The sequence below is a fragment of the Nocardia sp. NPDC051052 genome, assembly GCF_044456045.1.
Taxonomy (GTDB): Bacteria; Actinomycetota; Actinomycetes; order Mycobacteriales; family Mycobacteriaceae; genus Nocardia.
On the sequence record NZ_JBITFL010000009.1, the window covers coordinates 216,307 to 331,649 of the forward strand.

Sequence of the window (115,343 nt, forward strand, 5' to 3'; positions counted from 1 at the left end):
TCGCGGCCGCGGTGATATCGGCGTCGGTGATCGTCGGGCGCTCGCCGAGCTGTTCGACATACGCGGCGGCGCCGAGTCCGGCCCGGCGGCCGAACACCAGCAGGTCCGACAGCGAGTTGCCGCCGAGCCGGTTGGAGCCGTGCATGCCGCCGGAACACTCGCCCGCGGCGAACAAGCCTGGCACCGTCGCCGCCCCGGTGTCGGGATCGACCTCGACACCGCCCATCACGTAGTGACAGGTCGGCCCGACCTCCATCGGCTCCGCCGTAATGTCCACGTCCGCGAGCTCTTTGAACTGGTGGTGCATGGATGGCAGGCGGCGCTTGATCTCCTCGGCGGGCATCCGCGAGGCGATATCGAGGAAGACGCCGCCGTGCGGGGTACCCCGGCCGGCCTTGACCTCCTCGTTGATCGCGCGTGCCACCTCGTCGCGGGGCAGCAGGTCAGGGGTGCGGCGCGCGGAGTCGTTGTCGCGCAACCACTGATCGGCCTCCTCCTCGGTCTCGGCGTACTGCCCCTTGAAGACCGGCGGGATGTAGTCGAACATGAACCGCTTGCCGTCGGTGTTCTTCAGGACACCGCCGTCGCCGCGCACCCCCTCGGTGACCAGGATGCCCTTGACGCTGGGCGGCCAGACCATGCCGGTCGGATGGAACTGCAGGAACTCCATGTTGATCAGCGTCGCCCCGGCGCGCAGTGCGAGCGCGTGCCCGTCGCCGGTGTACTCCCACGAATTCGAGGTCACCTTGTACGACTTGCCGATGCCGCCGGTCGCCAAAACCACTGCGGGCGTTTCGAAGAGGATGAATCGGCCGGATTCGCGCCAGTAGCCGAACGCGCCGGAGATCCGGTCGCCGTCCTTCAGCAGTTCGGTGATGGTGCATTCGGAAAAGACCTTGATGCGCGACTCGTAGTCGCCGGTCGCCGCGAAATCCTCCTGCTGCAGCGAGACGATTTTCTGCTGCATGGTGCGGATGATTTCCAGGCCGGTGCGGTCACCGACATGGGCGAGCCGCGGGTAGGTGTGGCCGCCGAAGTTGCGCTGGCTGATCCGGCCGTCGGCGGTCCGATCGAACAGTGCCCCATAGGTTTCCAGCTCCCACACCCGGTCGGGCGCCTCCTGGGCATGCAGTTCGGCCATGCGCCAGTTGTTCAGGAACTTGCCCCCACGCATCGTGTCCTTGAAATGCGTTTGCCAGTTGTCCTTTTCGTTGGCATTGCCCATCGACGCGGCGCAGCCGCCTTCGGCCATCACGGTGTGCGCCTTGCCGAACAAGGATTTGCACACCACCGCGACGGAGTGGCCGTGTTCTCTGGCCTCGATCACCGCGCGCAATCCTGCGCCACCGGCCCCGATGACGACGACGTCGTACTTGTGTCGTTCCACTTCTGGCATGGCCGCGAATACTCCTGGGGTTGGGCGGATCAGTTGATGAACCGCAAGTCCGAAATCGTCTTGCTGGCAACCAACATGACGTAGAAGTCGGTCAGCACGAGGGTGCCGAGGGTGGTCCAGGCCAGCGCCATATGCCGGGTGTTCAGTTTGGAGACCTGGGTCCAGAACCAGTAGCGCACCGGATGTGCGGAGAAGTGCTTGAGCCGCCCGCCCGCGATGTGCCTGCAGGAATGGCAGGACAGCGTGTACGCCCACAGCAGGATCACGTTGAGCCACAGCACGAAGTTGCCGAGGCCGAGCCCGAATCCGCCGTCCTTACCGTGGAACGCGACGACCGCGTCGTAGGTGTTGATCAGCGAAACCACAATGGCCACATAGAAGAAGTAGCGGTGTGCGTTCTGGATGATCAGCGGCAGCTTGGTCTCGCCGGTGTATTTGGCGTGCGGCTCGGCGACCGCGCAGGCCGGCGGCGAGAACCACACGGCCCGGTAGTAGGCCTTGCGGTAGTAGTAGCAGGTGAGCCGAAAGCCGAGCAGGAATGGCAGCACCACGAAGCCCAGCGGCAGGATCACCGGCAGGTCGCCGAACGGCGTGCCGAAGTGGCTGGCGCCCTCGACACACGAGGTGCTCAGGCATGGTGAATAGAACGGCGTCAGGTAGTGGTAGTCCGGAACCCAATATGCCGTTCGCACATAGGATCTGATCGTCGCGTAGATAACGAACGCGCCGAGTCCGAGCACCGTGATCGCCGGTGGCACCCACCATCGATCGGTGCGCAGCGTGCGTTCGGAGATTCGAGCCCTGGTCTTGCTGAAGACACCGGTCCCCGTTTCCGGGGTGGTGGTCGGGAGGGCACTCACAGGTGGATGCCTCGCTGATCTGCTGTGCGGGTGGTCATCGATACCTCCGCAAATCGAATGTGATGCCCAGCACCATACGACACCCCCGCTATCGCTCGAGCGGGGTCCTGGCATTCCAGACCCGCCCGGATGCCCGTGATTTGCGCCACATTCGATGTCGCTTCATCTGACTGGTCGCGTGGTGAACCGACCGCAACCTCTTCGAACTCGACTAAACCGGAACGGCATTCGAGGACTGTCCGGCTAAACGAAACCTGAAGTCGAAATACTGACGCGCCGATTGTCACACGGAGGCAACATATTTGTGGTCCTCTTTCCTCGAGATGTGCCCGCTGACGTGCGCCGATACCTACACCGCCCGCGGCGTGCGAGGTCGGCCCGGCGGCCTGCGTAACTACGGCGGAACCCGCGAGCCCCGCTGATCCGAGGCGGTGCTCGGCCGGGGGAAGGAGCCCCACGATGAGAAGAGCCGCGATCGTCGCGCCGGTGCGTACGCCGAGTGGGATCGAGGGGGGTGCGCTGTCCGGCATGCCGCCGGAATGGCTGGCTTCGACGGTGTTGTCGGCGGTGATCGACCGGTCCGGAATCGACCCGATGCGCATCGAGGATGTCGCGATGGCCTACATCGGCGCCGGACTCCCCCTCGCTGTGCCCGGATTTCTGACCGATCGACGCTGCGGCAGCGGTCTGCAGGCGGTGATCACCGCGGCCATGATGGTGCAGACCGGCGCGGCCGACGTGGTGGTGGCCGGCGGCGTGGAGTCCGCGGCGAATGCCGCTGCCCGCCATGCGGAATCGGCTGGGGAGTCCGATCTGCGGAACGCCGAGGAGCTGGCCCGCCGCTACGGCATCAGCCGGACCGAAGCCGACGAGTTCGCGGTGGCCAGCCATCGCAAGGCCGCGCGCGCCTGGCGGCAGGGCGCCTTCGCCGCCGAGGTGATTTCGGTCGGCGTACTGGACGAACCGGGCTCGGCCGATCCGGGTCTAGAAGACACCGGGGGGCACCGGATTCTGCGGGATGAGGGTCTGCGCGACGATGTCTCCACCTACACCCTCGCCGCGCTGCGCCCGCTGCTGGTGAACGGGGTGGTCACCGCGGGCAATATGACTGCCCACCGGCACGGCGCGGCGGCCTGCCTCGTCGTCGCCGAGGACCGCCTGGCCGATCTGGGTGTGACGCCGATGGCGTATCTGGTGGGCTGGGCCGCGGCCGGATGTGATTCGGGGACCGCGACTCTCGGCGCCGCTCCGGCCGTGGCCAAGCTGCTCGGCCGGACCGGCACCACGCTCGACGACATCGATCTGGTCGAGGTGAACGAGGGTTTCGCGGTGGAAGTGCTCGCGCTGGCCCGGGAATGGGGTTTCGACCCGACCGACCGGCTCAACGTGAACGGCTCGGCCATCGCCCTCGGGCATCCGGTCGGCGCTACCGGCCTGCGGATCATGACCACGATGCTGCACGAACTGTCCCGCACCGGCGGTAATTACGGCCTGGAGGCGATCGCCCTCGGCCATGACCACGGCATCGCGGCGTTGTTCGAATCGGCCGGGTCCGCGCCGATCGCCGAGACCCCGCGCGGTGCCCGCTTCCACGGCGCTCGGCCGAACCGTCGTTTCGGCAGGCACCGCGCCTGACCTCGGACAGCACTTCGCGGGCCCGCCGGCACGGAGCGGGCCCGCGAAGTCGGTCTGACGTTATTCGGTCCGCGGGCGGGAGTGGAAGCCGAGACCTTCGTCCTGCGCACCCATCCAGGCCGCCTCGTCGGACTTGCTGTCCGGGACGTAGATGGTGTCTTGCGGGCGGCGGCGCACCTCCGGCGGCGGCGACTGCTCGAGCTCGTCGGCGTCGATGACGAGCCGCTCGAGGTCGTTCTCCAACCGCCGCACCATATTGGCGTCACCGTAATGCGACCGCAGTGCGCCGATGGATTGCCGGAGCTGGCCGACCGTGTAGCGGAGCTCCGCGATTTCGCTGCGTGTCATCGATACCTCCTGTGTTCCTGACAGACCTGCGAACTCGGTGGGTAACGGGTACTTCCATGGTCTGCCTGGAAGCGCGCTGCACCAAGCCGTGTGACTCACCACACAACGTGATCTTTAACACAGTACAGAAAGAATTCAGATCTGGCTCGTCAGCTGCGAATCTTCGGCAGTTCGCCCAAGTGTTGCTCGGAGTCGGCCACCGCGCTTGGTGTGAACCACTGATTGGTCAACTTCGGTCATCCCGAGCCGCCCAGCATTCATCCGGCGACGGCGTACTCCGGCCCCTGTCCGCGCATCCCGGCGACCACCTGATCGACCAGTCCGACGATGGACAGCGCGACCTCCTCGGCCCGTTCGAAGATCACGCTGTGCCCGGCCCCCTCCAGCGGCACCAGCTGCGAGCCGGCCAGCTGCGAGGCGAGCACCACCGAATGCGCGAACGGCACCACGATGTCCGCCGTGCCCGCCAGCACCAGCGCCGGGATGGTGCCGAGCCGGTGCAGCGTCGCGGTCTCGTCGAAGGCGATCAGCGAGGCGAGGAAGCTCGACATGGTCAGCAGTGGCGTGTCGTTCAGCATGGCGGTGGCCACCGCGACCATCCGCGGATTCACCCGCCTGGTGCCGGAATTCGCCGCGCGCATGATCGGCTCGAAGATCCTGCGGGACAGCCGCTTCGAGCCCTGCATGACCCGCGGCGCGCGGACGACGGCCACCTGCAGCGAGTGCACCGCGCGACGCTTGAGGAACCGGCCGAGGCCCACCTCGGTGAGACCGTTAGCGGCGCCCGCGATCAGGCCGACGCCGACGACCCGGGTGCCGATCGTCTCGGGGAACTGTCGCGAGTAGGCGAGGACTACCATCGCGCCCATCGAATGCCCGATCAGGATCACCGGGCCGGTCGGCGCGACCGTCCGCAGCACGGTGTCGAGATCGCGGCCGAGCTGGTCGATGGTGTACGTCGACGGGTGGGCCTGGCCCGATTCGCCGTGGCCGCGGTGGTCGTAGAAGACCATCCTGGTCTCGGCGCCCCACTGCCGCAGCAGTTCGTCACGCAGGAAGAACCAGGATTCGGTGCGCAGGCAGTGCCCGTGCACGAACACCACGGTGACGGACGCGGACTCGGTGCCGAACGTGCGCACCGAGATCGGGACACCGTCCTCGGCCGGCACCGTGACACGGTGACCGTCGTAATCGGCGGCGCGGCGGGCGATCGTCGTGGACATGACGTCCTCCTAGGAGGGTGCATCCTCGCGGAGCGTTCTTGCCCGGTTGTCGATATACATTTCCGCTGCGTTACCAGCCCATACCCGGCGTTATGCACAAGTTGTCCAACCGATGCATGGGATGTATCCGCAAGGCAGATGGCCGTCGGTAATCGGCGAATCTACGAATCACTAGGTCGACCACTAGATTCCGGTAGCGGGGCATGATCGACCCGTCGCTTGCCGATTATCGGGCCATCGACCGAATCTTCTAGAGTCCACTAGATTTGGCTACGAAGCAGCCATCTTCCCTGTCATGAATATCTACGGCTATCTAGCGCTTTGCCGATACGGCAGAATATTGGGCTGATGACGGCACCCGCCGGACGCCACGTCTGTCGACAACGTGACGCCCGGTGAGCGGCCGACCGTATTTGGTCAGGGTGTGGAGTGACTGCGGGTGGACGGCAAGAACGGGCGGAGGAGGTTTTGTTCGGTTGAGGGGCCGAGTTGCCATTCGGCGATCCACGGCCCAGTTCCCTCGCTCGGATCGAACACACCATCCTCCAGCCAGGTGTAGCGGCCGGTGAGCACGCCGCGGGAGAGAGTGCGGTCGTCGTCATCGGTGTTGTCCCAGAGCGCGTCGAACAGCCTGCGCACCCGGACCTTGGATTGCTTGCAGAACACGTCGGCGAGTTCGGTGGCCGCGGTGGCTTCCGGCGCGTTCGCGGTCCGCAGCGACTGTGCCCGCATGCAGGCCGCCGACATCGCGAACAGCTCGGCGCCGATGTCGACGATCCGGCCGAGGAAGTTCTGCTTGTATTCCAGCCCGGCCTGCCAGCGGCCCATCGCGTACATCAGCGACCTGGCCTGCTTGCGCGCGCTGCGCTCGACGAAACGCAGATGCTTTGCCAGCGTGCCGAATTCGGTGTAGGTCGCGGGCACGGTGCCCGAGCCGACCGCGAGCTGCGGGAACCACTTGGCATAGAAGCCGGTCGCGCCGACCGCCGCCTTCGCCTTGTCCTTGAACTCGGCGTTGCGGTCCACCAGCGCGCCCGCCGCGGACATGTGCGCGTCGGCCATCTCCCTGGCGATCAGCAGCCGCATGATCTCGCTGGAACCCTCGAAGATGCGGTTGATGCGCAGATCGCGGACCAGCTGTTCGGCGCCGACCGCGCGTTCGCCACGGGCCGCAAGCGAGGCCGCCGTCTCGTAGCCGCGCCCGCCGCGGATCTGCACCAGCTCATCGGCGATGGCGCAGCTCATTTCGCTGGCCCACAGCTTGGCGAGCGCCGCCTCGATCCGAATGTCGTTGCGCGCCTCGTCGCACATGGCGGCGGACAGGTCGAGCGCCGCCTCCAGCGCGTACGTGGTTGCCGCGATAAAGGAGATCTTCTGGCCGACCGCCTCGTGCTCGCCGACCGGCCTGCCCCACTGCACCCGCTCGGTGCTCCACTCCCTGGCGATCTTCAGCGACCACTTCGCCGACGCGGTGCACAGCGCCGGGATGGCGAGCCTGCCCGCGTTGAGGGTGGTGAGCGCGATCTTCAGGCCATCGCCCTCGCGGCCGATGAGATTGGCCCTCGGCACTCGCACGTTGTACATCCTGGTGACGCCGTTCTCGATGCCGCGCAGACCCATGAAGGCGTTGCGCCGCTCCACCGTGATGCCCGGCGAATCGGCCTCGACGACGAACGCGGAGATACCGCCGCGATGCCCCTCGCTCTTGGGCACCCTGGCCATCACCACCAGCAGCTCGGCGACCACACCGTTGGTGGTCCACAGTTTGACGCCGTTGAGCTCGTAGGCCGTGCCGTCCTCGATCGGCGTGGCGGTGCTCGCCATCCTGGCCGGGTCGGAACCGACGTCTGGCTCGGTGAGCAGGAAAGCGCTGATCGCGCCCGCGGCGCAGCGCGGCAGGAACTCGGCCTTCTGCTCGTCGGTGCCCGCCAGCTTCAGCGGCTCGGGCACGCCGATGGACTGGTGCGCCGAGAGCAGCACGCCGAGGCTCGGGTGGGCCGAGCCGACCAGCATCAGCGCGCGGTTGTAGCCGAACTGGGAAAGGCCCTGTCCGCCATAGGATTCCGGAATCTTCAGGCCGAAGCAGCCGAGCTCGGCAAGCCCCTTGACGTACTCGTCCGGAATCCGGCCCGCCGCTTCGATCACCTGGCCGTCGATGGATTCGCAGAACGGGCGCAGCTTGGCCAGGTATGCCTCGGTGCGGGCGGCGTCTTCGGTCCCCGGCTGGGGGTACGGGTGGATCAGATCGAGCCGGAACCTACCGAGGAACATCTCCTTCGCGAACGATGGTTTGGCCCAGGTGGTTTCGCGAGATTCCTCGACAAGTGCACGGGCCTGTTCTTCGGTGGCGTCGACTTTCGCGGCTGTCGCCATGATGTCCTCCTCGGACGTGATCAGGATCACATTCGAGTGTAAGAACTTTAGTTACCGGCCGGTAGGGCTGCAGGTCGATTGATTTCTATCGATCTCTAATGATCTTGGTAGACAAGCTAATATGGGGTTATCTACCGATGTTCGTATTGTCTGTTTCCCAACTCAGACGCTGCGTAGGTAGCGACCGAAGTGCGGGACGGTGAATCCGATGGTGCCGCGCTCGGCCGAATAGATCAGGCCCTTCTTGATCAGTCCGTCGCGCGCCGGCGAGAGCGAGGCGGGCTTGCGGCCGAGTTCGCTGGCCACCGCCGAGGTGGCCACCGGGCCGTCGTCGCCGGCCAGATCGGCCATGGCACGCATGTACTCTCGCTCAGCCGGCGTTGCCCGTTCGTAGCGGGAGCCGAAGAAGCCGACCGCCAATTCCTCCTCCGCGGTCGGCGCGGCCACCTCGACGTCCTCGGCCGAGATCGGGCTCTCCGGTGCTTGATCCCAGGCCGCTTTGCCGTAGGCCTGCACAAAGTACGGATAACCATCCGCCTTGTGGTACAGCGCATCCAGCGCCTCATCGGTGAACTTCACCTCCTCACGCTCGGCGGGCGCGATCAGCGCGAGGTCGGCCGATTCCCGGTCGAGTCGATCGATGCGGTGATAACTGAACAGCCGCTCGGAGTAACTCTTCGACGCGGACAGCACCGCGGGCAGGTGCGGCAGGCCGGCGCCGACGACGATGAGCGGCGCGGCGTCCTGGCTCAACTCGTGGCAGGCGCCGCAGATCGCGGAGATGTCGGCGGGACCGAGATCCTGCATCTCGTCGATGAAAATCGCGATGCCGACGCCGATTTCGCTGGCCAGCGCCGCCGCCTCGACCAGAAGCTCGACCAGATCGATCTCGATATCGCCGGAATCCGCGCGGCCGGTGACCGCGGGCACGTCGATGCCGGGTTGCCAGCGTTCCCGCATCCCCCTGTCCGCGGTGGCGCGCAGCGCGAAAGCCTTGAGGATGCCGAGGAAGTCGTCGACCCGCTCCGAACTGGGGTGTGCCATCGCGATCGCGCGGACCGCCATGTGCAGCGCGGAGGACAGCGGCCTGCGCAGTTCCTGATCGGGTCGTGCCTCGATCTTGCCGGTGCCCCAGCCGCGCGAGATGGCGGTGGAGCGAAGTTGATTGAGCAGCACCGTTTTTCCGACGCCACGCAGGCCGGTGAGCATGACGCTGCGTTCGGGGCGGCCGCGCGCGATGCGCTCCAGCACGATGTCGAAAGCGGTGAGTTGCTTGTCGCGCCCGGCTAATTCGGGTGGGCGCTGTCCGGCTCCGGGAGCATACGGATTCCGCACGGGGTCCATGCCCGAACACCGTAGCGCGTGCGGTCCGCGAAATCTGTCCATATCTACGGCGTGTCCTAGATATTGCTAGCGGTCGGTATTGCACGATGGCTCTCGCACGGTTGAGATCGGCACGGAAGTCATTACGCTGGTGGCGTTTCCAGCGAGTATCGGAGGGTCATGTCCGACGAACCCACCCCGACCACCGCCGAGGTGGTCGAATCCTGGAACGTGCCACCGGGGGCGATGGTGGCGCGACGTATCCGCGACAACATCCTGGTCGCGATAGAGCGCGGCTATGACGATCCGCAGCTGGTCGCCGACCTCGCGGTCGGGCCGTTGGTGATGGCGCTCGGTCAGCTCGAAGTCGGGCTCGCCGATGCGCGGCGCCGGATCGGCGACCTCGAGCAAGCGCTCGCCGAACGCGACGGCGAAGCCTCGAACGGCCGCGAATCCTGAATTCCCGGCGGACGATTCGGACATTTGCCGCCTATTGGTAACAGACACTTATTCGCCGATATCGTGTCGTGACCCGGTGGGCGTGTCGGGATTCCGGGCGATCGTCCAGGGAGTTTGTCGGGACCGGAAAACTACCAGGTCTGTGCGCTGGACAACACCGCGTCGGCATCGTAATCTCTTCGTGACTTAGTGGAGTCCTGTCGTTTCGAAAGAGAAGCGGCGCCACACAGTTACCGCCTTAGCGGCCGTCGGGGCCATCTTCCCGCCTGCCGTGCCGGGAACACCCACAGTGTTCGACTGGGTGATTCCTTGCGGCCATTTACTGGTCGCTCACCGGTCGGCGGGAGAGTACGAAGATCGGAGACGTAGCTCGGTGGGTAAACACAGCATGCAGCGGGATTCGCGCTTGCCGAATTCCGTCAAGGGTGCCCTCGTCATGGGCGCGGTGGCCGCGACAACCGGCGCGATGCCCGCGATCCCCGCGATGGCGGCAACCATCAACCTCCCCGGACTGGGTAACTTCGATGTTCCTGTGCCGCAGGAATACGAGGCGCCCGTCCAGCAACTCAATCAGCAGATCCAGCAGGCCGTGTCGGCCATGCCGAACGCGCAGCTTCCCGGCGCACCGCAGCAGGCGGCGCCCGGCGTCCCGAATTTCGCGCCGAACATGCCCGGCCTGTTCAACCCCGCGCCCAGTGCCAGCGATATCGCGCTCGACGCCGCCAAGACCAAGGTCGGCGCGATGTACTCCTGGGGTGCCGCAGGGCCCTCCAACTTCGACTGCTCGGGTCTGGTCCAGTGGGCCTACCGGCAGGCCGGCGTCGAACTCCCCCGCACCAGCTTCGAGCAGTCGCACGTCGGCGCTCCGGTGGCCTTCCAGAACCTGCAGCCCGGCGACATCGTCGTGACCAACGGTGGCGGCCACGTCGGCATCTACGCGGGTGACGGCAAGCTGCTCAACGCCGTTCAGTCCGGCTCGCCCGTCTCCTACACCCCGCTCCGCCAGGGCGATATCGTCACCGCACGCCGTATCGTCTAACGAGTGACCCCCGCCGAAAACGGCATCCGTGCGAACGGAAACAAGAGCACCGCGACGCAGGCCCGAGTCGATTCATGGACTTGGGCCGTGCGCCTGTTCAAAACCAGATCGGCTGCCGCCGAGGCCTGCCGGGGCGGCCACGTTCGCGTCAACGGCGTAGCCGCCAAGCCCGCGCAGTCGGTGAAGCCCGGCGACGAGGTGCGCGTCCGCATCAGCGGCATCGAACGCATCGTGATCGTCGAGCAGATCGTCACCAAGCGCGTCAGCGCTCCCCTCGCCGCGCAGTGCCTGATCGACCGCAGCCCGCCGCCACCCTCCCGCGAGATCCTCGCCACCTTGCCGCGCCGCGACCGCGGGTCGGGACGCCCCACCAAACGCGAACGGCGCGAGACCGATCGGCTCCTCGGTCGCACCGACGAGTGAGCGCGGCGTCGAGAGTTATCCTGCGTTGGCGAGCTACGGCGTTCGCGGGTCCGTCGGCACGGCGGACTTGCCGTCGGCACCCTCGCTCGACGCCCGCGCCGCCAGCCGGTTCGCCGCAACCGCGGCCACGGCGATCGTGCACAGCGCGCCGAGCATCAGCGCCGCCGCCTCCCCTGGAATCAGCACGTGCAGTTCGGTACCGACGGTGACGGCGGCGACCGGAACGCCGATCTGCGCTGCGGCCAGCGCACCGTAGCGGAGGGGCTGACCGATCAGCCGCGGGACGAGGTGAACAAGCACCGCGCCTATCCCGAGCGCTAGGCCGAGGGCGATGAGGCGCGGGTGTTCGCCGAAATCGCGCAGGTTGAGTCGAGCGCCGAGCCAGACGAAGAAGAGCGGCCCGAGGAAGCCGTCGTTGATCGCGAAGAGTTGACGGGCCACCCGGCGGGGTTCGCCGATCGCGGCGACCGCGAGCCCGGCGGCGAAGCCCGCCAACATGATCGATACTCGGGTCTGGGTGGCCACCGCGCACAGTGCGAAGAGCACGGCGAGGCTCACGCGGAGCTCGAGCGCGAGCTTGCGGTCCTCGGACAACCGATGCGCCCGGCGGCGCACACCCGACACCGCCAGCCAGCGCAGCAGCACGAAGAGGACGATTCCACAGGCGGCGACCGCCAAGGCGCCGAGCGCAGCGTGGCCCGCATGATCCAGATCGATCGCCAACGGCAGCGCCACCACGCAGGCGATATCGGCGATCGCGACCTGCGCGGTCAGCGCGAGTACCGGCTTGCCGGCCAGCCCGAGCGAGTCGATGATCGGCAACACCAGCGCCGCCGACGAGGAAGCGAGCAGCACCGCGTACATGGCGCCGTGCCCGGTATCGAACCAGTGTGCAACGCCGAAACCCCCAGCGACAGCGAGCAATCCGACCAGTGCCGCGCGCACCGCGCCGACGCCGAGCGCGGACCGGACCGACGGATCCCGCACCGGCACATGGGTTCCCGCGACGAACATGACCACCGCGAACCCCATATCCGCGAGGAACGTGAAGATCGGATCGGCGCTGTACAGCACGCCGAACCCGGTGGCGCCGAAGACAATTCCGGCGATCACCTCGCCGAGGATCACCGGCACGTGCCACGAGCTACGCAGCGCTAGCAGCGGACCGCACAGGCCGAGCGCGAGCACCAGCGCGAGGGTGGAGAAGGTCACGGCATGGCGGCGATCTTCGCCGGAATGGCGATGTTCTCATCCGCCCAGTGGATCGCGCAGACCCGGTGGTAGCCGTCGGCGATCACCATCGGTGCGCCCACCCGGAAATCGCCGCGCACCAGCAGGATCGGCGAAAGCGCCTTGCCATTATTGATCTTGATCAAGTCCCGCCGGACATGCGGATTCTCCGGCGGCAGCAGCTCGAGCCCGGCGGCCCGCAGGATGTCCTTGGCCTTCTTGTGCACGATGGGGCCCGCCCGCAGGTCGTCCACCACGGTCCTGACCACCTTCGGCCCGGCCAGCAACTCCAGGTAGTCGGCGGCTGCCGGATAGTCGTGGTCCTCGGGCTCGTCTTTCCATTTCACGGTGATGATGTCGGTCGCCATGCGCCTCATCATCGCGGTCGACGGCCCGGATCAGCGGGATCTCGACGGTGTTTTGGGCGAGATCAGATCATCGCCACCGGGTCGAGCTGCCCGGCGATATACCGGGCCCGGCATTCGCCGCGGCGCAGCTTCCCGCTGGTGGTCTTGGGGATGCGGCCCGGCTCGACCAGCATGACCGAGCCCGGTATCACCTCGTGGATGGCCGCGACCGCGGCGCGGATCCGGCGGGCGAGCACCGAGAGTTCGGCGGGCTCGATGGCCTCGACGATTCTCAGTTCGGCGACGATGACCAGGTCTTCGCGGCGACCGTCGTCGTGCCCGAACGCCGTCACATGCCCCGGCCGGATCTCGGCGGCGCAGGCTTCGACCGTCGCCTCGATGTCGCCGGGAAAGTGATTGCGGCCGTCGACGACGATCACATCTTTGCGCCGTCCCGCGATGAAAAGCTGGTCGTCGCACCAGAAACCGAGGTCCCCGGTGCGCAGCCAGCGGGCATCGCTGCCGCGCAGGGTGGCGTGGAAAGCCTCGGCGGTGGCATCGGGTCTGCCGTAGTAGCCGTCGCACACATTCGCGCCCGCGACCCAGATCTCGCCGACCCGGCCGGTGGGCAGCTCGGCGCAGGACACCGGGTGCACGATGCGCACGTCCTGGCCGACCGGTGCGCCGCAGCCGACGAGCGTGCTGCCGCCGAGTGGCTGCTCCTCGGCAGGCGGCACCGCCCGGCCTTCGGCGAGCGCGCCGCGATCGAAGTGCCGCACCACGGGTTCGGCGCGCCAATCGCAGATGGTCACGGTGAGCGTCGCCTCGGCCAGGCCGAAGCCCGGCGTGTGTGCGCGGTGCCGGAAGCCGTATGCGGCGAAGGTCTCGGTGAATTCGGTGAGCGCCTCGGGCCGGATCGGTTCGGAGCCGTTGAGCAGCATGTCGAGCCCGGACAGGTCGAGCCCGGCTCGCTCCTCCGGCGTTGTCGCCGAAACCGAGAGGGCCAAACCGAAATTGGGCCCGCCGGTAATGCCCGCGCGGTAGTCGCTCACGGCGCGCAACCATCGGATCGGCCGCTTCGCGAATTCCGCGGGCGACATGGTCAAGCCGTGCACGCCGCAGTAGAGCGGCAGCGACATGCCGAGGATGAGGCCCATGTCGTGGAAGAACGGCAGCCAGGTCAGGATGGGTTTGCCCGGCTCGAGTGCCTGCCGCAGTTGCTCCAGCGCCGTCGTCAGGTTCGCGTGGGTGACCCGGACGCCCGCGGGCGACTGGGTCGAGCCCGAGGTGTACTGCAGATAGGCGAGCTCGGCGCGGAGCGGATCGATGACCGGTTCGGTCGAATCCGCCGACGGGGCGGTGACATCCGCGGCGAGCTCGGCGACCTGACCGAGCGTGGGGCCGAGCACGGACGCACTGGCGGAGTCGCCGTACGACAACAAAGCGAGGGTCGGTCGCGCGTCGGCGAGCACCGCGAGCAGCCGTTCCTTGTTGCGGCTGCCGGCCGCCGGAAACAGCGGCACCGCAATGCGATTGCTGTACAGGCAGGCGAGAAACGCGACGGCGTAATCGAGTCCGTGTGCACAGAGAATGGCAACCCGGTCGCCGGGGGAGCTTCCGTCGCGCACGCGCTCGGCGAGTTCGCCCGCGGCGGCATGCAACCGGGAGTAGGTGATGGAGACGGGTAGTTGCTCGTGCATGCGGTAGCGCAGCTCGGTGTAGGCGATGTCGTCGGGCCGGGCCGCGGCCAACTCGGCGATCCGGGTGGCGAGACTGTTACCGGATGTCATGTGGCCTCGCTGGTGTGTGCGACGACGAGCGGGCCTGTCGTATCGAGCGGCCGTATCGAGAAGTTCGGCGCCGGGTCGGCGCCGGGTGGTGGCCGCTTGGGCAGCTGTCCGCTGTCGAACGAAGTACTCACGGGGGCAAGGAGATTCGACAGCCGCGTCGCCATCGGGGAACTGTCGGCCGTCGGGGTGTAGTCCACTGCCGAGAGGTAGGCCCCGGCATATCGCAGTACCTCCGACAGCAGCGCGGCGCCGTCGCGAGTGTCGAACGCGGCGATACCCGACTGTCGAACAGGTGTGCCCGCAACCGAACCCGTTGCCCACCGGCCCCAGCCGATGCTGAGCACGCCGCGTCCCGGATACGCCGATGCGAGGGAGTCCATCGCGGCATTGGCGGCGGCCTCGGCGGCGTGGCCTGGGCCGCCGAGCGCGCCGGTGGCGGCGGAGAACAGCAGGATGAAGTCGGTCGGATCGGCCGATGTGAGTTCGATCAGGTTGCCCGCCGCGGTCAGTTTGGGCGCGAACAGCGTGGTCAGCTGCCCCGGCGTGATGGCATCGAAGGCGGCGTCCGCCGTGCTGCCCGCCGCGTGCACGAGGCCGCGAATGGTCGAGCCGCAGGCGCGGATGTCGTTGAGCGCGTTGGCCAGATCGCGCCGGTCGGCGGCATCGCAGCGGACCACGACGATCCGATCCTCCCATCCGTCGAGCAGCGGCGGCACCGGGCGTGGCGCGCGGGTGAGCACCACCACGTCGCGGGCACCGCTGTCGAGCAGCCAGCGCACCGCGACCGCGCCGACCGTGCCCAATCCGCCGGTGACCACGTAGGTTCCGGTGGCGTCGATGGTGGCCTGGGTCGACCGGAGCCGCGCGGGGATAAAACGGCGGACGGCGAGATCGCCTGCGGAGATGCGCAATTCGTCGGGGAACGTGGACGTCGGCCCCGGTACCTTCGCAATGAGCCGACCGAGGGGTGCGAGGCTCCTGCTGTCCGCGTCCACCCAGATCAGGCGGACCGCGCGGCGGGATTCGAGCTGCAGTGACCGCACCAGACCGGCGATCGCGTGCGGGGCGGCGACGATATCGGGATCACGGCGCTGCGGCTCAGGCACGGCGGGGGCAGGCAGCACCATGGTCAAGGAGGCGGTGCCGTCGTCGGCGTGCACCCGCTGGAGCAGGTCGAGGACGCGGCCCGCCGTCGCGGCGGCACTGCGGCCCGGCCCGATGGGGCCGGACTTCGTTGCCACCGAGTCTATTTCGGTGGGCCACACGAGAACGAACGCAATGTGTGCGCTGCCGCTGTGCCCGATGGGCAAGGCGGTGATGAGGGGGCGCGCGGCGTCGGGTTCGCGAGCCAGCCGGTCGGTGGGCAGGATGACCGCGAGCGCGTCGGACAACCGGATGGCCAGCTCGGATTCGCCGATCACCAAGGCACGTTCGGCAATTCGGCCGCCCGGCCCGTCGAAGAACCCGGGTTCTGGTGTTTGCCAGCTTTCCTGGCGGAAGGGCACGGGCCGATCGGCAGCTTGCGGCGCCGTGACGATGCGAACGGGCGGATTAGGTCCGGCGAAGCGAATGCGTACGCCGGACAGCGCGAGACAGGGCACGCCGTGCTGGTCGGTACCGATGACATCGCCGGTGAGCCCGGTGGCCGTGCGCTCGCGCAGAAACGCGTGTGCCTCGAGCACGGTCCGATTCGGTTCGGCGGACAGCCAGGCCGATTCGATGCCGGTCGGCAGCGGGATCACCTCGCTGGGCAGGTCGTCGAGGATCGTCGCGGCGAGTAGCTGCAGGCAGCCGGTCAGCGTTGCGGTGCGGTGCAATTCGGCGACATCGAACTGACCGATCGCGCTGTCCGGGCCGGTCGCGATGCCGCGCAGCACCTGGAAACGCGGACCGTAGGCCAACCGCAGCCCGCGCAGTTCGGCGTAGCAGGCGGCGGGTGCGATCATCCGCATGCGGTGCCGCCCAGCCCGATTGGCATCCACGACCCGCATCCATGCGACGATATCCGCGGGGGTGGGGTCACCGACCGGCCGGGCCGAAGCCAGCGCCGCGGCCTCCGTGACCTGCGCCCGTAGACTTCCGTCGCCGTGCCTGCGATAGCTCACCTCCGGCAACGCCGACAGCTCGGTGCGTTCGTGCACCACGAAATCGGTGAGCATTGTCGCTCCCCCGGTCCCCGAGCGGGCCAGATGCAGCAGCCTGCGCAGCCAGAACGTCGCCGGCACGGTCGGCACGCCGTCGATCACGTGATCGGTGAGATCCTCAGGGGGGAAGTCGGATTCGGCGTCATCCGATTTCGCGGTGGCGGTGATCGAGGGGAACCGGCGCTTGCGCCACGCTCGCCGTGGCGGGGAGCGGAACGGGCCTTGCGCGGACCAGTCGACCGGTCGTCCTTCCAGCTGGAGCCGAGCCAGGCAGGTGAGGAACCCGCCTGCCTCGTCGTCGCGAGTTGCCACCGGGTGGGTGGCGTCGCGGAACTCGGGATACTGCCGCACGGCGTCGGCCAGCAGCGGATGCGGCGCGATCTCCAGCACGGTCGTCAGCCCGTCCGCAGCGGCGTGTTCCAGTGCGGCAGCGAGTTCGACTGCTCCCGAGGCGTTCTCGACCCAGTAGGTGCCGTCCATGGCCGCCGTGGTGATCAATTCGGCCTGGCGGGCAGTGGAATACACGGGTGTGTGCGGCGGCATCGGCTGCAGATCCGCGAGCGCTTCGACGAATTCCGTTGGCACGCTGGTGACCAGCGGACTGTACGCGGTGGCGTCGTCGGCGATCCGCAACGCGGGCATAGCGCGGCGCTTGGCCCGCCGGACCAACGTATCGATGTAGCGCGGTGTCCCGGAGACGAGCACCGACCGCGGCCCATTGACCGCCGCGATGGCCACCTGCGTGCGCATCGGTTCCACCAGCTTCGCCGCCTCGTGTGGTGCCGCGTCCAGCAGTGCCATCGCCTGCCTGCCATCCGCTGCGGTCGGTATCTTGCCGCGCCACACCACGATCAGCGCCGCGTCGGACAGCGACAGCGCACCGCCGACGACGGCGGCGGCGATCTCGCCGAGTCCGTGCCCGGCCACCGCGTCGGGCCGAATGCCCCACGCCGCCAGCAACTCCGCCATCGCCACCTGGAACGCGAAGATCGCGGGATAGGCGAATGTCCTAGCGTGCGAGCCGTTTCCGGAGCTGCCATCGGCAGCCAGCGCGAAGCCGTGCCGCGGCGTCCAGATCCGCGGGCCGCCGGCCGTCACGATCGCGTCGGCGGCCTTGGCCACGGTGCTCGCGAAGGCGCTGTGTCGCGCCGCGAGCGCCCGCCCCATCGCGAGATGCTGTCCGCCTTGCCCGGCGAACAGGAACAACACGCCACCGCGCCGCCGCGTCGCGGACGGACCGATCGCCGTGCTCGAATCGTCCTCGGCGAGCGCCCGCAGCTGCCGCACCGCGTCAGCACGGTCACCCGTCAGTACGCATGCCCGAGTGCGCTCAGGCATCAATCGGGCTGCGGCGGAAGCGAATTCGCGCAGCGACTCAGCGCGGAGGGTGAGCCGGTCGGCGAACCGAAGGGCCTGGGCGGCGAGATCCGCGGCGTCGCGGCCGCTGACCGGGATCAACAGCGGCGGGTCGTCCCCGCGGCCGACCCGGGGGATATCGACACCGCGCAGCACCGCGTGCGCGTTGGTGCCGCCGAAGCCGAACGAGCTGACACCCGCGCGGCGTTCATCGAGCGGCACCGTGCTCCAGTCGACGGGTGCGATCGGCACCCGCAGGCCGCGTTCGGCCAGCTGCACAAGCGGGCTCTCGGTGCGGCATCCGGGGGTGGGCGCGATGACGCCGTGGTGAATGGTCAGCGCCGCCTTGATCAGGCCGGTGACGCCCGATGCGGCCTCCAGCTGGCCGATGTTGGACTGCACCGAGCCGATCCAGATCGGTTCCGTACTCGCCGAAGTGTCATGTGCGACAACGGCAGCCAGCGCACCGACCTCGACCGCATCGCCCGCCGGCGTTCCGGTGCCGTGGCATTCGAAATATCCGGCGGTCCGCGGCTCGAGCTCGGCGCGCGCCCAGGCGGCGCGCATCGTGTCCTGCTGTGCGCGACCGTTCGGCGCGTGCAGCCCGTTGGAACGTCCATCCGAACCGACCGCTGTCCCGGCGATCTCCGCGTACACCCGATTGCCCTCGCGCACCGCGTCTTCGGTGCGCTGCAGAATCACTACGGCACAGCCTTCGCCGCGCGCGTAGCCGTCCGCGGTGGCGTCGGACGGTTCGACGCGTCCATCCGGCGCCAGAAATCCGGCTGCCGTCAGGTAGTTCGAGGCGTGCGGCAGCTGTGTGAGATGCACACCGCCGACGATCGCGAAAGGCACCGCGGCGTCGGCGAGCAGCCGCACCGCCAGGTCGACGGCGGCCAGCGACGACGAGCACGCACTGTCCAGCACCAGGCTCGGCCCGCGCAGATCGAGCACGTAGGACAGGCGGTTGGCGATGAGGCTGAGCGCGGAACCGGCGACCGCGTAGTGCGCGTCGAAGCCGTCGCGCCCGAGCACGGCGATGCCGTGGTCGTAGCTGCCCGCGCCGAAGACCACGGCCGCACCCGAACTCTTTGCGCGGTAACCGATCCCGGCGTCATCGAGAGCCTCGACCGAGACCTCCATGGCCAGCCGCTGTTGCGGATCGAGCAGCGCGGCCTCCCGGTCGGCAATCGCGAACCACTCGTTGTCGAACGCGTCGAGGCCGTCCAGATATCCGCCGCGCCTGGTGCCGAGGCGCCCGGCCGGTGGCGGTCCGGTGGCGTCGCGGCCCGCGAGTAGGAGCCGCCAGAATTCGTCGCCGCCCTCGGCTCCCGGTACCCGGCAGCCGATCCCGACGATGGATATCCCGGTCATCGCATCGCGAGATACTCGACCAATTGGTTTATGTCGGGGTAGTCGTAAATCGCGGTCAGCGAGACCTCGACACCCATGGCATCCTCGAGCCGCGCCGTCAGCCGGGCCAGCTGGGTGGAGCTCAGGCCCAGATCGGAAAACGGCGCGTCGGTGCAGACGGCGGTCGCGTCGACGCCGAGCAGCTCGGCCACGGCCGTTACCGCCGTGGTCGTCAGCGCCGCACGACTGCGCACCATCGAGCTCCGATCCATCCCAGACGCACTACCCCCGAAGCGGCGGCTCGTCTCGACCGCCCAGGTACACCCCCCGCGATTATGCCGAGATATCGCACTATGGAGAAGAGTCTTTTGCGTGGCCTGCGTCCCGCTGCGCCGACGAGGCCCATCACCTACCGTTGCCGGGTGAGCGAAAACCCCGCACGGCTGGCCGATGGACGGCAAGGAACCCTCGGCACGCTGGTGCGCTGTTGCGCCGCACTGGCCGCGACGCCGGCCCGCCTGCTCCGGCCGCGCCGCCCCGACCAGGAGTTTCTGGCGAGCCTGGTCGCCGCGCCCGCCCCGAAGGCCACCGCGACGGTCCGGCTGACCGCGCTGCCGCAGGCCACCATGTCCGCGCCGACCATCATCGTCGCCGAGGGCGTGCGCAGTTTGCGCGAGTTGCCGATGTCGATGGGTGCGTTCTTGGTCGAGCATCCGAAGGCCAGATTTCTCGTCGATCCCGCCATCTGCGCTGACGTGCACGCGCGAGTGCTGCCGGGGCATCCCTTCCCGATCGGCAAACTGGTGTCGCCGGACAAGCCGGTGCTCGGGCTGAGCAACGCGCTCGCGGCCCGCGACCTCGCGGTCACCGATATCGACTTCACCCTGGCCACCCACCTGCACTGGGACCACGTCGCGGGCCTGCTCGAGCTGCCCGACTCGACCGAACTCCGGGTTCCGGCGGTGGAATACGACTGGGCCATGCGGGGCGCGACCGCGCCGATCGGCGTGATTCGCGAACCGTTGCGCGGCCAGTCCGTCGCGCCGGTGGAACTCGACGGTCCGCCCGTGCTCACCTTCCCGCGCAGCCACGACGTCTTCGGCGATGGCGCAGTTGTCCTCGTCGACTTGGCGGGGCACACCCCGGGCAGCATCGGTGTGCTGCTCGCGGTGGACGATGGCAGCCGGGTACTGCTGGCCGGCGACGCGGTCTGGAACACTCTGCAGGTCAAGCTGATCCGGGAGAAGGCTCCGATGCCGGGCAATCTCTTCGACGCCGACCGTGACGCCGCGTTCCGCACCATCCAGCGCTTGCACGCGCTCCCGGCCGACGTCGAGGTCATCGCCAGCCACGACTACGACGCCGTGCTGGCCCGCGCGGTCAGGTGAACCGCGGCGTCGGCACCCGCTGATCGGCGGCCGCCGGACCCTGCTGCCACTCGGGTCCGGCGGCTGATCAATACCTCAGCTGGCCCGCAGGCCGATGATCAGGCCGTCTTTGGTGCAGCTGGACGGGGTGGCGGGGTCGGGCTGGGCGCCGCATTGCCAGCCCTCGATCGTCTGGGTGTCGGTATTGCTGACCGTGGTGGCGTAGGTCGTCGCGACATTGATCGCTTCGGTGCAGCCGACGCGGCCCGCGGCGGTGCCGACTGCGATGACGGTGCGGGTGCCGCCGCCCGCGTCGGTGACCGGGCCGCAGTCGACGTCGTCCACCACGGGGGCCGGGGCTTGCTTACTCGCGTTGGCGGTGTGCAGCGGGGCCGCGGTCGCGGCGGAGGTGACGATGGCGTGCACCGAGTGGTCCTCGGTGGCGGCCTTGCCGCAGCCGGTCGCACCGGCCACTGCCGCGAGGGCGGTAGCGGCGATTATCACGAGGTTGGCGGGTTTCACCGAGTTGGCTCCTGATCTCTAGGCGAAGCGACCGAATCGGTGCGGATGCACTGAGATTCGGCCATAGCGGTCATGTTGCCAGTACCCATTCGAGCACCGCGCCACTCGCCGAACCTGGATCAGCGGCGGGTGATCGACGTCAGCGCCTGCGCCGCGGCCAGCGAACCAGCGGTGACGAGTTCGAGATTCGCCAGCGCCGCCTCGTGCGCTGCCACGCTGGCCGCGGCGGTGCAATCGGCCACCGGATGCACGGTGAAGCCGAGATCGGTCGCGTGTCTCGCGGTCTGCTCCACGGTCAGATTGGTCGCGACACCGGTGACGAACAACGTATCGATGCCCTGGCCTGCGAACCACTCGGCCAGTTTGCTGCCCGCCAGCCCGGACAGCTTCTGGTTGTCGAAGACCTCGCTCGCCTGCGCGGCCATCTCCGAGATGAGCTGACTACCAGGCGAATCCGGCCGGAACTCGGTCTGCGCCGCACCCACCGACCGCATGAAGCCGGTATTGCGCACCAGCTCACCCTCGCCCACCGGGATGGTGAACCGGGTGAAGATCAGCGGAACACCGTGTGCGGCGGCGGCTTCGTGGAAGTCCACCGCGCGCGCGACGACCCCGCTGGCCGCGACCGGTGCCGCGAGCATGGGCCCGAAGAAGCCTTCGGGCTTGATCACATTCACCTGCCAGTGCAAGGCGAGCACGGCTGCGCGGATACGAGGGATCGCCATCTCCCGACCCTACCGCCGGGCCCGCTGGTCAGGATGAATAATCTTTGCGCAGTTGCACTTTCACGACCTTGCCGCTGGCATTGCGCGGCAACTCCGCGACGAGCACCAGATCCTTGGGATGCTTGTAGCGAGCCAGGTTCTCGTTGAGGAACAGCGTCAGCTCGTCCAGCGTCAGCTCGTCCTCGGGACTGTTGAGCGCGACAACGGCGACCGGCACCTCGCCCCATTTCTCGTGCGCCCGGCCGATCACCGCGGCCTCGCGGATCTTCGGGTGCGCGAAGAGCACGTTCTCCACCTCCGCGCAGTAGATGTTCTCGCCGCCGGAGATGATCATGTCCTTCTTGCGGTCCACCACCCAGACGAAGCCCTCCTCGTCCTGGCTGACCAGGTCGCCGGAGTGGAACCAGCCGCCGGCGAACGCCTCCGCCGTCGCCTCGGGCTTGTTCCAATAGCCCTGCATGAGAGTCGGCCCCCGATAGACGATTTCGCCGATCTCACCCGGCGCGACATCGTTCATCTCGTCGTCGACGACCCTGGCCTGAATGGTCGGGATGGGCTTGCCGACCGAACCGAGCTTGCGCAGCGCGTCCTTGCCGTCGAGCACACAGGTGATCGGCGACATCTCGGTTTGCCCGAACACCGCGACGTTGAACGCGTTCGGGAAGCAGTCGGCCATCGCCCGCAGCACCGTGTCGGAGGCGGGGGCGGCACCCCAGCTGAGTGCGGTCAGCGCGAGTTTGCGCTCCTTCACCCTGGGTTCGGCGCAGATGGCCTGCCACTGGGCGGGTACGCAGAACGCGCTCGTCGCCTGCTCGCGCTCGACCGCGTCGAGGAACTCGGTGGCGTCGAACGCGCCGAGCGGATGCAGCACGGTCTTCGCGCCGAGCAGGAAACACGGTGCGAGACTGCCGAGTCCGGCGATATGGAACAGCGGTGAGGTGCAGAACCCGATCGAGCTCTGTTCGGTCGCGAGTGCCCGAATGACCGTCAGCGCTTGGGAATTCATGTTCGCGTAGGACAGGATCGCGCCCTTCGGGCTGCCCGTGGTGCCCGAGGTGTACATGATCAGCGAGGGCGTGTCCTCGGGGATGTCGAGCGGGGTATGCGGTTCGCCGCCCTCGGCGAGCACCTCCTCGAAACCGAACACCCCGTCCGCGCTCGCGCCGCCGATCACGAAACATGTTTCCAGCGTGTCGGATTGCGACTGAACGGCGGTGGCCAGCGGCAGCAGCATGGTGTCGGTGACGATCGCCTTCGCGCCGCTGTCGCCGACGATGTAGGCCACCTCGGGCGGGGTGAGGCGGAAGTTGACCGGGACCGCGATGGCACCGAGCGCGTTGATGCCGAACACGGCCTCCACGTATTCGGGGTAGTTCAGCGCGAGGATCAGCACCCGGTCGCCGAAGCCGACACCGCGGCGGGCGAGCGCGTCGGCGAACTTCAGCGAACGCTCGTGCAGCTGGCGCCAGGTGGTGTCGGTGCCGCGGAACCGCAGCGCGACCGCGTCCGGGCGCATCTGCGCGTGCACGGCGACCTGGTTGTTCCAGTGATTGCGCCGCGACCTGAGCGGCTCGTCGAGCGAAGTGCTCACCAGCCCCGCCGGCTGCCGTCCCCCATGTACACCGGTGGTCATACCACGAACTCCTCTCGGACCGGCACCCGCGTCCGCCGGGATGGCCGACCGCTGTGACGGGCTGAATGAGCGCAGAATATCAACTAACTTAACCCGTCGGCAAGAGTTTGGGAGATGAACCGTCGTTAATCCGACCGAGGCGGCATTTCGATCGGCAAATGCGGCTTCAACTGCTATTTTACCGCTGCATCGAGCCGTCCCGGCGGGGCGACGACGGCTCGATATCGGCACGGCGATGCGAATGTCGGCTTACTTATGGGTTGAACCCGAGTGGATTTTCGTGTCACCATTCAGGTCTTCGGGCGAACTGGCACGCCCGCGCGAGGCAAGAGGAGAGCGCAATGCTGCGGACCAGGTTCACCGAGACGTTCGGCGTGCAACACCCGATCGTGCAGGGCGGCATGATGTGGGTCGGCCGTGCCGAACTCGTCGCGGCCGTCGCCAACGCGGGCGGGCTCGGCTTCATCACCGCCCTCACCCAGCCGACGCCGGACGACCTGCGCCGCGAGATCGCCCGCACCAGGGAGCTGACCGACAAGCCGTTCGGCGTGAACGTCACCATCCTGCCGTCGATCAACCCGCCGCCGTACGCCGAGTACGTACAGGCGATCATCGACAGCGGCATCAAGATCGTCGAGACGGCGGGCAGCAATCCGGAGCCGTTCCTGCCGTACTACAAGGACGCGGGTATCAAGGTGCTGCACAAGTGCACCAGCGTGCGGCACGCGCTCAAGGCGCAGCGGATCGGCGTCGACGGCGTCAGCATCGACGGCTTCGAATGCGCGGGCCACCCCGGCGAAGACGACGTGCCAGGCCTGATCCTGATTCCCGCCGCCGCACGGGTGCTCGACATTCCGATGATCGCGTCCGGCGGTTTCGCCGATGCCAGCGGCCTGGTCGCCGCCCTAGCCCTAGGCGCGGACGGCGTCAACATGGGCACCCGCTTCCTGTGCACCCAGGAGTCCGCGGTGCACCAGAAGGTCAAGGAACAGATCGTCGCGCACACCGAGCGCGACACCCAGCTGATCTTCCGCACCATGCACAACACCGCCCGCGTCGCCGACAACGAGATCAGCCGCAAGGTCGTCGAGATCGAGAAAGCAGGCGGCACTTTCGAAGACGTCCGCGACCTCGTCGCCGGCGCCCGCGGCCGCCGCGTCTTCGAAGAAGGCGACCTAGACGCAGGCATCTGGAGCGCAGGCCAGGTCCAAGGCCTGATCCACGACATCCCCACCTGCGCCGAACTCATCACCCGCATAGTCACCGAAGCCGAATCCCTCATCACCGCCCGCCTAGCCCACACCGTCGTCCACTAACCCCCCGCCGACATGACGCACGAAGCATGCTGTTGACGCAGGTTGCAACATCCGTCAAGAGCACGCTTCGTACGTCAAGTGCTTCTACATGGCTAGGGAGGGAGGGGCGGGGATGGGGGTTGGGGGTGGGTTGTAGGTGTGCCAGGCGTTGGCGAGGCGGTGGGCTGCTTCGGTGAGGGTTGGTGGGGGGTGTAGGTAGTGGATGCGGATGTGGGTTTCGCTGGTGCCGGTGGGGTCCAGGCCACTGCCGGGGAGGATGGCGACGCCGTGGCGGAGGGCGGCCTGGGTGAAGGAGGTGCCGTCGCCGTGCGGCAAACGGATCCAGAGGGTTTGGCCGCCTGTGACCGCGGGGGCGTGCCAATCCGGTAGTAGCCGGGTTAGTTCGGCGCGTAGGTGGTCGTGCCTGGCTTGTCGTTCGGGGGCGCGTCGGGCGCAGATGGTGGCTAGGTGTGGTAGCAGGTCGGCGGCGGCCAGCTGGGTGGGGACGTCGCCGCCTAGGTCGTGTACCGCGCGGATGCGGGCGAGTTGGGCGATGGTGGGTGCCGCGGCGCGGACCCAGCCGATGCGGAGGCCGCCCCACACCGTCTTGCTCAGTGAGCCGACGGTGATGACCGCGTCCGAGTGGACGGCCAGCGGTGGCGGGGTGCTGAAGCCGGGGAAGCCGAGCTCGGCGAGTACCTCGTCCTCGATGAGCGGAACGCCGAGCGCGGCCGCGGTTTCCGCCAACCGCCTGCGTGCCGGCGGCGGGAGCACCGACCCGGTCGGGTTCTGGAAGGTGGGGATCACGTAGGCGAGCGCGGGACGGTGATCGTGTGCGGCCGCGGCAAATCCGGCCAGCCCAGGTGAAAGGCTTTGGATCACCGCCGCTTTCGCACGAAAAGCTTCGAGTGCGGGCGGCGAGCTCGGCGATTCCATCAGCACCCGGTCGCCCGGCTGCAGGAAACAGCGGGCCAGCAGCGAAAGCGCCTGTTGCCCACCGGTGGTGACCAGTATCTGCTCGAAAGAGGTTGGTACACCACGGTTCCGGTAGTACTCGGCCACGGCGTGCCGCAGCCGGGGATGGCCGGTCGGGTAGTACCCGATATCGCTGGTGGTCGCGGCCAGCTCGGGCAGAATCCGGGCGTAGCACTCGGCCAGCTCCGCCGGTGGGGCATCGGGCGCCGCGCAGGCCAGCGGAATGACATCCGCGCGCGGCTCGAGCAGATCGAGAAATACCGGCGCACTCGTGGTTTCGGCGGGCCTGGCGAGCGGATCCCCGGCCACCCTGGTCCCGCTGCCCTGCCGCCGGACGATCCGGCCTTCGGACTGCAGCAGGTCGTAGGCGGCGACCACGGTGCTTCGCCCCACCGCCAGGGTGCTCGCCAGCACCCGGTCCGGCGGCAGCGGGGTGCCCGCGGGCAGCTCACCGTCATCGATCAGGCGACGCAGTCGCGCGGCCAGCAGCGCGTACAACGCGCCACGGCCCGCCGACCAGCGGCCGAGGCGTTCGGCGACATTGATTGGATCCATAACCAAACCAATTCTGCCCGATTGGCCATGGCGTCGCGACGGCGGCCGTCCGACGATTACCGTCATGACAGCAGCAAGAATCACCGGTCCGGTATCGATCAAGGACGTGGTCGCCGGGCTGCCCGGCCCCTTTCAGCAGCGCGAGCTGGCCGTCGTCAACGACACCGTCGTCCGCGTCGCCCAGCTGGCGGGCGAATTCCCGTGGCACCAGCACGACGAGGACGAACTGTTCCTGTGCTGGGACGGCTCGTTCCGGATCGAGTTGGCCGGACACGACCCGGTCACCCTGCACCCGGGGGAACTCTTCGTGGTGCCCAAGGGTGTTCGGCACCGTCCCGTCGCCGAGCGGCCCGCGCACACCCTGTTGATCGAGCGCCCGGAGACCGCGCAGTACGGGAACTGAGTCAGCGTGCTCGGACCCGCCCGGACAGGCCGGGTCCGATCAGGCGTTCCAGGCGTTGGTACGCCTCGGTGGGCGCCATCGGCGGATCCGCGTCGGCGATCGCACCGAGCACGCCGACCACCCCCCAGGACAGGAAGGTCACGGTCGATTCGAATTCGGCGTCGTCCATGTCGAGCCGCGCGGCAAGGCGCTCGGCGAGGATCTCCGCGACCATTTCCCGCGTGGTCCGCAGCAACAGGGCACCGCTCTTGCGGCCGAGCAAGGCCTGGTACACCTCAGGATTCGCGGCGGCCAACTGAAACAGTGTGTGCACCGGCGCGAGTGGCGTCGTGGCGTCGGCACCGGCGTCGGTGCCCGGCGCGGTGACCGCGGCACGCAGATAGTCGGTGCTGCTCAGCAGCAGCAGGTCGTCCTTGTCCCGGAAGTGCGCGTAGAACGTGGACCGTCCGACATCGGCCCGATGCAGTATGTCCCGCACCGAGATTCGGTCGTAGCCGCGCTCGAGCATGAGTTCGATCAACGCCCGATGCAGCAGGCTTTTCGTCCGCCGTACCCGGCGATCCGTGCTGCCCGTCAGTCTTTTCACTTCCGACGACAATGTGCCTCCCGTACAAATGTCGCGAATCCGTCCCGAATGGAACGGTTTCCGTGGTTTTGCCTCTGGTCGAAGCGGCGGCCCCTCCCGACCATGAACACATGACCAAAAACGCACCCCAGTCTTCCATTCGACAAGGCCACCATGACACCGAAACCGGTGTTCTGCTTACCAAGCCACGGAGTTACCGCACATTCAAGGCCCTATTCCTACTCGGTCGCGGTGACCGGCTCAACGCTCGGCTGGTCGCACTCAGCGGGGCGAAGCCCGGTTACCGAGTTGCCGACATTGGTTGCGGCCCAGGCGATCTCGCCCGGAAATTGGCCGTGCGAGTCGGCCAGGACGGCAGCGTCATCGGTGTCGATCCGGCGGCGGAAATGATCAACTACGCGACCAAAAATTCCAATGCGGTGACAAATTGCCGATTCGAACTCGGTGCCGCGCAGACACTCACGTTGCCCGATGCTTGCTTCGATCTGGTGACCTCTACCTTCGCCATGCACCATATCCCGGAGGCACAACGCTCGGTAGCCATCGCGCAGCTGTTCCGGATACTCCGCCCCGGCGGCACGCTGCTGCTCGCCGATACCCATCCGACGGGCCGGGTATTGCCCACCGTGGTTCGCTTCATGGCACGTGTTGCCGCCCGCCGAACGCCCGACCCGGCCGGTCCCGGCCGGCCCGCGGATCCATTGGCGGCAATCGACATTCGTCGCTACCGGGACGCGCTGAACGCGGCGGGATTCCGCACGGTGGCATTCAGCACGGTCGCACCCGCGACGGGAGTGCTGCTCGCTACCAAGGAAATTGGCGGCTAGATCATGTCCTTCGAGGCCATCCAGCGCATGGTGAACCAGCCGCACAGCACCGGCAGCCAGCAGGTGAGTACCCGGTAGAGCAGTACCGACGGGACCGCGATGTCCAGCGGCACGTTGAACGCGCCGAGGCCACCGATCAGCGCGGCCTCGACGGCACCGACGCCGCCGGGTGTCGGCGCCGCCGAGGCCAGCGTGCCGCCGATCATGGTGACGATGGTGACGGTGATGAAGGTGGTGCCGCCGCCGAAGGCTTCCACGCTGGCCCACAGCGCGCCGGCCATGCCCAGGGTGATCGCGGCACAGCCGAGAATGATCACCGAGAAGCGCCGGGGGTCGCGGGCCAGATCTGCCAGCTCGCCGAGCACCTCCTGCAATTGCGGGCGCACCGAATTGTTCAGCCAGTGCCGCAATTTCGGCACGAACATGAACGTGCCGATGATGCCGACGCCGACACCCGCGATCAGATACAGCACGGTGGCGTCCGGGACGAAGTGCGACAGGTCCGCGGAGGTGCCCGCCGCCACGCTGAACACGGCAAGCAGGCAGAGGTGGGTGATCACCTGTACCGCCTGTTGCAGCGCCACCGCGGCGGTGGCGCGCACCGTGCCGACGCCGCCCTTCTGCAGGAATCGCACGCTGAGTGCGAGCCCGCCGACCCTGGCCGGGGTGGTCGTCGCGGCGAAGGTGTTGGCGATCTGCATGATCACCAGATTCTTGAAACTCACCGCGCCGGACGCGCAGGCCCACAGTGCCGCCGCCGCACCGACATAGGTCAGGCAGGAGACCGCGAGCCCGAGCAGAGCCCACCACCAGTTGGCCGTCTTCAGCTGGGAGAAGAAGGTCGGCACCGCACTGATGAACGGGTACGCGACGTAGACCAGCGCGATCAGCAGCACCAGCTGGATGATCTGGTTGCGGGTGAAGCGGGTGATCTGCTCGGCCTGGATCCGGTCCTGTCCGGTCTGCTTGCGCACCTCGTCGCGCGCGGCGGACATGGCGTCCTTCCAGTCCGGCACCGTCTTGCGGAGCCCGGCGGGCATGGCGGACTTGGTCAATCGGCTCGCGGCGGCGAGCACCGGTTGCTCGCCGAGGGATTCGATGGCCGCGCTGACCGCGGGCTCCTTGCCGAAGATCGAGGTCGTCGACACCAACAGCTGCGCGATGTCGGACTGCTGCTGCTTCAGCGAGGCACCGTACTCCGCGCTGGAGAAGCCGCCGAAAAGCGTGCTGCCGTTGTCGATTCGGATCTCGGTGGGGCGCAGGTCGCCGTGCGAGATCTGACCCTGGTGCAGACCGTCGAGCGACTTCCACACCCCGGCCAGCTGCTCGACGGGCGCCTCGCTGATCCGTGTCCCCTTGGGCATGGTGTGCGCGTGCAACATCCAGCCGCGGTCCAGCGCGGCGACGGCGACCGGCGTGCTGCTCGCCAGACCGAGCTCGCCGATGGCCAGGGCCATCAGCGCACGATGTTCGACCGCACGATGCATGGATCCGTGGATGGCCGCGGTTTCGCTCGCGCGGAAGGTGAGCCAGCGCCACAGCTGGCGCAGCGCGCCGAAGCTGCGCTGGTTCTTGCCGTACATCTCGACGACGAGTCCGCGTTCGGGCCCGTCGATGGCGGCGGCCAGCACCAGCGGTCCGCGCCCGGCCGGATGCACCACGGTGAACCGGGTGACCGTGTGTCCGCGTTTGGCGAGCACCCGCACCGCGGCGTCGAGCGGTACCTCCAATGCGGGCGTGCCGACGACGAGCATGATGACCGCGCCGACCAGCCAGCCGACGGCCAACCCGAACATCGCCCGCGCGGGCACCACGGTGCTGACCACCAGGTGGATCGGCGCGAACGCCAGCAGCAGGAACCACAGATAGCGCCGAGGACGATTGGGCAGCCATGGGCTCGACACGGTCAGCACGGCGGCGAGCATCGCGATCCAGCGGGGATCGTCCAGGAATTGCGAGAGGAAGGTATCGAGTCGATCCGGCACCTGCAGATGCCATTTAGGCGCCGAGAGGCCGGTACCGGTGATGGAGAGCAGCAGCCCGGCGGTCAGACCGGCCGCCGCGTAGCCGGCGAGCAGCTTCCACTGCCTGCCGATGATCAGCTCGAGCAGGATGGCGAACGGCAACGCCAGAATCGCCATGCCGTAGACGAGGTAGACCAGGTTCGATTGGTCTGGGTTCAGGAATCCGACGATGGTGGACACCGAACGTTCCAGCGCAAGCCATTCCGGCCGGGTGATCACCGAGGCCGCGACGACGATCGCGACCCACACCGCGGCCAGCACGACGCGGATGATGTCACTCGTCCGCCGGAGCAGCGGCTGCAGCAGGTTGCCCGTTACCGGGATTTCCCGCCCATCGACTCGCATGTCTCTCCGCCTCTCCGCCTCTCCGCCTCTCTTCCGCCTCTCCGCGCCTTTCGCCGGTCGTGGAGTGCGCCTAACGTACCGTCGCGGGCCAGCGGTTCAGGGCAGGGCTGAGTTCTGGGCGTACCCGGCGAGTCACCCATGTGCTCACGAAATCAGTTATTACGTCGGACGGGAGGAGAATACACACCGACACGCCGTATCCGGCCTGGCCGAATGTCAGCTGATCCGGCGCCCTGTGCGGTATCTCACGCCGTATGGAGGTTGAATGTGACATTGGTGTCAGGTTCGAGAATTGACGGCATGGACAATGAGCTCTACGACTACAGCCCGATCACCGAGCGCGCGCCGATCCGCTGGCCCGGCGATGCGCGGGTCGCCTTCTACGTCGGCCTCAACGTCGAGCATTACCAGGTGGATCGGCCCTCGACGAGCATCTTCCCCGGTACCGCAGGCCTCACCCCCGATCCGCTGAACTACGGCTGGCGCGACTACGGCCCGCGGGTCGGTATCTGGCGGCTGGCGCAGATCCTGGACCGGCACCGCATCCGCGCCAGTGTGCTGCTCAATTCCGATGTGGTCCAACATAATCCACAGATCATCGCGGCGGGCCTGGCCAGGGACTGGGCCTGGCTGGCGCACGGCAAGAACAACTCGATCTTCCAGGCCGACATGTCGATGCGGCCTCGCGCATTCGCGACTCGCAAGCGCTCCCGCGAGCAGGAGCGCGGCTATCTCACCGAGGTGGTCGAGACCATCGAGCGGGCCACCGGCCGCAGGCCACGCGGCTGGATGGGCCCCGCGCTCACCGAAACCTTCCACACCCCAGCACTATTGGCCGAACTCGGGCTGAACTACGTGCTCGACTGGACCAACGACGATCAGCCATACCGGCTGAATGGGCCAGGGATGCTGAGCGTTCCGTACACGGTCGAGTTGAACGACAACACGCTGTTCCTCGGCAAGGGGACCAGCGGGCCCGACTTCGTGCGGATCGTCAAGGATCAGCTCGACCAGCTCTACGCGGAGTCGGCCGACAGCGGCCGGGTGATGGCGCTCGCGCTGCACCCGTTCGTCATCGGGCAGGCGTTCCGGGCCAAATATCTGGACCAGGCGCTCGAGTACGTGGCGAATCATCCCGGCGTGTGGCTGACCACGACCGACGAGATCGCCGCGCATTTCGCGGCCGTTTAGCGCCAGTATGCGCGTCTGCTCTTGCCGAATCCGGCCGCGCCGAAGACGATCAGGTCAGTTGAACCGACGTGCGGGAGGCAGGAATGGCTGTGCAGGACCAGGATCTGACCGGGAAAACCGTGGTGGTGACCGGCGCGAGCTCCGGCATCGGCGCCGAGGCGGCCGCGACGTTGGCCGCGCGCGGCGCCACCGTCGCGGTGGTCGGTCGCTCGCCGGAACGGACGGCGGCGGTGGCGGCCAAGGCGGGTGCCGAGCCGTTCCTCGCCGACTTCGCCCGTTTCGACGAGGTGCGCAAGCTCGCGGGCCAACTGCTCGACCGCTATCCGCGGATCGACGTGCTCGCCAACAACGCGGGCGGGTCCTGGCCCAAGCGCACCGCCACCGACGACGGCAACGAGTTGACCTTCCAGGTGAACCACCTGTCCCCGTTCCTGCTCACCACCCTGCTGCTCGACCGGCTGGTGCAGTCGCAGGCCCGAGTGATCAACACGGCCAGCGTGACCTACCGGATGGCCAAGCTGAACCTCGACACCGCCAACGCGACGACGGGCTCGTTCAATCAGATGGGCGCCTATGCCGCGTCGAAGCTGGCGAACATCCTGTTCACCAGGGAGCTGGCGCGCCGCACCGAAGGCACCGGGGTGGTCACCGCCGCCTTCCACCCCGGCGCGGTCGCCACCCACGTGTACGACCACGCGCCGCTCGGCCTCGGCTGGCTCATCCGTTCCCCGCTGTCCAAGCCGTTCTTCATTCGACCGGACAAGGGCTCGGAACCGCTGGTGCACTTGGCGACCACCGCGGACGACATCAACGGGAAGTATTTCCACCGGCTCGAGCTGGAGTCGCCGAGCACCAAGCAGGCGGTGGATCCCGCTCTCGCACAACAGTTGTGGGAGATGTCCGAGCGGGTCACCGGGTCGGCCGGATAACTTACTGTTCGGCCGCGGGCTCCTCGCCGACGCCGAATACCCCGCCGGTGAAGCTGCCCGTGTCGAGTTCGACGATCGCCTGCGCGACCTGCTCGGTGGGCACAATCGCCGGAAAGCTGGTGGGCGCGATGGCATTCGCGCGCACCCCGAATTCGCCGAACTCCTCGGCGATGTTGCGGGTCAGCTGATTGAGCGCGGCTTTCGACGCCGAATACAGCGTCTGCCCCCGGTACACCTCCGAGCCGGAGATGCTGGAGACATTGACGATGTTCCGGTTCGCCGCGCGATTCTCCGCGCCCGCATGCAGCCAGCAGCGTTGCGCCAGTCGTGCCGAAAAGCGCAGCGGCACACTGACATTCAGCGTGAAATGGGGATCGAACTGCTCCAGCGCGGCATCGCCGTCGACGATGCCGCGCGGCTGCAGCTGGACGTGTGCGGCATTGTTGACCAGCAGATCGACCTTGCCGAAACGAGCAAGCGCGAGATCGACCACCCGCTCCACCTCGCCCGGCGCGGTGAGGTCGGCGCGGATCACATAGACGCTCGAATCATTCTCCGGCACCGCCTTTTCCGGCTCCAGCGGATCGACGAACCACTCCAGCTGCGACGGCACGGCGGGCGTCCGGGTGCGGCAGACCGCGACGATGTCGTAGTCGGTGTAATACGAGCGGCAGAACACGTTGCCGAGCGTGCCGCCCGCGCCGGTGATAAGGCAGACCCGGCGTTCACCAGTAGACAATCCGGTCTCCTCCCCAGCGCGCGATAGCGTCGTCCTTGGTCCGGTGCACCCACATCACCACGCTGTTGCGGTCCTTGGTGTTGCCGCCCGCGAAGGTGTGCCAGGTGCGCGGCGTGACTTCGAACATTATGAGCGAATTGTCCAGCGGCGGAACGAGCGTCAGTTCCGGCAGCTTCTCGCCCTCGGCGATGTGGTCGTAGAGCGCGGTCTCGCCGCCGTCGCCCGGTTGCCAGCCGGGGTTGCCGAGATAGAACAGCATCGCTACCGCGCGGACCGACTGGCGCGCAGGCACATCCGGCCCGCGGGTACCGAACTTGGTATCTACCGTGCTGTCCGGCAGCCGCACCTCGTCGGGCCCCGGCGCCGTGCCGGGGAACCAGGCGGGATTGAGATCGTTGTGCGGCCACCCGTACGGGGCGCCCGGCGAGTGATGGTGCACCGAGCCCTCGACATCACCGGTCGCGGTGACGCCCCCGACGCCGGCGACCAGGTCGTGCCATTCCCGGGAGGTGAACACCGCGAGCGAGGTGTCCCGCAGATCGCCGAGGCCGATCCCGTCGGCGCTGTAGTTCGCCGCCACCCGTCCGGCCAATTCGGGGCGTTCGCGCTGGACGCGGGCCAGGTCATCGGTCATCCGCTGGTAGAACTCCGGCACGAACACGTCCCTGGCGTACACGTGCGGGAACGGCTGACTGCGCCGGATCCAGCGCCGATGGGCGAACAGGTCGGCGAACCGCTCCGGCCGCGTTTGTGCCTCGAGTACCGACTCGGTTGTCACATCATCACTCCCTCCCGGTCGAACCACTCGCGATCATATTGCCCAGTTCGCGCCCCGCGCAGGTGGTGTTCGTTTTGTACGCGGAGGGCGAGGGTGGGGTGCGAATGGTCAGGCCGGGAAACGAGCCCGGATCGGCCTCACCTGTTCACGGCGCGCTTACCAGGTGCTTGCGCCGGACTCTTCGATCGGCCTGGCGCCCGTGAATCGCGCCCCGAGGAAAGCCAGGTAGGCGATGAAGCCGACCGATCCGATCGGCCTGCTCCGCCGGAAGGTGATCGCCAGGCCAAGCACCATCTCGGTGAATCCGTTCCGATAGGTCCAGCGGCGGGTGGCGCGTGGGAAGGCCCGCGCGGTCAATGGATCGAAGGCGCGCGGCGCGGTGAAGTGTGCCGCACCGGTGCCGGCGAGCCCGAGCCCGAATGCCCGCGCGCGCAAGCTGTCCGGCGTCCGCTGGGCGATCACGACCGGATGCCGCGGTGGCTTGCCCGCCGCGAGTGCCCGGCTTGCCTTGCGCCGCTTGCGACGGCCGATGATTCTGCTGCGCATGTCTCTCCTCGGTAGGGCTGCTCCGAAGGTAACACCGTCTGGGACAGTTTGGCCAGGTCCCCGTCCGGCAGCCAGCCCCGCGGGACTGCGAAGCTTCGAGCTATCGGGTCAGCCGACCGACATCTGCCGGTTGTCCGTGTCGTTTCGCCGCTTGCGCACGGCGGCCAAGTCCACCGGACGGTCCGGGTCGGGAACGTCGACGGCCCCGAGCGCCTCGGCCAGCGCCGGCATCCAGCGCAGGATCTCCTCGCGGTACGGACCCTCGGTCTCCAGCTGGCTCAGCACGCCGACCAGGGTGAGCGCGGCCCTGGCGAACGGGGTGAAGTAGGCGGGCATGGTCATCTCGCGCACCACATTCGACAGCCGGGGATTCGTGGTGCGCAGCACCTGCTTGCGCAGCCAGGGTGTGGTCATCCGATAGGTGGCGTGCTTGAAGGGCTCGCTGCACGGTTCGACGACCGCGTAGAGCGCCTCGGTATCGAACGGGCGGCCGATGGTGACGAAGCCGTGCCGCCGGGTGGCCGCCTCCAGCTTGTCCGGCCCGCCGCCCTGGAAGAAGGCCTTGCAGTAGTCCAGCGCCAGTTCCTCGAAACCGTCCGGCGGCCAGGCACAGCAGGCCCCGAAATCGACCACGCCGAGTCGTCCGTCCGGCAGCACCCGGAAGTTACCCGGATGCGGGTCGGCGTAGAGCAGCCCGTGCCGCCCCCAGCCGGAGGTCACGAAGCGGACCATCAGCATGCCGACACGGTCGCGTTCGGCCTGTGTGCCGGAGGCGACGATCCGGGTCAGCGGGGTGCCCTCGACCCACTCGGTGATCAACACGTCGCCGCGCTGCGCGACCACCTGCGCCACGTAGAAGTCCGGATCGTCGGCGTAGGCCGCGGCGAAGGTGCGCTGATGCTCGGCCTCGGCCGCGTAGTCCAGTTCCTCGCGGACGCCGTCGCAGATCGCCGCGGTGACGGCTTTGACGTCGGCGCCGGGCAGGAAAACAGTGGCCAGATGCGAGATCCGGCGCAGTTGCTCCAGGTCGGCCTCGACGGCCTGGCGGCCACCGGGGTACATCACCTTGACCGCGACCTGCCTGCCGTCGTGCCACACCGCGCGGTGCACCTGGCCGAGCGAGGCGGCGGCCGCCCGCCGATCGTCGAACTCCCGGAAATGCCGGCGCCAGTCCGCGCCCATGCTGGCCGCGATGGCCTCGTGCACGGTGTTGGGCAGCATGATCGGCGCCGAATCCTGCAGCTGGCTCAGCGCGATCCGGTACGGCTCGGCGATTTCCGGCGGCAGCCCGAGCTCGTAAATGGCAAGCAGCTGACCGAGTTTCGCGGCACAGCCCTTCAGCTCGCCGAGCACCTCGAACATGTGCTGCGCGGTGCGCAACTGGATGTCTCGATTGACTTCTTCGGACGATCTGCCGAGCGCGCGCTTGCCAACGCCCGTGGCCTGCCGTCCGGCGAAGGCGATCGGCAGCGCGGCAAGCTTGGCATTGCGAACGGCCGCGCGAACTGGGGGTTTGCCGTCGGACCTCGACGCGAACAAGCGCGAGCGCCTGCCCGTTGAACCCTCGTCAGAACTGTCGCCGCTGCGCCGGATCGCCATGACTCACCTCACACTGTGCGCGGACCAGTGTTGCACACGTGCAGTCTGGCACAGTAGGGCTTAGACTGTCTGGGACGTAATCTAACGTAGTCGAAAGGTGACTTCGATGGGAGCCCAGACGGTAGTCGCCGACGTTGCCGATGAGTTGGCACGCCGGGTTGCCGCGGGGGAGTATCAGCCGGGGGACCTCATGCCGTCCGTGCGCCAGGTAGCCGAAGAGTTCGATATGAACCGGGCGACCGCGCAGTTGACGCTGGGGCGGCTGGAGACAAACGGGTTCGTCGAGGCGCGCCGTGGCAAGGGTTTCACCATTCGTGACGTCCGCGAGGCCGGCGGCGTCGATGTGTACCGGCAGCTGTTCCGCTTCTCGATTCCGATGCCGGACATCGCGATAGAGATGTTCCGCGACATCGTCGATGTCGAGCGCGGCATCGTGATGGAGACGCTGCTCGCCTACACGGGCAGCGAGCAGGCGATCGATCAGGCCGAACTCAAGGCCGAGATCGACAAGCTCGAAGCCATTGCCCGACAGGACGATCCGGATCTGCGCCAGCTTCTGGGCATCGAGGTGGGCCTGGTTCGCCGGCTACTCACCGCGCTCGGGCTCACCATGCAGCGGGCGATTCTGAACTCGGTCGGCGAGATGGTGCTCGAGGTGCCGGAGGCGGTCGAGGCGTTTTTCGCGGGCGCGCCGGATCTGCATGTGCTCGTCTGGCGGGCGCTCGCGGCGGTGTGGGACTCCGGTTCCGGGCCGTCCGAGGCGCAGGTCGCGCTGTTCGAAGACCTGTTCGGGATGTACCACGAGCGGGTGATCCTTCGGTTCGACGAGCTGGTCGGCGCATCCGACGAGCAAACCGCCCGGGGGCACGCGGCCACCGCCTGACGGTGCGCATCGCTCAACCACGCCCGTCGGAAGTCGCTTTTTTGCGCGCCGAATTCCGGCCGCGCTGACGTATCGCCCCATTGCCTCGCTGTCTCAGACAGAATAGGGTGAGTGGTACGCACCGAAGCGAGGTAACCATGGCAGGCAGTAGGCGTAAGGGTTTGGCGCGGTCGGCGAAATTGGCCGGGCTGCCGATGGGCATCATGGCCCGCCGGGTCACCGCGACCGGTCGCGCGATGATGACCGGCATACCGCGCGGCGAACTCGACGACGAGCTCATCGACAAGGCAGCGGATCAGATGTTCGCCGTGCTCGGCGAGCTCAAGGGCGGCGCGATGAAGCTCGGTCAGGCGCTGAGCGTCGCCGAGGCCGGCATCCCGCCGCGTTTCGCGGACCGCTATCGGGACGCGCTCACCCGGCTGCAGTCGCAGGCGCCGCCCATGCCCACCGGTTCGGTGCACCGGATGCTCGCCGAACAGCTCGGCACCCGCTGGCGCGAGCGTTTCACCGAGTTCGACGACAAGCCGATCGCCGCGGCCAGCATCGGGCAGGTGCACCGTGCCGTATGGCGTGACGGCCGCGTGGTCGCGGTAAAGGTGCAGTACCCGGGTGCCGACACCGCCCTCATGTCGGACCTGAAGATGCTCCAGATGTTCTCCGGCGCTTTCGGTCTCATGATGCCGGGCGCGGACGCCAAGTCCTTGATCGCCGAGTTCATCGACCGCACGGCCGACGAGCTCGACTACCGAATCGAGGCGGATCACCAGCGCCGCTTCGCCAAAGTATTCGCGGGGGACCCGGCTTTCCAGGTACCCAAGGTCATCGCGAGCGCACCGAAAGTGCTTGTCTCCGAATGGATGCAGGCCACCCCGCTGGCCAAGATCATCGTCGACGGCACCAAGGCGCAGCGGGATCGCGCGGGCCGACTGCTCGTAGAGTTCTCGCTGTCCGCACCCGTGCGGGTCGGCTATCTGCACTGCGACCCGCATCCCGGCAACTTCCAGCTGCTCGAGGACGGTCGGCTCGGCGTCATCGACTTCGGCGCGTCGATCGCGCTGCCCGCGGGGATCCCTGCGGTGATCGGAGAGCTGGCCCGCCATGCGGTACAGGAGGACTACGAGCAGCTGGCAATCGTATTGCGGGACAACGGTTTCGTTCGTCCGGGGCACGCGCTGGAACTCGGCCCGATCGAGCGGCTGGTCGCGCCGATCGTGGCGCAGCTCAATGGCGACAGCGTGCACATCAGCCGAGAACTGTTGCAGGGGCACACCGCTCGGGCACTCGACATGAAGAATGTGTCGCTGATCAACACCAGGGCGGTGAAGGCCCCCACCGAGATTCCGGAGCTGGCGATGCTCGGCCGGGTGTTCGCGGGCGTGGTCGGGGTGTGCGCCCAGCTCGACGCCGAGGGTCCGTTCGTCGAGCTGGTCTCCCGTTGGCTGCCTGGCTTCGGTGCGGACGGAGCCGCCGCTTGACCGCTCAGATGCGAGTGGCGAGCCCGCCGAGACTCCACCGCGCGAGCGGACGGGCCAGCGGCGCGAACAGCTGATATGGCAGCAGCCAGCCGAAGCGGGGCTGCGCGGCGAGTGTCCAGGTGAGGGTTGTCGCGCCGGAACCCGTTGGGCTGAGCGCGTATTCCTCGACGATCGACTTCATGACGAACGGCACCGAGGAGGTGGTAGCGGTCAGCGCGAGCCGATCGCCCGCCGCCCTGGTGATCACCTGTTCCGCACCGGCAACCAGCAAACCGTCGAAGACACGGGTGGTGCCGACGTTGCGGGCCTGGTCGCGATAGCGCATGCCATTGATCAACGGCAACCAGGAGAACAGGCCATTGGTGTCGAGCGCCGCCCAGACGCGATCCGGTGACGCGTCGAAGGTGCGCTCGACGGTGACCACGAAGGCCGCCTTGTTCTCGACGAAGTGCCGTAGTTTGTCGGCCTCTACGGGTTTGAGTGAACTGCCGCCGCCCGCAAGCGCGGCCTTGGCCCAGCGCCGTAGTACGACGAGCATCGCCGATCCGGCAAGAACGAGGACGAGTACTACGACGGCGATGATGAGCCAGATCGGCATACTGGTTACTCCTTGTGCTGCTGCGATGGTCGGCGGCGACGGGCAGTGGGTCGGTGTACTCGTGCCGCCACGTTCCCGCGAGCAACCGCCGCAGCTCGAGCGTGATCCCTTGTGCGCTTCGGCAGGAGCGCGCCCAGAAATATACCCTGTCTGAGACAGTATGGATAGACCGCTGGCTCGGCTGGCGGGGTGGGCGTCGGCGTACCGTTTGTGCATGACCGTCTCATTCGAACCGTTGCCCGCGATTCCGCTGGAAACCTGGCGGCCGACCAAGGAGACGCTGCATCGTTTCGCCCAGATCGTGGGCAAGGTGGCGCTGGCCAAGGGGGTCCGGCGCAACCACTGGTGGCATATGACCTACCGGCTCACCGCGCGCGGCTGGACCACCGTCCCGCTCGGCTCGGCCCGCACCGGTCCGGTGTTCACCTGCGCGTTCGACTTCTTCGATCATGTGCTGCGGATCGCGACGGATCAGGGGACGCAGGTCGAGATCGATCTCGTCGACCAGTCGGTGGCCACCTTTTACGGTGACGTGATGAACGGGCTACGCGATGTGGACGTGGATGTCGTTCTCGCGCACCCGCATCCGTTCGATCTGCCGGACGTGCGGCGCCCGTTCGAGGACGACGACGAACACCGTGACTACGATCCGGCCAAGGCGCAGCACGCTTTTCGGGTGCAGAGCCAGGTCGGGCGGGTGCTGGAGGAGTTCAGCGCGACCTACTCCGGCAAGATCAGCCCGGTCCAATTGTTCTGGCACACCTTCGATATCGCGGTGCAGCGGTTCTCGCCGCGGCACATCGAGCTGCCGGGCACGGTGGATTCGGTGACCCGGGAGGCGTACTCGCGCGAGGTGATCAGCTCCGGCTTCTGGTTCGGCGACGACAAGGTGCCCGAGCCGACCTTCTACTCCTACACCGCACCCGAGCCCGCCGGCCTGGCCGAACGCCCGCTGACCCCGGCGGGCGCGCACTGGGTCACCTCCGGCGCGGGCCACTCGGCGTACTACCCGTACGACGCCGCCCGCGAGGCCGCTGACCCGGTCGGCGCCGCACTCGAGTTCTTCCAGTCCGTCTACGCGAACGGCGCCGAGCTGGCCGGGTGGGACACCGACCAGCTCACCTGCTGGGGCGGCGTCACCGACCCGGTGCTGCGCGCAAAGGGCTGGCCGGGCCCGGAGTAACTACAGACTGCCGTTGAGTTTGTTGAGCCGGTCGCAGGCCTCGACGTACTCCTGGATCAGCCGGTTCACCACGTCCGCGGAACGCTCGACCTTGGTCATCATGCCGACCACCTGGCCGACCGGGTTGAAGTTCACGTCCTTGGCGGCCTCGGGGTAGCGGTGCCCGCGTTTGACGCCGTCCAGGGCCACCATCATCTGCAGCGGCATGGGCAGCGGGTCGGGGGTGTCGGCCTGTTCCCAGGCGTCGGTCCAGTCGTTGCGCAGCATGCGGCACGGCTTGCCGGTCCACGAGCGCGAGCGCACGGTGTCGTGGCTGGACGCGTCGATGTAGGTCTGCATCTGCGCGGGCGGCACATTGGCCTCCTCGACGGTCAGCCACAGCGAGCCGGTCCACGCGCCCGCCGCGCCCATCGCCATCGCGGCGGCGACCTGGCGGCCGTTGCCGACGCCGCCCGCCGCGAGCACGGGCAGGTCGCCGACGGCGTCGATCACCTGCGGCCACAGCACCAGCGACGAGATCTCGCCGCAGTGCCCGCCACCCTCGGTGCCCTGGCAGACCACGAAGTCCAGGCCCGCGTTCTTGTGGTTGAGCGCGTGCTTCACCGAGCCGCACAGCGCGCCGATGAGCCTGCCGGAATCCTGCACCTGCTTGATCACGTCGTCGGGCGGGGTGCCGAGGGCATTGGCGACCAGCTTGGCCTTCGGATGCCGCAGGATCACCTCGACCTGCGGGGCCGCGGTGGTCGCGGTCCAGCCGAGCAGCTGGTTGTGCCGCTCGCCGTCGGGCAGCGCGGGCACGCCGTGGTCGGCCAGGATCTTCTCGGCGAAATCGCGGTGGCCGTGCGGAACCAGTTCGGCCAGTTTGGATTCCAGCTCGTCGGGGGTGAGGCCGTCGATGCCCTTGCCCTCGTACTTGCTTGGAATCACCAGGTCGACGCCGTACACGCCGTGCACATGTTCGTCGAGCCAGCTCAGCTCGACCTCTAACTCCTCGGCGGTGAAGCCGACCGCGCCGAGCACGCCGAGACCGCCGGCATTGCTGACCGCGGCCGCTACGTCGCGGCAGTGGGTGAACGCGAAGATGGGGAATTCGATCCCGAGCCGTTCGCAGATTTCGGTACGCATGGCGTGCTGGTCTCCCTCGCTGCCGCGCCGCCGCGAACGACGTACAGCAGCTTGTCCTAGAACGAGTTACATAGTTGTCCGCGGTGCCGTCCGGAGCATGCTCGGACTCCGACCCGTCGAATTCGCCGCGGGCCGTAGAGATCGCCATGACACGGCCGCGGCGTCCTCGACTGGTCGGTACACCATTCCTCGACAGTAACACGTTCTAGTTTTGCTCGGCAGACCTCTTTCAGACGGCGGCTTCCTCCAGCTCGCTCAGCGCGTTTTCCAGGTGGTCGAGCAGGCGGGGAAGTTCCGGAACGCTGCGCCGGCAGCCGACCAGCCCGAAGTCCAGATTGCCCGCGGTGGTGGTCAGTGTGATGTTCACGGCCTGGCCGTCGAACGGGATGGACATCGGGTAGGTGGCGTCGAGCCGGGCACCGTTCCAGTACATCGGTTCGCGCGGGCCGGGCACGTTCGAGATGACGATATTGAACGCCGGACTGGTCAGCGGGATGAGGCCGGGCAGCAGGCTGAGGGCGACCGGGCTGACCATGAGCGCGGACAACGCCATCGTCTGGACGCTGGACAGCGAGCTGTACACGTCCTTGCTCTTGCGCATCGATTCGCTGACCACGCGTAGTCGGTCCAGCGGATCGGCGATGTCGGTGCCGAGGTTGCACAGCACGGCGCCGACCTTCACGCCATTGGTCTCGACATCGTCGGCCGAGCGCAGCGACATCGGCACCATCGCAATCAATGGCTTGTCCGGCAAAGCATCTCGCTCTGCGAGGTAGGAGCGCAGCGCACCGGCGGACATGGTGAGCACCACGTCGTTGATGGTCGAGCCGGTGGCCTTCTTGACCTGCTTGATCCGCTCCAGCGGCCAGGAGCGGACCACGGTGCGGCGGGCTCCGCCGATGGGCACGTTGAACATGGTGCGCGGTGCCTCGAACGGCATGGTCAGCTGCTGCTGTAGCAACACCGAGCGGGCGGTCCGCAGCAGGGTCGGCCCGGATGCGGCCGCCGCCAACAGGTTTCGGGCCGCGCCGCGCAGTCCGGAGCCGGACTCGGCTGCGGGCTTGCGCGGCGTCCTCGGTAGATTCCACGGGACCTTGGTCTCGTGCGCGGTCGGTTCGCTGGTCAGCGTCCGCTGCATCACGCGTTGCGCGGAGACGCCGTCGATCAGGGCGTGATGCATCTTCGAGTAGACGGCGAAGCGGCCGTCGGCGAGGCCCTCGATGAGGTAGACCTCCCACAGCGGCCGGTGCCGGTCGAGCAGGTTGCTGTGCAATCGGGACGCCAGCTCGACCAGTTGGTCCATCCGGCCGGGGCGCGGTAGCGCGAGGCGGCGGACGTGGTATTCGAGCTCGACGTCGTCTTCCCTGGTCCACGCCATTTGCGGGGCGCCGAACAGGGTGGCCGGGCGCTTACGGAAGGTCGAGTCGATGTCTGTGCGGGCCAACAACTTTTCGAAGGTCTGCCCGGCGAAGTCGGGTCCGGCGTCGTCGGGCGCCTCGAACAGCTGGAGTGAGCCGACGTGCATCGGGTGTTCGCGGGATTCGGCAAGCAGGAAGACAGCATCAATCGGTGCGATGAGATCCATGGTGTGGTCGCCCCCTGACGACAGGTGGTGGTGTGTAATCGAATCGACCACGTTGTCGGGCGGGCCCGCGCGCAGCCATGAATCCTGCGCGACACCACTAAGTTACCTGGTCCGGACGGCCGCTGCGCTGTCTTTAGCGAAGCTTTGATACCAGTAAGTAGGCCTGCTGGAATCGTTCGCCCGGATCCGGCTCCCTGACCATTCGCGTACGCACCGTGAATCCGGCGTCCCGCAACAGTGCGGCAAGTCGCTCCGGTGACCATCGGTAGGCGCGAGTTACCTTGTGGTCGAACGCTTCTACCGTGTCGGGTGCGTCGGTCGCGAAGAAGGCAAGCAGCGCGTGCCCTTCCCCCTCGAGTACCCGATAGAACTCGGCCAACACCTCCGGCATGCGTTCGGGCGGGAGATGAATGAACGAATACCACGCGACGATCCCGCGCACGCTGGCATCGCCGAGCGCCAGCTGCTCCATCGAGCCCTCGTCGAAGGACAGCTCCGGATACTGCCGCCGGGCCAGGGCGATCATCGCCGAGGACAGATCGATGCCGAAGGCCGGTAGCCCGAGCGTGTTCAGGTGTGCGGTGATTCGTCCTTCACCACAACCGATGTCGGCGACGGCGCCGGAACCGTTGGCCTGCACCAGTTCCGCGAACACGGCAAGCATGGCGCGATCATGCGGCTGTCCGGCGAGATGGTTCTTAGCGAATTCCGCGTAGACGTCCGCGATGTCGTTGTAGGCGTTGCGGGTGATGTCCACGTCGGCGGGGGCGTTCCGATTTCCAACCACCCCAACATCATCCACAGCGCCGGAGTGGTTCAGACATTGCCCTCGAAGGTAAACGGTTCAGGCTGTCCGCGTACCGCTCTCGACGTCGTCTCCCTTCGCGGCGGCGTGCTCCTCGGTCTGGCCGCGGTCGATCACCTCGCGGGTAATGGTGGCCGCCTCGGGGGCCGCTGGTGTGGTGCACAAAGCCTCCTCGGGTATCTCGCGGCTGCGGGCGGTGCCGAGGATCGAGCCGAGGATCACCAGCGGGAAGCCGATCGCCATGCCCGCGGTGAGTGGTTCGCCGAGCGCCGCGACGCCGAGCACGATGGCCACCGCGGGATTGATGTAGGTGATGACGGTCGCGCGGGCCGGGCCGACCTCGGAGATCAGCGCGAAGAACAACAGGAACGCGGCGGCGGTGCAGATCAGCGCGAGGCCGAAGACGGACAGCGTGGCGTCGGCGGGATAACTGGCCGGTCGGCGCCAGGCCGCGAACGGCGCGTAGACCACGGCGGCGATGATCAGCGACGCGGTCACCACGCCGAGCGGCGGCAGGTCGGCCAGCGCCCGGTTGATCACGATCGGCCCGACCGCGTAACCGATGGTGGTCAAGGCGATCGCGCCGAGGGCCGCCGGATTGGACAGGTCGAAATCGAGGCCGACCAGCGCGGCCACACCCGCGAACCCGACCAGCAGTCCGGTCACGCGTCGCCGGTCGAATCGGTCCTGGCCGAGCTTGGTCACGATGACCACCGCGATCAACGGCACGGCCGCGATCAACAACCCGACGGTCGAGCTGTTCAGCGTGGTTTCCGCGAACCCGATGAACAACCACGGACCGACGATCTCCACCGCCGTGTACAACAGCAGCGGCCGCCATCGGCGGAACACCGGCGCTAATGCCTTGGTGTACAACGCGATCGGCAGCAGCACCAGTGCGCCGATCAACGTCCGGCCGAACGCGACCACCACCGGGTCGAAGTCCGTCACCGCGATGCGGATCATCGCGTACGGCACGCCCCAGATCACGCCCATCGCGAGGAACAGCAGCCATCCGCGTCGGGTCATCGCACGACCGCCCGTCGGCGCAGAACAAGGGGGGAGGTAGTAACTGGCATGCTCCACTCGCTTTCGATCAAACGGGAGCTTATACAGGAGATCCGATCATCCGACAGATCCACTTCTCGGGGCTTGGACCAGGCCACTTCCGCGGACCGGTCGAGTTACCAGCGCTTTTCGGCCGCGCGCGACGGATAAGGCTCAGACCGAATCGACCAGCGGGCGCATGCGGGCGGCGGCGCCCTGGTCGTTGTGCCAGGTGCAGGCCAGTCCGAAGGCGGCCACTCGGCCGGTGTCCACGATGTCGCGGATGGCACCGGAGACGGTGTGCAGGCTCGGGCCGCCCGGTGCGGGGAACAGTAGTCCCGGTAGGTCGCTCGGATCGACCACATCGCAGTCGAGATGCAGGTAGAGCGGGCCGCCCGGCAGGTCGCCGAGGTCGTCCACCGTGCGGTGCCGGATCCGCGCGGTGCGCAGGAACTCCGCCTCCGGCGGGTCGAGGTCGCGGCCGTCGACCAGGATGGCGCGTTCTTCGGGAATGTCGGACAAGCCGATTCGATCGGCGATCAGATGCCTGCCGTACCCGGTGAGCATCCGCAGCGGCATGCCGCCGAGGTATCCGGAGGCGGACGTCTCCAGCGTTTGCACGTCGCCGTGCGCGTCGAACCAGACGATCGACGGTTCGAATCCGGCCCGCTGCATTCCGGCCACGACACCCAGCGAGGTCGTACAGTCGCCGGACGCGACCACCACCGGATGATCGGCCCGGCGCAGGGCCCCGGCCACCCGCTCCGCGACCGTGTCGTACAGCACCGCCATCCGTGCCCACGGGTCATCGACGTCCGGCAAGTCCGGGGCGATCACCTCGTCCGGGTCTATGGGCGCGTCGAGCTCGGGCAGGTGCTCGTCGAGGTGATAGGGCACGAGAAAACGCATGAGCCTGAGACTAATTCGGCGACCGGCGGTCAGCACCCGATTATCCGGCGGCTCCGGCGCCGCACCGCAGCGTGGCGATTCGGCTATGTGGCCGAGCCGCTTTCGTTCGCGCATCGGTGCTACACACGATCGGTGATCGTGGCGCTGACCGGGCAAGATGTGGCAGGTCATGTGGCTGGATGCGCGTAGGCTCATTTGGTGAAGCAACTAACGATCGGTGTAGTAGCGACCTCCCGCAAAGAGGACGAGCACCGGTTGGCGATCCATCCGGCGCACCTGGACCGGATCGATCCGGGGCTTCGCGAGCGCGTTTTCCTCGAGCGCGGCTACGGCGACCGATTCGGCTATACCGACGAGCACCTCGCCCCGCTGGTCGCCGGACATCGCAGCCGCGAGGAGCTGTTCGCCGAGTGTGACGTGCTGTTGCTGCCCAAGCCGCTGCCCGAGGACCTGGAGCAGCTGCATGCTGGACAGATCGTCTGGGGATGGCCGCACTGTGTGCAGGACCAGCAAATGACCCAGCTGGCCGTCGACCGTGGGCTGACGCTGATCGCCTGGGAGGCGATGAATCACTGGACGAAGGAAGGCAACTTCAGCGTCCACGTCTTCCACAAGAACAATGAGCTGGCCGGCTACTGCTCGGTGCTGCACGCGCTCCAGTTGCGCGGCTCGAGCGGCGACTACGGGCGCCGGATGCGGGCGGCCGTGATCAGCTTCGGCGCTACCGCGCGCGGCGCGGTTCGCGCGCTGAACGCGCTCGGCATCAGCGACGTCACGGTGCTGACCCAGCGCAGCGTCTCCGCCGTCGCCTCGCCGTTCGCGTCGGTGCGGATGCAGCACTTCGAACGCGACCCCGCGAACCCGAGCCGGACCCTCGCACTGAAGGCGCCCGAGCCAGGACCGCTGGCCGAGGTGCTCGCCCAGTACGACGTGGTCGTCAACTGCATCCTCCAGGACACCGAGGAGCCGCTGATGTTCGTGCTGAACGAGGATCTACCGCTGTTCGCCCGCGGCACCCTGTTCGTCGATGTCTCCTGCGACGAGGGCATGGGCTTCGAATGGTCGCGCCCCACCTCGTTCACCGACCCCATGTTCACCATCGGTGACGATCTGCACTACTACGGCGTCGACCACAGCCCCTCCTTCCTGTGGAACTCCGCCACCTGGGAAAACTCCGAAGCCCTCCTCGAATACCTCCCCATCGTCATGGCAGGCCCCGACGCCTGGGACGGCAGCGAAACCGTCCGCCGCGCCATCGAAATCCGCGACGGCCGAGTCCAAAACCTCCGCATCCTCTCTTTTCAAAACCGAGCCGCCGCCTACCCCTACGCCGTCGTCTGACGCCTTGTCGCTTGCGTGCACTGAGGGAGTTGTTCGTCAATGCCGCTGAGCCGCAAGGCTGATCGAGACAAAATAAAACCGGCCCAGCGCGTGATGCGCTGGGCCGGTTTTGGATTCAGTTAACCGACGGCGGTGGTGGTTGGGGTGCCGCTGGTGGTGGTTGGGGTGGGGGAGGTTGTTGTCGGGGTGGTGGTTGGCGCTGTGGTGTCGGTCTGGGTGACCGAAGGCGCAGCGGGAGAGGTGGTTGTCTGTGGGGCCACCGTGGTGGTCGGGGTGGTACCCGGCGACGTGGTTGTCGGGGACGGCGTCGTTGCGGTGCTGCTTGTGGTGGGTGCGGCACTGGGCGTCGATGTCGCGGTCTTGGTCGGCGTTGTCGCCGGCGACGTGGTGGTGGGGGCCGCTGCCTTGTAGGCGGCGGCGAGATCGGCCTCGGTCGGCTTGGCGTCGGTGTCGACCTTCTTGCCCGCCTGGGCCTGCTGCGCCAGGTGGGTGATCCACGCGGCCGCGTATTCGGCGGAGGTCATCGGCTTACCGTTGGCCGGGTCGGCGTCGTGCCAGTAATCGAAGTGGTGACCGGTGTGGTCGGGGCCGAGGGTGAGCTTGTACGGGTCGCTCATGACCACCGGGATGGTGTTCTGGTTGGTCACGATGAGACCGATGATCTCGTTCAGGATCTTCTGCGGCAGGTAGGCCAGCGGCGACATGTTGTCGGCCGCGATCGCGTCCGCCTTCGCCACCGGCTCCTTCGGCGCCTGGCCGGGCTTGTAGGCCGGGTCCGAAACCTTCAGCAGCACCTGGAGGAAGGTCTCGTCGCTCTTGAGCCAGTTCGGCTGCGACGAGATGTCGGCGAACGCGGCGAGCGCGATACGGCCGAGCACCACGGCGACGTCTTGACCGGTCGCGGGGGTGAGCCCGTCCTGCTGGAGCGCGTCGACGTTGATCTGGCGCCCGACGTTCACCACCAGCTGCAGCAGTGAAATGTTCTGCGGCGCAGAGCAAGTGAGGTCACCGTCGGAGCAGAACGACGCGATCTTGCCGTTCAGCGCACCGAAGTCCCCGCTGGTACCCGGCAGCGCACCCTGGCCCGGCGTCGGGTTCTTACCGTTCTGGTAATTCTGGTCGAAGCCGTCGGGATGGCTCGGGTCCTTCGCGCCGGGGAACGGCCCGTCGCCCGCCGAGCGACCGGCGTCGGCGAGGATGACCACGCCCACGACCTTGGCCGGATCGACGATCCCGTACGCGCCGTCCTTGTCGGCTTCCTGATGCCCGACCTTCATCGCCACGCGGCGCACGACGTCGGCGCCCTCGCTGTAGCCGACGATCGAGAACTTGGTGTCCGGGCACGCCTGCGCGATATCCCGCATCACCTGTTCGGTATTCGCGGCACCGGCGTTGACCGCGTCCTCGTAGGTGGCCATGTTCGCCGGGTACGCGATGTATACGGCGGCGTATGACCCGGGAGCGACGGCACCGGCGGCCGGGTTGACCACCGGATCGACCCATTCGCTGCTGTGGTCACCCGACAGCGCGGCGGGCAATTCGTTGCCGTTGGCGTCGACCAGCAGCTTTGTCGTGCCCTGCTTCGGTGTGTCATTGCGCCCAGCCACCGAGATGCTGACCATGTCGTGGCACTCGGTGACCGACGAGGTGAGCTGCGTATCCCTGGTTTGCGGCGACGACGTCAGCGCGAACGTGGTCGCGACGATCGCCGCAACGCCGAGCACCGCGGGCGCGGCGACAGCCGAGGCAATACGATGTCGGGCGAAGAACCCGCGAAAATCCATGTCCTGTTCCCCATTCCAATTACCGGCATGTTGGACGGGCAGGCCCCCCGAGGCCGTGCGTCACCAAGGAAGTCGGGAAAGGGGAGGTGAGCGTTACGGTGTCGAGTCCATAAGGCGACGCGGGACACCATCGAGTCACGTTGTGGCCACAGCATTTGCCCCCACTAATAGGGGCATCGACCATTCATGGCCGCCGTCCGGTTGAGGTCGGCTACAGCTGGTGAATACCGCGGTAACGGATTTCGCGAATTTCGATCTGGGCGGTGTCGAAAACCGCTCATATGGCTGAAAAGTGACATTGCCGACTCGGGATCCCGAGTAGCCGCGCGAAAAGACGTTGACAGTGACGGTACGTCAATCACTATCGTCAGCGACCGTGACGATCACCGTGCTGGACAGCTACACCGCGACGCGCGCCATCCTGACCGCACCGCTCGCCGACCGACCCGAGCTGCTGCGCCGGATGCTGGAGCCGACCGCGGGCATGTACCGCTACTTTCCCGGCACCCCGGATCTGGTGCAACTGCACCACATGGGCAGCGGGTTCCGGGTGGACCGCGAGGTCGACGGCGCGCTGGCCGGGCTCGAAGCGCTGCACGACGCACGGGCGTGGGATCGGATCGAGGCCGCCATGAACGCGGCGCTGACGGTGCAGTTGAACGCGACACCGGATATCCAGGTCCCCGACATCAAGGTGATGATCGTGCTCGGCGACCACACCGACGCGCACTTCATCGACGTCGGCCTCGGCATGAGCGGCAATGGCGGCATCTCCGGATACGTGTGGCTGGCGTTCTGGCCGAGCCCGGAGAACCTGGCGCGGCTGGAGTCGGCGGCCGTGCACGAGCTGAACCACAATCTGCGCTACAGCAACGTGCGGTGGGACCCGAATACCGTGACGGTCGGTGAGCACGTGGTCAGCGAGGGTCTCGCCGACGCGTTCGCCAGGCACCTGTACGGCGACCTCGGCTATACCCGCATCGGCGTGCCGTCTTTGCTCGATGACGCGGTGTACGACAAGGTCATCGGCGGCCTCGGCGTGCGCGGCATGCAGAACTTCGCCGCGTACGTCTTCGGCGATGCGATCGCGACGCGTTTCGGCGGCACTCCCGTCGGGTTGCCGACCGGCGCGGGTTATGCCGCCGGAAACCGGCTCGTCGACGCCTATCTCGCGGCCACCGGAAAACAGGCGCCCGATGCCCTGCTTGTCGACGCCGCGGCCGTCATCGAAGTGGCGACCAAAGACCGGTAGCGTGAAAGATTGTCACGCAACGCTTTCGACAATGGCATCAGCCGTCTCGCGGATGTCGTGACCGCCATTCCGGGTGCAAATCTTTAGCAAAGATTTGGAATGGTCCTACTGGACTGTTGATGTTTGCCGGGAACCGCACGTGTCACCGGGTACCGCGATACGCTGCTATTGCAGGCAATAGGTGGGCTCTGGTCGACACATGACCGCGAACGGTGTTGTCCGCGTGGAGACTAACCGGATAAAGAAACTGGGCGGTCGGCTTTATTGCCGAGCGCTCCGTTCTCGTGCGAGTCCTCTGAGACGACAGAAAGGCTGCGATCAATGAGAATCCAGCCACGGCGCCAGATTTTGAATGTCTGGAGCTCACTGCTGGCTGCCTGCTATCAAGACGACACCTGGATCTGGGGTGGGCGGGACGGCTCGAACTCCATCAGCGACGCCGAACAACTGTTGTGCCTGCTATACCCGGCCACCCAAATCAGTAGCTTCGCGCTGCACAACCCCGACCGGATCGCCGACGATGTCCGGACGACGCTGAAACCGCTTGGCCGCGAACGCCGCATCGGCCTGAAGATCGTCGAGGTGATGGACGAGTATCTGCGGCGCTACGAACGCGACGATCAGCCGGTCTTCGCGGGCGGTAGTTATCTGCGCGCCACCGAGGGAGCCGAGGCGACCGATCGGCAGCGGAGTGTCGATGTGGTCGATTCCTACTCGATGTCGCTCACGGTCTGCCTGGCCGGCCTGCAATACTTGCGCTCGCTGCAGGATTCGATCAGTCCCGGCGACCAGCAGCGGCTGGAGCGGCTGATCAAACCGGTGGCGGTCCGGCTCAACAAGCGGCTCACCGCGGCCATGGTCGGGCTGGTGCGCAGTTTCGTTGTGCAGTCGGTGGATCCGGAAACCGACACCGGCGTGGCAATGCTCAGCATGTTCAATCAGACCGGCGCCGAAAACGACGTGGTGGTCGGCGGCGTCGCCAAGCGGCTCGAACGGGTCCGTGGGCGGCTGCTCCGCGATGTCACGCTGAACAAGACGCCGCAGGCCGACCTCGCAAGCCCGGCCCTGATGTTCGAATGTGGCTGGAGCTGGGGCGTGATCGAAGGCGCCGAGGTCATCGACTTCATCGACGTGCCGATCGCCAAATCGGAGGGTTTCGCGGTGGCGCGGCCCTACCTCTACTTCACCATTACCGCCCTGGACGGCATCAACGACTTGACCCAGCCGCGCACCCGTGAGCTCGACCTGCTCGACGCGGACCAGCGCCGACTCGCCGACGCGCTGCAACTGCGCTGGGATCTGGCGCAACGCTACTGGTCGGCGATGGCCCGCTTCGGCGAAGGGGATTGGCCGCTCGAGGACATTCCATGGCGCACCTCCGACGGCGAGGAATCGGACTACTTCAGCCTCTGCGTGTCCGGTCTGCTGATCCAGGACCTGATCGCCCGCGAAGCCGATGACGACGACCTCACCAGGGCCACCCGCGTTTTCGACGAACTGGCCCGCCGGGGGCGGATCACCCGCAGGCTCACCGAGGGCGATCCCGCGCGCGCACTGCACATCCCCGGGGTAATGCTGCGGTTGAACGGTACCGAGCTGATCGACGACGGACCGCTGCTGTACTGGGCGGTGTCGGATTACGCGCCGATGCTGTTGAAGCGGACGCTGCAGGCGGCGCAACTGTCGCGCACCCTGTCCACCCGCAGGCAGCTGCTGGAACTGGCGCAATCCACCATGGATCATCTGGAACTGCGTGCGTTCCAACGTGTTCCGGCCAAAGGGCTCTGGGATGACGCGGCCCGGGTCTTCGTGAATCCCGGCCCGATCGGCCAGCCGGTCCAGCCCGAGCCGGACGGACCTCAGGAACCTTCGTGGTATTTCACCGAGCGCATCATCGAATGTCTGGTCGTCGCCGAATCGAGCTACCAGAATGTGCCCTTCCGGTCGCCGACCTCGCTGACCCGTGCGCTGGAACTGCTCGACGAGGCGGACCATCTGCTCAATCAAAAATTCCTGGAGCTCAGCGAACGGGACAACACACCGAATCGCCGGGCCCTGGAGAACATTGAAAAGAATCTGGTGCGCGCCGCCAAATTGATCGACGAGCGTCCGGCCACGGCGTTCAGTCTTTGCGTCGACGCGCTGCGCGAATTGGACGGGCTCGAAGTCGCCGGCCTCGACGCTATGAGAGGTGAATAGGTTGAGCGAGCGCATACTTGTTTTCTCCACCTCGGACAAGGGCGGTACCGGTCGTTCGGTGACCAGCTGCAATATCGCCTACCGGCTGAGCGTGGACGGCAAAAGCGTCGCCTATCTCGACTTCGATTTCGGCTCACCGACTTCGGGAGCATTGTTCGAGATCGAGAAGATGGATCGCGGCGTATCGGGCAAGCAGGGGCTGCACGAATACCTGAACGGCCGGATCACGATTCCCGCCCGATGCGATATCCGGTCGGAGACCAATCGCAAAGACCTGCACGCGCTTCGGCATCCCTATCAGCTCACGTTGTTTCCGGGGGATCGCGGCGGCGGCGAGTTCCCCGCGACCACGCAGGTGGTGAAGCAGTGCGTCGAACTCTTGATGATCTGCCAGCAGGAATTCGACGTCACCTTCGTGGATCTCAGTGCGGGCCGGTCGGCGGCATTGGAGATAGTGCTGCGCGCCACGGCCGCCGAATCCTTGCGCGACGTCTCCGCGCGGTGGCTTGTCTTCCACCGGTGGACCCGCCAGCATATTCTCGCGGCGAACGGCCTGGTGCACGGCCCGAACGGCCTCCTGGAGGCGGGCCAGAAATGCGGTCACGACGTCGGCGACCTGCTCGAGTCGGTGCGCTACATCCGCACCGCGGTGCCGTCGACGAACGAAGGTTCCGGCGACAAAGACCGTGGGCCGCAATGGGCTTGGCTGCGCAAACAGAACGAGGCGTTGGAACAGCTCGCCCTGGCCAATCAATTGGGTTCCAGTGTCAAACTCGGTACGACGCCGATGGAGCCGGTGCTCCAGTGGCGCGAACAGCTGATCCTCGACGCCGACATCGACGCGAAGATCGCCAACGACGAGACGGTGACCGCCTTCAAGGAGTTGGCAGTTGAACTCATGGACGACGCGACGTGGGAGAGGCTCTTCTGACGATGAACGGTGCCACTGTGTACAGCGAGGCGGCCGAGCAGGTCCAGGTCGCCGGGGTGAACTTCGCGCATCTGTCCATCGAGACCGGGCACTTCTACATGAAGAGCCTGCTCGACGGGGAAGACAAGATTCGCGCGCATTTCCAGCGGGTGGCCAGGCTGGTCGAGCTGCACACCGCGGAGGCCAGAGCGGAATACGGACCCTCGGCGCGGGTGAGTACCTGCTTCCTGGTCGACGACTACTTCGGCTCGAACACGAATCCCACCGAGGTGCTGGACAAGGTGCTCGGCATCGCCGAGAAATGCGGACTGCGCATCGACTATCTCGCGCGGGAGGCCGGGTGCTGGGAGACGCCGCTGTATGTCGACGGCCGGCTGACCGGGCAGCAGATCCCGCTGGCCGAAATGGTCGCGTCCTGGGTGGTCGCCGAGCCGTTGAAGCAGACCACGGGACGGCGTCCGCCCGATGTCGTGTCCGGCTGGTTGTGCAACGGGCGCCGGTCCTCCGAACACGACTCGGAGCAGGCGATGCAGGTGGCGGAGTATCGCCGCCCGGAGGAGTTCGCGCGCCGGGAACACACGATTTTCCTCGACATCGAGATGTGGAACACCCAGATCAACAAGGACGGCGAGGAGCACACCCGCTGGTCCTGCCCGTTCTTGGCGTCGATCTGGCAGCTGCTGCGCTTGGGCATGGTTCGCTACGAGGGCAGGGCGGTGGTCGAGCCGCAACCCCGTGGTGACTGCTGGCCGGCGAGTTGGTGGGAAATGCCGTCGGTGATCAAGTTGAACCCGCAGGCCGCGCCGTTCGAGGCGTATCGAGCGCTGTCCATTCTGCCGCGCGAATATGTGAAGATCGAGCACGCGGTGCAGACCATCCTCGACCACATCGTCATCGATCAGGAAGTCTTGGCGAAGGCCATCAAACGCGCTGACGGCGAGGGGATCACGATGCCGCGGGAGGTCACCGGACGCCTTTCGCACATGTTCGTCGACGAGGTCGTCAAGCGTCCCCGTGTCGAAGGGGCATGACATGACCGACGTCCTCGCGGATTCCGACGAGCCGCCGCTGGTCGTGCTCGGTGAGATACATACCTGTCTGCTGCCGTCCCAGCACGTGCTGGACACGGCGGCGAGCATCGAACTGTTGAGCGCGGTGCAGCAGGGCCTCACGGTGACGTCCCGGGAACGGCCGATGCCGCTGGTGATCTCGCCGAATCGTTTCGAGGGGGTCGACTGCGATCTGATTCCGGCCTCGGGCAAGCACATTCACGTGATCGGCACCATCGCATCGCGCACCGTGGTGATCGGCGGTCGCGTCCTGCAGGGCTCGTCGCAGACCAGGGTGATGCGCTCGCAGGACCGGCAGCCCTGGTCGTATTACTTGAGCAGGCCGGGCACCGTCGACGCGGTGAGCCACCTCGGCACCGGGCCGGCCGGTCGGCTGGTGGACGGACATCTGCGGTCGCAGGGTGACGACAAGCTCGACCTGACCTCGATCAGTCAACGGATGTCGACGTTCGCCAGGGTGGATCCGCGGCTTGATCAGAAAATGCCGTTCCGTGCGGGCACCACGCGGCTGCGCTGGGCCGTCGAGGTCGACGCGGGGTCGAACGAGTTGCCCCGCTTCGCCTTTCACCTGGCAGGCAACACATTGCGGACGGTGCGGCTCACCCTGGGCGGGCAGGATATCGCCGCGGCGCAACGCTTCTGCGAGGATCTCGCGATCCACGATTGGCTGCTGACCACCATCGGTCAGGTCGCCGACCGCGCGGGGCGCAACGATCACGAGACCGATACTGTGCTGGATCAGCTGGTGCCGTTGCTGGATCAGCTTGTGCCGCTTTGGATGCCGGGCGCGCACACCGCGCCGCAGCTGCGGCCGCTGTGGGTGGACCTGGAGTCCGACCCTGGCTTCACTCGCCAATGGACCGCGCGGGTCGGGCAGTTGCGCGACCGCATGACGACCGCGACGCTCACGGCACTGCGGCATTCCAAGATCATCAGTCACGACTGGTGAATCGCTAGAGCCGAAACCAGCGACGTACCAGCAGTGCGAAGAACACCGACGCCGACAACACCCCGGCGTACGCCTCCACCACGAACACCAGCTGATCCGTCCCTTCGAGCCCCGCGGTATCCGCGGGGCCGAGGGGATTCAGATAGTTCATGGCGCAGTCGTAGACGATCGACAGGGTCGACGCGGTGGACAGCGAACGCACGACCACGATCGACAACGCGACCTGGAGAACGATCCACAGCAGCATCCGATACGGCCGATAACCGTAGCCGCACACCAGATCTGAGAAGTAGCCGACGAAGCGCCGCCACCGGACCGGCTGGGCCCACCGCTTGGCCCGCGCCAGGCTCAAGCCGCAGCGGTCCTCCGCGTCGGTATCCCCATCCTGGCGGTACAGGCTCCACGCGCGCCGGAACGACAGCGCCGCGTGCCCGGGCAGCACGAGCGCCAGTATGCCGCCGATCTGCTCGTAGACCTCGGCGAGCCGTCGATTCTGCGTGCGGCTCAACTTCAATGGGCCCCGGTATTCGACCTCGGCGGCGAACAAGGCGACCAGTACCTCCGGCGCTACCGGCGCGTCGGACGCCTTGCCGAGATCCGCGTAGCAGCGGGCGAACAGCAGACTGTCACTACGCCGTCGAATGCCGGGCGGGTCGTATCCGGCGATCACGGCTTCGACGTGCCGGTTGAACGAGTCCAGTAGGTCCTGTTCCCCGTCCCGCCTGCGGTCGACCCAGTTCTTCGCCAAGAACGGATACAGGTCCAGGTCGGCATACGCTTTCACATGCCGGTCAACCCGGGTGAACATCGAGCGGGCGAAATGCGAATCCTGTTGTTGCTCATCCACTACAGCCCCACCATCGACGTCGTTTTTCGGCGCACCGTCACGATAACGCGATACGACAATTGAGCCCGACGTTCTTTCCGAGGTGCAAGCCCACACATCGTTTGCCGTGTTCGCGGGCGGGTGCGTAGTTAGAATGTTGTTGTGCCGCACCATGCGGCGGGGTGGAACGGGGAGGCAAGCCATGGCCGACGTGTTGTTCATCGTCACGGCCGGTCCGGGGGACGCGCAGCGGCTGGATCGCCTGGCCGACGAACTGGCTGACGAGCTACGGGAAATCTCCGGGATAACGGTCGGGGCTGCGACAACGGCGGCCAGTCCCGGCACCAAATCCGGCACCGCGATCGAGATCGGTCAGCTGCTCGTGTCCGGGGGTGCGCTGAGCACCTCGGCCTGGGCGATCCGCGATATCGTCCTCCGATTCCTGGCCCGCGGCCGCGCGGAATCGGTGACGGTACGCAACGGCGACCGCGACATCACCATCGTCCGGCCGACCGATGGACAGGTCGACGGCGTCGTCGATCAGTTGCGGAGTCTATTCGCCGATGACTAGCCCGCGGGGTCGCCGGATCGCGCTGTTCGTCGCCAACGACACCTTCTACTCGACGTCGATCTCGCAGCTCTACGCGCCGGTCTCGGACGCTAGAGAGCTGCGAAACCTGTTGCACGACCCGAGCATCGGCGCGTTCCAACCCGCCGAAATTCTCGTCAACGAGTCGAAGACGGAGATCGAGCGCAGCATCGAGCGGCTGTTCCGCAATGCGGGCCCGGAGGACCTCGTGCTGTTCTATTACTCCGGTCACGGCTTCCGCACCAGTCGCAACCTGTATCTGGCCGCCTGCAATACCGATCCGAATCTGCCGAGCAGTTCGGCGGTGTCGTCCGCGTTCATCAAGGAGCTGATCCGCGAGTCGAGCGCCGCTGCCAAGATCATCCTGCTCGATTGCTGTTACAGTGGCGCGTTTCTCGGCAACGACGTGATCAAGGCGGTCGGCGGCATCGACGACGGGGTCGGCGAGCACCTGGTCACCGGGGACGGTATCTGCGTGATGACGGCCTGCACCGGCGTGCAGATCGCCGAAGACGGGAACCGCTCCGCCGCAGAGGATTCGGTGCCGCTGTCGATGTTCACCTCGGCGATCGTCAACGGCATCACCACCACCGGGCTGGCGGGCAACGGGACCGGGGAGATCAGTACGCACGATCTGTGGACGTATGTCAGTGACGAGGTTCGGCGTCGTACCGATCGTCAAACGCCTAGCCACTACGGCTTTTTGAACGACGAGGTCTACATCGCGCGCACCCGACGACGGGCCGCGGGTGCGAGTGATGGCGGTGATCGGGTGCTGCTCGGCAGCTTGCTCGGCCGGCTGGAGCAGGTTGAAGACGCTGGCCTGCGTGCGGAAAGCTGGTGGGGGACCGGCAAGTTGGCGGTGCCGATCGGCAGGCAACGGCGGCCGGACGGCACCGTCGGCGATATCGTGCAGCTCGAATTCGCCGGCCCGGACAACGGCCTGCTGGTTGTCGGTCGCGCGGGTTCCGGCAAGAGCACCCTGTTGCGCACCCTGGTGGCCGCACTGGTCCTGACGCATTCGCCGGACGAGGCGCGCGTGCATGTGCTGGAATCCAGCAACCGCCTTGGCTCGATGCGCGAGCTGCCGCACGTCGCCGACGTGGTCTGCGACGACGAGCCCGAACAGGTCGCCGCCATGCTGCAGCGCATGATCGAGGAGATCAGCAGCCGAAAGCGGTTGTACCGCAAGCACAATATCGATTCACCGGACAGCCTGCGCGCGGCCCGCGACGGATTGCCCGAGGGGCCGGTGCCGGATCTGTTCCTGGTGCTCGATCGCTGGGACGATTTCGCGGAGCTGCTGCCCAAGGCCGCCGATACGGTGCGCCGCATCGCCGATGCCGGGCCGGAATACGCCGTACACGTGGTCGCCACCGTGCGGGACTGGAACGAGGTGTCGGACTGGATGTCCAGACTCTTGGCCGTCCAGATCGAACTGCGCATGCATCAGCCCCGCGATTCGCACATCGATCCGGAGCTCGCGGTGCGCCTGCCGGAAGGTCCAGGGTGGGCGCTGCACCAGCAACAGCCGTTCCGGATCGCGGTGCCCGACATTCGCGAGCCACCTGCGGATCCCGCGCTGGTGGACGACGGGACCGACGGCGCCGCGGATCTCGTCGCGCGCCTGCGGGCGCGGCACACGGCCGCGGGGACCGGCCCCGGGTCGGCCGGGCCCGAGGTCGAGGCCGACTTCGCCGCGCTGCACGGCCTCGACGCTGGCTCGGTGTTCGACATCGGACATTGGTGGCGCGAGCGCCCCGCCCGGGAGCTGTTGCGCATCCCGATCGGTGCGACGCGACCGGGTGACCCGGTGCTGCTCGACCTCAAACAGGGCGCCGAGGGCGGCATGGGCCCGCACGGACTGGTGGTCGGCGCGATCGGTTCCGGAAAATCGGAGCTGCTGCGGACCATCGTGCTCGGGCTGGCCTTGCGGCACAGCCCGGATGAGGTGAACTTCCTGCTCGTCGACTTCAAGAACGGCGCGACGTTCCAGCCGCTGACCAGTCTGCGGCACCTGGCAGGCCACGTCCGCGACGTGGAACAGGATCTCTACCTGCGGGAACGGCTGCAGGACGTGCTGGACGGGGAGATCGACCGACGGCGCAGGCACCTCGAGGACAGCGGGCCGTACACCACCATCGGTGAATACGAGCAGGCCCGCGCGGGCGGCGCGGCGCTGCCGCCGCTGCCCGTGCTGGTGATCGTGATCGAGGAGTTCGTGGAATTGCTTTCCGGGACTTCGACATTCGTCGACGTGCTGGTCCGGATCGGGCGACTCGGCCGGTCGCTCGGCATGCATCTGCTGCTCGGCACCCAGCGGCCGGACGAATGGCGGTTGCGCGCGCTGGACAGCTATCTCTCGTATCGCATTGCGCTGCGTACCTTTTCGACCGCTGAATCGCGACTTGTCCTCGGCACCACCGATGCCTATCACCTGCCGCGCGTACCCGGTTACGGATATCTGCGGATCGGCACCGGAACCGCGACGCGCTTCCGGGTCGCCTACGCATCCGGTCCAGGGCCGTCGGTGCCCGGCGGCGGCGCTACCGGGCCGGTCGATCGCCCGGTGTCGGAGTCGCTCGCCGTCACCCTCGGCAGGCACGGGTCGGCGGCGCATCTGGTGTGGACCGATCCGTTGAGCGACTCGCCGACGGTGGGAATGCTACTGCGGCAGTGGAATTCGCCGTCGTCGGGGCCCGGGTTGTTGCGGCTGCCGATCGGGGTGGTCGATGTCCCGCGTAAGCACTATCGCGAGGTGCTGTGCGCCGATCTGTCGGACAGCTCCGGCCACATGGCGATCGTCGGTGGCCCGCGCTCGGGGAAGTCGACCGCGCTGCGAACATTGATGGTGGCCGCGGCGGCCACGCACACACCCGAGCAGGTGCAGTTCTACTGCCTGGATCTGGGTGGCGCCCTAGCGGGTCTGGCCGAGTTTCCGCATGTGGGATCGGTCGCCGGGCGGCGCGACTCGGATCGCGTGCGCCGCACCGTCGCCGAGGTGGCCGCGCTCGTGGGTCGCAGGGAACAACGGTTCCGCGAGCTCGGCATCACGTCGATGCACGAATTCCGTTCCCGCAAGGCGGGATTAGCCGATGTCACGCTGGAAAAGCAAGCCGCCGACCCGATCTCGGCGGACAGGTACGGTGACGTCTTCCTGATGGTCGATGGACTCGATGTCGTCCAGCAGGACTATCCGGTACTCGAGCACACGATCGTCGCCATCGCGACGCAGGGACCTCGCTACGGCGTGCACGTCGTGGTCACGCTACCGCCGTGGACCAGGAGCCGGCTCGCGCTGCCCGACATGGTCGGCACGCTGATCGAGCTGCGGCTCGGCGACCCAGCGGACTCCCAATTGGATCGCCAGGCAGCGGGAACGGTGCCCCCCGATCGTCCGGGCCGCGGATTGTCCCCGGAGAAATTGCATCTGCTCATCGCGTTACCGCGACTGGATTCCCGCACCGATCCGAAGGAGCTGCCGAGCGGTATCGCCGCGGCCGCCCGGCAGTTGCGCACCATCTACGGTTCGCGACAAGCCCCCGAGGTTCGGCTGCTGCCCCTGGAGATTCCCCGCGCGCACGTGCTGCGGTCAGCCCTGCACGCGGGCATCGCGCAGGACGCGACGCACTTGGTCATCGGCCTGGGTGAAAACGAATTGTTGCCTCTGATAATAGATTTCGACGCGCAGCCGCATCTCATGGCGTTCGCCGACAAGGACTGCGGCAAAACCACGCTCCTGCACAACATCCTGCTCGGCATCACCGAGAATTCGTCACCCGAGCAGGCCCAGATCCTCCTGATCGACTACCGCCGCACCTTGCTGCACGCCGTCGACCCGGCCCGCCTGACCGCCTACTGTGCGTCAGCGGCAACGGTTCCGGACGCGATCGAGCAGTTGTGCCGCGTCCTCACCACCCGCATCCCCGGGCCCGAGATCGGTCCGCACCAACTCCGCGACCGCAGCTGGTGGACCGGCCCCGAGTGTTATGTCGTCGTCGACGACCACGACCTGATCGTCGCCGACGGCGACGACCCGCTGGAACCCCTCCTGGAATTCCTGCCCACCGCCAACGACGTTGGCCTGCACCTGATCATCACCCGCCGAGCGGCTGGCCTGGCCAGAGCGCTGCACGGCAGCCTGCTGGGCCGACTCCGCGAAGTCTCCGCGGCCACCCTCCTCATGAGCGCCCCGGCCGACGAAGGAAAACTCGTCGGCACCGACCTCCGCGCCACCTCGCTACCGCCGGGACGAGGCACTCTCGTCACCAGATCCCAAGAGCCCCAACTAGTCCAGATCGCTTATCTACCGCCACCCGACTAGCGGCACGCCGTAGGAACTCAGGAAGAAGCCGCGTCGGTACGGCTCTTCGGGCGGCGGACGAGTAGGTAGAGGAACAGGGCCGCCATGATGGCGACGCCTGCCCACATGGCCTGCTGCCAGCCGTCGACGAAAGACTGCTGCGCAGCCTGGGCTAACGACCTTCCCTGTGCGCCCGCGTTATTCGCTGCGGCAACGGCGTTGGCGACTCCTTCGCGGGCGGTGCCGGCGGCATTGGCGGAGACGCCGTCGAGTCGATCGTCGATGGCGTTACGGTAGCCGGCGGACAGGAGTGCGCCGAGTAGGGCGACACCGAGGGCGGTGCCGAATTCGCGGGTGACGTCGTTGAGCGCGGACGCGACACCCTGGCGTTCCCGCGGCAGCGAGCTGGTGATGGCCTCGGTGGCGGGTGTCATCGACAGTCCCATGCCGAGGGCCATGATGAGCATGCCGGGGAGGATGGTCGGGTAGCCGCCGTCGGCGGAGACGAGGACTGCCATCAGCGCGAGGCCGGCGCCGGACAGCGCGATACCCGTCGCCATGGTCGAGCGTGATCCACTGCGCGCGACCAGCTTTGGGGCGAGCCCGGAGGCCATCATCATCACCACGGCCATCGGCATGAACGCGAGCGTGGACAGCAGACCCGACCAGCCGAGCACGGCCTGGAAGAACGGGAACAACACCACGAAAATGCCTGCCTGCACACCGAAGACCACAAGCAGTGTGAGCGAGCCGCCCGCCAGGTCACGTTCGCGGAAGAGCCGGACGTCCAGCAGGGCGGCCGCCCTGCGGCGCTGCTCCCAGGCCACGAAACAGCCAGCGGCGACGACCCCGATGGCGAGGCTGATCAGGGTGGCGGGCGCGGTCCAGCCGCGTTCCGGCCCTTCCTGCAGCACGAAGATGAGGGCGACCACGGCGACGGCGGAGGTCAGCGCGCCCCCGGTGTCGAAGGCGTGTCCGGAGGTCTCGCGGGAGTTGGGGACCGAGCGCAGCGCCATCGCGAGCGCCACCACGACCAGCGCCACCGGCAGGACGAACAGCCACCGCCAGCTCGCCACGTCCACCAGGGCGGCGGACAGGAACATGCCGAGGATGCCGCCGCCACCTGCGACGCCGGTCCACACGCCGATCGCCCGGCCACGTTCGGCCTCGGGGAAGGTCGCGGTGATCACGGCAAGGGTGATGGGCATGATCATCGCCGCGCCGACACCGCTGAGCACGCGGGCGGCGAGCATCACCTCGGTCGAGTTCGCAAGGCCCGCAAGCGCACTGGCCATGCCGAAGACGCTCAGGCCGGCGATCAACATGGGTTTGCGGCCGAGCCGGTCGCCGAGGGCGCCGAGCGGCAGCAGCAGTGCGGCCAGCGTGAGGGTGTAGATGTTGATGATCCACAGAATCGTGTGCTGCGCGGCGCCGAACTCGATCGCGAGGTCGGGCTGGGCGACGTTCAGCCCGGATACCGAGGCGATGACGGCCATCAACGCGACACAGACGGCGATCAGGATCATCCGTCGCTGACGCGCGTCCGGTGCGTGGGTCGCGTCGCTTGCTTCGGCGGCAACAGCCGGTGCCGGCTGGTTCGTACTCATGGATTCCTCTCGAAAGTGCGGGGGCCGGCGCAGGTTCGGGCCCCTGCGGACGAAGCTAGACGCGTATTGCATGTATGGCATAGCCTCTTGCCTATGGCGCAAAATGATGACGACCTGGACAGCCTGGTGCGCAAACGCATCCGTGCGCTGCGGGTGGCGCAGGGCTGGTCGCTGGAGGAGCTGGCGGGCCGGGCCAGGCTGAGCCAGTCCACGCTCAGTCGCATCGAGAACGGTCAGCGTCGTCTGGCGCTGGACAGCCTCGTCACGCTGGCGCGCGCCCTGGACACCACCCTGGATCAGCTCGTCGAGAATGACACCGACGACGTCGTCACCAGCCCGATGATCGACGGGGCGCACGGGCTGATGCGCTGGACCATCAAGGGCGATCCGGGCATGAGCGTGGTACGCCAGCGGATGACCGAACCGCCGCCTGACAACCCCGCCCGCATGCGCGCGCATCCCGGCCGGGAGTGGCTCGTCGTGCTGTCCGGCACCGCGATTCTCCTGCTCGGTCAGCGCCGCTTCCGCATCGAGACCAATCAGGCGGCGGAGTTCCCGACGATGCTGCCGCATGCCATCGGGACCGCGGGCGGTCCATGCGAGATTCTCGGGATCTTCGATCGCGAAGCCCGTCGCGGTCATCAACGTGCCGAGAGCGGGGCCGACATCTGACCGCGGTGGCGCCGCTTGCGCGTTAGGCACCGCATGTCACCATCCTTTTGCCAATACGGAAAGGAAACTTGCTGTAAGCGCATGATCGTCCTAGCGTGCGGACATGCCCCACGACCACGCACCCGCGTCGCACCACGCCACGCCGCACGGCCACCAGCACGACGCCGACGGCCAGGCGGAGATTCTCGACCTGGACGCGGAGGTCCTCGCCGAGCGCATCGCCGCGATCATCGAGTGGCTGCCCCTCGCGACGGCTCCGCGCCAGATCGTGGACCTGGGCTGCGGGACGGGAGCAGGCACCTTCGCGCTGCTCGACCGTTTCCCGGAGGCGCACGTCACTGCCGTCGATGCGTCGGCCGGGCACCTGCTGCGCCTGCGTGAGAAGGCATGCGCGCGAGGTGTGCAGGAACGAGTGCGCACTGTGCAGGCCGACCTCGACGCCGACCGCTGGCCCGACCTCGGCGCGCCGGACCTGGTGTGGGCGTCGGCCTCGATGCACCACCTGACCCACCCCGACCGCGCACTGCGCAAGGTGCACGACGCCCTCGCACCGGGCGGGCTGTTCGCGGTCGTTGAGCTGGCCGGATTTCCGCGCTTCCTCCCCGAGACCGCCCCGGAAGACCGTCCAGGCCTGGAAGAACGCTGCCACACCGCGAGCGACCACTACCACGCCGAACACGTCCCGCACCGCGGCGCCGACTGGGGACCGAAGCTGATCGACGCGGGCTTCACCCTCGAAGGCGAACGCACCTTCACCGTAAACATCGACGGCTCCGGCGATCCGGCGGTCGGCGCCTACGCCCTCAGCAGTCTGCAACGCCTCCGCAGCAGCATCGCCGATACCCTCCCGGCCGAAGACCTAGCCGCCCTAGACCGCCTGCTCGACACCGACAGCCCGCACAGCATCCTGCGACGCGACGACCTCGCGGTACGCACCGAACGCACCGTCTGGGCCGCGCGCCGCGCGTAGGCGCGCCCGAGGTGGTGGAACAGCTTGCGGGCACTGCCTTTTCGGTGCACGTCCGCCTTGCCGCCGGGTGCTGGAATTCGGTGCGTACGTTCACCAGATATCGCGCGGGCAGCTCGGTATCCCTTGTGGTGCACAAGAATTACGCGGTGTTCGAGATTCCCAAACGGCCCATCTGGGCCAGCGAAGCTTCCTCGCATCATCGAAACCCTGTCGGTGGTCTTTGCGAGGTTGTTCTTCGACATCGACGGGCCACAGAGGTCGGCGAAGTACGCGACGTCCTCATGCCCCCAAGTAAGCAACCCCCTAGCGAGCAACGACGATACGATCTCGCCTGATTGCGGTCGAGGTGGCTAGAGCATTGCCGCCGGTAGCCACGCTGATGGCCCCTGCCTGCCGCTCGCGCAGGGATCCGGCAGCGGCTTGCTGCGCCGCGAAGAGAAGGAGTCCGGTGGCGATCGCGCCGGCACTCAGCCAGATTCGGTCGGTGTGCTCCAGCAGCGCCATGCCGACCAGCGGGCCGAGAATGGTGCCGAGGCTCCAGGTGCTCGAGGCCACGCCGATGTACCTGCTGCGCAGATCGGACGGCGCCAGGTCGGCGAACGTGGCACCGAACTGGACCGCCATCCCGATCTGCCCGAGGCTCAGGATGAGGATCGCGACGGCATATCCCGCGGCGGACGCACTCATCGCGGCCACGCCGCCACCCAGCCCCGTCAAGAGCATCGAGGCGGCGAGTACTGTTCCGCGATCGCGGTGCGCCAGCACCGCAACGGCCAGCGGTTGCAGGATGACGATGGCGAGTCCATTGAGGGCGAGCACGGCGCCGTACGTGGCCGGGCCGCATCCCTGCCCGGTCATCAGCAGCGGCAAGGTGGCGAACGCCTGCATATTCAGCGTGAAGTAGACGACGTGGATCAGCGTCATGGTGAGCATCAGTCGGTCGCCGAGCAACGCGGGCAGCAGCGCGCGTCGAATGCCGATCGCGCTCGAACGGGTTTCCGGCACCGCGATCACCACGATCAACGCCGCGGCCAGCACGGCCACGGCGTTCAACCAGAACAGCAGGCCATAGCCGTGACTCGCCAAGACCCCGGAAACCGTTGCGGCGATGGCGTATCCGAGGTTCGCAGCCCAATAGAGGAGGCTGTAGGCGCGTACTCGCTGCTGGGGCGGGAGGTCCGCAACTGCCGCTGAGCCGGCCGGCCGGAAGAGCCCGGCGGTGAGGCCGTAGCCGACTGCCGCGGCCCAGATTGCCGCGGTTGTTTCGGCAGATCCCAAGGCGGCCAGCGCAATTGCCGTCCCGAGGAACCCCAGGAGCATCGTCAGCCGACGCCCGAACCGGTCCCCGAGCCAGCCGCCCAGCAGTTGCGACCCGAAGTCGCCGATGCCCACCGCCGCCACCACGGCACCCGCAGCGGTCGGCGCCATCCCCTGTTCCTGGGTTAAATACAGCACCAGCATCGGCTGCACAAAGCCGCCGGCTCGCGCAACGAGGTGGCACGCCCCGAGGGACCACGCCAGGGCTGGTAGTCGCGGTGTGTGGTTGTTCGCGCTGATGTCGGCGGTTGTCGTCAAGACTGTCATGCCGTTGACGCTATGAGGCAAGAGCGATCAATAAAAGCGATCATTTACGATGATATCCATCGTGATCTGCTATACATCTAGCCATGGCCGAGATCGACCTACGCCAGCTGACGACAATGATCGCGATCGCCGAGGAGGGCACGTTCTCCCGAGCGGCGAACCGGCTCGGCTACACCCAATCCAGCGTGAGCCAGCACATCGCCGCACTGGAGAAGGCCGTCGGCGGTTCCGTGTTCGATCGGCCAGGCGGGCCGAGGCCGGTGCGGATAACTCCACTCGGCGCCGTGGTGCTCGAGCAAGGCAGGGAGCTGCTGACGAAAGCCGAAGCCTTGGCGCATGCGGTCGATCGATTCAAGGCAGGCGATGGCCGCATCGACGTCGGCACCCTGCAGAGCGTCTCCAACGTCATCCTGCCGACCATGTTGCGCCGCCTTCGGGACGAGCATCCGCACTGCGAGATCAGGCTTTCGGAAGCGGAACCGGACGACGCGCAGATCGGCGAGCTCGACTTGTTGTTCTACGACGGGCCGATCAGCGACGACACGGAATCCGTCCTCCTGATGACGGACCCCTACTTGGTGGTGGCGCTGCCAGAAGAGCTGCCGGCGGGCCCGGTGTCAGCGCGAATGCTGGACGGGAAGGCGATGGTGGCCTGGCCGGCGACCTGTGACCAGCCCAAGTTGGAGCAGTCCCTCGCGGCGGCAGGGGCGCGGCCGCACATCGTGTTTCGCTCAGCCGGCAACGAAACCATGTTGTCGATGGTGCGCGCCGGGATGGGTCTCGCCGTGCTGCCCTGGCTGGCGATCCACCCCGTCGTGTGCCGCTCCTGTGGTGCGATTCATGGACCAGAAGGTTGGCCGGATCTGCGGGTCCACGAACTCGCCCCCACCCTCACACGCGAGATTTATCTGCACTGGCCGCCTGGACGCCGCGGTCAGTCGCCGCTGGTGGCCCGCACCATCGAGGTCGCCGTCGAAGTCTCGCGCGAGCTGGCCCAACTGGCGCCACCGGTTCGGACTTGACCAGGCTCCAGGAAAGTAGGGGCTGGGGGCATTGCTCGAACATCGCTACCTTGATCTAGGTTCTAGTCGATCTAGCTCCTAGACAAGGAGATTGGTGTGAGTATCAGAAACAGCGTGGCTGTGTCGGTATCGGCTGCCGCCTTCGTGCTGACGGCACTGGTGGCCGCGCCGGCCGCGAGCGCGGATCCGGCGCCCGCCCCGAGTTCGGGCAGCTCGAACCTGCAGTGCTTCATCCAAGTCCTCATCCATGGCGAAGTACCGGGGATCTGCTAGCCCTACGATGGATTTGACCCTGAATGTCGTTGTCTTCCAACTAAATTCGAACGACGACGAGCTGATCACCGCAGCCGCGCCCGCGCAGGCCCATGACTCCGTCCGGCAGGCATGGCAGCAGGCCGAGCGAGAGCGGCAGATCCAGTCTTCTGACGTGACCAGGGTGCACAGCACCTGGCAGCCCACCGACACTGACCGGAACTTCCTGGCCGCGACGTTCCCCGAGGCCGGGCACACGCACGTCTTCGAGCGCCCCGAGGGCGACGATTGGACCGATGCCCTCGAACACGCCAGGCGGGTGATGGACGAGGTCGAGAACATCAAGCTGCGGGAACGAGGCGAGGAGATGTTCCGGCAGGCCGAGCGGGTTGGTGAATGGCTGCCGATCCTGCACAGCGTCTCCGAGCCGTTGCCGTTTTCCGCCTCGCTCCCGCTGGTGGAGGGCAAGCTGTACTTCGGGTTTGCCAGGGTTACCACCACGCCTGACGGTCGGATCGGCATGTCCCATCTCACTCGGAGCAAGTTCGAGGCCATGAGCGCGGAGGAGATCGAGGAGTTGGCCCTCGAGGCCCTCGGGAACGTGAAGTCCGGGCTCAACTTCAAGGTGGCTCCGGATGCGGAACTCGGAACCCTCGCCACCATGGAGCGGGACGGCCCCTGCGTGGCGTCGGCGATCCTGCTCGACGATTTCCACGAGAAGTGCGCCGAACAGGTCGGTGAAGACCGGCTGGTCGTAGGCCTGATCAGCCCCGACCACATCCTCATCGCGGGCGCCGGCTCGGGCCAGGTCGAGGACATCAGGCAAGCCGTGCTCACCTCGCCGGACACCGGCACCGAGCTGGTTCCGTGCCTGCTACTGATCGATGCCGACACCATCGAAGTAGTCGCCGAGCGCCCCCGGTAGCAGGTGTCGGATCGATCAGGTCAATACCTGCGTGAGGAACCTGTCGATCATGTCTCGGGAGCGGGCAGCCGCGGTCGCCGAGTAGACGAGGCGGGCGGTGGGGTCGGTGCCTGCCTCGGGGTTGTAAAACGCGTGATGGGCGCCGGTGTACAGGACGATCGTCGCGTCGTTGCCGGCAATGTCCATTTCATCGGACAGGGCACTGACCATGTCCATGGGGCAGATGGCATCGCGGGTGCCGTGCAGGGCCAGCACGCGTCCGCCTACTTTCGTCGGCGCCCCGGGCTCGGCCGTCTTGAGCAGTGCCGAACACAGCGCGACCCCGGCGATGTCGGCACCGCTTCGGGCGAAGTCGAGGCTGACCATGCCGCCGATGCTGTATCCGATCAGGACCACCGGCGCGGCGCCGGTCGCGTGCCGAAACGCCTCGAGACAGCTGGCCATCCGGGATACGCCGCTGGCGCGATCATCGATCAAGCCGCCGATCAAGGGCCCAGCCTGCGACTCCTCAGTCGCGAACAGGCCGTCGCCGTAGAGATCCATTACGCCGACATCGAAACCGGCGCCGACGAGACGGGTCGCCTCTTGCCGCATGAATGGGCTGAGTCCGCGCCAATCGGGTGCGATCATCACCCCACCCCGAGCCGGTGCGCCCGGTGCACGCGGGACGAGCAATCCGGTGAACGCCGTACCGCCGTCCTCGTAGGAGAACGTTCGGTGGGAATGGTCAGCGCTCGCGTCGCCCTCTGTTGTCATGCCGAATCTCTTTCTAATCAGGTCGTACTGAACGCATCGGAGTACGACCGTCGCGCGAAGCGTCAGCATATCCAGACACGATCTGCTGATGGGCAAGGATGTCCACGATCGGTCGGTGCGGGAAGCCACCAACAGTGACTGGATCGGCTGCGTCAGCGCTGCTATTGAAAACCCGAATCCTACTGCCGTGCAACGCAATCGGCGAATACGATCGACGAGTTTGGATTGCGCATACGCCACCATCGCCTGGTACGGCTTGCGCTCCCGTCGAGGTCGTCGAAGTCGATCGAGCCCACCTTGTGGCCGTTGGGCGAAACGGGGACCACCCGTGCCCTGATCTGGGACAAGGGCAGGTTCGTGAGCGCGAATTGCCCCAGATGGTTTGTCCCGAACTGCAATTCGAAACCATCGGAGGCGCGGAGAAGGGTGGAATCATTCCACACGCATTGTTGATCAGCACTTCGAGATGCTCGGTGAAGTCCTCGGCAAACGCGCGGACCGAAGCCAGGTCGGCGAGATCACGCGATGGCATTTCGTCAGTTCGGTTCTCGGACTTCAGGATCTGCCGATCCGGCCGAGGTGAGTGTCTTGGAAACTGCTCGCGAACTCGAGGCCGAAACCGAGTGCTCGGTCGGTCGCGATGTGAAAGGCCCACACCAGCCCCGCGAATGCGCACCAGGGGACCGAGGTAATTACGTAGCCGAGCAGCAGCACTGCGGGCCCGACATAGGCGTGAGTCAGGTTGTAGCAGATGGCCCCGATTCGCTCGTTGACCAAGTAGCCCACGATGGCCACGTCGAACACCAGGAAAAGCGCCAGCAGCCACCACCACGAGAAGTGTAATTAGACGAACCCGAAGATCACCGCGACAACGATGGCCAGGTTCTCGGCCCGTTCGAACCAGATCGGTAGCCGTTGCATGGCACTACTGCTCCGCGGCGTGCCGGATGAGCCGTACCGCCTCGGCCACCCCGCCGTCCCAGGCCGGTCCGTGACCGGGCAGGACCCAGGTCGCGTCCACTTCTTCGATGCGGGCGAGCGACGCTATAGCCTCCCTGGGTTCCAGCGTGAACGGCGCGGGCTTGGGGCCGGTCGCGCCGGTGAGCACGTTGCGGGTCGTCATGGTGTCGCCTAGGAACAGCGCGTCGACCGCCGGGACGTGCACCGCCACGCTGCCGGGTGTATGTCCGGGCAGGTGGATGATCCGGGGCGAGCCGGGGACGTCGAGCACCTGACCGTCCTCGATCGGGCGCAGTTCGCCGACCGGCCGGGGACGCAGACCGCCCTTGCGGGCCGAGTACCACAGGAACTCGGCCATCGGCCCGACCTTGATCGGGCCCCAGCCGCTGTTGGGCTTCTTCACCTCCAGCCGAGCCCGGTCGAAGTCGGCCGGATGCAGGTAGGCCGGGATGCCCTTCTCGCGGGAGAGCTGGGCGGCGAAACCGATGTGGTCGGAGTCGCCGTGCGTGAGGATCAGCGCCCGCACGTCATCGAGGGTCAGCCCCCGCTGCGCGAGCTCATTGCGCAGCAGCGTCCAGTAACGCGGGAGTCCCGCGTCGATGATCGTCACACCATCCCCGTCGACGACCAGGTAGCAGTTGACGACGTCGGAGCCGATCCGGTGCAGACCCTCGGCAATTTGCATGTGACACTCCTAGACCAAACCCAAGGCTATGATTATTAGCCTTCGAATGGCTACCCTAGTTAGCCTTCGTGCGGTCCGCAAGTAGGATTTCGACCACCGACGATCAGGAGGCTGGGATGCCCGCTCACGCGCAAACCTCGACCGCCGCCGTCGTCACGGCCGGACGGCGCCTGCTGGAAGAACGCGGGACGGACGCGCTGACCATGCGCGCCGTGGCCGACGCGGTCGGCGTCCGCCCGCCGTCGCTGTACAAGCGGGTGCGCAGCCGCTCCGACCTGCTCCGGCTGATCCTGGAGAACGTGACCGACGAGCTGACCGCGGCGGCCGACGCGGCGGCCGACTCCGGCAATCCCACCGCTGACCTGCGATCATTGCTGACCGCCTACCGCAACTTCGCGCACGCCAACCCGGCCGCCTATGCGCTCATGAACGCACCCCAGGCGGTACCCGGCGCGACCGCGCGATCGGAACGCTCCTCGGCCACGCTGCTACGCCTGGTCGCCGAGCTGGCCGGCCCGGAGCACGCGCTGCCCGCCGCCCGCACGATCGTCGCCTGGGCCAGCGGGTTCATCACGCTGGAGCTCGCAAGAGCATTCCGCCTAGGCGGCGACCTCGAACAGGCCTGGAACTTCGGCCTGAACCGAGTGCTGAACGCCATCCAGCGTGCGGACGACTAGGTGTGCGGTCCCAAAACTCGCGGCATCCACCAGTTTGATTGACCTGGGCACTTCCGGTTTGTCTCACACTGTAGCCAGCGGTTGTGGTGTCGGTGCGATGGCATTTCTTCAGTGAACACGGACCCTGCCTGCGGTGAAGTACGCCGCGGCCCGATCGATGTCCGACATCGGTGGGGCGAGGATACGCACAGCGGTCTGGAGCCCGGTCGTGCCATGGGTCCGCTTCCGGAGCATCATTTGGGCCTCCGGGTGGTCAAGGCCGTGAACGCCGGAAGTGGAATCGCCGACTCCGGGGATCAGATCTACCACCAGCAGCTGCTGGCCTCGCCACCGATGTACTCGTAACCCTTGCACAGTTCCCCAAGGCAGAAAGATGGAGTCCGGTGCACCGTCGAGGCTGAGCCGAAGACCGTTGGCGGACAACCGCATTGCGTGGGAACAAATACCTTCGGCGGCCCACTTGTCCCGCAGGCGCCGCCGGTTTCGGAGGGTCCGCTGCGCGCCGAAAAGGAAGACGGCCACCACCGCGAACTGCATGAGGCCGATCGGTCCGGCGAGCCACACCATGAACCCTGCTAACGCCGAGATCACCACCGCAGCCGCCAATTCCACAACCACCGACGTCGTCATCAACCGGAGCGTCCGACGACGGGCTCTCTGAACCGCTACGGTATCGACACCGACAACGAACTCCCCCACAGCCTCCATGCGGGCACGTTAACAGCCGACGCGCTTTCGTGCGGACAACCCCAGTGGCCCTTGGCCTCTCAGAGTTGTTTGGTGAACAAGGATTCGGATGGCAGCGAGTTATCGCGTCGCCCAGATGCGTGAGCGAACGGTCCGTTACCACCTGTCCGTTCAGTCGTCGGCGCGGTCCGGCAGGAGCTGAGCCGCGAGTGATCGCGCGGTGGAGGTGAGTGTGCCCGTGTCCAAACCGGTCCGGCTCATGAACACGATCCCCTGTTGCGCGGCGAGGAGAGCGCGCGCCAGCGCGATCGGGTCCGACTCGGCCGGCAGATCCCCTTCGTCCTGGGCGCGGGAGACACAGTCGGCTATCACGGCGGTGGTGGCCTCGTAGGTGCGGTGAGCGTGGGCGAGGACCTCCGGATCCGAGTGGCCGAGTTCGCAGGTGCTGTTGGCCAGCAGACAGCCACGCCGCGTGCCGTTATCGGTCGTCTCCTCGAGTGGCGCTTCGAGAAGCATGCGGAGAGCGTCTATCGCCCGCGGGGCCTCGGTAAGGGCTTTTCGGAGGTGGTCATGGTTGCCTTCGGTGTAGCTGCGCAATGCTCGGAGGAAGAGCTGACGCTTGTCGCCGAATGCCGCATAGAGGCTGCCTTTGCCCAGTCCGCTGACCCGCATCAGGTCTTCCAACGAGGTCGCGGCGTAGCCAGCGGTCCAGAACTGCTCCCGGACCTCTTGCAGGACCTGCTTCTCGTCGAACGCGCGTGGACGTGCCATACCGCCGAGGATACGCATTCTTGACCGTGCGGTCCACAACACCCTATGGTGGACCGTACGGTCAAGAATGGCGTCGCGCATCGGACGGAAGCAGGAGAACATGGGAAAGCTGAACGGCAAGGTAGCGATCGTCACGGGCGGATCGAGGGGGATCGGGGCAGCGTCGGCCCTGGCGCTGGCCGACGAAGGAGCCGACGTCGCGATCAGCTACTCGTCTTCAGAAGACCAGGCCAAGGCGGTGGTCGCGGAGCTGGCGGCGAGGGGGTACGCGCAGCGGCCTTCCAGGCCGACCAGGCGGACGCGACGCAGGCGGCAGGTCTGATCCGCCAGGTGGCCGAGCAGTTCGGAAAGCTGGACATCCTGGTCAACAACGCAGGCGTCACCGCCGCAGCCCCGATCGACAGCGAGCACACCGACGAGTCCGCTCTCGACCGCCAGCTCGCAGTGAACTACACCGGCGTGGTGGCCGCGATCAGAGCCGCGCTCGCACTGCTGCCCGAGGGTGGGCGGATCGTGAGCATCAGTACCGGCGCAGCCACGCGGACGGGCTTCCCCGGGATGGCCGACTATGCGGGCACCAAGGCGGCCCTGGAGGCTTACAGCAGGGGTGCCGCCCGCGATCTCGCGCACCGGGGCATCACGGTGAACGTGATCCAGGCCGGGTTCATCGACACCGACATGAACCCGGCAGACAGTCCGGCCGCATCGATGTTCCTTCCCACGACGGCGATGGGGCGGTACGGCACGCCGGAGGAAATCGCCGCTGGCGTTGTCTTCCTCGCCAGCCCCCAGGCGTCGTACGTCACCGGGGCGGTACTGAGGATCGACGGGGGATACGGCGCATAGCGCGACTGTGCCGCTGACCGCGAGGGACCACTCGCGGCGTTGGTCTGCCTGTTTGCGGGAGCCGCGCGGACTGGCTCGTCGATAGCAACTCTGCGCGGGACTGGCCAAGCCTTAGCCGCGGGCCATATCTACGAACCGGCTCAGGTGCAGCTGGTGCGCGACGGTGATGGTGGCGGTCGGGCCATTTCGGTGTTTACCGACGATCAAGTCGGCTTCGCCGCCGCGGGGGTCGTCGCGTTCGATGGCGTCCGGGCGGTGCAACAGGATGACCATGTCGGCGTCCTGTTCCAGTGATCCGGATTCACGCAAGTCGGACACCATGGGGCGCTTGTCGGTTCGTTGTTCGGGACCACGGTTCAGCTGGCTGATCGCGATCACCGGAACCTCGAGTTCCTTCGCAAGCAGCTTCAGGTGTCGCGAGAATTCCGAGACTTCTTGCTGGCGGGATTCGACCTTTTTACCTGAGCTCATCAGCTGGAGGTAGTCCACCACAACGAGTTTCAGGTCATGCCGCTGCTTCAGGCGCCGCGCCTTCGCCCGAATCTCCATCATGGTGAGGTTCGGCGAGTCGTCGACGAACAGTGGCGCTTCACTGATCTCGCTCATCCGGCGGGCCAGCTTGGTCCAGTCATCGTCGCTCATCCGCCCCGACCGCATATCCCCGAGCTTGATCTTCGCCTCGGCGGAAAGCAGACGCATGACGATTTCCGTACGACTCATCTCCAGCGAGAAAATAACGCTGGCCAGCCCATGCTTGATCGAGCAACTGCGCATGAAATCCATACCCAGGGTCGATTTGCCAACGCCAGGCCGGGCCGCGACGATGATCATTTGGCCGGGGTGGAGGCCGTTGGTGAGTTCGTCTAGTTCGGTGAAGCCGGTGGGGACGCCGAGGGAGATGCCGCCGCGGCTGGCGATGGAGTCGATTTCGTCCATCGTCGGCTGGAGGAGTTCCTCTAGCGGGAGGAAGTCTTCGGTGGTGCGGCGTTCGGTGACCTCGTAGACCTCGGCTTGGGCGCGGTCGACGACCTCGGCGATGTCCTGGCCGTCGGCGCCCGCGTAGCCGTATTGGACGATGCGGGTGCCCGCTTCGACGAGGCGGCGCAGGATGGCTTTTTCGGCGACGATCTCGGCGTAGAAGCTGGCGTTGGCCGCGGTGGGCACGGTCTGGGTGAGCGTGACGAGGTAGGGCGGTCCGCCGATGCGCTTGAGTTCGCCGCGACGGTCCAGGCCTGCCGAGACGGTCACCGGGTCGGCGGGTTCGCCGCGACCGTAGAGGTCGAGGATGGTGTCGTAGATGAGCTGGTGGGCGGGGCGGTAGAAGTCGCCGGGCCGCATCACCTCGATGACGTCGGCGATCGCGTCCTTGCTCAGCAGCATGCCGCCGAGTACGGACTGCTCGGCCGCCATGTCGTGCGGTGGCTGGCGCCCGAAGTCCTCGCCGGGGGGCTCGGGCGGATAGTTCGCATGCCCTCGGTCATCGACGACTGCCATGAGACTCGACCGTCCTCTCTACACCTACCGGGCTCACCCTATTGATGACTGGTCTCACTCTCGGGCTCCGACACGTCTGCCGCAGGGCAGTGGCTGTCACCCGCGCGATGGTTGGTGCCACCTGCGAGTTCCAGCTACCGTTGCGATACCGATGGATCCGGACGTTCGGGGCCGTTCGTTTCACGACGTAGCGACGAACCTAGGCGACCCGAGGGCGGTCAACAAACCGTACTGTGCACACACCTGTGGATAAGTTGGGGACTGTTCACCTAACTGTGTGCACCCCCTGTGTACAACTTGGGGAAAACCCAGGTCACGCCGCGAATACCCGCAGATAGGTATCGATTTCGCGAGATATCCAGGTGTGGATGAATAAAGTCGGGCGTGTCGGACAAGTTGAACAGCCGGGCGTGTTGAGTTAACGGCACGGGTAACTGCTATGAGCTGAATCACATTGCCACCGGTCGGTTTCCTGCGTAATCCACAGGCCCGCCTTCGGGAACCCTGATGACCAGCAATGATTTGCCCAGAATGTTCCATCCGGCAGGACTGCACAACGGGCAAACAATTAGTTATCCACAAACGTGGGCAGCGTCGCACAGCCGAAGACCACTCCCGCGCCGAACACGGGAGTGGTCTTCGAAGTGGTGCTATATCAGCTGGCAGCGACCGTGAGGTCGAACTTGGCCACCACGTCCGGGTGCAGGTGCACCACGACGCCGTGCTTGCCGGTCGACTTGATGTGCGACTTCGGCAGCTCGATGCTGCGCCGGTCGACCACGGGCCCGCCGGCCGACTTGATGGCCGAGGCGACGTCGGCCTGGGTCACCGAGCCGAACAGCTTGCCGGTGCCCGCCGTCTTCACCGAAAGCGCGACCGCGTCGAGGTTCTCGATGGCCTGCTTCAGTTCGTTGGCGTGATCCAGGTCGCGCACCTTGCGCGCGTCCTGCGCCCGGCGGATGCCCGCGACCTGCTTCTCGGCCCCACGGCTGGCAACGATCGCCAATCCGCGCGGCAGCAGGAAATTACGGCCGTAGCCGTCCTTGACCTCGACGGTGTCGCCGGGCGCACCGAGGTTGTCCACGTCTGCAGTCAGAATCAACTTCATTTGCGTGTCTCCCTTACTCAGCGAGCCGTCGACACGTAAGGAAGCAGGGCCACCTCACGCGAGTTCTTGACGGCAACCGCGATGTCACGCTGGTGCTGCACGCAGTTGCCGGTGACGCGGCGGGCGCGGATCTTGCCGCGATCGCTGACGTACTTACGCAGCAGTGCCGTGTCCTTGTAATCGATGTTGACGATTCCGGACTTGGCTTCCTTGCAGAATGCGCAGGCCTTCTTCTTGAGCACCTTTTCGCGCGCTGGCGCTTTAGGCATGGTCTTTTACTCCGTAATCAGTGATGGTCCACGCGAGGCGGACCTATGAATTGCCGTTATCAGAACGGCGGTTCGTCATCTACGCGGCCGCCGCCCCCGAAGGAGCCTGCCGCGGGCGCACTGCCCCAAGGGTCGTCCTCGGCACCGCCGGAACGCCCGCCGCCACCGCCGGAGCCGGCCGGGGCGTTGCCGCCGCCGGAGCCACCGCTGCCGCCGGATCCGAAGCCGCCACCGCCGCCACCGCCACCGCGACTGGTCTTGTTGACCTTCGCGGTGGCGTACTTCAACGAGGGGCCGACCTCATCGACCTCGAGCTCGACGACCGTGCGCTTCTCACCCTGAGCGGTCTCGTAGGAGCGCTGCTTCAGCCGCCCACTCACGATGACTCGGGAACCCCGGGTCAGGCTTTCGGCGACATTTTCCGCAGCTTCGCGCCAGATATTGCAGCGCAGGAAAAGCGCTTCGCCGTCTTTCCATTCGTTCGAATTACGGTCGAACATGCGGGGTGTCGATGCGACGGTGAAATTAGCCACCGCCGCTCCCGCGGGCGTGAATCGAAGCTCCGGGTCGGCCGTCAAGTTTCCGATGACGGTGATGACCGTGTCGCCTGCCATGTGGTTCCTCCTGCTCGGGGTGCGGCCTCGCGCATTCGCGTCTCGCAAGCGCTCGAAGCAGTCCGCGTCTCGCTAGTTGCGTAGAGCCTAGAGATAGACACCGACGCAATCGAGAGTCGCGGGACTACTTGTCGTGGCGCAGAACCTTGGTACGCAGCACCGACTCGTTCAGGCCGAGCTGGCGGTCGAGTTCGCTCACGGTCGCGGGCTCTGCGGTCAGATCGACCACCGCGTAGATGCCCTCGGCCTGCTTGGCGATCTCGTAGGCAAGCCTGCGGCGGCCCCAGATATCGACCTTGTCGACCTTGCCGCCTTCGGTACGAACCACGGTGAGCATCGTCTCGAGAGACGGGGCTACGGTGCGCTCGTCCAGACTGGGATCGAGGATAACCATCACTTCGTAATGACGCACGGACCAATCACCTCCTGTGGACTAGGAAACGGCCACGGGCTCTCCGTGGCAGGAGGGTCGTTGCGTCAGCAACCCGATTAGGCTACATGAACCGCCCCTGACCACCGAAACTCCCCCGCCTCTCCGCGACTTTTGCCGGTCGTTGAGTGCGTAGATCGTGCCGTCGCGGGCTGACTGTCGTCCTGTGGGTCGAGCTTTGGGCGTACCCGACGAGTTACCCAGGTGCTCACGAGATCAGCTGTTGCGACCGTATCCGCGGGGGCGCGCGACATTTGATCCGCGGGGGATGGGGGCAAGGTTCGGTCAGGCGACTTAGGGTGGTCCACATGCCGAGCGGACTCGCCACCAGCGACCTGAGCGCGCGTCGCGTCGGGCGTCGGACGGCGCTGGCGGCGGTGATGCTCGTGCTGTGCGGGCTCACGCTCGTGCTCGGGTACGCGAACAAGGCGCGGTGTGCGGGTGGGCCGTTCACCGCGGACGGGCGCAGCACGGTATTCGATGTCGCCAAGGATTCGGATGTCTGTTACTCCGATATTCAGTTCCTCTGGCTGGGGCGCGACATCAACGAGCACGTCTTCCCGTACGTCCAGGGCGGCATTACCGACGATGGCACGCTGGTCGGCGGCGCGGTCGAATATCCGGTGCTCAGCGGCACTTTGATGTGGCTCGGCGCGCTCGGCGCGCACAACGACGCCGACTTCCTGCGGCACTCGGCGCTGCTGCTCGCGCCGTTCGCGCTGCTGACCGCCTGGATGCTGGCCCGGCTCGCGGGCCGCGCGGCGCTGCTGTGGGCGGCGGGGCCACCGCTGGTGCTCTATGCCTTCCACAATTGGGAACTTCCGGTGGTGTGCACGGCGGTCGCCGCGGTGTATGTGGTCGCCACCTTGACCCGATATTCGTTGCGTACCAGGGGAATTCTGGCCGCGATCCTGCTCGGTCTCGGATTCTGCCTCAAGCTTTATCCAGGGATTTTCGTGCTGCCGTTGCTGGCGTACGTGCTCACCGGCGGTGTCGAACGCGATCCCGGCGAACGGCGCCTTGACGTGCGCGGCGCGCTCATGACGGCGGGCGCTGCCATCGCCACCGTGGTCGCGGTGAACCTGCCGTTCGCGCTGACCGGCTACGAGGGCTGGCGCGCGTCGATCACCTTCCAGCAGTTGCGACAGGCCGACATAACCACGAATTCCATTTGGTACTGGGGACTTCGGCAGCTGTTCGGCACGGACACGCAGAGCGAAGCGCTGTTCCAGCAGGTGGTGTCGGTCGCCTCGCCGACGCTGATCCTGGCCGCGTTCACGCTGGCCATGTGGCTCGGCTGGAAGCGATACCTGGCGTCGGGCGTGTTCCCGTGGGTCGGGGTGAGCGGCGCGATGCTGTGTGGATTCCTGTTGTTCCACAAGGTGCATTCGCCGCAGTACACGCTGTGGCTGGTGCCGTTCCTGGTGCTGCTCCAGGTGCCGTGGACGGCGATCGGTGCGTACTTCGTCGCCGACGCGGCCCTCGGGATCGGGGTGTTCCGATACTTCTACGCGCTCGGCACCGGTCGCCCCGCGGAGCAGATGGAGAAGCTCGTCCAGTTCGGGGTGTGGGGCCGGGCGGTGCTGTTGGTCGCGTTGTTCTTCCTGTTCCTGCGGGCAAGGCCGCGTGGGTTTCGGCCGGTGCCGCCCCCGGTGCCCCGGTTCGCGCCGGGTGAGTTGATCCCGGTCGGCTAGTCCGGCGGATTCCACCCGCGGTTCCACCCTCGGGTGGTGCCGGATATTCGGCGATTCCCTGAGTGTTATGGGCATGACCTCGAACAACTTACTCACCGCGGTGCTGATGATCGCGATACTCGGCTGGATCATCTACCGCCAGAACCAGTGGCGCCCATTCGATCCGGCCCGGATGTGGCGCGGGCCGCTGGTCCTCGGCATCGTCGGCGTGGTGGTGCTCGCGTCCGCGGACAACGCCCCCGCGGTGCACACCGTGGATATCGTGGTGCTGGTCTTCGAGGCGGTGCTCGGGCTGGCGGTCGGCGCGCTGATGGGTGTGCTGTCGAAGTTCGTCAGGCAGGACGGGCAACTGTTGGTCCGCACCGGCGCGTTCGCCTCGGCGCTGTGGGTGGCGTTGATCGCGGTGCGCATCGGCATCGACGTGGTCGCGGTGGATATCGGTGCGAAGGCAGTGCTGTCGGTCGGCGCGATCATCGTGCTGCTCGCGGTCAGCCGGCTCGGCCGGATGCTGGTCATCTCGGCGCGGGCGGAACGGCTGACCGGCTCGCGGCCGATGGTTCGGGCACACTGAGTCGATGCCGCCCGGCATCGCACCGACGGCCCCGAACAGGCTATTGCGCCTGACGGGGCTCATCGCCATGGTCGCACTGCTCCGCGACGACCAACTCGGGCAGGTGGGGATGCCGATCCTGATCCTGGCCGGTCTGGCCGGGCTCGGATTGCTGTTCTGGGCGGTGGGCCCGATGGGACGGCCGTGGCTCAGCAGGCTCGCGCTCGTGGTGATGGCGGTCGGTGGCGGCCTGACGGTCGCCCAGGTGGGCGCCTCGATGCTCCCGCTGCTCGTCGCCGCGTTCGCCGGATTCGCGGTGGTGCAGCACTCGACCACGCTCGGGGCGTTGATCGTCGGTATCGAGGTGATCGCGGTGGGTGTGTCGTCGGTGGCCGCGCACCGGACGCCGAGCGCCTACCTCGGGCTGCTGGCCGGGGTGCTGTTGGTGGCGCTGCTCGGGTTGAGCCGCAGGCAGTTTCGGGTGACCGCCGAGCAGAATCGGCTACTGGTGGAGCAGAGCAGGGAGATTCGTGCGGAGCGAGACCGCGCCGCCGCGCTTGCCGAACGCGGGCGGATCGCTCGCGAGGTGCACGACGTGCTCGCGCACACGCTGGGTGGGCTGGTGCTGCAACTCGACGCCGCCGACGCGCTGCTGGAGGCGGGTGAGACGGAACGGGCCGCCGATAAGATCCGAGCTTCGCGGGAGCTTGCGGCGTCCGGGCTCGACGATACTCGGCAGGTGGTCGGTGCGCTGCGGGCCGAAAGTATAGATCTACCAATCGAATTCGACCAACTGGTCACCGAGCATCGGGATGCGGGGGGTCGGGTGCACGCACGGTTGGACGGCGACACCCAGCACCTCGGCGAGCAGGTGAGTGTGGCATTGCTGCGCGGGGCGCAGGAGTCGCTGACCAATGCCCGCAAGCACGCGCCGGGCGCCGAGGTCGAGTTGCGGCTGCGGGTCGGCGCGGAACAGGTCGAGCTGGTTGCGTCGAATCCGCTGGCCGGTCGGCTCGGATTATTGTCGGCGTCGGGGATAGGCGCCGGCCTGCTCGGTATGCGCGAGCGGATCGGCGCGCTGGGCGGCACGGTGCAGGCTGGAAAGGTGGGTGACCGGTGGACAGTGCGAATGACGGTGCCGCGCAGGTGATCACGGTGGTCGTCGCCGATGATCAGACCATCGTGCGGGAGGGCCTGACCACGGTGCTCTCCCTGCTGCCGGATATCGAGGTGGTCGGCGAGGCCCGCGACGGGGCCGAAGCGGTCGAGTTGGTGCACCGGCTCGCGCCCGATGTCGTGCTGATGGATTTGCGGATGCCGGTCCTCGACGGCGTCGCCGCCACCGCCGCGATCGCCGCGGCACAGTCCGGCACCGCGGTTCTGGTGCTGACCACCTACGCCGATGACGAATCGATCGCGGGCGCGTTGCGTGCCGGTGCGCGTGGTTATTTGACCAAGGACGCGGGCCGTCGCGAGATCGCCACGGCCATCCGCTCGGTCGCGGGCGGGCAAACCACCTTCGCCGCCGAGGTCGGTCAGCGTCTCGTCGCCTCGCTGTCGTCGGCCGTGTCCGCACCGTCGACTGCTGCCGACGGTGCCGAATTAGGGCTCAGTGCAAGGGAACTCGACGTGCTGAGGTTGATTGCCAAGGGACAGAACAACTCCGAGATCGCCAAGGAACTGTTCATCGGCGTCAGCACCGTCAAAAGTCATATCAACTCGTTGTTCGCGAAACTCCATGTCCGCGATCGCCCGCATGCGATCGCTCGCGCCCACCAGCTCGGGTTGAGCTAGCCCGGCTTGCGTTGCGAGGTGCGTCACTACCTGCCTCGACGCACAGCGGGGCGACTGGTTGCCCGGAGATTGCCATCGGCCCAGCTCGGACGTAGGTCCAGTCCCTGTCGCCCGCTACGGCTCGCGGCGAAAGGCACACCTCCGCGCAGGATTCGTCCGCGCTGACGGACGCCGGTCCGTTTACGCTGGTCGGGCTAGGCGACGTGACGAGGCAGTGGAGAGCAGATGGATCAGGCGGACGCGGGCGCCCTCTCGCCCGCCGTGCTGCGATTGACGCTGCTCAACGGTGTCGAAGCGGATCTGGCCGGCGAGGTCCTCCCGCTCGGCCCGCCGCAGCGGCGCGCGGTGCTGTGTGTGCTGGCGTTCCGGCGGCGGCAATGGGTGTCGGCGGCGAGCCTGCTTGCCGCGTTGTACGACGGGGAACCGCCGGCCAGCGGTGTCGGCGTGATCCAGACCTACGTGTCAGCCCTGCGCCGGGCGCTCGAGCCGGACCGCAAGCCACGGACGCCGCCGACCGTGCTGCTTTCCGGACACGGCGGATATCAGCTGCGGATCGATGACGAGCAGACCGATCTCGGCGTATTCGACCGGTTGGTCGGCGAGGCGAGCCGGGCGCGCGACGCGGGTGATCGATCGCTGGCCGAGAGCCGATACGCACAGGCACTTGCCCTGTATTCGGGTGAACCCCTGGCCGGATTGCCCGGCCCCTTCGCGCAACGGCAACGGACGGCACTGGCCGAGCGGCGGCTGGCCGTCGTCGAAGACAGCCTCGATGTCGCTGTCGCACTTGGCCGTTCCGACGAGGTGATCGACCGCCTGCGCTTGCTCACCGCGGAACATCCACTGCGCGAACGTCCCCGCGCTGTGTTGATGCGCGCGTTGTATTCCCGTGGGCGCCAGTCCGAAGCGCTGGATGTCTACCGCGAGACCCGAAGCCTGCTGGTAGATCGGTTGGGTGTGGAGCCGGGCGAAGAGCTCCGCGCGCTACACCAGCGGATCCTGGCGGGTGAAAGTGTGGTCGGGCGAACTTCTTATCGTTTCAGAACAGAAGGGCCGCAAAGCATTTCGCCCAAGCTGCCCTTCTCTGGGTCCGTAATCGGACTAACCGGGTCAGGAGTCCTGACAGTCGGGTCCGCGGTGCGCGCGACCCCGAACCCGGCGGTCGAAGTGCCAGCGCCGGTAGCCGGTGCGGCCGCCGCGAACTCGGCCGATGGCCCACCGCCCGGTGCAGTGCGCCAGACAGCAGTCGAACACCGCCTCGGCATGGTGGCGGCGTTGTGGCCGACGCCTGGTCCGAAGCCGGATTCCGCGGCGCCGGTGGTATTTGAGCGGGACCAGGAGCTGGCCAGGATCGCGGCCTGGACCGAGCGCGCCGCCGCGGGTAGCGGTGGGCTAGTGGTGATCTCGGGCCGGCCCGGCTTCGGTAAGACGCAGTTGCTCGACGAGGTGGCGCGCCGAGTGCCCGGTGCCAGGCGGGTCGACCTGCTGCCGCCGGACGATGGTGCGTCACCGCTGGGCTTGGTCACCGAACTGGCCGGTTCCGCGATCTCGGCGCAGGACACGGATGCGCGGATCGCAGAAGTGTTGTCCGCCGAGCTCATTCGGGACGCGACGATGAGGCCGCTGGTCGTACTGGTAGACGGCGCGGAACACCTGGACGAGCGGTCCACGCGGGTACTGACCGCCATGGCCCCGCGCCTGCGCCGGACGCCCGTGCTGTTCGTCGTGGCGATGGACGAACGCCCTTGGGAGGCCGCAATTCTCGACCTGCACGCACGGCTCGAGCCGACCGCCGTCGCGGTACTGCGGCCGAGCGGGCTCAGTGTGGCCGCGATCGAGGGACTGTACGAACGGCGCACCGGGACGATGTGCCCGCCCGGACTTGCCGCGGATATTCAACAGGCGACGGCCGATATTCCGCTGCTGGCCGGCGCGTTGATCACCGACCTCGCCGCACTCCGCGACCGCGGCCGCCTTCCGGAATTCCTTCCGGAGGGCTGCTATTCGCGTTCGATCAGCCGATTGCTCAGCCGGTACGCGCCGAGCGGGGTCACCATGCTGCGCGCGCTCGCCGTGCTGCACGACCTCGCGCCGACCGTCGAGGTGCTCGCCGCGGCCTGCGCAGAACCGGTGGACGTGGTGCGCCATCGTTGCGAGTTACTCGCCGCCACCGGCATTCTGGTTTCGGCGACACCGCCCGTCTTCCGACATCCGTTGATCGGCAACACCATTCGCTGGCTCGGTGGCCGCGCCGGCACGGACCGGATCCGGATCGCCGCCGCCGAACAGGCGCGCAGCGCCGGATACTCGGCCAGGCAGGTCGCGGCCTACCTGGGTGACCTGGTCGGGGTGCAGTACTCGGGCTGGACGGTGGTGCTGCTGGATGCGGCCGAGGAATGCCTGCGTCACGGCTTGATCGCCGAGGCCGTACGGCAGTTGGCGGCGGCTTTGCGGATCACCACGCCGCAAGGCCGCGACGACATCCTCGTTCGCCTGGGCCAGCTCGAACTGTGGACAAATCCGGCCGCGGCCCGCGCGCACCTGGCGGAAGCGCTGCACAGCCAGCGTGACCGCCGCGTCGCACCGACCGCCCTCATCCCGCTGGCGTGGACCATGTCGACGCGGTCGCAGGCCGGTGCGGCGATGGCACTGGTCGGTGCGGTGCTGGCCGAGGCCGAAGCGCGAGACCCGCAGGCGGGCATGAACATTCGGGCCGCGTCCTGGGCGGTGGCTGGGCTCACCTCGGCGACCTGGCGCGACTTCGTCGGCGGACTGCGCGCCACGGGATCGACCGATCAGATCACCACGGCTGTGCTCACCTGGGACGACGCGTTCGGCGTGCAGCGCACCGCGCGCGACACGCTCGCCCGTTTTCCCGCCGAACCGGATCCGGCCCGCGGCTGGGATGTGTTGCCGCAGCAGCTGATCGGATTGCTCGCGCACCTGTCCATGTGGGCAGGCGACCTCGCGCTGGCCAGACAGCTCAGCGAACAACGCAACGATCAGCACTTCGGCACCATCGACGTCTACCGACTAATCCTGCGCTCGGAGGTGCTGCTGCGCTGCGGCGACTACCGGCGAGCGTTGCGCGAGGTGGCACCGACCGTCGGCACACTGGGCGACGAGTCCATCCGGCCGCCGCTCGCGCTGGTCGCTCAGTACGCGCACGCCCTGCTCGGACTCGGCCGCCGGACCGAGGCCGAGCAGTGGCTCGACAGCGTGACCGAGCACGCCAACCCCGAAACTTGGGAGTGGACCGTGGTCATTCATGTCAAAGGCATGGCCTGCGCCGCCCGTGGCGATTCCCGTCAGGCCATCGCCCACTTCATGGACTGTGGCCGCCGCGTCGGCGCGGTGGGCATCCGCAACCCGGCCCACATCCCGTGGCGCAGCTCCGCGGCCATCGAGCTCGTGCGCCTCGGCGAGCGAGAACAGGCCCATGAACTCGCCGCGACGGAACTCGAACTGGCCCGGCGGTGGGATACCCCCGGCACCATCGGAAGAGCTTTGCGTGCAATGGCTTTGGCCGCGCCCGGCGGCATAGACGCGGACCTAATCGACCAAGCCGTCGGCCTGCTGCGCCGCTACGACTCGCCGGTCGAACTGATCCCGGCCCTGCTGGAACTGGCTGTGGTCTGCCACGACGACGGTGACCTCGAGCGGGCAGGCGCACTGCGCTGGGAAGCCCGCTCGCTCGCCGAAACTATCGGCGCGACAAGGTACCTCGACCTGCTCGGCGCGACGGCGTCGGCCGGCGGCGTGTCCACCGGCTGACGGCAGCGTCACTGACCGGCGGCCCGCGCGATGAGATCGGCGATCGCGTCCGGCTCGGTGATCATCGACGCGTGCCCGGTGGCCAGCGACACGATGTGGTCCTCGGTCGCCACCTGGTAGGCCATCTTGGTCTCCAGGTCCGGCGGGATCATCGCGTCCAACTCGGAGATCTGGTACCAGGTGTTGTCGCGCAGCTGTTCCCAGGCGGGTGTCGCCGGGCCCGAACCAGTAAGGGAGAGTACCGAAGTCGGCTTCTGGGTGGCGGCGAGCAGCGCGGCCTCGCGCGGGTCGGCGTCGGCGGCGAAGTCGGCGTGGTAGCGGTCGCGGGCGATGATCAGATCCGGGATGTCGTCGGCGCCGACGTTCACCAGATCCGCGCCGCTCGGCAGGCCCGGCCCGAATTCCTGGTTGATCTGGAAGGCGGACTGACCGGCGGCGGGGGCGTACGCGGCGACGAACACCAGCCCGGTGACGTCGTCCCGGCCGGAACCCGCCTGGCTGATCACCGCGCCACCATAGGAGTGGCCGACCAGGATCGTCGGTCCGGTCAGCGCGTCCAGGTCGCGGGTGACGACGGCGACGTCCTCGGCGAAGCCGCGCAACGGCAGCTGACTGGCCACCACGGTGTCGAAGCCGCGGTCGAGCAGCCGCTCGATCACCTTGTTCCAGCTGGACCCGTCGGCCCAGGCGCCGTGCACGAGCAGCACATTCGGGGTGGTGGTCATCGTTCCTCCAGTTCGTGTCGGATCGCCGGAACCGGCGGGCGATCGATCACCCACAGCATCGGGAGCCGACTGAACGTGGCCTGAATGTCCACCGAACGCGCTGTTCAGCGGCCTATTCGGCGTGCCTCGCGCGGAACGCGGCGCTCTTGACCCGGTTGCCGCAGATGGTCATGTCGCACCAGCGGCGGGTGCCGCCGCGCGAGGCGTCGACGTAGAGGCGGGTGCATTCGAGGCGGCCGCATTCTTTGATCGAGGCCGAACTGCCGAGCAGCTCGACGGCGGAGCGGGCGATCGCGGTGAGCGCCGCGTCGGGGGTGCCCGAGCGGGCCACGGTGCCGTTGAGCCGCAGGCTGATTGCCGGGAGTTCACCCTTGGCGCAGTCGTTGACCATCCGGCGGTCGGCCTCGGCGAGCGATTTGCCATGGGACACGGCTACCGCCATCCGGTACGCGGCCTCACGCAAGCGCACGGCGCGGTCGAGGGCCGCCGCGTCGCAATCGGGTGCGCGGTCGAGCAATTCGGCGGCGACCAGCCAGTCCGCGAGGGCGGCGGGCGAGTCGAGGGCGTCATCGAAGGACCCGGTGCGGGCCTTGACCGTGCCCGCGAAATCCAGGGCGAGGTTGCCGCTGACGAAGGTGAACACCTCTTCATAGTAACCACCTTGACAGGTTACGCGGCTACCTGCGACGGTAATAACCACCCAAGGCGGTTAGTTCAGGAGGTCCGTGAAGACTCAGTTCATGTCGGTGGCCGCACAGCCGCTGTTCGTCGTGCTGTGGAGCAGCGCGTTCATCGCCGGGATCATCGGCGTGGGTGCCGCGCCGCCGATGATGGTGTTGTTCGCGCGCTACGCGATCGCGGGCGTCCTGCTCATCGGGTATGCCTTCGCCATGCGCGCGACGTGGCCGCGCGGGCGTCAGTGGCGCCACGTCGCGTTCGCCGGGTTGCTGATGCAGGCAGTGCAGTTCGGCGCGTTCTACACGGCGATGGGCGAACACGTCTCCGGCGCGGTGATCGCGCTGGTGCAGGGCTTGAATCCGGTGGTCATCGCGTTATTCGCCGGGGTGCTCGGCGAGACCGTCACGGCGCGGCAGTGGTTCGGCTTCGGCATCGGTGGGGTCGGCGTCGCGATGGCGGTCATGGACCAGTCGAACTTTTCGCGGATCGGCTTGGTGCTGTGCGTGATCGGGTTGCTCGGCTTGAGCATCGGCACGGTGTATCAGAAGCGATTCGTGCCCGAAGTGGATTCCCGGGCATCGACCGCGGTGCACGTGGTGGTGAGCGCGCCGGTCGCCGGTGTGCTGGCCTGGCTGACCGGTCAGCTGCACGTAACGGATGTGACCAGGTTCGCCGGATCGCTCACCTGGATGGTGCTGGTGAACTCGATGGTCGCGTTCCTGCTGCTGAACTCGATGCTGCGGCGCTGGGACGCCACCAGGGTCGGGCGACTGTTCTTCGCCACCCCCGCGGTGACCGCGCTGCTCGCCTGGGTGCTGATCGATCAGCCGTTGCGGCCGTTGACCATTGCCGGACTCGCGGTGGGCCTGATCGGCCTGGTCTTCGCCTCGCGCAAACCCTCGGTGGTACCCACCGTCGCACCACGTCCAGTCGTCGCGGTGCGCTGAGCTACTTGCGGGCGCTGTGCCAGTTCATGCCCCAGCGGTAGGCCTCGTCGATCTCTTTCTGCGCGCCGTTGATGTAGTGCACTTCCCGATGCACCGTGATGCCGCTGCCCTGGTTCTGCAGCAGCGCGATGGCGCAGGAGCGGGCACCGTCCACCGGGGAGTCGAGACGGACCTCGATCTGCGGGCCCGCGGTCGGGAACAGCGTGACCACACCGTCGGCGGCGGCCCAGTTCGGCACGCCCTCGTAGATGAAGGCGAAGATCAGCACGCGCCGGAACAGTTCGGGCCGAGCGAGATTGATGTGCATGTTCTCGCCGCCGGTCGCGGTGCCGCTGCGGTCGTCGCCGTCCAGCTTGATGTAGGGCTCGGCGTCGAGCGAGCCGAAGTTGTTGCCGATCGCCTGCACCACGCCCTTGGTGCCGTTGGCCAGTTCGTAGAGGCAGCCGAGGTCGAGATCGACCGGCTTGGCCCGGCGGAAGAAACCCTTGGCACCGGTGGACCAGTTCAGGTTGACCCGCATGGTCCCCTGCTGCTCACCCGGTTTGGTGAGGTTGATGCTCGGTGTCGCCTTCGACAGGGTCACCTTCGAGAGGTTGACCCCACCGGCGTTGCTGTCGTTCGCCATCGGCGTGCTCCCCCTCGGGCCGTGTGCATGACACAGATATGGGAGCGGCAGCGGTACTCCTGGGGAGTGGCCGCTGCCGCACGAGTTTTCGGCTTGCTTGCCGAAATCAGCCTACCGGGGTCGGCTCTCGTTCGCTGTCCACTTTTTCGTCGTCTTCGCGCCGGTTGCGAATGACGCTGGTGATGAACGCCGCACCGATGAACGCGACACCGACCAGGCCGGTGATGAGCTCGCTGATGTGCACGCCGATCGAGATGAACAGGATGACGGCCAGCGCGCCGATCGCCCAGTGCGCGCCGTGCTCGAGGTAGACGTACTCCGACAGCGTGCCCTTGCGCACCAGGTACACGGTGATCGAGCGGACGAACATGGCGCCGATCAGGCCGAGGCCGAGGGCGATGATGATCGGGTCGGACGTCACGGCGAACGCGCCGATCACGCCGTCGAAGGAGAACGACGCGTCGAGCACCTCGAGGTAGAGGAACAGGAAGAACCCGGCCTTACCCGTCGCCTTGACCAGCTCGGACGGTCCGCCTTCGGTGTGCTCCTCGGTGTGGAACATCGAGCCGAGTCCGTCGACGACGATGTAGACGACCATGCCGAGCAGGCCGGAGATGAGGACGGTGGCGCGCTTGTCGTCGGCCGCGATCAGTTCCGCGGTGAGCACCAGGCCGATCGAGGCGACGACCACCGAGAGCATGTCGAGCTTGCCCAGCTTGCCGAGCGGGCGCTCCAGCCAGGACAACCAGGTGATGTCGCGCTCCTCGAAGATGAAGTTGAGGAACAGCAGCAGCAGGAACATGCCGCCGAACGCGGCGATCTGCGGATGCGCGTCGGTGAGCAGCGTCTCGTAGCTGGGGTCGCCGTTGGCGAAGTGCGCGGCGCCGTCGGCGGGCGGGTTGAGTGCCAGATCGAAGGCGCGCACCGGGTTCAGCCCCGCGGTGACCCAGACGATCGCCAGCGGGAACACCAGGCGCATACCGAACACGGCGATCAGCACGCCGACGGTGAGGAAGATGCGCTGCCAGAACGCGCTCATCCGCTCGAGCACGGTCGCGTTGATGACGGCATTGTCGAAGGACAACGACACTTCGAGGATGCCGAGGATCGCGGCCAGCGCCAGCGCGGTCGGTCCTCCGTAGAGCAGCGCGGCGGCGAGCGACAGCACCGTCACGATGATTGACATGCCGAAAATACGCAGGACCACGCGGGGGACCTTTCGTTTGCGTCGGCCGGACGTGAATCCGTCCGAACGCTAGTTTGATGAAACCGATCTGACGCCGCTCTTACCAGCGTGGCCGCTGGACCGCTGGATGTCCAACGGTGTCGCGCCGCCGCGGCGGCGGGCGTTCCGGGGTCGTCCGGGGCTGCCCGGGCGCATGACGAGGGGGCCCGTTGCCGGGCCCCCTTCGAACCTCGAAGTGTTCCTTAGACGTTCACGCCGTAGTCGCGGGCGATCCCGGCCAGTCCGGAGGCGTAGCCCTGGCCGATCGCGCGGAACTTCCACTCGGCCCCGTTGCGGTACAGCTCGCCGAACACCATGGCGGTTTCGGTCGAGGCGTCCTCGGTGAGGTCGTAGCGGGCGAGCTCGTTGTTGTTGCTGCGGTCGACAACGCGGATGTAGGCGTTGCGCACCTGACCGAACGACTGCTGCCTGGTCTCGGCGTCGTAGATGGAGACCGGGAAGAAGATGCTCTCGATGGTCGGCGGGGTGTTGGCCAGGTCGACGTTGATGACCTCGTCGTCGCCCTCGCCCTCGCCGGTGGTGTTGTCACCCGCGTGCTCGATGGCGCCGTCCGGCGACTTCAGGTTGTTGAAGAACACGAAGTGCTGGTCCGACAGCACCTTCTTGTCCGCGCCGGTCGCAATCGCGCTGGCGTCCAGGTCGAAGTCGGTACCGGTGGTGGTCCGCACATCCCACCCTAGGCCGACGGCGACGGCGGTCAGGTTAGGCGCCGCCTTGGTCAGCGAGACATTGCCGCCCTTGGACAAACTGACACCCATGCGGGATTCCCTTTCAATAGTCCGTCATTGGTTCCCAGCATGTCCGAATCGCCGGGTACGCCTTACGACAGTAGTAGGTTTCCGCGAACTTGCGTAGGAACCCGCAGAACCCCCGGTGAACACCGGAGATCTCTAAGATCGGGGCGTGGTAGGTCGCAGGCGTGGATGGTTCCGGTCCGCCGGGAACAACGAATGGGTCGTGGCGGCGCGACAGTCGCTGGCCTCGGCGTTCCTCGATATGGACCAGCGTCAGAGCGCGGCCGAGGCGGCGGTGCACGCGGCCGAGCAGGTGTTCCCGGACCGCCGGATGGCGGTGGCCTGGGAGCCGGTGCGGAGTCGTTGCTACGACGCTGCCGGTGCGTATGTGACGCTGACCGAGCAGCTCGAGCAGGTCGAACGGGACGCAACCCCGCTGCCGCAGGGGCCGCAGCAGGCGGAAGCGGTGACCAGGCAGTTGACCGACGCGGCCCGCGCGGTCGACGAGTTCTATCGCGGCAATCAGGGCCAGCTGGAGAACGCGGTCGCGGTGCTCGGCACCGTGCCGCAACTGGCCGAGCAGGTGAAGATCGCGGCGGCGGGGGTGCGTCGGCAGGCGGCCGAGTCCGAGTACGCGAACTACCCCTCGGTGCGCGAACACGCCGCGGCCGTGGATGAGGCTCTCATCACATTGGCGGCGGCGGGTTCGGGCGCGTCGGCGGCGGTGGTCCGGGAGGGCGCGAACCGGCTGGAGGCGGCCGGCAAAAGGCTGGCGGATGCGTTGGCGCAGGCTCCATCTCGGGCCGCCGTCGCGAAGACCGCGATCTCCTCGGTGAGCACCAGGCTGGCCGCGGCGCGGACCAGGGCCGAGGGGCTGGCCCCGGCCTACTCGGGGTTGCTGCGCGAATTCAACGCTGCGAGTTCCGCGGATTTAGCTGACAATGAGCGGGAAAGTCAGCGAGCCATCGACGCCGCGGCTGCGGCCCTCGGCCGCGCGCGTGCGGCAGCGGCGGAGAACAACCCGGAGATTGCACTTGATCTGACCACATCCGCTCGCGGGTATCTCACGGAGGCCGAGCACCAGGTCGACGCCGTCACCAAGCGGCTCGCTACGTTGCGTGAAGTCCGGTCCGACCCGCAAGAAAAAGCCAAGGCCGTACGATTTCGGCTGCGGGACGCCCAAATGCTCGCGGTGAGTCGCGGGCTCGTCACCGAATGGGGCTCTGTGCTGGACGCGCAGGCCGCTCGGATCGATCGAATCAGCGAAACGCTGACGGGGCGGCATCCCGACTACTGGGCCTATGTGGCCGAGCTGGATACCATTACCGACTTCATCGCCGGGGTGGTGGATCGCATGAGAAAACAAGCAGGACCACGACGAGAATGAGGGTGGGATAACGATGACCGCAGGCTTCGCCGTCCAGCGGGAAGTTTCCCTGCGGAAGCGAATGCCGCTGCGCCACTTCCGGCAGCTGCACGGCCCCGAGGCACGGAATTTGTTTCACCGGGCGCCGGAGCCGTTCGGCGACGACTACACCGATCGAGAATTACTGGCCGTCGCGCTGGGCGCGACGCTCTACGCGCCGGCCACCCGGCCGGACCTGGCCTTGACCATCAGCAAACGGGCCGAGCGCGGGGTGTGCTCGATGGTGATCGATCTCGAGGACGCGGTCGCCGATCACGAGGTCGAGTTCGCCAAGCGGCAGACCGTTGACGCGCTGAATCTGCTTGCGGCCAATGGGGATTCGAATCCGTTGCTGTTCGTCCGGGTGCGCGACGCGGACACGATCACCGAGATCGCCGAGCAGCTGGGTGCGGGCGCGTCGGTGTTGACCGGATTCGTTTTCCCGAAGTTCGACAGCACGACGGGACCGAAATATCTGAACGCGCTGAGCGCGGCGGTACGGCTGCTCGACCGCCCGATCTATGGGATGCCGGTGCTGGAATCGGCGGGGCTGGTGCACCGGCAGACCCGGGATCAGGAACTGACCCAGATCGCGGAGCTGCTTGCCGAGCATCGGGAGCGGGTGCTCGCGGTGCGGGTCGGCGCGACCGACATGTGTTCGACCTTCGGCATCCGGCGCGACCGCGACCTGACCATCTACGACGTGCGGGTGGTCGCCGATGTCATCGCCGACATCGTGAACTACCTCGGGCGTACAGATGGGACCGGGTTCGTGATCACCGGACCGGTCTGGGAGTACTTCGCCGATCACGAGCGGATGTTCCGGCCGTTACTGCGCACCGCGCCGTTCGAGGAATCCGACGCGGTGCCGTTCCGGCAATACCTGGTGAGCCGGGACCTGGACGGGCTGCTGCGGGAGATCACCCTCGATCGGGCCAATGGGATCCAGGGCAAGACGGTGATCCATCCGTCGCATGTGGCTGCGGTACACGCGTTGTCGGTGGTGACGCACGAGGAGTACTCGGACGCGCTGGACATTCTGCAGGTGGATGTCGGCGGCGTCGCGGCGTCGGGGTATCGGAACAAGATGAATGAGATGCGGCCGCACCGTAGCTGGGCGCGGCAGACGCTGCTGCGGGCGCGGGTTTTCGGTGTGGCCAACAAGGGAGTTTCGTTCGTGGATTTGCTGACGGCGTTGGTGACGGTATGAGCGGCGCCGCCCTCGATGTTGTCGGAATTCCCTGGGCGACAAAAACTCTCGGTCTACGGCTGGATCATGCGGCGTCGTACGGCGTGGCCCGGCCGGACAGTGCGTTGCCCGCTGAGCTGGCCATCGCGGAGCTGATTCAGCCTGGGCTGCGGCGTAATCCGAAGCGAGTGCATCTGCTGGTGTCCACGGTGCTCGGTAAACATCTGCCGACCGACCCTCGGGTGGTGCTCGACGGTGCGAATCGGCTCGGTGATCTGGTGCGTGAGGTGCTCGGCGGCCGCGAGGCGCTGGTGCTCGGGTTCGCCGAAACCGCTACCGGACTCGGTCATTGCGTCGCGGCCCGAATGGATGCGGTCGGCTATCTGCATTCGACGCGGCGCGATGTCGACGCGGCGGAAACACTGACCGGGTTCGAGGAGGGGCACTCGCACGCCACCTCGCATCAGCTGCAACCGATGCCCGCCGATATCTTCGTCAACGATCTGCCGCTGGTGCTGGTCGACGACGAAATCTCTACCGGCGCTACCGCGCTGGACGCGATTCGCGCGCTGCACGCGTTCTCGCCACGCTCGCAGTATGTGCTGGCCTCGCTGGTGGATATGCGTTCGGCGGCCGATCGCGTCGCCTTCGAGCAGGCGGCGGCGGAGTTGGGCGCGAGCATCGACACTGTCTGCTTGGCGTCGGGCCACACCGTGCTGCCGGACGGACTGGTGGACGCCGTTGCGGAGCTGCCCGAGCCTGTGCTTAACCCGGTTGCCGCGCAGCGTGGTTCGTTCGCGCGGATCGATCTGCCATGGCCCGCTTCGGTACCGGAGGGCGGCAGGCACGGGGTGCTGCGTTCGGATTACACCGCATTCGACGCGGCCGTCGGTGCGGCGAACGACGCGCTGCGGTCGCGGCTCGACGCGGAGTTCGCCGGTCGGCCCGTGATCGTGCTCGCGCACGAGGAGCTGATGTATCTGCCGCTGCGGTTGGCGGCGGAGCTGGCCGATTCCGGCACGCCTACTCGGTACCAGACCACCACCCGGTCGCCGGCGTATGTACTGGATGAGCCGGGCTATCCGCTGCGTCGCGGATTCCGTTTCACCGCACCGGAATCCGGGCAGGAACAGCCGCGTTATCTGTACAACGCGCACTGGGCGGCGGAATTCTCCGGTCAGTCGGAGCAGCCTGTTCGGCCCGCCGCGGTCGATCCGGTCCTGGTGGTCGTCATCGATCCGCCGGCTGACACGGCGGAACTCGTCGCGGACGGCGGGCTCGTCGACGTACTGACGGCCTCCGGAGCGGATGTGCTGGTCGCGGTGCTTCCCGGCGCCGATCCGCGCAGGCTGCGCGCTGAACGCGGCGCGACCACGCTCCCCGAGCCGCTGCACGGTCCCGCGTTCGGATCGTATGCGGCCGAGGAGGTTTCCTGGCTGCTGAAGGACCTGTCCGAGGTCGACCTCGAGGCCGACGTGGCCGACCGGGAACGACGCATCCAGTCCGGTGCCGCGCACTACGCGGAGTCCCTGCCGATCGAATACCAGCCGGACGCCGCCTACCGTTCGCTGTTCGACGAGGTACTCGCCGACAGTGCCGAGCGGCTGGCGCTGGCCGTGGCGACCGTCGCGGAACTCGTGGTGGCCGAGCGCGGCGACGACATCGTGCTGGTGTCGCTGGCCCGCGCCGGTACGCCGATCGGCATCCTGATGCGACGGTGGCTGCGCTCCGGGCGCGGCGCCGACCTGCCGAGTCTCGAGGTGCCGCACTATGCGGTATCGATCGTGCGCGATCGCGGGATCGACGCGGTGGCGCTGGATTACCTTGCACGGCATCATGATCCGGCGTCGATCGTGTTCGTGGACGGCTGGACAGGTAAGGGCGCGATCACGCGGGAGCTCACCGAGGCCCTCGACGCCTATCACGCGGCGGGTGGCGCCCGGTTCAACGGTGAGCTCGCCGTGCTGGCCGATCCGGGCCACTGTGTCCGCACCTATGGCACCCGCGACGATTTCCTGATTGCCTCGGCCTGCCTGAATTCCACCGTGTCCGGCCTGGTTTCCCGCACCGTGCTCAACGACACGTTGATCGCGACCGGCGAGTTCCACGGCGCCAAGTACTACCGTGAGCTGGCGGGCGACGATGTCTCTCTGCGCCTGCTCGACACGGTCAGTGCCGCGTTCGACGCCGTCCGCGACCGGGTGCCCGCGCAGGTGGCGACCGTTCGGGACAGTGACCGCACGCCGACCTGGACGGGCTGGGCCTCGGTCGAGCAGGTGCGCGCCGAATACGGCATTGCCAGTGTGAATTTCGTGAAGCCCGGGGTCGGCGAGACCACCCGGGTGCTGTTGCGGCGGATGCCGTCGCTGGTGCTGGTTCGCGACGCCGAGGCGCCCGAGCACGCGCACATTCGTCTGCTCGCCGCGGCCCGCGGCGTGCCGGTCGAGGTCGTGCCCGACCTGGCCTATTCGTGTATGGGACTGATCAAGGACGTGCAGCAGACATGATGGAGCTACGCAGGCGTCGAAGACACACGCTGGTCGCCACCGACCTGGATCGAACGATGATCTACTCGCGCAATGCTTTCAGCGCGAACACCGACGTACCGACCGTCTGCGTGGAACATCTCGAGGGCGCGCCGCTGTCGTTCATGACGACGGCGGCCGCGCTGCGCATGCAGACCCTCACCGAGCCCGCCGCGGTCATTCCCACCACCACGCGCACCATCAAGCAGTTCGATCGCATCCAATTGCCCGGCGCCCCATGGCATTACGCCATCACCAGCAACGGCGGCAATATCCTCGTCGACGGCGTGCCCGACCTGCGCTGGCGCATCGACATCGACGCCAAGGTCCGCGCGGGCGGCGCGACCCTGTCCGAGGTCACCGCCGAACTCCGTACCCGCGTCGACGATTCGTGGGTCACCAAGTTCCGCGAGGCCGACGACCTCTTCTGCTACCTCGTCGTCCGCCCCAAAGAGGTCCCGGCCGGCTTCCTCGCCGAGTGGGACGCCTGGTGCCGGGCCCGCGGCTGGTCCGCCTCCCAGCAGGGCCGCAAGATCTACTCGATGCCCGACGTCGTCTGCAAGAGCCACGCCGTCGCGGAGGTCCGCCGCCGCCTCCTCGGCTCCGGCGAACTTGCCACCGAGGCAAGGACTTTCGCGGCGGGCGACGGCGCACTCGACGCCGAGATGCTGCGCGCCGCCGACTACGCCATCCGCCCACGGCACGGCGAACTCGAACACCTCAACTGGACCCATCCGAACCTCACCATCACCCGCGCCACCGGCATTCTCGCGGGCGAGGAAATCATCAACTGGTTCATCAAGGGCTCACCGACGGCTGAATAGGCGTGAATTACTACTGACCCGACGCACCGGCTGTCGGGTAGGCCGGAAACGGCGTCCGGGCCGACAATGGCTCGGTGCGGGTACTGGTGACGGGTGCGAACGGATATCTCGGCGGTGCCGTGGTCGAGGCGTCGCGTGTCGACGGTCATGATGTGGCGGGACTGGTGCGTCCCGGGCGGACGCGCGTGCCGCACGGGGTGCTGGTCGCCGATCTGCTCGACACCGAGTCACTGACCGCGGCTCTGCGGGAGGTCGACGCGGTGTGCCATCTGGCCGGGCTCACCCGCGTTCGCGAATCGTTCGCCGATCCGCTGCGCTATTTCGAGGTCAATGTCGGCGGCACGGTCTCGCTGCTGCGGGCGATGGCCGAGGCGAAGGTGCGCGGGCTGGTTTTCGCGTCCACCGCGTCGATCTATGGCACGCCGGAGCGGCAACCGATGTCGGAGGAGCTGCCGGACCGTCCGCCGAATCCATACGCGGCGAGCAAGCAGGCCGCCGAATCGGTGATCGCCGCACAGGCGGCGACCGGACGTCTGTCAGCAATAGTCTTACGGCTGTTCAACATTGCGGGTGGCGCCGATCGGGATCCGACCAGGATCATCCCGCGCGTTCTTTCGGTGGCGGCGGGTGACAGTCCTTGCCTGGCGATCAACGGTGATGGCACCGCGGTTCGCGACTATGTGCATATCGATGACGCCGCAACAGCTTTCGCCGCGTCGCTCACGCACCTGCCCGCCCCTGGTTCGTGTCGGCGGTACAACATCGGCAGCGGTAATGGCACCAGCGTGAACGAACTGGTGGCGGCGGCCGCGCGGTTGACCGGCCGGGCCATCTCCGTCGAGCATCTTCCCGCGGTACCTGAGCCGCCACGGCTGGTCAGCGACAGCAGCCTGGCGCGCACTGAATTACATTGGGAGACAAGAAGCTCCGATATCGAGACGATTCTGCGCGATGGGTGGACGCAGACCGGGGCGCCGAGCTGCCCGCGGTGATCATGGCCTGCGGTCGCGGGCCCGATTGAGCCAGTCGAGGCCGTCGCGCAGGGTCGGCGAGCGATCGCTTCGCGGCTGCTCCCGGTAGGCGCGATTGTCGTATCGTGCCTCGGGCGGCGCGGACTTACGCAGGTAATGGTCTTGTTCGGACCGGTCGCGCGGCGGGTTGGGGTCGAAGTCGCGGTCCCGCGCACCGGGGTCCCGTGGTTGCGCGGTCCCCGGGTGCCCGAGGTTGTTGAGGAAACGGTCGAGGTACGAATTGTCCTCTTGGCGTTGGCCAGAAGTATTCGACCGAGCCGCCGCCTTCTTGTCCGGCGCGAACGGAACCCCGGTGGACAGCGCACGCAGCCCGAGCGTGAGCATCTCACCGAGCATGCCGATACCGATCGACAACGTGATCGGCTTGGCGTCGTGATGCATCCCCATGGTGGCGCCGAGCAGACTGATCCCGAAACCCGTTGCCACCGAGGCTCCCCAAATAACAAGGGTTTTCACGGTATATCGCTGCCAGAGATGCCCATCGCGTTCGAACAACACGGTGGTGGTGCCGCGCACGGCACCGAACGCGATGCCGACCACCCCGCCGATCACCAACCAGACGATGTCGATCCCGCTGAGGTCCTCGACTTTGGTCACGCTGTACACGCCGATTCCCACCAGGATCAATGGCGTCACGAACGTATCCCGCGCGTCCACCGGCTCTCCCATGAACCGTTTCACGATCAACACGATCGCCCCGGCGATGATGACCAACATCAAACCGACACTCATAACGCCTCCCAGCGAGAAGTCCTGCCGGAAAACTAACGCCGTGCCGCGGCTCGCTGAGTCCGCCGAACGGATGATCCGGGGGAGGATTGCCAGGTCCGACCGCCGGGCTCAGTGGCCCTGCTGACCGCCGAGCTGCTGGGCGATGATGCCCTGCAGGCGTTGCAGGCCGGTCGGGGTGATGCCGCTCTGGATCTGGCCCTCGATGGTGCGCACCAGCATGGCGTCGCTGAGCACCTTCTCGCTGGATTGGATCAGCACGGTGCCCGCGCCGGTGAAGTCGAATTGACGTTCCTCGCCGGAGTTGACGCCGAAGCGGGCGGCGCCCGCGGCCAGGAAGCCGGAGATCCAGCGCTGGTCGTAGTGATGGCTGGGGGAGGGGCAGTCGGCCCAGCCGACCAGGGCCTCCGGGTCAACCCGCAGCGGCGGCTCGGCGAACATGACCGGGCCGTTGGAGGAGGCGAGGAACTTGCCGGTGCCGAGCAGGGTGAGAAAGCCGGGCACGATGGACTGGTTCAGCGACAGGCCCGGCTCGAACGCGAGCAGGTTGGCGGCGCGGATGGTGAGATTGCCGTTGTCCTCGAGGTCATAGGAATTGATGTCGTAGCCGCGGTCGCCGATGATCAGTTTCCCGTGCCCCTCGGCCACCACATAGTCGCCGGCGAACAGCGGCGCCGAGAATTGCTGCGCCACCATGTGCAACAGCCCGCCCTGCAGGCCGTGGGTGAGCAGCTGGAATCGCATGTCGCCGTAGTAGGCGATCATCGCGCCTTTGCGCATGAACCATGGCTTGTTCAGGTCGATGCAGTAGGCGTAGCTGTTTCCCGGAAGATTGTCGCTCTCACCGAGATTCATCGGATTCAGGATTTCCGGCATGGTCACAACTTCTCTTCCGAGGCCTGCACGTACACGACACCCTGTCCGACACAATGCAATTGCATGGCTTCGCCGGAGCCACGCCCTACCGCGTCGCGCCAGCTGAGTGCCGTTTTCAGTTCAGTCTGCACATTCCCGTATGCGGCGACGAACGCCTGTGGGTCCACCACGATCGGATCAGGCCCGCCCACGGGCAATTCCAGGAACCCGCCGTGTGCGAGCAGCACCGCCGATCCTTGCCCGGACAGTTGAGTGGTGAACATGCCCTGACCGGTCAGCGCACCGGTCGCGGCACCGCGTAACGCACCCATCAACCCGCCGCCACCGCCGCCACCCGAACTCATCACCGAGACAATGGAACTCTGTAATCCGGCGGTATTGGCCAGCAGCCGGGAAGCCTCGACCCGCAGCGTCGCACCCGGTTGCATCTGGACCACATGGACTTCCAGTCCCGCGAATCCGTAATGCACCTCGCCGGTGCCCTGCGCGAGCATGGTGCGCTCGTGCTCACCCGCCATCATCCGACCGGCCACCCGCATCAGCCCGCCGCCGCCACCCATGCCCTGACCGCCCGGAACCTGGTGCGGCGCAAAGGAAACATCGCCGGTATAGAACAACATCGCGCCGGTGCGGGCGGCCACGCCACCCGCCATTCCGACATTGACCTTGACTACTTTGCCGTTGACTTTCTCGAACATCCGCTCGCCCTTACCGTTCCGCCGGCTGGATCAAGACCACGCCCTGGCCGTCCCAGCGCAGCGAGAACGCCTCGCCGGCGTCCTGGCCGACCAGTGTGCGCCACGAAACATCGGTGACGAAGGACTGATTGAGGTTGCCGCGCGCCGCGACGAACGCGTCCGGGTCGACCACCAGTGGGTACTGCGGCGACACCTCGAGGTGGATCAGTGGCCCGCCCGCCGACAGCAGCGCGACCTGCCCCTGCCCGGTCACCGTGGTGGTGAACAAGCCGGCCCCGGTCGACGCCCCGCGCAGCCCGGCGAATCGTACGTCGGTGCGCAGGTTCCCGGCGAACGCGAGCAGTTGCTGGGATTCCACCTGCAACGTCTCGTTGTTCAGGTTGACCACAGTGACGTGCTGGCCGTTCACCGCGAAGAACACCCGGCCGTTGCCGGAGCATTCCATCAGGGCGAGTTTCTCGCCCGTCGCGCGGCGCTTGAGCCCGGCGAGCACGCCGTCGCCGCCGCCGAAACCGGCGGCCTTGAACTGCACGTTGCCTTCGTAAGCGACCATCGAGCCGGAAATCGCGTGGAGACTGGTCCCGGCGAGATGCGCCTCGATCACCTTCTTGGATTGTTCGAACAGTTGCGCCATGAGGGTGTGCTGCCTGCTGTCTCGATCGCCGAACTTGGAAAAACGCCACATTCCAACTGCGTGCCGTCACATTAACTGATGGCCCCCAAGAACTGCCGGGGATCATCGACTCGTTTACCGGAACCGTCACCCGAGCGTTTCTCGTAGAGTGGCATTCGAACGCACCGACAAGCGAAGGGTCTAACTTGTCCGCAACACTCGCCAAGGGCCAAAACGGTCCGCTGGCCACGAACGACGTGGTGGTCTCCATCCAGCTCACGGCGCCCGCGGATCTGTCCGCACTATTGGTCACCGAACAGGGCAAGGTCCGTACCGACGCGGACTTCGTCTTCTTCAACCAGCCGAGCGGACCTGGGGTCAACTTGCAGCCCGCCCCCGCCGGGCAACCCGCCTCGCTTGCGGTGTCGCTGAACGCGGTGCCCGCCGATATCGCGCAGATCCGCGCGGTGATCACCCTCGACGACGCGAACAGCAACTTCGGCCGGTTTCCCGCGCCCACCGCGATCGTGTCGGACGCGACCGGTAATCGGTTGTTCGAGTACCAGATCGAGGGTTTGAGCACCGAGTCGATCGTGATCGCGCTGGAGCTGTACCGCCGTCAGGGCAGCTGGAAGGTGCGCGCCGTCGGCCAGGGATACGCGGGTGGTTTCGCCGCGCTGGTCACCGACCACGGCGTGACGGTCGACGACTCGCCGGCCCAGCCGACGCAGCAGGCGCAACCCGTCCATCAGGCCGCGCCACCGCCGCCCGCCTACCCGGCCCAGCAGCCCCCGGCCTACCCGACGCAGCCCGCGCCGAACTACCCGCCGCCCGCGTACCCGGCCCAGCAGAATCCGCAGGGCGCGCCGACCGGTGGCTACCCGCCGCCCGGACCTGGTTACCCCCCGCCCGGCCCCGGCTACCCGCCCCCGCCCGGCCCCGGTGGTTATCCGCCGCCCGCGCAAGGTGCTTATCCGCCGCCCGCGCAGGGTGCTTATCCGCCGCCAGGGCAGCCGGTGCCGCAGCAGCCGCCCGCCGAAGTGAGCCTGAGCAAGGACCGCCCGGTCAGCCTGACCAAGGGCCAGCGGGTCACCCTGCGCAAGGAGGGTGGTGCCGCGCTGACCTTCGTCAAGATGGGTCTCGGCTGGGATCCGGTGAAGAACCGTGGCATGTTCGGCAACCGCACCGTCGACGTGGATCTGGACGCGTCGGTGGTGATGTTCGCCGATACCAACCCGGTGGACGTCGCCTACTACGGCCAGCTGACCTCCAAGGACGGCTCGATCCGGCACCAGGGCGACAACCTCACCGGTGAGGGCGAGGGCGACGACGAGGTGATCCTGGTCGATCTCACCCGTATTCCGGCGCACGTGAGCACGCTGGTGTTCATCGTGACCTCCTACAAGGGTCACACCTTCGAGCAGATCCAGAATGCGTTCTGCCGCTTGGTCGATGGCACCAATAACGCCGAATTGGCCAGGTACACACTGGCCGGCGGCATGCCGTTCACCGCGATGGCGATGGCCAAGGTGTTCCGGGTCGGCAACGACTGGAAGCTGCAGGCGATCGGCGAGGGCTTCGCGGCCAAGCACCCCGGCGAAGCCGTGCCCCACCTCGGCCGGTTCCTGCAGCACGCTTGATCGACGTGGCGCGAACAGCAAGGCAGACAACGTGATTCAACTGAAGCCCGGTCAGAATATGCCGCTGACCGGTGATGTCGTTCGGTTCGGGGCGAAAGCCGAGGCGGCGCTGGATGTTTCGGCGCTGGTCGTGGCGGAGAACCTCAAGGTGTTCAGCCCGGACGATTTCGTCTTCTACAACCAGCCGAGCGCTCAGGGCGTGCGGCTGGACGCGGACCAGGTGACCATCACGCTGCCCGGGATACGCGGCGACGCCAAGTCGGTGCTGCTGGTGGTCAGTGCCGACCCGGCCGTGCCGGGGCGGCCGGGCGGCCTCGGCACGATTACCGCGACGCTGTCCGAAAACGAGCAGGTAGCAGCGGAATTCGTGATCACGCCGTCGTCCGGCGAGGCGGCGCTGATCTGTCTGGAGGTGTACCGCCGCGGCACCGACTGGCGGCTGCGCGCCGTCGGCCAGGGCTACTCCGGCGGGCTCGGGGTGCTGCTGACCGCGCACGGCGTCGAGGTCGAGGACGATCCCGCGGACCCGTCGGCGCAAACCGGTTCGGCGGCGCAGACCGGCGACGTGCCGCAGCCGAGTGCCACCCGGCAGCCAGGCCCCGGCGTGCACACCATGGCCGGGTCGATGGCGAGCGACGCCCGCTCCGCCGGGGCGGCACCGCTGGAAGTCGGGCACGGCCTGGAACGCCTGTGGATGATCTTCGAGGACGCCGCCCGCTCGGCCGCCGCGCTGGTCTCCGCCCGCGACTACGCGGCCAAGCGCCTCGATCACGAAATGTCGGTCGCCGTCTCGGATCCCGCGACGCGCAACACCCCGGCCGCCGATGCCGCGCGCCGGGCCGCCGAGCAACGCAGCGACGAGTTGATCGCCACCGCCGAAAGCAACCATCAGCGCGACAGCGCGCAGCTGGTGCGCGAGCTCGCCGACGCCGACCTGATGCTGCCGCCCGCGCTGGCGTCCTGGGACTCACCGGTCTGGGACAAGCCGATCAGGCCGAGCGACGGTATCCGGCTCGGCGAGCTGTACGCCCGCGAACGCGGGACGCTGCGGGTGCCGTATTGCGTTCCGGTACCGCTGAATCGGCCGCTGTGGATCGATACCGAGTCCACCCGCGCGGTGGCGCCGGTGGTGGGCGCGCTGCTCGCGCGGCTGCTCACCTCGGCACCCGGTCGGCGCACCATGGTCGACATCATCGATCTGACCGGGGCGTTCAGCGGCTTCACCGGACTGCTCGCGCCGGTGCTGAACGGTCCGCCGATCACCGACCACGCCGACATCTCGGAGCGGTTGCAGGCCCTGGTGCAGGCCGCCGAGCTGGCCGAATTGGCCTTCGCCAGCGGCATGGGCAGTCCGCCCACCGAGCATCGGATCCTGGTCGCCGCCGATTTCCCGCACGGCTACCAGAGTTCGGACGCGCAGCGGATCGGTTCGCTGATCATGCGTGGCGACCTGATCGGGCTCTCGACGGTGATCATCGGCAGCGACGAATCCGACTCGGACGACAGCACCGTGGCGATGCTTTCCCAGTCCTGCAGGCACCTGCCGACCATCGACGGGACCCCGCTGTTCGATCCGTGGACCGGCAGCCCGTGGCAGCTGGATCTGGACCTGCTGCCCCAGGAACCGGCGCTGCTAGCGCGTTATCTGCGCACCCACTGACTTGGATTCGCGGCGTTCGCTACCCCGCCGGGGTTGCCCGCGCTGCCGCCGCCGGGCCGGACGCTCACGCCGCTGGCGTCGCCGACCCGCGAGTGCCACTCGCGGGTCGGTGCCACCCGGGGCCGCAGCAGCTCGGGCAGCCAGGGCAGCAACGGATCCGGCGCCCGGTCGACTACGCCGCCGACCGGGTCATCGACGTAGTCGCGGCGCACCAGATCCTCGTCGGGCCGATAGATCTGCCGAACGATCAAGGCGCACAACGCGATCACCGCGAGGTCGCGCAGCACCACGGTGCCGGTGAACCACTGCTCGGGCAGGCCCTTCTTGTCGAGGCCGAGGTAGTAGAACATCCGCGGCGCCCAGACCAGCGCGTCGATCGTCATCCAGGCCAACAGGATTCGCCGGTGCGGCAGCGCGAGCACGGCGATCGGCACCAGCCACAGCGAATACTGCGGGCTCCACACCTTGTTCGTCAGCAGGAACGCGGCAACCACCAGGAAGCACAGCTGCGCGAGCCGTGGGCGTTGCGGCGCGGTGAGCGCGATGTAGCCGATCACCGCGCACGCGGCGACGAAGACCAGCAGCGACACCGCGTTCAGGATGACCGGCTGTTGCTCGTGGCTGAGCGTCCCGTCGAAACCGGGCCAGCCGGTGAACGAGGTGATCACGTTGTAGATCGAGTCCGGGTCGGCGTGCCGGGAGGTGTTGAGCCGGAAGAATTCCCGCCACCCGTTCGGATACAGCGCGGCGATGGGCAGGTTCACCACCAGCCAGGTGCCCAGCGCGGCCCCGACCGTCACGGCGGCGGCGCCGAGCGGCCTGGTGCTGAGTAGGTGGATGCGATACGGGGTTTCGCGGAGCCAGTCCCGCGCCGTCGCCCAGCCGTCGATATCGCGCAGGCGCAGCCCGAGCTGGGTGCTCGGCAGCCGCTGCATCGGATCGGCGCGCAGGCACAGCACCACGATCGGGCCGAGCAGCAGCAGCGGATACAGCTTGGCGGCGCCGCCGAGGCCGAGCAGCAGGCCCGCGAGCACCGGGCGTCGGCGCGCCCAGGCGAGCAGGCCGGTCGCGGCCAAAGCCGTTGCCAGCGCGTCGAAATTGGTGAAGATGTGCACGATCACCAGCGGTGAGCAGGCGACCAGCGCCGCGTCCCACACCCGGCGCCCGGCCAGCTGCGCGGTCGCCCACACGGTGACCAGCCAGGCCAGCGCGAGGCCGAACGCGACGACGTTGAAGTAGATCACCACCTGCAGCGCGCCGGGCAGCGGCGACGCATCCCAGGCTTTGGCGATCCGCATCGAAAGGTATTGGTACAGACCGGATAACACCGGATATTCCATGTACCGGGTTTCCCGGCCACCGTCCGATGTCTGTTCGGTCCACTCCTTCTTGTACGGGAAGGCACCCTCGTTCAACCGTTCCGCGCCATACAGCGGCACCGTGTCCGAGTAGCACATCGCCACGTATTGACGGCCGTTGTTCCAGTCGAGCGAGAGCGATCCGTCCGCGCCGGTCTGCTGAATGCAGCCCGCCTTGCCGAACCAGCCGAACGCGAGGAACACCACCGTGAACGCCAGCAGCACCCGCATCGGCGTCCAGAACCGTACCCGCCCGATCAGCGCGTGCTCACCCACCGGACCCCCGATGACGGTGGACAACTGCGCGGTGAGCGAATCATTGCGACTGGGCCGATCCCGTGCGTCGGCCGACCGCAGATCCGGCGCGAGCGGCCCGGGGGCGACATAGTGCGCCCCGCCGGAAGACGCCCCACCCGTTTGCGGCACGCTCCCGTTCGTTCGCTGGTCCACCAGTTCCTGATCGGTCACGGCACCCGACGCTACCTTGAGTTCGGCTATGGGTTCGGATCGCGTCGTCCCCACTCGGCTGGATAGCGGCGGTACGCGCAGTGCGGATTACGCTTTCGCAGGTGTTTTGCCGCGACCCCGCGGCACCGTGCCAGGTTCGGCCAGGTGCCGCGGGGTCGGGCTACCTGCTGCGGGGGGTGGGTGGAGCTCCGGTGCTTTCACCCTGATTGGTATATCCGTTGGTGCCGGGCCGCGGCGTGCCGGTCGAGCTCGGCGATGACGGGTCGGTCGCCATCGGCTGGCCGGGCAGCGGTGTCGGGCCGTCTTCGCGCTGTTGCTGCTGTTGCGGCTGCTGCTGGGCCTGTGGGCGCGGTTGGGCACCCGGGATCTGGATCGGCCCGAACGGGGTGTCGATCTGGGGCGGCAGCATGATCGGCGGGATCAGCGGCGGCGCCTCGGTGGTAGACGGCGGGGTGAACGGAGCCGAATAGGCAGGCACACCGGCCTGCCCCTTGATCGGAGCCGGCTTCGGGAAGGTCTCGTTCTTCGTGCCCTCCAGCGCACCGTCCATGGTGGCCTTCCAGATGTCGGACGGCAGACCGGAGCCATAGATCATGCCGCCCTGGTAGTTACGCAGCGCCGTGCTGTCGACCGCACCCACCCACACCGCGGTGGACAGGGACGGCGTGTAGCCGACCATCCAGGCGTCCTTGTTGTCGAGGGTGTCGCCGAGTTGGGCGGTGCCGGTCTTGGTGGCCGACTCGCGGCCGCCCGCCAGATTGTGGTTGCGCGACCACGCCGCGATGGGCTTCATCGCGTCGGTGGCATTGTCGGCCACCGCGGCGTCGACCCGCTTTTCGCCGGCCACCTCACCGCGATCGAGCACCACGGTGCCGTCGGCGGCGACGACCTTCTGCACGAAATGCGGCTTGTGGTAGATGCCCGAGGCCGCCAAAGTGGCGTAGGCCGAAGCCATGTCGAGCGGACGCGAGTCGTACTGGCCGAGCACGATGCCGTTGTTCGGGCCGCCGCCGTCCGCATCGACGAGCGACGGGCCGATGCCGGGAATGTTCTCCGGGATACCGAGCTTGTGCGCCATGTCGGCGATCTTCTTGGGACCGTTGCCCATGTCGACCTCCATGCGGTAGAAGCTGGTGTTCAGCGACCGCTTCAAGGCCTCGGCGATGGTGCAGGTGCCGCACCCCTCACCCTCGACGTTGGTGATCTTGATGCCGTTGACGGTGACCGGCGAGCTGTCGTACATCTGCGAAAGCGGAACGCCCTGTTCGAGATTCGCCGCGAGACCGAACACCTTGAACGACGAGCCCGGCTGCAGACCGGCGTTGGCGTAGTCCCAACCCTGGCCGTCTTCACCGCCGTAGTAGGCACGCACCCCACCGGACTTCGGATCCACCGAGACGACCGCGGTGCGCAGCTTCTCCGGCTCGCCCTGCATCTTCTTCTGCGCCGCGTCGACGGCCGCCTTCTGCGCCTTCGGATCGATCGTGGTGGTGATCGACAGGCCCGCGGTGTTCATCTGCTGCTCGCTGATGCCCTCGGCGGCCAGCTCCTTGAGCACCTGCGTCTTGATCAAGCCCTCCGGCCCGGTGTCCAGGGTCTTGTCCTTGGTCGTCGACACCGGGGCAACACGCGGATACTGCATGCCCTGCCGTTCGGCGGCGGGCAGGTTGCCGCCGGCGACCATGCCGTCGAGCACATAGTTCCAGCGGGTCTTCGCGCCCTCCGGGTTCTTCTCCGGGTCCAGGCCGGACGGCTGCTGGATGGTGGCGGCGAGCACCGCGCCCTCCGCGGCGGTCAGTTCCGTCACCGGCTTTTCGAAGTAGGCCTTGGCGGCGGCGTCGATGCCGTAGGCGCCGCGACCGAAGTAGATGGTGTTCAGGTACGCGGCGAGGATGTCTTCCTTGCTCCACTGGCGCGCCATCTTCGCGGAGATGACCAGCTCGTGCAGCTTTCGGGTGAGCGAGCGCTCGTCGCCGACCAGCGCGTTTTTCACATACTGCTGGGTGATCGTGGAACCACCACCGGCGCTTTCCTTGCCGAGGACGTTGTCCCTGGCGGCGCGGGCGAAGCCGGAGATCGAGAAGCCGGGGTTGGAGTAGAAGTCCCGGTCCTCGGCGGCGATCACCGCGTTGCGGACGTGCGCCGGGATCTGCTCGATCGTGACGTCGGTCCGGTTGCCTTCCGGCGGAACGACTTTGCTGACCACCGTTTCGCCGTCGGAGGCGAGGATGGTCGTGACCTGATTGGTTTTGAGGTCACCGGGCTTGGGTACCGAAACAGTCGTGTAGGCGATGAGGAAGACGCCACTGGGTATCAGGATGGCCATGGCCATCATCACGTAGATGACCCGGCGCACGATTCGCCACGGCGATTTCTTCTTCGCACCGGGCTTGCGTTTGCCAGGGCCGGAACCATCACCGCCGCTGCCGCCGTTGCGGCGCGGCGGCGGGCCGGACGGCGGTCCACCCGCGGTCTGCCTGCGTTCGCCGGTGCCGTTGCCCGGGTCGCCGACGCGGCGGGCCCGGTCGGCGGTCGGCCGCGGGCCGGTGGGCGGGCCGCCACGCCTGCCGCGCTCGGCGACGGCGTCGGTCAGCGAATTCCGCTCGATCTTCTGAGTTGACTGCGCGCCGGGCGGCGGTGCCGGGTTCGGCCGGCCCTGCGGCGGCCGCTGCTGCTGCTGCGGCGGGGGCGGTCCTGGACGACGCTGCGGCTGCGGGCCACGAAGTTCCCCCGGGTAGGGGGCGGGGCGCTGCGCGGGCGGCGGTCCAGGCCGGGCGCCTGGCGGCGGGCCGGGGCGTGGATTCTGATACGGATTGGGACCAGGCTGTGAACTCCGTGGAGGACGGCCGCCGTGCGGTTCATCGCCGTAAGGGGAAGTCTCGTAGGGCGAATTCACTGACAAGATCTCCATAACTCGTAACGTTGCGGATGGCTCGGGGCGGTCATCTCGACCGCTGCGGACACGTGGTGGCTCCGCGAGTCATCCGACGGGCAGATGACCGGGCACTTCATTCGGCTGCGGTGCGCCGGGTCCCGGTGCGACGCCGCGTTGGCGCCGGCGTGGTACCGAGGACGTAGGACTGCACCAGATGATTCCAGCTGCAGCTGCGGCATACCTCGACGACATGGACCGAGAACTCCTCACGAGTCTCGGCGAGGCGGGTCAGCTCCTCTGGTGTGCGAGCGGACCCCGCCACCGGTCCGAGACCGTCGCCGTAGACCCAAGATACAAGCGTGAGCTGTTCTTTCCGGCAGATCGGGCATGTGACCTCGCTCCCCCGACCGTGGAACTTCGCCGCACGCAGCAGGTAGGGATTCGCATCACATACCGAGGCGACATCGACGCGGCCCGCATACACGTCAGCCAGCAACGACCGACGCCGTAGGGCGTAGTCGACCACTTGCCGCTGGATTCGCACGAGAACCAGAGTAGCGGTGTTGCCGAGGGGCCGCCCTGGCTCAGGGGTATGAGATGCCCGGTAGATCCCTGTTTATATCGACCAGGCCTGTGCACGGTTATATCGGTCCGATATAGTTGGCAGTCGCATCCATCGGTTAGGTCTGTACATAGTCAGGGAGGTGAAGCCCGGTGCTCGAGCTGGCCATCCTCGGGCTGCTCCTCGAATCGCCCATGCACGGCTACGAGCTGCGTAAGCGGCTCACCGGCCTGCTCGGCGCGTTTCGGGCCTTCTCCTACGGGTCGCTCTATCCCACGCTGCGCCGCATGCAGTCGGACGGGTTGATCGCCGAGGAGATTCCGGCGGGCGTGGTCACCCGACGTGCCCGCCGCGTCTACCAACTGACTCCGGCCGGCCGCGAGCGGTTCAGTGAACTGCTCGCCGACACCGGACCGCAGAACTACACCGACGACGGCTTCGGCGTTCATCTCGCCTTCTTCAGCCGCACCCCCGCCACCGCGCGGATGCGGATTCTGGAGGGCAGGCGACGCCAGGTCGAGGAGCGCCGAGAAGGACTCCGGGAGGCGATCAAGAAGGCCAGTGGCTCACTCGATCGCTACACCCGGCAGCTCCACCAGCTCGGACTCGAATCAAGCGAGCGCGAAGTGCGCTGGCTCAACGAGTTGATTGCGGCGGAGCAATCGACGAAGGCGGCACCACAGAAAGAGGGAAATATCGGCCATGAGTGATGACAAGAAGGCTGACAACGCCACAGAAGTTCGCGTCGCCATCGTAGGTGTGGGTAACTGCGCTTCCTCGCTGGTCCAGGGTGTGCAGTACTACAAGGACGCGGACGAGACCGCGACCGTGCCCGGGCTCATGCACGTCAAATTCGGCAAATACCACGTCCGGGACGTGAAGTTCGTCGCCGCGTTCGATGTCGACGCGAAGAAGGTCGGTTTCGACCTCGCCGAGGCCATCTTCGCCAGCGAGAACAACACCATCAAGATCTCCGACGTGCCGCCGAGCGACGTTGTCGTGCAGCGCGGTCCGACGCTCGACGGCATCGGCAAGTACTACGCCGAGACCATCGACCTGTCCGAGGCCGAGCCGGTCGACGTGGTCAAGGTCCTGAAGGACAACAACGTCGACGTCCTCGTCTCCTACCTGCCGGTGGGTTCGGAGGAGGCCGACAAGTTCTACGCGCAGTGCGCCATCGACGCCAACGTCGCCTTCGTCAACGCGCTGCCGGTGTTCATCGCCTCCGACCCGGTGTGGGCCGAGAAGTTCACCAAGGCGGGCGTGCCCATCGTCGGTGACGACATCAAGAGCCAGGTCGGCGCGACCATCACGCACCGCGTGATGGCCAAGCTGTTCGAGGATCGCGGTGTGCAGCTCGACCGCACCATGCAGCTGAACGTCGGCGGCAACATGGACTTCAAGAACATGCTGGAGCGCGAGCGCCTGGAGTCGAAGAAGATCTCCAAGACGCAGGCCGTCACCAGCAACCTGAAGAAGGAAATGGGCGCCAAGGACGTGCACATCGGCCCGTCCGACCACGTCAGCTGGCTCGACGACCGCAAGTGGGCCTACGTCCGGCTCGAGGGCCGCGCCTTCGGCGACGTGCCGCTGAGCCTGGAGTACAAGCTCGAGGTGTGGGACTCGCCGAACTCGGCGGGCATCATCATCGACGCGGTCCGCGCGGCGAAGATCGCCAAGGACCGTGGCATCGGTGGCCCGGTCATTCCGGCCTCGGCCTACCTGATGAAGTCCCCGCCCAAGCAGCTGGCTGACGACGTCGCCCGCACCCAGCTGGAAGCGTTCATCATCGGCGCCGAGTAGTTCGGTAGCGCCGCGTAGTTCTGGCAACGAAACGAGCCGGGCCCCACGAACTTTCGTGGGGCCCGGCTCGTTTGCCGTGGTGCGGAGGTCAGTCCAGCGAGACGTAGACCTCGACCGAGGTCGGGCCCGTGTAGCGCTCGATCTCCGCGGTGTGTGAGCGGGTGATGGTTCCGGCGCTCTCCGCCTTGCGGACCTGGGCCCAGGCGGTGCGCAGGAGGTCGTAGGGCTTGTCGGAGACGACGAACTTGGCGTAGCGGCCCTGCGGGAGGCGGGTGAGCACGTCGCCCGCGTCCATGTCGTCCATCGACGCCACCTCGTAGCCGAGTACGGCGACGGCGTGGTCGTTCTGACCGATGTAGGCGGCCACCCGTGGCACGTTCTTCTCCCGCGCCAGGTAGCGGTCCCAGGTGAAGTTCACCAGGTCGAGGTCGCGCGCGGTCACCTCGCGTCCGGCGAGCGGGACGGTTAGTCCGGCGACCAGGCTCTGGTCCAACGTGACAATCTCGAAGTCCACAGTCTTGTTCCTACCCGTCGACTTGATCGTCGGCCAGCGCTACGAAAACTTCTGCCGTGCGCGCGTCGGGATAATGCTCCCAATCCCCGGTGTACGCGCGCACGAATCGGCCGGCCGCCTCGGCGTCCCACACCGAGCGCCAGATGTGCACGATGGTGTCGCCGAGGTTGTCCCCGCTGGCGATGAATCGGGCGAATCGGCCCGCTGGCACCCGGGCCAGCACGTCTCCGGGTAATAAGTCGTCCACGCTGCGGCAGCGGTAGCCGACGATGTGGGTCAGGTAGGAATTGATTTCCGGCGCGTGGTCGACGTACGCGGTCGTCGGCGCCCCGGGCAGCTGGCGGGCCAGGTTGCGCTTCCACGCCTCTTCGACTTTCGCGCGGCGCGGTCCCTCGACCGCGAGCGCTGGGCTGCGAAGTACTGTTCCCGCCACCAGCGTCTCGGGTTGGTCAACGACATTGAAATCCACCGGCGTAGCCCCTATGTCTCGTCTGTCTCCAATTGGCGGCGTCGTCGCTCGAGCGCATATCCTTCCGCATCGATCCCGCGGCGTCGGCGTCGGCCTTGTCCGACACACTCGCTGTTCGCTCTCACTCTGGCAAACGATGCTGCCATGTCATCCGTTCCCCTGGGTGCGGGAAGGTCACAGCATCATCGCTATCCCGGCACCGGGATGGTCAGTCCGGGAAAAATTTCCACTTCCTTAGGTGTTGGCGGCGCGGGCGGGATGATGACCACCGGCTCCCGCGGCGGGCCGGGCGGCGGATTCAGGATGTCGTAGGTACCGCCCGACGGCTTGCTCGCCGACGGTGGCGCGATGGCTGCCGCCGCGCCCGCCGCGGCGGGGAACTGTTCGACCGGGGCGCCGTCGAGCGCGCCGTCCATCACCTGTTTCCAGATGTCGGCGGGCAGGCCGGACCCGTAGATGTCGGTGCCGCGGGCGGTGTGGATCGGCTGCGACTGTTCGGTGCCGATCCAGACCGCCGTGGACAGCGAGGGCGTGAAGCCGATCATCCACGCGTCCTTGTTCAGCTTGGACTCGCCGAGCTGGGTGGTGCCGGTCTTCGCCGCCGACGGCCGGCCACCGGACAGGGCGTGCCCGTTGGAGTACGCGGCGATCGGCGTCATCGCCTGGGTGGTGTTCTCGGCGATCGCGCGCGGGATGCGCTGCTGGCCGTCCGGCAGCTGCTTGCCGGTCCGCTGCTCGGGCGCGCCGCGGTCGAGCAGCACCCGCCCGTCACCGGTCACCACGCGCTGCACGAAGTACGGCTCGTGATAAACGCCGGACGCGCCGATCGTCCCGTACGCGGAGGCCATGTCGATGGGGCGAACGAGGTACTGCCCCAGCACGATTCCGTTCAGCGGCCGCCCGCCGTCCTCGGTCAGCGTCTTGCCCGCGACGCCGGGGATCTGCTCCGGGATGCCCGCCGCGTGTGCCGCGTCGGCGATCGCCTTGGGCCCGTCGAACATCGACATGGTCAACCGGTAGAAGCTGGTGTTGAGCGAGCGCTTCAGTGCTTCGGCCATGGTGCATCGGCCGCACGTCTCACCGTCCACATTGGTGATCTTGGTGCCGCGGTCGGTGACCGGCGAACTGTCCAGCATGCGGTTCAACGGAATGCTCTGCTGCTGTGCGGCGACCACCGCGAAGGGCTTGAACGCCGACCCGGTCTGCAGCGGCGCCTGGGCGTAGTCGTAGCCGATGCCGTCGGCGCCGCCGAAATAGGCACGCACGGCGCCGGAACGCGGGTCGATCGACACGATCGCGGCGCGCAGTTCGGGCGGTTGCCCGCCGAGCCGGTCATGCACCGCGTCCAGCACGGACTGCTGCGCCTTGGCGTCGATCGTGGTGGTGATCTGCAGGGCGCCGGTGTCCAGCTCGTGTTCGCTGATCCCGGACGAGCGCAGCTCGCGCACCACCTGGGCACGGATCAGGCCCTCGGGGCCGCGCGCCACATTGTCGTCGGGGATCTCGTTGAGCGGGATGATCGGCGGGAAAACCGTGGCGTCCCGATTGCCCGGCGAGAGCACGCCCATCTCCACCATGCCGTCGAGCACGTACTTCCAGCGCGCGGTCAGGTCGGGCAGGTGCGTTTCCGGGTCGAGGATCGACGGTGTGCGCACGAGCGCGGCGAGCACCGCGCCCTCGGCCGGCGTCAGCTGGTTCACCGGCTTGTTGAAATAGGCCTTGCTCGCCGCGGCGATGCCGTAGGAGCCGCGGCCGTAATAGATGGTGTTGAGGTAGGCGGCGAGGATGTCGTCCTTGCTCCACTGCCTGGCCATCTTGGCCGAGATCACCAGCTCGCGCATCTTCCTGGTGAGCGTGCGCTCGGAACCGAGGAAGGCGTTCTTCACGTACTGCTGGGTGATGGTGGAACCGCCGCCCGCGTTGTCCCGGCTGAACAGGTTGTCGCGGGCCGCGCGCAGGAAGCCGGCGGTCGAGTAGCCCGGGTTGGTGTAGAAGTTGCGGTCTTCGGCGGAGAGCATCGCGTCACGGACCGGCTGTGGCACCTCGGCCAGCGGGATCGGGGTCCGATTGCCGTTGGGCGGCACGACTTTGGCGATCACCGTGCTGCCGTCGGCGGCCAGGACGGTGGCGATCTGATTGGTCTGTACCGAATCCGGATCGGGGATCTCGGCGCTCCAGTAGACCAGCACGAACAGCAGCGCGGGCACCGCGCCGAAGATGATGAACAGGGCGAGCACCAGGCGCCGGAAGCGTTCCCCTCGGGTGCGCGGTGGGTGATTCGGATCGGGTGTCGGACGCGGTGTCGTGGACTTCTGTGCCGAGCGGGCGTGTCGCTTCCGCCGCGCCGGCGTGGTGTCGAGCTCGTTGAAGCCTGCGATCGACGCATAGGGCGCGGTCTCCGATTCAGCTCTCGCCTTGCGTCGCCGCTTGCCGAACGAACTCACGACTGCGCCGCGCTGCGGCTCGGCACCGGATACCCCTGGTGGCGCTCGTTCACGATCATCTCCTCCCGGAGCGTCGGCCGAAACTCACCTGCACGAACAACGATCGGAAATGGGCCCCCACGGGCACGACTTTACTCGCGCCGTGGGTGACCCGCGATGCTATCACCGGGCCGACGCGGCACCGGGTGATTCCGGCTATCGCCGGAAAAACCTGCCCTGAGCGGTGTTTCTAGCTCTTGACGCCACCCGCGGTGAGGCCGGAGATGATGCGCCGCTGGAACAGCAGCACCATGATGACCAGCGGGATCGACACCATGACGCCGGCGGCCATGATCGCGGCGTACGGCTCGACCAGCGGGTTGTTGCCGGAGAAGCGGGCGACCGCGACGGTCACCGGCTCGGTGCCGCCGCTGGAAAGCAGTCGGGCCAATAGGTATTCGTTGACCGCGGCGATGAAGGCGAGAATCGCGGTGGTGAACACCGCGGGCGCCGCCAGCGGCAGCATCACCAGCCGGAACGCCTGCAGCTTGGTGGCGCCGTCGATCCGCGCGGCCTCCTCGAGTTCCCAGGGGAGCTCGGCGAAGAACGACGCGAGGATGTAGACGGTCATCGGCAGCACGAACGAGATGTTCGGGATGATCATCGCCTGGTACTTGCCGATCCAGCCGATATTGGTGAACAGCTGGAACAGCGGGGTGACCAGCACGACCACCGGGAACATCGACGCGCTCAGGATCAGCCCGGACACCAGGTACTTGCCGCGGAAGGTGAGCCGCGCCAGGGCGTACGCGGCGAGCACACCGAGCACCAGCGCGACGACGGTGGTGATCGAGCCGATGATCACGCTGTTGGCCAGCGCCTTACCGAAGTTGTTGCCGCGGCTGGTGTCGAAGGCGTTGCGGAAGTTCTCGAAGGTGAGATGGGTCGGCCACGGCGTGCTGTCGAAGGTGTAGTCGGGATCGCGGAACGCGGTGACGGTCATCCAGTAGAACGGCCCGAGCCCCCACACCAGCACGATGGCAACACCGACGTAGAGCCGCACCGACCGAAGCCGTTGCGTCCACGGAACCGACTGCGCGGCAGGCTTTTCAGCAGTCCGAACAGACATCAGTGCGCCTCCCGCTGTTCTTCCTGAGTGCGGACAGCGTTGGCGCCCAACACCTTCACCAGTACGAAGGCCACCGCGAAGATCATCAGGAAGGTGATCGTCGACAGCGCGGCCGCGCTGTTGGGGCCCTGCCGGACCTGGTCGACCACCAGGATCGAGACCACCCGGGTGGCCGGGTTGCTCAGCGTCATGATTGCGGGCAGGTCGTACATGCGCAGCGCGTCCATGGTCCGGAACAGCACCGCCACCAACAGTGCGGGCTTG

Annotated in this window: 99 protein-coding genes and 2 pseudogenes (2 of these 101 only partly in view); 43 read left to right on the forward strand and 58 right to left on the reverse strand. The window is 67.2% G+C overall.

Translation table 11 applies throughout. The features are described from left to right. On the reverse strand, positions 1 to 1,396 hold the 5' portion of the coding sequence (locus ACIBCN_RS29655; RefSeq protein ID WP_396994993.1) for a fumarate reductase/succinate dehydrogenase flavoprotein subunit. It extends 545 nt beyond the left edge of the window; only the first 1,396 of its 1,941 coding nucleotides appear in the window; the start codon lies at positions 1,394 to 1,396; its stop codon lies off the left edge, out of view. A 29-nt stretch (positions 1,397 to 1,425) separates the two neighbouring features. Further along, on the reverse strand, positions 1,426 to 2,256 hold the full coding sequence (locus ACIBCN_RS29660) for a hypothetical protein (protein ID WP_396994994.1): 831 nt from the start codon (positions 2,254 to 2,256) through the stop codon (positions 1,426 to 1,428). Between the two features lie 459 nt (positions 2,257 to 2,715). On the opposite strand from ACIBCN_RS29660, the gene ACIBCN_RS29665 reads away from it, so the two are divergent. Next, on the forward strand, positions 2,716 to 3,891 hold the full coding sequence (locus ACIBCN_RS29665; RefSeq protein WP_396994995.1) for an acetyl-CoA C-acyltransferase: 1,176 nt from the start codon (positions 2,716 to 2,718) through the stop codon (positions 3,889 to 3,891). 60 nt (positions 3,892 to 3,951) lie between these two features. Here the strand turns inward: ACIBCN_RS29665 and ACIBCN_RS29670 are convergent, their stop codons facing one another. From ACIBCN_RS29670 to ACIBCN_RS29685, 4 genes are all read right to left on the reverse strand, one after another. Then, on the reverse strand, positions 3,952 to 4,239 hold the full coding sequence (locus ACIBCN_RS29670; RefSeq protein WP_364725441.1) for a hypothetical protein: 288 nt from the start codon (positions 4,237 to 4,239) through the stop codon (positions 3,952 to 3,954). Between the two features lie 257 nt (positions 4,240 to 4,496). Then, on the reverse strand, positions 4,497 to 5,462 hold the full coding sequence (locus ACIBCN_RS29675; protein ID WP_396994996.1) for an alpha/beta fold hydrolase: 966 nt from the start codon (positions 5,460 to 5,462) through the stop codon (positions 4,497 to 4,499). Positions 5,463 to 5,879: 417 nt separating this feature from the next. Continuing rightward, positions 5,880 to 7,835: an acyl-CoA dehydrogenase family protein gene (locus ACIBCN_RS29680; RefSeq protein WP_396994997.1), complete on the reverse strand. Its 1,956-nt coding sequence runs from the start codon at positions 7,833 to 7,835 to the stop codon at positions 5,880 to 5,882. A 162-nt stretch (positions 7,836 to 7,997) separates the two neighbouring features. Beyond that, a complete protein-coding gene (locus ACIBCN_RS29685; protein ID WP_396994998.1) occupies positions 7,998 to 9,179 on the reverse strand; it encodes an AAA family ATPase in 1,182 nt (393 codons plus the stop codon). Between the two features lie 159 nt (positions 9,180 to 9,338). Between ACIBCN_RS29685 and ACIBCN_RS29690 the strand changes: the two genes are divergently transcribed. From ACIBCN_RS29690 to ACIBCN_RS29700, 3 genes are all read left to right on the forward strand, one after another. Continuing rightward, positions 9,339 to 9,617, forward strand: a complete 279-nt coding sequence (locus tag ACIBCN_RS29690; RefSeq protein WP_396994999.1) for a hypothetical protein — start codon at positions 9,339 to 9,341, stop codon at positions 9,615 to 9,617. 436 nt (positions 9,618 to 10,053) lie between these two features. After that, a complete protein-coding gene (locus ACIBCN_RS29695) occupies positions 10,054 to 10,656 on the forward strand; it encodes a C40 family peptidase (protein ID WP_396995175.1) in 603 nt (200 codons plus the stop codon). Positions 10,657 to 10,659: 3 nt separating this feature from the next. Next, the gene (locus ACIBCN_RS29700) at positions 10,660 to 11,079 is read left to right on the forward strand and encodes an RNA-binding S4 domain-containing protein (RefSeq protein ID WP_396995000.1); all 420 of its coding nucleotides are present in this window, start codon (positions 10,660 to 10,662) and stop codon (positions 11,077 to 11,079) included. 33 nt (positions 11,080 to 11,112) lie between these two features. Here ACIBCN_RS29700 and ACIBCN_RS29705 read toward each other — a convergent pair whose 3' ends face one another. From ACIBCN_RS29705 to ACIBCN_RS29725, 5 genes are all read right to left on the reverse strand, one after another. Then, the gene (locus ACIBCN_RS29705; protein WP_396995001.1) at positions 11,113 to 12,291 is read right to left on the reverse strand and encodes a cation:proton antiporter; all 1,179 of its coding nucleotides are present in this window, start codon (positions 12,289 to 12,291) and stop codon (positions 11,113 to 11,115) included. Further along, positions 12,288 to 12,665 (reverse strand): hypothetical protein, encoded by a 378-nt coding sequence (locus ACIBCN_RS29710; RefSeq protein ID WP_396995176.1) that lies wholly within the window; start codon positions 12,663 to 12,665, stop codon positions 12,288 to 12,290. Before ACIBCN_RS29710 ends, ACIBCN_RS29705 begins: the two co-directional genes overlap by 4 nt. Positions 12,666 to 12,739: 74 nt before the next feature. Then, positions 12,740 to 14,446, reverse strand: a complete 1,707-nt coding sequence (locus ACIBCN_RS29715; protein ID WP_396995002.1) for a fatty acyl-AMP ligase — start codon at positions 14,444 to 14,446, stop codon at positions 12,740 to 12,742. Further along, entirely contained in the window at positions 14,443 to 19,320 is a 4,878-nt protein-coding gene (locus ACIBCN_RS29720) for a type I polyketide synthase (RefSeq protein ID WP_396995003.1), read from the reverse strand. The genes ACIBCN_RS29715 and ACIBCN_RS29720 overlap by 4 nt, the downstream gene beginning before the upstream one ends. Next, positions 19,317 to 19,556 carry an acyl carrier protein gene (locus ACIBCN_RS29725; protein WP_396995004.1) on the reverse strand — a complete coding sequence of 80 codons (240 nt, stop codon included), beginning with the start codon at positions 19,554 to 19,556 and terminating at the stop codon, positions 19,317 to 19,319. Before ACIBCN_RS29725 ends, ACIBCN_RS29720 begins: the two co-directional genes overlap by 4 nt. Positions 19,557 to 19,721: 165 nt before the next feature. On the opposite strand from ACIBCN_RS29725, the gene ACIBCN_RS29730 reads away from it, so the two are divergent. Continuing rightward, positions 19,722 to 20,687 carry an MBL fold metallo-hydrolase gene (locus ACIBCN_RS29730; RefSeq protein WP_396995005.1) on the forward strand — a complete coding sequence of 322 codons (966 nt, stop codon included), beginning with the start codon at positions 19,722 to 19,724 and terminating at the stop codon, positions 20,685 to 20,687. A gap of 75 nt (positions 20,688 to 20,762) precedes the next feature. Here the strand turns inward: ACIBCN_RS29730 and ACIBCN_RS29735 are convergent, their stop codons facing one another. The 3 genes from ACIBCN_RS29735 to fadD5 form a co-directional block, all read right to left on the reverse strand. After that, on the reverse strand, positions 20,763 to 21,188 hold the full coding sequence (locus ACIBCN_RS29735) for a hypothetical protein (protein WP_396995006.1): 426 nt from the start codon (positions 21,186 to 21,188) through the stop codon (positions 20,763 to 20,765). Between the two features lie 119 nt (positions 21,189 to 21,307). Further along, on the reverse strand, positions 21,308 to 21,913 hold the full coding sequence (locus ACIBCN_RS29740) for a cysteine hydrolase (RefSeq protein ID WP_396995007.1): 606 nt from the start codon (positions 21,911 to 21,913) through the stop codon (positions 21,308 to 21,310). A gap of 28 nt (positions 21,914 to 21,941) precedes the next feature. Then, complete coding sequence (gene fadD5 / locus ACIBCN_RS29745) at positions 21,942 to 23,546, reverse strand: fatty-acid--CoA ligase FadD5 (RefSeq protein WP_396995008.1); 1,605 nt, start codon at positions 23,544 to 23,546, stop codon at positions 21,942 to 21,944. A gap of 341 nt (positions 23,547 to 23,887) precedes the next feature. Between fadD5 and ACIBCN_RS29750 the strand changes: the two genes are divergently transcribed. Beyond that, entirely contained in the window at positions 23,888 to 24,862 is a 975-nt protein-coding gene (locus ACIBCN_RS29750) for an NAD(P)H-dependent flavin oxidoreductase (protein ID WP_396995009.1), read from the forward strand. 84 nt (positions 24,863 to 24,946) lie between these two features. Here the strand turns inward: ACIBCN_RS29750 and ACIBCN_RS29755 are convergent, their stop codons facing one another. Further along, complete coding sequence (locus ACIBCN_RS29755) at positions 24,947 to 26,371, reverse strand: PLP-dependent aminotransferase family protein (RefSeq protein ID WP_396995010.1); 1,425 nt, start codon at positions 26,369 to 26,371, stop codon at positions 24,947 to 24,949. Positions 26,372 to 26,435: 64 nt separating this feature from the next. On the opposite strand from ACIBCN_RS29755, the gene ACIBCN_RS29760 reads away from it, so the two are divergent. Then, on the forward strand, positions 26,436 to 26,774 hold the full coding sequence (locus ACIBCN_RS29760; RefSeq protein WP_396995011.1) for a cupin domain-containing protein: 339 nt from the start codon (positions 26,436 to 26,438) through the stop codon (positions 26,772 to 26,774). A gap of 1 nt (position 26,775) precedes the next feature. Here ACIBCN_RS29760 and ACIBCN_RS29765 read toward each other — a convergent pair whose 3' ends face one another. Further along, the gene (locus ACIBCN_RS29765) at positions 26,776 to 27,360 is read right to left on the reverse strand and encodes a TetR/AcrR family transcriptional regulator (RefSeq protein ID WP_396995012.1); all 585 of its coding nucleotides are present in this window, start codon (positions 27,358 to 27,360) and stop codon (positions 26,776 to 26,778) included. A gap of 110 nt (positions 27,361 to 27,470) precedes the next feature. Between ACIBCN_RS29765 and ACIBCN_RS29770 the strand changes: the two genes are divergently transcribed. Beyond that, on the forward strand, positions 27,471 to 28,187 hold the full coding sequence (locus tag ACIBCN_RS29770) for a class I SAM-dependent methyltransferase (RefSeq protein ID WP_396995013.1): 717 nt from the start codon (positions 27,471 to 27,473) through the stop codon (positions 28,185 to 28,187). Here the strand turns inward: ACIBCN_RS29770 and ACIBCN_RS29775 are convergent. Beyond that, on the reverse strand, positions 28,184 to 30,556 hold the full coding sequence (locus tag ACIBCN_RS29775; RefSeq protein ID WP_396995014.1) for a flippase-like domain-containing protein: 2,373 nt from the start codon (positions 30,554 to 30,556) through the stop codon (positions 28,184 to 28,186). The two genes, ACIBCN_RS29770 and ACIBCN_RS29775, sit on opposite strands and share 4 nt — an antisense overlap. A 300-nt stretch (positions 30,557 to 30,856) precedes the next feature. On the opposite strand from ACIBCN_RS29775, the gene ACIBCN_RS29780 reads away from it, so the two are divergent. Next, complete coding sequence (locus tag ACIBCN_RS29780) at positions 30,857 to 31,747, forward strand: polysaccharide deacetylase family protein (protein WP_396995015.1); 891 nt, start codon at positions 30,857 to 30,859, stop codon at positions 31,745 to 31,747. A gap of 83 nt (positions 31,748 to 31,830) precedes the next feature. After that, on the forward strand, positions 31,831 to 32,676 hold the full coding sequence (locus ACIBCN_RS29785; RefSeq protein ID WP_396995016.1) for an SDR family NAD(P)-dependent oxidoreductase: 846 nt from the start codon (positions 31,831 to 31,833) through the stop codon (positions 32,674 to 32,676). 1 nt (position 32,677) lies between these two features. Here the strand turns inward: ACIBCN_RS29785 and ACIBCN_RS29790 are convergent, their stop codons facing one another. The 4 genes from ACIBCN_RS29790 to ACIBCN_RS29805 all read right to left on the reverse strand — a co-directional run bounded on the left by ACIBCN_RS29790 (position 32,678) and on the right by ACIBCN_RS29805 (position 36,278). Further along, complete coding sequence (locus tag ACIBCN_RS29790; RefSeq protein WP_396995017.1) at positions 32,678 to 33,415, reverse strand: SDR family NAD(P)-dependent oxidoreductase; 738 nt, start codon at positions 33,413 to 33,415, stop codon at positions 32,678 to 32,680. Beyond that, complete coding sequence (locus ACIBCN_RS29795) at positions 33,402 to 34,193, reverse strand: 2OG-Fe(II) oxygenase family protein (RefSeq protein ID WP_396995018.1); 792 nt, start codon at positions 34,191 to 34,193, stop codon at positions 33,402 to 33,404. The genes ACIBCN_RS29790 and ACIBCN_RS29795 overlap by 14 nt, the downstream gene beginning before the upstream one ends. Before the next feature lie 156 nt (positions 34,194 to 34,349). Continuing rightward, on the reverse strand, positions 34,350 to 34,739 hold the full coding sequence (locus tag ACIBCN_RS29800) for a hypothetical protein (protein WP_396995019.1): 390 nt from the start codon (positions 34,737 to 34,739) through the stop codon (positions 34,350 to 34,352). 108 nt (positions 34,740 to 34,847) lie between these two features. Continuing rightward, positions 34,848 to 36,278 (reverse strand): ABC1 kinase family protein, encoded by a 1,431-nt coding sequence (locus ACIBCN_RS29805; RefSeq protein ID WP_396995020.1) that lies wholly within the window; start codon positions 36,276 to 36,278, stop codon positions 34,848 to 34,850. A 166-nt stretch (positions 36,279 to 36,444) separates the two neighbouring features. Between ACIBCN_RS29805 and ACIBCN_RS29810 the strand changes: the two genes are divergently transcribed. Together ACIBCN_RS29810 and ACIBCN_RS29815 are read left to right on the forward strand one after the other, a co-directional pair. Continuing rightward, positions 36,445 to 37,221 carry a GntR family transcriptional regulator gene (locus tag ACIBCN_RS29810; RefSeq protein WP_396995021.1) on the forward strand — a complete coding sequence of 259 codons (777 nt, stop codon included), beginning with the start codon at positions 36,445 to 36,447 and terminating at the stop codon, positions 37,219 to 37,221. Positions 37,222 to 37,358: 137 nt separating this feature from the next. After that, positions 37,359 to 38,696, forward strand: a complete 1,338-nt coding sequence (locus tag ACIBCN_RS29815) for an ABC1 kinase family protein (RefSeq protein ID WP_396995022.1) — start codon at positions 37,359 to 37,361, stop codon at positions 38,694 to 38,696. 4 nt (positions 38,697 to 38,700) lie between these two features. On the opposite strand, the gene ACIBCN_RS29820 is transcribed toward ACIBCN_RS29815, so the two are convergent. Beyond that, the gene (locus tag ACIBCN_RS29820; RefSeq protein WP_396995023.1) at positions 38,701 to 39,294 is read right to left on the reverse strand and encodes an SRPBCC family protein; all 594 of its coding nucleotides are present in this window, start codon (positions 39,292 to 39,294) and stop codon (positions 38,701 to 38,703) included. Positions 39,295 to 39,508: 214 nt separating this feature from the next. Here ACIBCN_RS29820 and ACIBCN_RS29825 point away from each other — a divergent pair, with 214 nt between their 5' ends. Beyond that, positions 39,509 to 40,477 carry a DUF5996 family protein gene (locus tag ACIBCN_RS29825; RefSeq protein WP_396995024.1) on the forward strand — a complete coding sequence of 323 codons (969 nt, stop codon included), beginning with the start codon at positions 39,509 to 39,511 and terminating at the stop codon, positions 40,475 to 40,477. On the opposite strand, the gene ACIBCN_RS29830 is transcribed toward ACIBCN_RS29825, so the two are convergent. From ACIBCN_RS29830 to ACIBCN_RS29850, 5 genes are all read right to left on the reverse strand, one after another. Further along, the gene (locus ACIBCN_RS29830; RefSeq protein WP_396995025.1) at positions 40,478 to 41,602 is read right to left on the reverse strand and encodes an NAD(P)H-dependent flavin oxidoreductase; all 1,125 of its coding nucleotides are present in this window, start codon (positions 41,600 to 41,602) and stop codon (positions 40,478 to 40,480) included. Between the two features lie 229 nt (positions 41,603 to 41,831). Further along, entirely contained in the window at positions 41,832 to 43,187 is a 1,356-nt protein-coding gene (locus tag ACIBCN_RS29835) for a wax ester/triacylglycerol synthase family O-acyltransferase (protein WP_396995026.1), read from the reverse strand. Between the two features lie 133 nt (positions 43,188 to 43,320). Beyond that, positions 43,321 to 43,974: a class I SAM-dependent DNA methyltransferase gene (locus tag ACIBCN_RS29840; RefSeq protein ID WP_396995027.1), complete on the reverse strand. Its 654-nt coding sequence runs from the start codon at positions 43,972 to 43,974 to the stop codon at positions 43,321 to 43,323. Positions 43,975 to 44,031: 57 nt separating this feature from the next. Then, a complete protein-coding gene (locus tag ACIBCN_RS29845) occupies positions 44,032 to 45,021 on the reverse strand; it encodes a DMT family transporter (protein WP_396995028.1) in 990 nt (329 codons plus the stop codon). Between the two features lie 192 nt (positions 45,022 to 45,213). Further along, the gene (locus ACIBCN_RS29850; RefSeq protein ID WP_396995029.1) at positions 45,214 to 45,948 is read right to left on the reverse strand and encodes an arginase family protein; all 735 of its coding nucleotides are present in this window, start codon (positions 45,946 to 45,948) and stop codon (positions 45,214 to 45,216) included. A 198-nt stretch (positions 45,949 to 46,146) separates the two neighbouring features. On the opposite strand from ACIBCN_RS29850, the gene ACIBCN_RS29855 reads away from it, so the two are divergent. Continuing rightward, a complete protein-coding gene (locus ACIBCN_RS29855) occupies positions 46,147 to 47,289 on the forward strand; it encodes a N(5)-(carboxyethyl)ornithine synthase (RefSeq protein WP_396995030.1) in 1,143 nt (380 codons plus the stop codon). A 119-nt stretch (positions 47,290 to 47,408) separates the two neighbouring features. On the opposite strand, the gene ACIBCN_RS29860 is transcribed toward ACIBCN_RS29855, so the two are convergent. Beyond that, positions 47,409 to 49,073, reverse strand: coding sequence for a cutinase family protein (locus tag ACIBCN_RS29860; RefSeq protein WP_396995031.1), 1,665 nt, complete (start codon positions 49,071 to 49,073; stop codon positions 47,409 to 47,411). A 376-nt stretch (positions 49,074 to 49,449) separates the two neighbouring features. On the opposite strand from ACIBCN_RS29860, the gene ACIBCN_RS29865 reads away from it, so the two are divergent. The 5 genes from ACIBCN_RS29865 to ACIBCN_RS29885 all read left to right on the forward strand — a co-directional run bounded on the left by ACIBCN_RS29865 (position 49,450) and on the right by ACIBCN_RS29885 (position 55,474). Next, positions 49,450 to 50,325: a DUF2268 domain-containing protein gene (locus ACIBCN_RS29865; RefSeq protein ID WP_396995032.1), complete on the forward strand. Its 876-nt coding sequence runs from the start codon at positions 49,450 to 49,452 to the stop codon at positions 50,323 to 50,325. A 321-nt stretch (positions 50,326 to 50,646) separates the two neighbouring features. Next, positions 50,647 to 52,524, forward strand: a complete 1,878-nt coding sequence (locus ACIBCN_RS29870) for an SCO2524 family protein (RefSeq protein ID WP_396995033.1) — start codon at positions 50,647 to 50,649, stop codon at positions 52,522 to 52,524. Further along, positions 52,517 to 53,455, forward strand: a complete 939-nt coding sequence (locus ACIBCN_RS29875) for an SCO2523 family variant P-loop protein (protein WP_396995034.1) — start codon at positions 52,517 to 52,519, stop codon at positions 53,453 to 53,455. The genes ACIBCN_RS29870 and ACIBCN_RS29875 overlap by 8 nt, the downstream gene beginning before the upstream one ends. A 2-nt stretch (positions 53,456 to 53,457) precedes the next feature. Then, positions 53,458 to 54,486 (forward strand): SCO2522 family protein, encoded by a 1,029-nt coding sequence (locus ACIBCN_RS29880; protein WP_396995035.1) that lies wholly within the window; start codon positions 53,458 to 53,460, stop codon positions 54,484 to 54,486. A 1-nt stretch (position 54,487) separates the two neighbouring features. After that, a complete protein-coding gene (locus tag ACIBCN_RS29885; protein ID WP_396995036.1) occupies positions 54,488 to 55,474 on the forward strand; it encodes an SCO2521 family protein in 987 nt (328 codons plus the stop codon). Positions 55,475 to 55,478: 4 nt separating this feature from the next. Here the strand turns inward: ACIBCN_RS29885 and ACIBCN_RS29890 are convergent, their stop codons facing one another. After that, positions 55,479 to 56,321: a hypothetical protein gene (locus ACIBCN_RS29890; RefSeq protein ID WP_396995037.1), complete on the reverse strand. Its 843-nt coding sequence runs from the start codon at positions 56,319 to 56,321 to the stop codon at positions 55,479 to 55,481. Between the two features lie 181 nt (positions 56,322 to 56,502). On the opposite strand from ACIBCN_RS29890, the gene ACIBCN_RS29895 reads away from it, so the two are divergent. Both ACIBCN_RS29895 and eccCb read left to right on the forward strand, forming a co-directional pair. After that, a complete protein-coding gene (locus ACIBCN_RS29895; protein WP_396995038.1) occupies positions 56,503 to 56,871 on the forward strand; it encodes a hypothetical protein in 369 nt (122 codons plus the stop codon). After that, a complete protein-coding gene (gene eccCb / locus ACIBCN_RS29900) occupies positions 56,864 to 61,213 on the forward strand; it encodes a type VII secretion protein EccCb (protein ID WP_396995039.1) in 4,350 nt (1,449 codons plus the stop codon). The genes ACIBCN_RS29895 and eccCb overlap by 8 nt, the downstream gene beginning before the upstream one ends. Before the next feature lie 17 nt (positions 61,214 to 61,230). On the opposite strand, the gene ACIBCN_RS29905 is transcribed toward eccCb, so the two are convergent. Beyond that, on the reverse strand, positions 61,231 to 62,799 hold the full coding sequence (locus tag ACIBCN_RS29905) for an MFS transporter (RefSeq protein ID WP_396995040.1): 1,569 nt from the start codon (positions 62,797 to 62,799) through the stop codon (positions 61,231 to 61,233). A gap of 93 nt (positions 62,800 to 62,892) precedes the next feature. On the opposite strand from ACIBCN_RS29905, the gene ACIBCN_RS29910 reads away from it, so the two are divergent. After that, positions 62,893 to 63,471, forward strand: coding sequence for a helix-turn-helix domain-containing protein (locus ACIBCN_RS29910; RefSeq protein WP_396995041.1), 579 nt, complete (start codon positions 62,893 to 62,895; stop codon positions 63,469 to 63,471). 103 nt (positions 63,472 to 63,574) lie between these two features. Next, positions 63,575 to 64,441, forward strand: a complete 867-nt coding sequence (locus tag ACIBCN_RS29915) for a class I SAM-dependent methyltransferase (protein ID WP_396995042.1) — start codon at positions 63,575 to 63,577, stop codon at positions 64,439 to 64,441. A gap of 303 nt (positions 64,442 to 64,744) precedes the next feature. Here ACIBCN_RS29915 and ACIBCN_RS29920 read toward each other — a convergent pair whose 3' ends face one another. After that, positions 64,745 to 66,025, reverse strand: coding sequence for an MFS transporter (locus tag ACIBCN_RS29920; protein WP_396995043.1), 1,281 nt, complete (start codon positions 66,023 to 66,025; stop codon positions 64,745 to 64,747). Between the two features lie 83 nt (positions 66,026 to 66,108). Between ACIBCN_RS29920 and ACIBCN_RS29925 the strand changes: the two genes are divergently transcribed. From ACIBCN_RS29925 to ACIBCN_RS29935, 3 genes are all read left to right on the forward strand, one after another. Continuing rightward, entirely contained in the window at positions 66,109 to 67,047 is a 939-nt protein-coding gene (locus ACIBCN_RS29925) for a LysR family transcriptional regulator (RefSeq protein WP_396995044.1), read from the forward strand. Between the two features lie 96 nt (positions 67,048 to 67,143). After that, the gene (locus ACIBCN_RS29930) at positions 67,144 to 67,320 is read left to right on the forward strand and encodes a hypothetical protein (protein WP_396995045.1); all 177 of its coding nucleotides are present in this window, start codon (positions 67,144 to 67,146) and stop codon (positions 67,318 to 67,320) included. Between the two features lie 7 nt (positions 67,321 to 67,327). Then, complete coding sequence (locus ACIBCN_RS29935; RefSeq protein WP_396995046.1) at positions 67,328 to 68,224, forward strand: hypothetical protein; 897 nt, start codon at positions 67,328 to 67,330, stop codon at positions 68,222 to 68,224. A gap of 15 nt (positions 68,225 to 68,239) precedes the next feature. Here the strand turns inward: ACIBCN_RS29935 and ACIBCN_RS29940 are convergent, their stop codons facing one another. The 3 genes and pseudogenes from ACIBCN_RS29940 to ACIBCN_RS29950 all read right to left on the reverse strand — a co-directional run bounded on the left by ACIBCN_RS29940 (position 68,240) and on the right by ACIBCN_RS29950 (position 70,625). After that, a complete protein-coding gene (locus tag ACIBCN_RS29940; RefSeq protein ID WP_396995047.1) occupies positions 68,240 to 68,980 on the reverse strand; it encodes a dienelactone hydrolase family protein in 741 nt (246 codons plus the stop codon). 555 nt (positions 68,981 to 69,535) lie between these two features. Continuing rightward, positions 69,536 to 69,808, reverse strand: a pseudogene (locus ACIBCN_RS29945) (DUF4260 family protein); the annotation flags it as partial. A 97-nt stretch (positions 69,809 to 69,905) separates the two neighbouring features. Continuing rightward, positions 69,906 to 70,625 carry an MBL fold metallo-hydrolase gene (locus ACIBCN_RS29950; protein ID WP_396995048.1) on the reverse strand — a complete coding sequence of 240 codons (720 nt, stop codon included), beginning with the start codon at positions 70,623 to 70,625 and terminating at the stop codon, positions 69,906 to 69,908. Positions 70,626 to 70,741: 116 nt separating this feature from the next. On the opposite strand from ACIBCN_RS29950, the gene ACIBCN_RS29955 reads away from it, so the two are divergent. Continuing rightward, a complete protein-coding gene (locus ACIBCN_RS29955; protein WP_396995049.1) occupies positions 70,742 to 71,302 on the forward strand; it encodes a TetR/AcrR family transcriptional regulator in 561 nt (186 codons plus the stop codon). A 108-nt stretch (positions 71,303 to 71,410) separates the two neighbouring features. Here ACIBCN_RS29955 and ACIBCN_RS29960 read toward each other — a convergent pair whose 3' ends face one another. Both ACIBCN_RS29960 and ACIBCN_RS29965 read right to left on the reverse strand, forming a co-directional pair. Then, the gene (locus ACIBCN_RS29960; protein WP_396995050.1) at positions 71,411 to 71,932 is read right to left on the reverse strand and encodes a hypothetical protein; all 522 of its coding nucleotides are present in this window, start codon (positions 71,930 to 71,932) and stop codon (positions 71,411 to 71,413) included. A 228-nt stretch (positions 71,933 to 72,160) separates the two neighbouring features. Beyond that, entirely contained in the window at positions 72,161 to 72,760 is a 600-nt protein-coding gene (locus ACIBCN_RS29965) for a TetR/AcrR family transcriptional regulator (protein ID WP_396995051.1), read from the reverse strand. Between the two features lie 100 nt (positions 72,761 to 72,860). Here ACIBCN_RS29965 and ACIBCN_RS29970 point away from each other — a divergent pair. Next, positions 72,861 to 73,606: pseudogene (locus tag ACIBCN_RS29970) on the forward strand (SDR family NAD(P)-dependent oxidoreductase). Positions 73,607 to 73,717: 111 nt separating this feature from the next. On the opposite strand, the gene dnaB reads toward ACIBCN_RS29970, so the two are convergent. From dnaB to rpsF, 5 genes are all read right to left on the reverse strand, one after another. After that, positions 73,718 to 75,100, reverse strand: coding sequence for a replicative DNA helicase (dnaB, locus tag ACIBCN_RS29975; RefSeq protein WP_396995052.1), 1,383 nt, complete (start codon positions 75,098 to 75,100; stop codon positions 73,718 to 73,720). Positions 75,101 to 75,755: 655 nt separating this feature from the next. Further along, complete coding sequence (rplI, locus tag ACIBCN_RS29980) at positions 75,756 to 76,208, reverse strand: 50S ribosomal protein L9 (protein ID WP_396995053.1); 453 nt, start codon at positions 76,206 to 76,208, stop codon at positions 75,756 to 75,758. Between the two features lie 17 nt (positions 76,209 to 76,225). Then, positions 76,226 to 76,477 (reverse strand): 30S ribosomal protein S18, encoded by a 252-nt coding sequence (gene rpsR, locus ACIBCN_RS29985; protein WP_014989074.1) that lies wholly within the window; start codon positions 76,475 to 76,477, stop codon positions 76,226 to 76,228. A 59-nt stretch (positions 76,478 to 76,536) separates the two neighbouring features. Next, on the reverse strand, positions 76,537 to 77,091 hold the full coding sequence (locus ACIBCN_RS29990) for a single-stranded DNA-binding protein (protein WP_396995054.1): 555 nt from the start codon (positions 77,089 to 77,091) through the stop codon (positions 76,537 to 76,539). A 124-nt stretch (positions 77,092 to 77,215) separates the two neighbouring features. Beyond that, entirely contained in the window at positions 77,216 to 77,503 is a 288-nt protein-coding gene (gene rpsF / locus ACIBCN_RS29995) for a 30S ribosomal protein S6 (protein ID WP_150400327.1), read from the reverse strand. A gap of 326 nt (positions 77,504 to 77,829) precedes the next feature. Between rpsF and ACIBCN_RS30000 the strand changes: the two genes are divergently transcribed. From ACIBCN_RS30000 to ACIBCN_RS30020, 5 genes are all read left to right on the forward strand, one after another. Further along, positions 77,830 to 79,215 carry a glycosyltransferase family 87 protein gene (locus ACIBCN_RS30000; protein ID WP_396995055.1) on the forward strand — a complete coding sequence of 462 codons (1,386 nt, stop codon included), beginning with the start codon at positions 77,830 to 77,832 and terminating at the stop codon, positions 79,213 to 79,215. Positions 79,216 to 79,288: 73 nt separating this feature from the next. Next, positions 79,289 to 79,786, forward strand: a complete 498-nt coding sequence (locus ACIBCN_RS30005) for a hypothetical protein (protein WP_396995056.1) — start codon at positions 79,289 to 79,291, stop codon at positions 79,784 to 79,786. Between the two features lie 4 nt (positions 79,787 to 79,790). Then, the gene (locus ACIBCN_RS30010) at positions 79,791 to 80,915 is read left to right on the forward strand and encodes a sensor histidine kinase (RefSeq protein WP_396995057.1); all 1,125 of its coding nucleotides are present in this window, start codon (positions 79,791 to 79,793) and stop codon (positions 80,913 to 80,915) included. Then, positions 80,882 to 81,559, forward strand: coding sequence for a response regulator (locus ACIBCN_RS30015; RefSeq protein WP_396995058.1), 678 nt, complete (start codon positions 80,882 to 80,884; stop codon positions 81,557 to 81,559). The genes ACIBCN_RS30010 and ACIBCN_RS30015 overlap by 34 nt, the downstream gene beginning before the upstream one ends. A 225-nt stretch (positions 81,560 to 81,784) precedes the next feature. After that, a complete protein-coding gene (locus ACIBCN_RS30020; protein ID WP_396995059.1) occupies positions 81,785 to 85,333 on the forward strand; it encodes a BTAD domain-containing putative transcriptional regulator in 3,549 nt (1,182 codons plus the stop codon). 8 nt (positions 85,334 to 85,341) lie between these two features. Here ACIBCN_RS30020 and ACIBCN_RS30025 read toward each other — a convergent pair whose 3' ends face one another. Both ACIBCN_RS30025 and ACIBCN_RS30030 read right to left on the reverse strand, forming a co-directional pair. Continuing rightward, a complete protein-coding gene (locus ACIBCN_RS30025; protein WP_396995060.1) occupies positions 85,342 to 86,058 on the reverse strand; it encodes an alpha/beta fold hydrolase in 717 nt (238 codons plus the stop codon). Between the two features lie 112 nt (positions 86,059 to 86,170). Then, a complete protein-coding gene (locus ACIBCN_RS30030; RefSeq protein ID WP_396995061.1) occupies positions 86,171 to 86,701 on the reverse strand; it encodes a CGNR zinc finger domain-containing protein in 531 nt (176 codons plus the stop codon). 82 nt (positions 86,702 to 86,783) lie between these two features. Between ACIBCN_RS30030 and ACIBCN_RS30035 the strand changes: the two genes are divergently transcribed. Further along, positions 86,784 to 87,683 carry a DMT family transporter gene (locus ACIBCN_RS30035; RefSeq protein WP_396995062.1) on the forward strand — a complete coding sequence of 300 codons (900 nt, stop codon included), beginning with the start codon at positions 86,784 to 86,786 and terminating at the stop codon, positions 87,681 to 87,683. 1 nt (position 87,684) lies between these two features. Here the strand turns inward: ACIBCN_RS30035 and ACIBCN_RS30040 are convergent, their stop codons facing one another. From ACIBCN_RS30040 to ACIBCN_RS30050, 3 genes are all read right to left on the reverse strand, one after another. After that, positions 87,685 to 88,308, reverse strand: a complete 624-nt coding sequence (locus ACIBCN_RS30040; RefSeq protein WP_396995063.1) for a Tellurium resistance — start codon at positions 88,306 to 88,308, stop codon at positions 87,685 to 87,687. A 106-nt stretch (positions 88,309 to 88,414) separates the two neighbouring features. Beyond that, positions 88,415 to 89,515 (reverse strand): DUF475 domain-containing protein, encoded by a 1,101-nt coding sequence (locus ACIBCN_RS30045; protein ID WP_396995064.1) that lies wholly within the window; start codon positions 89,513 to 89,515, stop codon positions 88,415 to 88,417. A 221-nt stretch (positions 89,516 to 89,736) separates the two neighbouring features. Beyond that, the gene (locus ACIBCN_RS30050) at positions 89,737 to 90,312 is read right to left on the reverse strand and encodes a TerD family protein (protein WP_396995065.1); all 576 of its coding nucleotides are present in this window, start codon (positions 90,310 to 90,312) and stop codon (positions 89,737 to 89,739) included. Positions 90,313 to 90,457: 145 nt separating this feature from the next. Here ACIBCN_RS30050 and ACIBCN_RS30055 point away from each other — a divergent pair, with 145 nt between their 5' ends. The 5 genes from ACIBCN_RS30055 to ACIBCN_RS30075 all read left to right on the forward strand — a co-directional run bounded on the left by ACIBCN_RS30055 (position 90,458) and on the right by ACIBCN_RS30075 (position 97,223). Beyond that, complete coding sequence (locus ACIBCN_RS30055) at positions 90,458 to 91,675, forward strand: hypothetical protein (RefSeq protein ID WP_396995066.1); 1,218 nt, start codon at positions 90,458 to 90,460, stop codon at positions 91,673 to 91,675. Between the two features lie 13 nt (positions 91,676 to 91,688). Next, positions 91,689 to 92,903: an HpcH/HpaI aldolase/citrate lyase family protein gene (locus ACIBCN_RS30060; RefSeq protein ID WP_396995067.1), complete on the forward strand. Its 1,215-nt coding sequence runs from the start codon at positions 91,689 to 91,691 to the stop codon at positions 92,901 to 92,903. Further along, entirely contained in the window at positions 92,900 to 95,389 is a 2,490-nt protein-coding gene (locus tag ACIBCN_RS30065; RefSeq protein ID WP_396995068.1) for a phosphoribosyltransferase, read from the forward strand. Before ACIBCN_RS30060 ends, ACIBCN_RS30065 begins: the two co-directional genes overlap by 4 nt. Next, complete coding sequence (locus ACIBCN_RS30070) at positions 95,386 to 96,231, forward strand: HAD family hydrolase (protein ID WP_396995069.1); 846 nt, start codon at positions 95,386 to 95,388, stop codon at positions 96,229 to 96,231. The genes ACIBCN_RS30065 and ACIBCN_RS30070 overlap by 4 nt, the downstream gene beginning before the upstream one ends. A 74-nt stretch (positions 96,232 to 96,305) precedes the next feature. Then, positions 96,306 to 97,223: an NAD-dependent epimerase/dehydratase family protein gene (locus ACIBCN_RS30075; RefSeq protein ID WP_396995070.1), complete on the forward strand. Its 918-nt coding sequence runs from the start codon at positions 96,306 to 96,308 to the stop codon at positions 97,221 to 97,223. Here the strand turns inward: ACIBCN_RS30075 and ACIBCN_RS30080 are convergent, their stop codons facing one another. The 4 genes from ACIBCN_RS30080 to ACIBCN_RS30095 all read right to left on the reverse strand — a co-directional run bounded on the left by ACIBCN_RS30080 (position 97,224) and on the right by ACIBCN_RS30095 (position 100,199). Then, positions 97,224 to 97,994: a hypothetical protein gene (locus ACIBCN_RS30080; protein ID WP_396995071.1), complete on the reverse strand. Its 771-nt coding sequence runs from the start codon at positions 97,992 to 97,994 to the stop codon at positions 97,224 to 97,226. A gap of 108 nt (positions 97,995 to 98,102) precedes the next feature. Next, entirely contained in the window at positions 98,103 to 98,867 is a 765-nt protein-coding gene (locus ACIBCN_RS30085; RefSeq protein ID WP_396995177.1) for an AIM24 family protein, read from the reverse strand. Between the two features lie 2 nt (positions 98,868 to 98,869). Next, complete coding sequence (locus ACIBCN_RS30090; protein WP_396995072.1) at positions 98,870 to 99,565, reverse strand: AIM24 family protein; 696 nt, start codon at positions 99,563 to 99,565, stop codon at positions 98,870 to 98,872. Positions 99,566 to 99,575: 10 nt separating this feature from the next. Beyond that, the gene (locus tag ACIBCN_RS30095; RefSeq protein ID WP_396995178.1) at positions 99,576 to 100,199 is read right to left on the reverse strand and encodes an AIM24 family protein; all 624 of its coding nucleotides are present in this window, start codon (positions 100,197 to 100,199) and stop codon (positions 99,576 to 99,578) included. A 185-nt stretch (positions 100,200 to 100,384) separates the two neighbouring features. Between ACIBCN_RS30095 and ACIBCN_RS30100 the strand changes: the two genes are divergently transcribed. Continuing rightward, positions 100,385 to 101,818 carry a TerD family protein gene (locus ACIBCN_RS30100; RefSeq protein WP_396995073.1) on the forward strand — a complete coding sequence of 478 codons (1,434 nt, stop codon included), beginning with the start codon at positions 100,385 to 100,387 and terminating at the stop codon, positions 101,816 to 101,818. A 31-nt stretch (positions 101,819 to 101,849) separates the two neighbouring features. Next, positions 101,850 to 103,478 carry a TerD family protein gene (locus ACIBCN_RS30105; RefSeq protein WP_396995074.1) on the forward strand — a complete coding sequence of 543 codons (1,629 nt, stop codon included), beginning with the start codon at positions 101,850 to 101,852 and terminating at the stop codon, positions 103,476 to 103,478. On the opposite strand, the gene ACIBCN_RS30110 is transcribed toward ACIBCN_RS30105, so the two are convergent. The 3 genes from ACIBCN_RS30110 to ACIBCN_RS30120 all read right to left on the reverse strand — a co-directional run bounded on the left by ACIBCN_RS30110 (position 103,460) and on the right by ACIBCN_RS30120 (position 108,723). Beyond that, positions 103,460 to 105,304, reverse strand: a complete 1,845-nt coding sequence (locus ACIBCN_RS30110) for a glycosyltransferase family 87 protein (RefSeq protein WP_396995075.1) — start codon at positions 105,302 to 105,304, stop codon at positions 103,460 to 103,462. The genes ACIBCN_RS30105 and ACIBCN_RS30110 overlap by 19 nt on opposite strands. Positions 105,305 to 105,464: 160 nt before the next feature. After that, positions 105,465 to 108,215, reverse strand: a complete 2,751-nt coding sequence (locus ACIBCN_RS30115) for a transglycosylase domain-containing protein (RefSeq protein ID WP_396995076.1) — start codon at positions 108,213 to 108,215, stop codon at positions 105,465 to 105,467. 97 nt (positions 108,216 to 108,312) lie between these two features. Next, the gene (locus tag ACIBCN_RS30120; protein WP_191093751.1) at positions 108,313 to 108,723 is read right to left on the reverse strand and encodes a DUF5318 domain-containing protein; all 411 of its coding nucleotides are present in this window, start codon (positions 108,721 to 108,723) and stop codon (positions 108,313 to 108,315) included. Between the two features lie 170 nt (positions 108,724 to 108,893). Between ACIBCN_RS30120 and ACIBCN_RS30125 the strand changes: the two genes are divergently transcribed. Together ACIBCN_RS30125 and ACIBCN_RS30130 are read left to right on the forward strand one after the other, a co-directional pair. Next, positions 108,894 to 109,451 carry a PadR family transcriptional regulator gene (locus ACIBCN_RS30125; RefSeq protein WP_107653374.1) on the forward strand — a complete coding sequence of 186 codons (558 nt, stop codon included), beginning with the start codon at positions 108,894 to 108,896 and terminating at the stop codon, positions 109,449 to 109,451. Further along, a complete protein-coding gene (locus ACIBCN_RS30130) occupies positions 109,444 to 110,544 on the forward strand; it encodes an inositol-3-phosphate synthase (protein WP_396995077.1) in 1,101 nt (366 codons plus the stop codon). The genes ACIBCN_RS30125 and ACIBCN_RS30130 overlap by 8 nt, the downstream gene beginning before the upstream one ends. Positions 110,545 to 110,632: 88 nt before the next feature. Here the strand turns inward: ACIBCN_RS30130 and ACIBCN_RS30135 are convergent, their stop codons facing one another. The 5 genes from ACIBCN_RS30135 to ACIBCN_RS30155 form a co-directional block, all read right to left on the reverse strand. Further along, positions 110,633 to 111,058 (reverse strand): GyrI-like domain-containing protein, encoded by a 426-nt coding sequence (locus ACIBCN_RS30135; RefSeq protein ID WP_396995078.1) that lies wholly within the window; start codon positions 111,056 to 111,058, stop codon positions 110,633 to 110,635. 10 nt (positions 111,059 to 111,068) lie between these two features. Beyond that, the gene (locus ACIBCN_RS30140; RefSeq protein ID WP_396995079.1) at positions 111,069 to 111,527 is read right to left on the reverse strand and encodes a GyrI-like domain-containing protein; all 459 of its coding nucleotides are present in this window, start codon (positions 111,525 to 111,527) and stop codon (positions 111,069 to 111,071) included. Positions 111,528 to 111,715: 188 nt separating this feature from the next. Continuing rightward, on the reverse strand, positions 111,716 to 113,971 hold the full coding sequence (locus ACIBCN_RS30145) for a transglycosylase domain-containing protein (RefSeq protein ID WP_396995080.1): 2,256 nt from the start codon (positions 113,969 to 113,971) through the stop codon (positions 111,716 to 111,718). Positions 113,972 to 114,200: 229 nt separating this feature from the next. Continuing rightward, positions 114,201 to 115,079: a carbohydrate ABC transporter permease gene (locus tag ACIBCN_RS30150; protein ID WP_396995081.1), complete on the reverse strand. Its 879-nt coding sequence runs from the start codon at positions 115,077 to 115,079 to the stop codon at positions 114,201 to 114,203. After that, positions 115,079 to 115,343 carry the final stretch of a carbohydrate ABC transporter permease gene (locus tag ACIBCN_RS30155; RefSeq protein ID WP_396995179.1) on the reverse strand. The gene runs 668 nt beyond the window's last position, so 265 of the gene's 933 nt are visible here — the last part of the coding sequence; its start codon lies beyond the right edge, outside the window; it ends in the stop codon at positions 115,079 to 115,081. Before ACIBCN_RS30155 ends, ACIBCN_RS30150 begins: the two co-directional genes overlap by 1 nt.

Coding starts and splice junctions, on each gene's coding strand:
- ACIBCN_RS29665 (WP_396994995.1), top strand. CDS start 2,716: ATGAGAAGAGCCGCGATCGTCGCGCCGGTGCGTACGCCGAGTGGGATC.
- ACIBCN_RS29670 (WP_364725441.1), bottom strand. CDS start 4,239: ATGACACGCAGCGAAATCGCGGAGCTCCGCTACACGGTCGGCCAGCTC.
- ACIBCN_RS29675 (WP_396994996.1), bottom strand. CDS start 5,462: ATGTCCACGACGATCGCCCGCCGCGCCGCCGATTACGACGGTCACCGT.
- ACIBCN_RS29680 (WP_396994997.1), bottom strand. CDS start 7,835: ATGGCGACAGCCGCGAAAGTCGACGCCACCGAAGAACAGGCCCGTGCA.
- ACIBCN_RS29685 (WP_396994998.1), bottom strand. CDS start 9,179: ATGGACCCCGTGCGGAATCCGTATGCTCCCGGAGCCGGACAGCGCCCA.
- ACIBCN_RS29690 (WP_396994999.1), top strand. CDS start 9,339: ATGTCCGACGAACCCACCCCGACCACCGCCGAGGTGGTCGAATCCTGG.
- ACIBCN_RS29695 (WP_396995175.1), top strand. CDS start 10,054: ATGGGCGCGGTGGCCGCGACAACCGGCGCGATGCCCGCGATCCCCGCG.
- ACIBCN_RS29715 (WP_396995002.1), bottom strand. CDS start 14,446: ATGACATCCGGTAACAGTCTCGCCACCCGGATCGCCGAGTTGGCCGCG.
- ACIBCN_RS29720 (WP_396995003.1), bottom strand. CDS start 19,320: ATGACCGGGATATCCATCGTCGGGATCGGCTGCCGGGTACCGGGAGCC.
- ACIBCN_RS29725 (WP_396995004.1), bottom strand. CDS start 19,556: ATGGTGCGCAGTCGTGCGGCGCTGACGACCACGGCGGTAACGGCCGTG.
- ACIBCN_RS29740 (WP_396995007.1), bottom strand. CDS start 21,913: ATGGCGATCCCTCGTATCCGCGCAGCCGTGCTCGCCTTGCACTGGCAG.
- fadD5 (WP_396995008.1), bottom strand. CDS start 23,546: ATGACCACCGGTGTACATGGGGGACGGCAGCCGGCGGGGCTGGTGAGC.
- ACIBCN_RS29750 (WP_396995009.1), top strand. CDS start 23,888: ATGCTGCGGACCAGGTTCACCGAGACGTTCGGCGTGCAACACCCGATC.
- ACIBCN_RS29755 (WP_396995010.1), bottom strand. CDS start 26,371: ATGGATCCAATCAATGTCGCCGAACGCCTCGGCCGCTGGTCGGCGGGC.
- ACIBCN_RS29760 (WP_396995011.1), top strand. CDS start 26,436: ATGACAGCAGCAAGAATCACCGGTCCGGTATCGATCAAGGACGTGGTC.
- ACIBCN_RS29770 (WP_396995013.1), top strand. CDS start 27,471: ATGACCAAAAACGCACCCCAGTCTTCCATTCGACAAGGCCACCATGAC.
- ACIBCN_RS29775 (WP_396995014.1), bottom strand. CDS start 30,556: ATGCGAGTCGATGGGCGGGAAATCCCGGTAACGGGCAACCTGCTGCAG.
- ACIBCN_RS29780 (WP_396995015.1), top strand. CDS start 30,857: ATGGACAATGAGCTCTACGACTACAGCCCGATCACCGAGCGCGCGCCG.
- ACIBCN_RS29785 (WP_396995016.1), top strand. CDS start 31,831: ATGGCTGTGCAGGACCAGGATCTGACCGGGAAAACCGTGGTGGTGACC.
- ACIBCN_RS29800 (WP_396995019.1), bottom strand. CDS start 34,739: ATGCGCAGCAGAATCATCGGCCGTCGCAAGCGGCGCAAGGCAAGCCGG.
- ACIBCN_RS29810 (WP_396995021.1), top strand. CDS start 36,445: ATGGGAGCCCAGACGGTAGTCGCCGACGTTGCCGATGAGTTGGCACGC.
- ACIBCN_RS29815 (WP_396995022.1), top strand. CDS start 37,359: ATGGCAGGCAGTAGGCGTAAGGGTTTGGCGCGGTCGGCGAAATTGGCC.
- ACIBCN_RS29820 (WP_396995023.1), bottom strand. CDS start 39,294: ATGCCGATCTGGCTCATCATCGCCGTCGTAGTACTCGTCCTCGTTCTT.
- ACIBCN_RS29825 (WP_396995024.1), top strand. CDS start 39,509: ATGACCGTCTCATTCGAACCGTTGCCCGCGATTCCGCTGGAAACCTGG.
- ACIBCN_RS29830 (WP_396995025.1), bottom strand. CDS start 41,602: ATGCGTACCGAAATCTGCGAACGGCTCGGGATCGAATTCCCCATCTTC.
- ACIBCN_RS29835 (WP_396995026.1), bottom strand. CDS start 43,187: ATGGATCTCATCGCACCGATTGATGCTGTCTTCCTGCTTGCCGAATCC.
- ACIBCN_RS29845 (WP_396995028.1), bottom strand. CDS start 45,021: ATGACCCGACGCGGATGGCTGCTGTTCCTCGCGATGGGCGTGATCTGG.
- ACIBCN_RS29850 (WP_396995029.1), bottom strand. CDS start 45,948: ATGCGTTTTCTCGTGCCCTATCACCTCGACGAGCACCTGCCCGAGCTC.
- ACIBCN_RS29860 (WP_396995031.1), bottom strand. CDS start 49,073: ATGGATTTTCGCGGGTTCTTCGCCCGACATCGTATTGCCTCGGCTGTC.
- ACIBCN_RS29870 (WP_396995033.1), top strand. CDS start 50,647: ATGAGAATCCAGCCACGGCGCCAGATTTTGAATGTCTGGAGCTCACTG.
- ACIBCN_RS29880 (WP_396995035.1), top strand. CDS start 53,458: ATGAACGGTGCCACTGTGTACAGCGAGGCGGCCGAGCAGGTCCAGGTC.
- ACIBCN_RS29885 (WP_396995036.1), top strand. CDS start 54,488: ATGACCGACGTCCTCGCGGATTCCGACGAGCCGCCGCTGGTCGTGCTC.
- ACIBCN_RS29895 (WP_396995038.1), top strand. CDS start 56,503: ATGGCCGACGTGTTGTTCATCGTCACGGCCGGTCCGGGGGACGCGCAG.
- eccCb (WP_396995039.1), top strand. CDS start 56,864: ATGACTAGCCCGCGGGGTCGCCGGATCGCGCTGTTCGTCGCCAACGAC.
- ACIBCN_RS29905 (WP_396995040.1), bottom strand. CDS start 62,799: ATGAGTACGAACCAGCCGGCACCGGCTGTTGCCGCCGAAGCAAGCGAC.
- ACIBCN_RS29910 (WP_396995041.1), top strand. CDS start 62,893: ATGGCGCAAAATGATGACGACCTGGACAGCCTGGTGCGCAAACGCATC.
- ACIBCN_RS29915 (WP_396995042.1), top strand. CDS start 63,575: ATGCCCCACGACCACGCACCCGCGTCGCACCACGCCACGCCGCACGGC.
- ACIBCN_RS29920 (WP_396995043.1), bottom strand. CDS start 66,025: ATGACAGTCTTGACGACAACCGCCGACATCAGCGCGAACAACCACACA.
- ACIBCN_RS29925 (WP_396995044.1), top strand. CDS start 66,109: ATGGCCGAGATCGACCTACGCCAGCTGACGACAATGATCGCGATCGCC.
- ACIBCN_RS29935 (WP_396995046.1), top strand. CDS start 67,328: ATGGATTTGACCCTGAATGTCGTTGTCTTCCAACTAAATTCGAACGAC.
- ACIBCN_RS29940 (WP_396995047.1), bottom strand. CDS start 68,980: ATGACAACAGAGGGCGACGCGAGCGCTGACCATTCCCACCGAACGTTC.
- ACIBCN_RS29950 (WP_396995048.1), bottom strand. CDS start 70,625: ATGCAAATTGCCGAGGGTCTGCACCGGATCGGCTCCGACGTCGTCAAC.
- ACIBCN_RS29955 (WP_396995049.1), top strand. CDS start 70,742: ATGCCCGCTCACGCGCAAACCTCGACCGCCGCCGTCGTCACGGCCGGA.
- ACIBCN_RS29960 (WP_396995050.1), bottom strand. CDS start 71,932: ATGACGACGTCGGTGGTTGTGGAATTGGCGGCTGCGGTGGTGATCTCG.
- ACIBCN_RS29965 (WP_396995051.1), bottom strand. CDS start 72,760: ATGGCACGTCCACGCGCGTTCGACGAGAAGCAGGTCCTGCAAGAGGTC.
- dnaB (WP_396995052.1), bottom strand. CDS start 75,100: ATGGCAGTCGTCGATGACCGAGGGCATGCGAACTATCCGCCCGAGCCC.
- rplI (WP_396995053.1), bottom strand. CDS start 76,208: ATGAAGTTGATTCTGACTGCAGACGTGGACAACCTCGGTGCGCCCGGC.
- rpsR (WP_014989074.1), bottom strand. CDS start 76,477: ATGCCTAAAGCGCCAGCGCGCGAAAAGGTGCTCAAGAAGAAGGCCTGC.
- ACIBCN_RS29990 (WP_396995054.1), bottom strand. CDS start 77,091: ATGGCAGGCGACACGGTCATCACCGTCATCGGAAACTTGACGGCCGAC.
- ACIBCN_RS30000 (WP_396995055.1), top strand. CDS start 77,830: ATGCCGAGCGGACTCGCCACCAGCGACCTGAGCGCGCGTCGCGTCGGG.
- ACIBCN_RS30005 (WP_396995056.1), top strand. CDS start 79,289: ATGACCTCGAACAACTTACTCACCGCGGTGCTGATGATCGCGATACTC.
- ACIBCN_RS30010 (WP_396995057.1), top strand. CDS start 79,791: ATGCCGCCCGGCATCGCACCGACGGCCCCGAACAGGCTATTGCGCCTG.
- ACIBCN_RS30020 (WP_396995059.1), top strand. CDS start 81,785: ATGGATCAGGCGGACGCGGGCGCCCTCTCGCCCGCCGTGCTGCGATTG.
- ACIBCN_RS30025 (WP_396995060.1), bottom strand. CDS start 86,058: ATGACCACCACCCCGAATGTGCTGCTCGTGCACGGCGCCTGGGCCGAC.
- ACIBCN_RS30040 (WP_396995063.1), bottom strand. CDS start 88,308: ATGGCGAACGACAGCAACGCCGGTGGGGTCAACCTCTCGAAGGTGACC.
- ACIBCN_RS30050 (WP_396995065.1), bottom strand. CDS start 90,312: ATGGGTGTCAGTTTGTCCAAGGGCGGCAATGTCTCGCTGACCAAGGCG.
- ACIBCN_RS30060 (WP_396995067.1), top strand. CDS start 91,689: ATGACCGCAGGCTTCGCCGTCCAGCGGGAAGTTTCCCTGCGGAAGCGA.
- ACIBCN_RS30065 (WP_396995068.1), top strand. CDS start 92,900: ATGAGCGGCGCCGCCCTCGATGTTGTCGGAATTCCCTGGGCGACAAAA.
- ACIBCN_RS30070 (WP_396995069.1), top strand. CDS start 95,386: ATGATGGAGCTACGCAGGCGTCGAAGACACACGCTGGTCGCCACCGAC.
- ACIBCN_RS30080 (WP_396995071.1), bottom strand. CDS start 97,994: ATGAGTGTCGGTTTGATGTTGGTCATCATCGCCGGGGCGATCGTGTTG.
- ACIBCN_RS30085 (WP_396995177.1), bottom strand. CDS start 98,867: ATGCCGGAAATCCTGAATCCGATGAATCTCGGTGAGAGCGACAATCTT.
- ACIBCN_RS30090 (WP_396995072.1), bottom strand. CDS start 99,565: ATGTTCGAGAAAGTCAACGGCAAAGTAGTCAAGGTCAATGTCGGAATG.
- ACIBCN_RS30095 (WP_396995178.1), bottom strand. CDS start 100,199: ATGGCGCAACTGTTCGAACAATCCAAGAAGGTGATCGAGGCGCATCTC.
- ACIBCN_RS30115 (WP_396995076.1), bottom strand. CDS start 108,215: ATGGAGATCTTGTCAGTGAATTCGCCCTACGAGACTTCCCCTTACGGC.
- ACIBCN_RS30130 (WP_396995077.1), top strand. CDS start 109,444: ATGAGTGATGACAAGAAGGCTGACAACGCCACAGAAGTTCGCGTCGCC.
- ACIBCN_RS30150 (WP_396995081.1), bottom strand. CDS start 115,079: ATGTCTGTTCGGACTGCTGAAAAGCCTGCCGCGCAGTCGGTTCCGTGG.